This window comes from Pseudomonas sp. Irchel s3h17, assembly GCF_900187505.1.
Taxonomy (GTDB): domain Bacteria; phylum Pseudomonadota; class Gammaproteobacteria; order Pseudomonadales; family Pseudomonadaceae; genus Aquipseudomonas.
The window spans coordinates 1-99197 of sequence record NZ_FYDL01000018.1 but is presented as its reverse complement, the minus strand read 5'-3'; the positions used below and the strand labels follow the sequence as shown (position 1 = coordinate 99197).

The window sequence follows — 99197 nt, the reverse complement described above, 5'->3', positions numbered from 1 at the left end:
ACCCTTGCCTCTGGCTAACACTTCCCCTTGCCGGGTGTGTAGAGGACTTTCACCTCCAAGTCACCAGCGAGGCCACCACAGCCAAGCTGGTTGCGCTTGCGCGCAACGCGCCATGCCTGGCGCACAAGCAAAAGAGCAGCCGAGGCTGCTCAATCTGTATTGGCTGGTCGCCCCGCGCCCGGCGCGGGAGCGACCTTTGCGTCAGCGCTTCTGGGTCAGGGCGCGGCGCTCGAACTCAACGATACGTTGACGGTAATGCTCGATGGTTTGCGCGGTCAGTACGCTGCGCTGATCGTCCTTGAGCTCGCCATTGAGTTCCTGGGACAACTTGCGAGCGGCAGCCACCATCACGTCGAAAGCCTGCTTCGGGTGACGCGGACCCGGCAAACCGAGGAAGAAACTCACGGCCGGGGTACTGAAGTGGTCGATGTCGTCCAGGTCGAAAACGCCTGGCTTGACCGCGTTGGCCATGGAGAACAACACCTCGCCATTACCCGCCATGCTTTCGTGGCGGTGGAAGATGTCCATCTCGCCGAAACGCAAGCCGCTTTCCAGAATGTTCTGCAGCAGGGCCGGCCCCTTGAAGCCACCGGTATCACGGCAGATCACGCTGATGACCAGCACTTCTTCGGCCTGTTGCGTGTCCTTGTCGGCCGCGACGCTCGACGCCTTGGTGTCAGCCGGGAAGTCGTCATCACGGCTGCTGAAGCTCGGGCCGCCGTCCAGGTCCAGGTTGAGGTTCAAGTCACCCTGGCTCGGTTCGCTGTGGTTACGCTTGCCACGCTTGGAGCCCGACTCGCGCGGCTCACGGGCAGGCATGCTCACCGACGGCAGGTCGTGCTCGTCCAGTTGCGGTTCTTTATGGTTGTCCAATACGCGCGGCGGGCCCAGCAGTTCGGCACCGCTGTCCTCGTCCGGCAGGTTGGACAGACTGCGGTCCAGGCGAAACTTGAGCTTGCCCTTGCCGCCGCGCATGCGCCGCCAGCCATCAAAAAGAATACCGGCAATGACAATGATGCCGATGACGATCAGCCACTCGCGCAGACCGATTTCCATGTAATCCCGTGCCTCTATAAAAAATGCTGAAAAATAAGGGGTTTACAACTCGCAAACCGCTTTAAAACGTGGCGCCAACTCTATGTTCTGACAGGCGTTTTGCCCACGTACACGAAAAATTGACATTAAACTAGCATGACCAAAGGTAACTTTACACCGTCTGTCACAATGGCTTCAGCGAATATGTCGATTGGCCAGCAATCCATCGGAAAAAAAACCCTTGTTTTCCACAAACATACCGCCCGCACACCGTGACTCAAGCGTCCACCATCGCCATCGCCTCCTCGACATCAACGGCCACCAGGCGTGAACAACCGGGCTCGTGCATCGTGACCCCCATCAATTGATCCGCCATTTCCATGGCAATCTTGTTGTGGGTGATATAGATGAACTGCACGGTTTGCGACATCTCTTTGACCAGCCTTGCGTAGCGTCCAACGTTAGCGTCATCCAGCGGGGCGTCAACCTCATCGAGCATGCAGAACGGTGCCGGATTGAGTTTGAAGATGGCAAATACCAGGGCCAATGCCGTCAGCGCTTTCTCGCCGCCGGACAACAAATGAATGGTGCTGTTCTTCTTCCCGGGTGGACGCGCCATGATCGTTACCCCTGTATCGAGTAGATCTTCGCCCGTCAGTTCCAAATAAGCGCTGCCGCCACCGAAAACTTTTGGAAAAAGCGCCTGTAAACCGCCATTGATCTGATCAAAGGTATCCTTGAAGCGATTGCGGGTTTCCTTGTCGATCTTGCGAATGACGTTTTCCAGGGTGTCGAGCGCCTCCACCAGGTCGGCGTCCTGGGCATCCAGGTAGCGCTTGCGCTCCGATTGCTGCTGGTACTCGTCAATGGCCGCGAGGTTGATCGCGCCGAGCCGCTGGATTCGCGCGGCAATGCTTTCCAGTTCGGCTTCGGCGGCCTGCTCACTGGCGTCAGCCACCAGAGTGGCGAGTACGCCGTGCAGGTCGTAGCCATCTTCGAGCAATTGATCCTGCAAGGTTTTGCGGCGCACGGTCAGGGCTTGCCATTCCATGCGCTGATGCTCGAGCTGGCCACGGATCAATTGCGCTTGCTGCTCGGCCTGGTTGCGGCGCTTCTCGGCCTCGCGCAATTCGCGGTCGGCATCTTCCAGTGCGACTTGCGCCGTTCTCAGCTCATCGTCGACGCTCATGCGCTTGTCCAGCAACTCTTCCAGCTTGAGCCGCAACTCTTCCAGCGGCGCCTCGCCCTCCTCCAGGTTGAGGCTCAACTGTTCGCGCTTTTCCGTCAGGCGTTCGGACTGCAACTCCAGCCGCTCCAGCGCCTGACGGGTCGAGTCGTGCTGCGCCTTGAGCGACCCCAGGCGCACCGCCAACTGGTGGGCATGGTCTTTGTGCTGGCGGGCTTCCTGGCGCACCCGGTCCAGGCGCTCGCGCAGACTGTCGCGCTGGGCCAGGAGCAATTCACGCTGCTCGGTGTCCAGGGCCATGCTGTCGAGGGCGTCCTGCAACTGCAAGCGCGACTCGCCGACCTGTTCATGCTCCAGCGCGCGCTGCTCAGCCAGCTCCCCCAACTCTTCATCGAGACGGGTGCGACGCAACGTCAGCTGTTCGGCCTTGGCTCTGCCGGCCGACAACTGCGCCTTGAGTTCGCCTTGCTGGCGGGCTTCGTCCTGCAGCAAGCGACGCAGGTGTTCGCGACCGTTTTCTTGCTGGCGTTGCTGGGCACGCAGGTTTTGCAAGGTGCTTTCCAGGGTCTCGACCGTCGCTTCACGCTCTTCGCGCTCAAGGCCCAGCCGCTGGATTTCCTGACCGCGGGCCAGCAGGCCGCTCTCGGCCTCACTGGCGCGACGCACTCGCAGAAAGTGCCGACCCACCCAATAACCATCGCGACTGATCAGGCTTTCACCCGTCGCCAACCGCGCACGCAGTGCCAAGGCCTGCTCAAGGCTGTCCACCGGCTTGACCTGGCCCAGCCAGGGCGACAGATCGATCTGTGCCTCGACCTTGTCCAGCAGGCTGCCGGGGATGCGCACACCGTCGGCGGCCGGACTGAGCAAGCGCAGGTCACCCTGGGCGAACCCGGACAGGTCGAACCCGGCAAAATCATCCACCAACACCGCTTGCAGGTCGGCACCGAGCACGGTTTCCACCGCCAGCTCCCAACCGGCGTCAACCTTCAAGCCTTCGGCCAGGCGCGGGCGCTCGGCCAGTTGCTGTTCGCGCAGCCACTGGGCAGTACCGGTGCCCGGGTCCAGAGCCGCCTGCTGCAAGGCCTCCAGCGAAGCCAGCCGCCCGTTGAGGCGCTGCAAGTCACCCTGGGCCTGCTGTTGGTTGTGCAGGGCCTGTTGAAGCTCCTGGCGCAACTGTTCAAGCCGCTCGACTTGCGCTTCTTCACTGGCCTGCAGGTCTTCGAGGGTCGCTTCGCTGGCGGCAAGCTGCTCGCTGAGTTCGAGCATCGCCGCATCTTCAGGATCCGCCGACAACAGATCACGCTCTTCGACCAGCCGCCGTTGACGATCGGCCAGACGCTCCATGCTGGTTTCCAGCTGCTGGATGCGCGACTGCTGGACTTCGGCCTGACGCCGCGGCTCGGCCGAGCGCAGGTTGAAACTGTCCCACTGCTCCTGCCAGCCGTGCATGGTGGTTTCGGACTCTTCCAGGGCGGCCGCGGCTTCTTCGGCAGCCGCACTGGTGATTTCCTGCTCGGGGGTGAGCATGTCCAGCTCTTCGCCCAGGGTTGCGAGCAACGTCCGGTCGTGCCCCAGGTGCGATTCGGTTTCCTGGCGCGAGCGCTCGGCCTCCTTGAGGTCGTCCTGCAACTGGCGCAAACGCTGCTGCCCGTGCTGGATGCTCTGCTCGACCCGGGCAATGTCGCCACCGACCGAATAGAAGCGCCCCTGCACCAGGTTGAAGCGCTCGGAGAGCTCGTGATGACCGTCGCGCAAGCGTTCGATGCTCGCGTCGGCATTGCGCTGTTCGGCGACCAGGGCTTCGAAACTGACCTCCTGGTTGCCGATGATCGCCTCGCGCTGGCCAACCTGTTCATTCAATGCCTGCCAGCGCAAGGCCGACAGCTGGGCCTTGAGCTGACGCTCCTCGGCCTTGTATTGCTGGTACTTCTCGGCCGCCTGGGCCTGACGGTGCAGTCGTTCGAGCTGACGCTCCAGCTCTTCGCGCAAGTCGGTCAGGCGCGCCAGGTTTTCATGGGTGCGGCGGATGCGGTTTTCAGTCTCGCGCCGACGCTCCTTGTACTTGGAGATCCCCGCCGCTTCCTCGATGAAGTTGCGCAGGTCTTCGGGCTTGGACTCGATCAGCTTGGAGATCATCCCCTGTTCGATGATCGAGTAACTGCGCGGGCCAAGGCCGGTGCCGAGGAAGATGTCGGTGATGTCGCGGCGCCGGCATTTGGTGCCGTTGAGGTAGTAGGTCGTCTGGCTGTCGCGGGTCACTTTGCGGCGAATGGAGATTTCCGCGTAGGCGGCGTACTCACCGAGCAGCGTGCCGTCGGAGTTGTCGAATACCAGTTCGATACTCGCCTGGCTCACCGGCTTGCGGCTGGTGGAGCCGTTGAAGATGACGTCGGTCATCGACTCGCCGCGCAGGTTCTTGGCCGAGCTCTCGCCCATCACCCAGCGTACGGCGTCGATGATGTTCGACTTGCCGCAACCATTGGGCCCGACCACCGCCGCCATGTTACTGGGGAAGTTGACCGTGGTCGGGTCGACGAAGGATTTGAACCCCGCCAGTTTGATGCACTTGAGCCGCACGTTCAGGCAACCGGCAAGGCAGACAGCACCAGGTCGCAACTGCGCTGGGCATAGGCCGAGAGCACGATGCGAATCTGCGGCAGGTCACGGGCCAGCACGGCCGCCAGCAAGCGCTCGAACAGCTCGAGAAACTCACTCATCTCGGCCTTGCGCTGTTCCAGGGCAAGAAAGTACGCGCGGCTCATGGCCGGTTGCAGGTTCTCGACGGTTTCCTGCAGGTACGGGTTGTTGGCGAACGGGTACGCCGCGCGCATCACATTGAAGCTGTCATCGACGAAGGTGCGGATGTCCTGACGCTCAAAGCTGGCATTGAGCCGCTGCTGGATCTGCACGAACGGCAGCATGTCGGCCTGGACTTGCCAGCCGTTCGCCACCGCGTTGCCCAGCAGGATGTACAGCTCGCTCATCAGCGTGCACAGGCTCTGCACCTTGTGCGCGGTGAGTTCGGTGACATGGGCGCCGCGTCGCGGCAGGATCGCGATCAGGTGGCGGCGCTCCAGGATCAGCAAGGCTTCACGGACCGAACCGCGGCTGACGTTCAGCGCCAGCGTGACCTTCTGTTCCTGGATGCGCTCCCCCGGCTTCATTTCGCCACGAATGATGCGTTCGGCGAGGTGGTGAGCGATTTGCTCGGCGAGGCTGTCCGGCGCCTTGAACGTCATGGTTTTCCTTGAAAATCTTCAATCTGCACAAGCGGCGCAGTGTAGCGCACTTGATAGGGGATGGCGCAGGGCCTGACCCGGGGAAATTGGCACGATTCAAGCAAAAAGCGCGGTATCCCGAGAGGGTCAATAATGAAAGAAACGGTTGTTGATCGGCAAATTTCAACTTCCTGACCATGGGGTCAGAAAATCATTGACCGAAAAGTCAGACCTGCTAAATTCAGGTCACGTCGATTAACAACAATAATGAGTCTGCGAGGCATTCCGTGATCCAGTTTTTATTAAACCAGGAACTCCGTAGCGAGCACGCCCTGGACCCGAACCTGACCGTGCTGAACTATTTGCGCGACCATTTGGGCAAGCCCGGCACCAAAGAAGGTTGCGCCAGTGGCGACTGTGGCGCGTGTACGGTGGTGGTCGGTGAATTGCACACCGATGACAGCGGCCGCGAGCAGATTCGCTATCGCAGCCTCAACTCGTGCCTGACCTTTGTGTCGTCCCTGCACGGCAAACAGCTGATCAGCGTCGAAGACCTCAAACACCAGGGCCAACTGCACAGCGTGCAACAGGCCATGGTCGAATGCCATGGCTCCCAGTGCGGCTTCTGCACGCCGGGCTTTGTCATGTCGCTGTTCGCCCTGCAGAAAAACAGCGAGCAACCCGACGCCCACAAGGCCCACGAAGCCCTCGCCGGCAACCTGTGCCGCTGCACCGGCTACCGGCCGATCCTGCAAGCCGCCGAGCAAAGTTGCTGTGGCAAGCAGCCTGACCAGTTCGATGCCCGCGAAGCCGAGACCATTACCCGCCTGAAGGCCATCGCCCCCAGCGAAACCGGTGAACTCAACAGCGGCGACAAACGCTGCCTGGTGCCGCTGACCGTCGCCGACCTGGCTGACCTGTACGATGCTTATCCACAGGCGCGCCTGCTGGCTGGCGGTACCGACCTGGCGCTGGAAGTCACGCAGTTCCACCGCACCTTGCCGGTGATGATTTACGTCGGTAACGTCGCCGAGATGAAGCGCATCGAGCGTTTTGACGATCGCCTGGAAATCGGCGCTGCGACCGCCCTCTCCGATTGCTACGAAGCGTTGAACTCCGAGTACCCGGATTTTGGTGAATTGCTGCAACGCTTTGCCTCCCTGCAGATTCGCAACCAGGGCACCCTGGGCGGCAACATCGGCAACGCCTCGCCCATCGGTGACTCGCCACCGCTGCTGATCGCGCTGGGCGCGCAGATCGTGCTGTGCAAAGGCAACACCCGCCGCACCCTGGCCCTGGAAGACTATTTCATCGACTACCGGGTAACTGCGCGCCAGGAAAGCGAGTTCATCGAAAAGATCATCGTGCCCCGTGCCAGCGCCGAACAACTGTTCCGCGCCTACAAGGTGTCCAAGCGCCTGGACGATGACATCTCCGCCGTCTGCGCAGCGTTCAACCTGCGCATTGACAACGGCGTGATCGCTGACGCCCGCGTCGCCTTCGGCGGCATGGCCGCGACCCCGAAACGGGCAAAGAACTGCGAAGCCGCACTGCTGGGCGCGATCTGGAACAAGGCCACCGTCGAAAGCGCCTGCGCCGCCCTCGCCGAAGACTTCACCCCGCTGTCGGACTTCCGTGCGAGCAAGGAATACCGCCTGCTCAGTGCACAGAACCTGCTGCGCAAATACTTCATCGAACTGCAAACACCGTACATCGAGACTCGGGTGACCGCTTATGTCTAATCATCACGTTGTAGAGAAGACCCAAGCCGAACTGGCTGAACTGTTCGCCAAGGACTTGACCACCGGTGTCGGCCGCAGCGTCAAGCACGACAGCGCCGCCAAACATGTGTCCGGTGAAGCGCAGTACATCGACGACCGCCTGGAGTTTCCGAACCAGCTGCACGTTTATGCACGCCTGTCGGACCGCGCCCACGCGAAAATCATCAGCATCGACACCAAGCCGTGCTATGCCTTCGAAGGCGTGCGCATCGCCATCACTCATGAAGACCTGCCGGGCCTGAAAGACATCGGCGCACTGCTGCCGGGCGACCCTCTGCTGGCCATCGATGATGTGCAGTTCGTCGGTCAGCCAGTACTCGCCGTTGCAGCAAAAGACCTCGAAACCGCACGCAAGGCCGCCATGGCCGCGATCATCGAATACGAAGATCTGGAGCCGGTGCTGGACGTGGTCGAAGCCCTGCGCAAACGCCACTTCGTACTCGACAGCCATACCCATCAGCGCGGCGATTCTGCCGGGGCTTTGGCAACGGCCGAACATCGCATCCAGGGCACGCTGCACATCGGCGGCCAGGAACACTTTTACCTCGAAACCCAGATCTCGTCGGTGATGCCGACTGAAGATGGTGGGATGATTGTCTACTGCTCGACGCAGAACCCGACCGAAGTGCAGAAGCTTGTCGCGGAAGTGCTCGACGTATCGATGAACAAGATCGTGATCGACATACGCCGCATGGGCGGTGGTTTCGGCGGCAAGGAAACCCAAGCCGCGAGCCCGGCGTGCCTGTGCGCGGTGATCGCGCACCTGACTGGCCAGCCGACCAAGATGCGCCTGCCTCGCGTTGAAGACATGCTGATGACCGGCAAGCGCCACCCGTTCTATGTCGAGTACGACGTCGGCTTCGACAGCACCGGCCGCCTGCACGGCATTGCCCTGGACCTGGCGGGCAACTGCGGCTGCTCGCCGGACCTGTCGGCGTCCATCGTTGACCGGGCCATGTTCCACTCGGACAACTCGTATTACCTGGGCGACGCGACCATCAACGGTCACCGCTGCAAGACCAACACCGCCTCGAACACCGCCTACCGTGGTTTTGGCGGCCCGCAAGGCATGGTCGCCATCGAAGAAGTGATGGACGCCATCGCCCGCCATCTGGGCCTCGACCCGCTGGCCGTGCGCAAGGTCAACTACTACGGCAAGACCGAGCGTAACGTCACCCACTACTACCAGACCGTCGAGCACAACATGCTCGAGGAAATGACCGCCGAACTGGAAGAAAGCAGCCAGTACGCCGAACGCCGCGAAGCGATCCGGCGCTACAACGCCAACAGCCCGATCCTGAAAAAAGGCCTGGCGCTGACCCCGGTGAAATTCGGTATTTCCTTCACCGCCATCTTCCTCAACCAGGCCGGCGCGCTGATCCACGTCTACACCGACGGCAGCATCCACTTGAACCACGGCGGCACAGAAATGGGCCAGGGCTTGAACACCAAAGTCGCGCAAATCGTGGCCGAAGTGTTCCAGGTCGAAATGGACCGCGTGCAGATCACCGCGACCAACACCGACAAGGTCCCGAACACTTCGCCAACGGCGGCGTCCAGCGGCGCAGACCTGAACGGTAAAGCGGCGCAGAACGCGGCTGAAATCATCAAGAAACGCCTGGTCGAATTTGCCGCACGCCACTACAAGGTCAGCGAAGAAGACGTGGAATTCCACAACGGTCACGTTCGGGTACGTGATCACATCCTGACGTTTGAAGTGCTGATCCAGCAGGCCTATTTTGCTCAGGTGTCGCTGTCGAGCACCGGCTTCTACAAGACCCCGAAAATCTTCTATGACCGAAGCCAGGCCCGTGGTCGCCCGTTCTATTACTACGCCTTTGGCGCAGCGTGCTGCGAGGTGATCGTCGACACCCTGACTGGCGAGTACAAGATGCTGCGCACCGACATCCTCCACGACGTTGGCGCCTCGCTGAACCCGGCCATTGACATCGGTCAGATCGAGGGTGGATTCATCCAGGGCATGGGCTGGCTGACCATGGAAGAACTGGTGTGGAACAACAAGGGCAAACTGATGACCAACGGCCCGGCCAGCTACAAGATCCCGACCGTGGCGGACATGCCGCTGGACCTGCGGGTGAAGCTGGTGGAAAACCGCAAGAACCCGGAAGACACGGTGTTCCATTCCAAGGCCGTGGGTGAGCCGCCGTTCATGCTGGGCATTGCGTCGTGGTGTGCGATCAAGGACGCCGTGGCGAGCCTCGGTGACTACAAGCATCAACCGAAAATCGATGCGCCGGCGACCCCGGAGCGGGTGTTGTGGGGCTGTGAGCAGATGCGTCAGTTGACGGCGGTGAAGCCAGTCGAGACTGAGCCTGAGTTGGCTCCGCTTTAAGACCGCGTGGCGCCCTTCGCGGGCAAGCCCACTCCCACAGGGTCATGTGCTGACTGATGGACCTGTACAAATCCAATGTGGGAGCGAGCTTGCTCGCGATGGCGGACTAACAGACACACAGATGTCGAGGTGAACATGTACAACTGGATCGACGCCCTCGCCGACCTGCAAGCCCAGGGTGAACCCTGCGTGCTGGTGACTATCATCGAAGAGCTCGGCTCGACGCCGCGCAATGCCGGCTCGAAAATGGTCATCAGCGCCACGCAGTCCTATGACACCATCGGTGGCGGGCACCTGGAATACAAGGCGATGCACATCGCCCGGGAGATGCTGGCCAGCGGCAAGCAGGACACCCACCTGGAGCGCTTCACGCTCGGCGCCAGCCTCGGCCAGTGCTGCGGCGGCGTGACCGTGTTGCTGTTCGAACCCATGGGCCAGGTGCAGGCGCAGATTGCCGTGTTCGGTGCCGGCCACGTTGGCCGGGCGCTGGTGCCCTTGCTGGCCAGCCTGCCCTGCCGCGTGCGCTGGATCGACTCGCGCGAAGCCGAGTTCCCCGAGCAGATCCCCCATGGCGTGCGTAAAATCGTCAGCGAAGAACCGGTGGACGAAGTCGATGACCTGCCCGTCGGCAGCTACTGCATCGTCATGACCCACAATCACCAGCTCGACCTGGAGCTCACCGCCGCGATCCTCAAGCGCAACGACTTCGCCTACTTCGGCCTGATCGGCTCGAAGACCAAGCGGGTCAAGTTCGAACACCGCTTGCGCGAGCGCGGTGTCGACAACAGCGTGCTGCAACGCATGCGCTGCCCGATGGGCATCGGCGAAGTCAAAGGCAAATTGCCTGTGGAAATCGCCATCTCCATCGCCGGGGAAATCATCGCCACCTATAACGCGAATTTCGGCCAGCACACTGCCCGCGCCGAACCTATTGCCAAACTGCTGCCTGCTTCACGTCGCAGCCACGCGTCGAACTGATACGCCACGAACTGAGAATTCCCATGCCTTCGACTTGCAAAGCCTACCGCGCAGCCATCCTGCACAGCATCGCCGACCCCGCCGTGGTGGGCATCGAAGCCTCCTACGAGTACTTCGAAGATGGTTTGCTGGTGACCGAAAACGGCCAGATCAGCGCCATCGGCCACGCCACCGAACTGCTCGCCAGCCTGCCCGCCGACATCCAGATCACCCACTATCAGGATGCACTGATCACCCCGGGGTTCATCGACACCCATATCCACCTGCCGCAAACCGGCATGATCGGCGCCTACGGCGAACAACTGCTGGACTGGCTCAACACCTACACCTTCCCGTGTGAAAGCCAGTTCGCCGACAAGGCCCACGCCGAAGAAGTCGCCGATATCTTCATCAAGGAACTGCTGCGCAACGGCACCACCACCGCACTGGTGTTCGGCAGCGTGCACCCACAGTCGGTGGATTCGTTCTTCGAGGTCGCCCGCAAGCTTGACCTGCGGATGATCGCCGGCAAGGTGATGATGGACCGCAACGCACCGGACTACCTGACCGACACCGCCGAATCCAGCTATGTCGACAGCAAGGCGCTGATCGAGCGCTGGCACGGCAAGGGTCGCCTGCACTATGCGGTCACCCCGCGCTTTGCCCCGACCAGCACCCCGGAGCAGCTGACCCTCGCCGGCCAGTTGCTCAACGAATACCCTGACCTGTACATGCAGACCCACATCAGCGAAAACCTGCAGGAAATCCAATGGGTCAAAGAGCTGTTCCCGGAGCGCAAGGGCTACCTGGACGTCTACGACCACTACAAGCTGCTGGGCAAGCGCTCGGTGTTCGCCCACGGCGTGCACCTGTGTGACGACGAATGCGCGCGCCTGGCCGAGACCGGCTCGGCGATTGCCTTCTGCCCGACCTCGAACTTCTTCCTGGGCAGCGGCCTGTTCAACCTGCCGATGGCCGAGAAGCACAACCTGAACGTCGGCCTGGGCACGGACGTGGGCGCCGGCACCAGCTTCTCGCTGCTGCACACCCTCAACGAAGCCTATAAAGTCATGCAACTGCAAGGCGCTCGCCTGAGCCCGTTCAAGTCGCTGTACCTGGCCACCCTCGGCGGGGCGCGGGCGCTGCGCCTGGAGGACCGCATCGGCACCCTGCAACCGGGCACCGACGCCGACTTCCTGGTCCTGGACTACAACGCCACGCCACTGCTCAGCTACCGCCTGAAACAGGCCAACACCATCGCCGAAACCCTGTTTGTCCTGATGACCCTGGGGGATGACCGCACGGTGCTGCAGACCTATGCGGCGGGCAACCTGGTGCATCAGCGCTAAGGTATTCCGGGCATAAAAAAATCCCCCGCGGCCTTACGGCCCCGGGGGATTTTTGTTGTCTCCGTGGCGAGCGAGCTTACTCGCGCTGGGGTGCGAAGCGCCCCCAACATGACTATTGCAGGCTTCAGATAAAACCCGGTGACCGGTCTTGGGGCTGCTGCGCAGCCCAGCGCGAGCAAGCTCGCTCGCCACAGGGGATGTGTGCCCGCAAGGGACGCACCGCGGTGGCTCAGAGTTTCGCGCTGGAGCGCCCTGGCTTCTTGGTCTGCAGCAAATGCGAGAACACCGCGTGCAAATCATCCGAGGCGCTTTCTTCGTCGAGGTTGAGCTTGCTGTCGATGTGATCCATATGGTGCATCATCAGGTTCACCGCGAGCGTCGCATCGCGGGCCTCGATGGCATCGATCAACTGGGTGTGCTCGTCGTAGGAGCAGTGTGAGCGGTTACCGCTTTCGTACTGGGCGATGATCAGCGACGTCTGCGACACCAGGCTGCGCTGGAAGCTGATCAGCGGGGCGTTCTTCGCCGCTTCCGCGAGCTTGAGGTGGAACTCGCCGGAAAGACGGATGCCGGCGCCACGGTCGCCACGGGAGAAACTGTCGCGCTCGTCGTTGACCATCTGCCGCAACTCGGCGATCTGCTCGGCGGTCGCGTGCTCGACCGCAAGCTCGGTAATCGCCCGCTCCACCAGGCGCCGCGCCATGAATACCTGGCGGGCCTCCTCGACGCTCGGGCTGGCAACCACGGCGCCACGGTTGGGACGCAGCAGTACCACGCCTTCGTGGGCCAGGCGAGACAACGCGCGGCGAATGATGGTGCGGCTGACCCCGAAAATCTCTCCCAGCGCCTCTTCGCTCAATTTTGTACCGGGCGCCAGGCGCTGTTCGAGGATGGCCTCGAAGATATGCGCGTAGACGATATCGTCCTGGGTACCGGTGCGGCCGGCTTTGCCTGCTCGCGGTTGTTTCTTGAGGGGCTGCAACTGTTCGTTCATGGGCACTCGAATCGGGAGAACGGCGGCGAATAGACCGTGACTGTAATACGGCACAGTGGGTCGCTGACAAGTATCGCGTAAAAAACTGTGCATATTGTACACAACTGGAGGTGGCAACACACTGTATGGCCGTTTACGCCCCCGGCTGTATTGCAACGATCCGTCAGGTTTGAGTTTAGGCTTGAACCCATAAAACAGCCTGCCTGCTTCCCCGGATACAAGGAACACCACCGTCATGAACGACGCCACGCACACGCAACTTCGCCCGCTGGCCGATACCTCGCCCTCAGCGATCGTTGCCGGGTTCATCGCGATGATGACCGGCTACACCAGCTCCCTGGTGCTGATGTTTCAAGCCGGACAAGCCGCCGGCCTGACCAGCGGGCAGATTTCCTCGTGGATCTGGGCGCTCTCGATTGGCATGGCCGTGTGCTCGATCGGCCTGTCGCTGCGCTATCGCACCCCCATCACCATTGCCTGGTCGACCCCCGGCGCGGCGTTGTTGATCACCAGCCTGGCGGGGGTCAGCTACGGCGAGGCGATCGGCGCCTACATCACCTGCGCCATCCTGGTGACGATCTGCGGCATGACCGGCAGCTTCGAACGGCTGGTAAAACGGATCCCGGGGTCCCTGGCCGCCGCCTTGCTGGCCGGGATCCTGTTCAAGATCGGCAGCGAAATCTTCGTCGCCGCCCAGCATCGCACCGGCCTGGTGCTGGGGATGTTTATCACCTACCTGGTGGTCAAGCGCCTGTCCCCGCGTTATGCCGTGCTTGCCGCGCTGCTGATCGGCACCGCCTTGTCCGGTTTCATGGGGCTGCTGGATTTCAGCGGCTTTCACCTGGAAGTGGCAACGCCGGTCTGGACCACGCCGCACTTCTCGCTCGCCGCCACCATCAGCATCGGCATCCCCCTGTTCGTGGTGGCCATGACCTCGCAGAACATGCCCGGCATCGCGGTGCTGCGCGCCGACGGCTACACGGTTGCGGCGTCGCCACTGATCACCACCACCGGCATCGCCTCATTGCTGCTGGCACCGTTCGGCTCCCACGGGATCAACCTGGCAGCCATCAGCGCGGCCATCTGCACCGGCCCCCATGCCCATGAGGATCGCGACAAGCGCTACACCGCGGCGGTCTGGTGCGGGATTTTCTACGGCATTGCCGGCGTGTTCGGCGCGACACTGGCGGCCCTGTTCGCCGCCCTGCCCAAGGAGCTGGTGCTGTCGATTGCCGCCCTGGCGCTGTTTGGCTCGATCATCAATGGCCTGAGCATTGCCATGAGTGAAGTGAAGGAGCGCGAAGCGGCACTGATCACCTTCATGGTCACGGCGTCGGGGATGACCCTGTTTTCCATCGGCTCGGCGTTCTGGGGGATTGTGGCGGGGGTGGTGACGCTGATGATTCTGAATTGGCGCAAAGCATGAGACATAAAAAAACGGCGACCTCAGGGTCTAATGCCGATCAGTTAAGCCAAAGACCAGCCGAACATAGAACCCGTGGCGAGGGAGCTTGCTCCCGCTGGGGCGCAAAGCGGCCCTGTTTTGGGGCTGCTACGCAGCCCAGCGGGAGCAAGCTCCCTCGCCACAGGTTTCGTGTTCGGCTTTATTTCTCTTAACTGACCGGCATTAACCTCAGGGTCGCCGTTTTTTTGAACATCAGGCTACCGGATTGATTGGCTTTTCCGGGTACCAAACGTCCAGCAACGGGCTGACTTCAACGCTGGTCAGCTCGGTACGGCCCTTGAGCCAGGCTTCAACGGCAGCACGCTGTTCTGCGCTGACGGAGCCGCGCTTCTGCAGGCAAACCAGACCGAAGTCGTCGCCGCCCACATAACCCAGACCGTTGGCTTCCATGGCTTCTTTCAGGAACGCGTCAAGGAAAGCGTCAATGGCTTCATCAGCCAAATCTTCTTTGAAATCCAGGTTCAGCTCGAAACCCAGCTCTTGAAATTCATCGACGCACAGTTTTTTGCGCAGACGCTGGGAACGGTTAGTCGCCATTGGAACAATCCTCTTAAGTAATAACGGGCGGCACTTTAACATTTTAAGCCGCGCAATGCCCGACTCTCTGGAAGCCGGCCTCTACCGTCGGTAAAAAAATCGTGCATTAGGCACATCCGATACGGCACAAGGCGCTATACCTTGGGCATAATGCCGACACTTTCGTGACCATTGAGGGAATTTATCTTCATGCCCTCATTTTTTTCCCCTCGGCTGTAGGGTTTTATTTCAGATGATCAACTCTTTGCGTCCATTGCTTCTTGCCAGCCTGCTTATGCCGCTGGCCCTCCCTGTTTCTGCCGCACCGGTCAACACCGCGCTGACACCCAATGTGCAAAAGGCGCTCAAAGCCAGCAAGCTGCCGGACAGCGCCCTGTCGCTGGTAATGATTCCGCTCAACGGCCCGGGCACTCCCACAGTCTTCAACGCCGACGTGTCGGTGAACCCGGCCTCGACCATGAAGCTGGTCACCACCTACGCCGCCCTGGAGATGCTCGGCCCGAACCACCAGTGGAAAACCGAGTTCTACACCGACGGCACCCTGAGCGGCGGGATCCTGCATGGCAACCTGTACCTCAAGGGTGGCGGCGATCCGAAGCTGAACATGGAAAAGCTCTGGCTGCTGATGCGCGACCTGCGGGCCAATGGCGTGCAGCAAGTCACGGGCGACCTGGTGCTGGACCGCAGCTTCTTCATCCAGCCGCAATTGCCGCAATTCAATGACGACGGCAATGACGATAACAAGCCGTTCCTGGTCAAGCCGGACGCCCTGCTGGTCAACCTCAAGGCCCTGCGCTTCGTGGCCCGCAATGACTCGGGCCGGGTGCTGGTGTCGGTTGAGCCGCCGATCGCCACCGTTCGCATCGATAACCAGGTCAAGGCCGTCAACTCCAAGCAATGCACCGGTGGCGTACGCTACAACCCGGTGCCCCAGGCCGACGGCAGCGTGGCCGTGACCGTGGCCGGCCAGCTCGGCGAGGGCTGCAGCTCGCAGACCTACCTCTCGCTGCTCGACCATGCCACCTACACCGCCGGTGCCGTACGGGCGATCTGGCAGGAACTGGGCGGCAGCATCCAGGGCAAGGATCGCCTGGCTTCGGTGCCAAAAGACGCCAAGGTCCTGGCCCGCGCCTTCTCGCCGGACCTGGCGGAAATCATCCGCGACATCAACAAATACAGTAACAACACCATGGCCCAGCAGTTGTTCCTGAGCCTGGGTGCGAAGTACCGTACCGATGCCGATGGCGACGACGCCAAGGCCGCCCAGCGCGTCGTGCGCCAGTGGCTGGCGAAAAAGGGCATTACCGCCTCGCACCTGGTGATGGAGAACGGTTCGGGCCTGTCGCGGGCGGAACGGGTGAGTGCCCGGGAGATGGCGAGCATGCTGCAGGCCGCCTGGAGAAGCCCGTACTCGGCCGAGTTCGTCAGTTCGATGCCGATTTCCGGCATGGACGGCACCATGCGCAAGCGTCTCAAGACCACCGCCATGCGCGGTGAGGCCCACGTCAAGACCGGCACCCTGAACACCGTTCGCGCCATTGCCGGTTTCAGCCGCGACAACAACGGCAATACCTGGGCCGTGGTAGCGATCCTCAACGACAAGGCACCGTTTGGCGCCTCGTCGGTACTCGATCAAGTGCTGCTGGACCTGTACCGCCAGCCGAAACTGGCGGCGACCGCTTCGGTGCTGTAAGCCTTACCGACAGCCTGCGCCCCCGTGGCCAGGGACCTTTGTTCCCTGGCCACAGCGGCTTGCTACACCAACTCTGCCTCGACCCGATCCCTTCCCGCCTACTTGGCGGCATACACCCCCGAGTCTGCGCGCAACAGCAAGGCGTCCGCACTTTCGCCGCGGCGCCAGCTGGCGATGCCGAAACTGGCCGTCACCGTGCCCAATCCATCGACCGGCAGATGACGCAGGCTTTGCCACAACTCGACCGCCAACAGCACGCGATACTCTTCGCGCCAATGGCTGAGCTGTTTCGAGGAGGAACGGATTGAAAACGCTGCGCCACCTGCTAGTGGTGCGCAGTCAGTGTCGTCCAGGCCAGCAGAACCAGCAGTGCCACGAGCCAGGCCGAAACGTCTTCACTGATCAAGCCCAGAATTTTGGGGCGTGCGGTGTGCAGCGACATAAGCAAAACCCTGAACGCCAGCGAGCGTAGGCGTCACCCTGGCTTTGCAGACGTTACAGCTATTTACCCTGTGGTTAGCCAGGAAATTCAGCCCCCGGAGCCTCGAAACATCAAGGCTCCATGGGGCCGACACCCCTTAGCGCGCCATGATTTTCCAGGCACGGTGGATCTTGCCGTTACGGGCAAAGTCCGGGTCGATGGTTTGCGCGGTGATTTCCTCGACGGCATAGCGCGCCACGAGGTTCTCTTCGAGCTGGAACTTGCGGAAGTTGTTGGAGAAGTACAACACGCCGCCCGGCGCCAGGCGCGCCATGGCCAGGTCCAGCAGCTGCACGTGGTCACGCTGGACGTCGAAGATGCCTTCCATGCGCTTGGAGTTGGAGAAGGTCGGCGGATCGATGAAGATCATCTCGAACTCGTCCCGGTTGGCTTCCAGCCAGGCCATGACATCACCCTGCTCCAGGCGGTTCTTGTCCGAGAAACCATTGAGCGACAGGTTGCGACGCGCCCAGTCCAGGTAGGTTTTCGACAAGTCGACGCTGGTGGTGCTGCGTGCGCCGCCCTTGGCCGCATGCACACTGGCGGTGGCGGTGTAGCAGAACAGATTGAGGAAGCGCTTGCCGGCCGCCTCTTTCTGGATCCGCATGCGCATTGGGCGGTGGTCCAGGAACAGGCCGGTGTCGAGGTAGTCGGTCAGGTTGACCAGCAACTTCACGCCGCCTTCGTTGACTTCGACGAACTTGCCCTGGGCACTTTGACGCTCGTACTGGCGGGTGCCGCTCTGACGCTCGCGGCGCTTGACCACGACGCGGCTCTTGTCGACGTTCAAGGCCTGCGGAATGGCCGCCAGGGCATCGAACATGCGCGCCGAGGCTTTTTCCGGGTCGATGGATTTCGGCGCCGCGTACTCCTGGACGTGGACCCAGTCGTGATACAGGTCGATGGCCATCGAGTACTCAGGCATGTCGGCATCGTAGACGCGGTAGCAATCGATGCCTTCGCGCTTGACCCACTTGCCCATGGCCTTGAGGTTCTTCTGCAGGCGGTTGGCAAACATCTGCCCGCCTTCGCTCAGGCGCGCCTGCTCAACCACGGGGGCCGGTGCCGGCGCAGGTTTGATCGGGTTGCCGTTCTTGTTGTACTGACGCTCTTGCGGCTCGACCGGCAACTGATCGTAGACCGCTTGCTCACGCTCGGCCTGGCGCTGTTCCGGTGTACGGCGCTCGCCCGTGACGAACTGGTCCGGCAGGACTTTGATCAGCAGCAGCTTGCACGGCAACGCGCCGTTCCAGAACGAATACTGCTTGTGGCTGCGGATGCCCATGCGCTTGCCCAGGTCCGGCGCGCCGGTGAACACGGCCGCTTCCCAGTTCAGGCAGGCCTGACGCAGGCGCTCGCCAAGGTTCTGGTAGAGGTAGAGCAAACTCGCCTCGTCGCCCAGGCGCTCGCCGTATGGCGGGTTGCAGATCACCAGGCCTTTCTGGTTCTGGTCCGGGCGCGGCTCGAACGTCGCGACTTCGCCCTGGTAGATCTTGATCCACTCGCTCAGGCCGGCGCGCTCGACGTTGTTACGGCCCGGTTGAATCAGTCGTGGGTCGGCTTCGTACCCGCGAATCCACAGCGGCGGCTTGGCCAGGCCGGCAGCGGCGCGCTCGGAGGCTTCTTCGTGGAGCTTTTTCCACAACGCCGGCACGTGACCCAGCCAGGCGGTGAAGCCCCACTGCTCACGGCGCAGGTTCGGCGCCATATCGGCGGCGATCATTGCCGCTTCGACCAGGAAGGTCCCGACGCCGCACATCGGGTCAGCCAGCGCGCCACCTTGAGCGGCGATGCGTGGCCAGCCGGAACGGATCAGGATCGCCGCCGCGAGGTTTTCCTTCAGTGGCGCAGCACCTTGCTGCAGGCGGTAGCCGCGCTGGTGCAGGCTGTGGCCGGACAGGTCCAGGGACAGGATCGCTTCGCCACGGTCCAGGCGCAGGTGAATCCGCAGGTCCGGGTTGAGCTTGTCGATGGACGGGCGCTCGCCAGACGGGGTGCGCAGCTTATCGACGATGGCGTCCTTGACTTTCAACGCACCGAAGTGGGTGTTGTCGATGCCCGAACCGTGGCCGCTGAACTCCACCGCCAGGGTGCCGTCAGGCAGCATGTGGTCCTGCCACTCGACATCCAGCACGCCGTGATACAGATCTTCGGCGTCCTTCATTGCGAAGCGCTTGAGGACAATCAGGACCCGGTTCGCCAGGCGCGACCACAGGCACAGGCGATAGGCGGTTTCCATGGTGGCCATGCCACGCACGGCCGAGGTGTGCTCGCGCGCTTCCTCAAGGCCAAGCCCGACGGCTTCCTCGATAAGCAGGCCTTCGAGGCCTTTAGGGCAAGTGAGGAAGAGTTCGTAACGATCCGACATGGGGGTTCCAGGGCCTTTGGCAATAAGTGAACGGGCAACGCATTGACCGCTCGGTTTTCAATCAAGCGCTTTTCTAAAAGAGCGCTCGCGTGGCACGAAGGTGTGCCGTCCCACCCTGGCCGCTCAACCAGTCGATGGACTGGAATGAGCTTAGATGCCCGGGCAGATAAAAAATTTGATGCAACAAAATGTCATAACTCGACCCTTCGTCGAATAGTACCCGAGTACAACGGGTGGACATTTTTTCTAAAGCATTAACCTCATCATCCAGTGAGAGGCTGATCGCAGGGGGCTTTGGTCAAATACGACACAAATCACGTCGTGTTACTTATGGCCTTAGCATCTTTATCGTTACGTTCTTATGACAAAACGATCATTCCCTCGATGTGACTCATTGGTTAGAACTCAACTCAGGTTGACGCCGCAACGACGTCAACACCTTGGCTCGCGACGCCGGCAGCGAGCCCCCAACGGCAGGAGTTTTCCTGCCTGACCTCGATAGAGGTCGACGCGACAAATACAGTCAACAAGTGAGGGAAACACCCTATGAGAAGACTTAAGCGTGATCCGTTGGAAAGAGCATTTTTGCGCGGATATCAATATGGCGTTGGTGGCAAATCCCGTGAGCTTTGCCCATTTACTCTACCGTCGGTACGCCAAGCCTGGATTAACGGCTGGCGAGAAGGACGCGGCGACAACTGGGACGGTATGACCGGCACTGCGGGAATCCATAGACTCAACGAACTTCACGCCGTCGGCTAAACAGGGCACACATTCCGACACGACAACTTGATCAGGTAACGACTTAACCACGCACGTCCTCTCCGGACGGCGGGCTTCGGCCCAGGGGCTCCCTCGAGGAGCCCTTTTTTATGCCTGCAGACCACTCAAAATCTACTGTAAACCCGCGTTTGTGGCGAGGGAGCTTGCTCCCTCGCCACACATGATCCTTTCCCTCGGGTTTTGGGTTAACGCAACGCCGCGATCGCATCCACCGACTCGCGAATCAGCGCCGGGCCTTTGTAGATGAACCCGGAGTAGAGCTGCACCAGGCTGGCACCCGCGGCGATTTTCTCGGCCGCGTGCTTGCCTTCGGTGATCCCGCCCACGGCGATGATCGGCAGGCGTCCGGCCAACTCAGCCGCCAGCACCTTGACCGTGTGCGTGCTCTTGTCGCGTACCGGGGCGCCGGACAAACCGCCCGCCTCGTCACCGAACTCCATGCCTTCGACACCGACGCGACTCAGGGTGGTGTTGGTCGCGATCACCGCGTCCATGCCGGTTTCGATCAGGGCCCGCGCCACTTCAACGGTTTCTTCGTCGGTCATGTCCGGCGCGATCTTGATCGCCAGCGGCACGCGCTTGCCGTGCAGTTGGGCCAGGTCTTCCTGGCGCTGGCGCAAGGCTTCGAGCAACTGCTTGAGCGAATCGCCAAACTGCAGGCTACGCAGGCCCGGGGTGTTGGGCGAACTGACGTTGACCGTCACGTAGCTGGCATGGGCGTAGACCTTGTCCAGGCAGATCAGGTAGTCGTCGACGGCACGCTCGACCGGGGTGTCGAAGTTCTTGCCGATGTTGATCCCCAGCACGCCTTTGTACTTGGCGGCGGCAACGCGCGCCAGCAGGTGATCGACGCCCAGGTTGTTGAAGCCCATGCGGTTGATGATCGCCTCGGCCTGCGGCAAGCGAAAAATGCGTGGCTTGGGGTTGCCCGGCTGCGGACGCGGGGTGATGGTGCCGATTTCCACGAAGCCAAAACCCAGCTGGGCAAAGCCGTCGATGGCCGCGCCATTCTTGTCCAGGCCGGCCGCCAGCCCTACCGGGTTCGGAAAGTCCAGGCCCATGACATTCACCGGCACGTGCGCCGGCGCCTTGCACAGCAAGCCGTTCAGGCCCAGACGCCCGCCCGCGCCGATCAGGTCCAGGGACAGATCGTGGGAGGTTTCCGGGGAGAGTTTGAACAGCAGTTGGCGGGCCAGGGTATACATGGGCGGACTTGACTCGATTGGCGGCGAAATGAGGCGGCGATTATAGCCGGGCATCGGGGTTGCAAGCGAGGCACACGACGAAATCAGGCGTCAATGGCATATGCCTTGCACCGGGATTGGCATCAGCACTCATGCCAACGACGGGATGAGTCCCGCGTTGCTGATGGGAAGGACAATGGCGTCGTCCCCCGGCCTTGCTCTGGCAAGGGCCCGGGACGACGTTTTTTTTGGAAGGTGCACACTCGATGAATGAACCATCAGCCGGCCCGCTGGCCTGGGTCAATGGCAGCGATGCCCCGGAAAAAACCTCGATCAACCTGGGCTTCATGGCCCTGAGCGACTGCGCCTCGGTGGTGGTCGCCGCCACCCAGGGCTTCGCCCAGCCCTACGGCCTGACCCTGAACCTCAAGCGCCAGGCGTCCTGGGCCAGCCTGCGGGACAAACTGGTCAGCGGCGAACTGGATGCCGCCCACAGCCTGTACGGGCTGGTGTATGCCGTGCATCTGGGCATCGGTGGCGTAGCGCCAACCGACATGGCGGTGCTCATGGGCCTGAACCAGAACGGCCAGAGCATCAACCTCTCCCACGGCCTGCACCGCCTGGGCGTGAGCAGTCCTGAGGCGCTGGATCGCCACGTGCACCAAAGTCGCCCAAAACTGACCTTCGCCCAGACCTTTCCCACCGGCACCCACGCCATGTGGCTGTATTACTGGCTGGCCAGCCAGGGCATCCATCCACTGCACGATGTCGACAGCGTCGTGGTACCGCCGCCGCAAATGATCGCGCACCTGCAGGCCGGTCGCATCGACGGCTTTTGCGTGGGCGAACCCTGGAGCGCCGCCGCCGTGAAGCAGAACCTGGGCTTCACCCTGGCGACCACCCAGGCCCTGTGGCCCGATCACCCGGAGAAAGTCCTCGCCTGCACCCGCGCCTTCGTCGAGCAATACCCCAACACAGCCAGGGCGCTGGTGATGGCGATCCTGGAGGCCAGTCGCTTCATCGAGCAAAGCACGGAAAATCGCCGTAGCACCGCGCAACTGCTGAGTGCCCCCGACTACCTGGATATGCCGCTGGACTGCATCGAGCCGCGCTTGCTGGGCGACTATGCCGACGGCCTCGGCAATCGCTGGCAGGACCCTCACGCGCTGCGTTTTCATGGCAATGGCGAGGTCAATGTGCCGTACCTGAGCGACGGCATGTGGTTCATGACCCAATTTCGGCGCTGGGGCCTGTTGCGTGAAGACCCGGACTATCTGGCGGTCGCCCGCCAGGTCCAGCAACTGGCGCTGTACCGGGACGCAGCCAGCGCCTTGGGGATCGGTACCGGAGGCCATTCGATGCGCAGCAGCCAGTTGCTCGATGGCAAAGTCTGGGACGGTTCGGACCCTGCGGCCTATGCCCGCGGTTTCGCGCTGCACGCCATGACCGACACCCCCACCCTGCTCGCCCGCCGCTGACAGGAGGCCACGACCATGTTACGCATCCTGCTGATCAACGACACCGCGAAAAAAGTCGGTCGCCTCAAGACCGCGCTGACCGAAGCCGGATTCGAGGTGATCGACGAATCCGGCCTGACCATCGACCTGCCCGCGCGCGTCGAAACGGTGCGCCCGGACGTGATCCTGATCGATACCGAGTCACCCAGCCGCGATGTGCTGGAGCAAGTGGTGCTGGTCAGCCGTGACCAGCCAAGGCCGATTGTGATGTTCACCGACGAACACGACCCGGGCGTGATGCGCCAGGCCATCAAGTCCGGCGTCAGTGCCTACATTGTCGAAGGCATTCATGCCGCACGCCTGCAACCGATCCTGGATGTGGCCATGGCACGTTTTGAAAGCGACCAGGCCCTGCGCGCCCAACTTCACGCCCGGGACCAGCAACTGGCCGAGCGCAAGCGCATCGAGCTGGCCAAGGGCATGCTGATGAAAATGAAAGCGTGCAACGAAGAGCAGGCCTACACCCTGATGCGCCGCCAGGCCATGAGCCGCCAGCAAAAGCTGATCCAGGTGGCGGAGCAGATCATTGCCATGAGCGAGTTGCTGGGGTAACCGATCATTGTGGCGAGGGAGCTTGCTCCCGCTCGGCTGCGTAGCAGTCGTGAACCGTCAGATAAAACATGGTGGCAGGCAATTTTGGGACGCTTCGCGTCCCAGCGGGAGCAAGCTCCCTCGCCACAAAAGCAGACTGTTGGCACAGATCTCGCTACGTAAACCACACAGGTAACCAACGGCGGTTGCCCCACCCACGACAAAGACGTCGCTCACCTCGTTTGCCCCTGGCGAATCGGGTAGCGGCGTTTTTTCGTTTTGGCCCCACAGCCCGGGGTCGGTGGTGCGGCCGTCGCGGCGCCCCACCGCAAAGCTCACGACTTGCTACGAGACTCTTAACCGCTGAGGTGCGCGATGAACACAAGCTTCTGGAAATCCGGCCATACCCCGACACTGTTCTCAGCCTTTCTGTATTTCGACCTGAGCTTCATGGTCTGGTACCTGCTCGGCCCGCTGGCGGTGCAAATCGCCGCCGACCTGCAATTGACCACGCAACAGCGCGGGCTGATGGTGGCCACGCCGATCCTGGCCGGCGCCTTCCTGCGCTTCGCCATGGGCTTGCTCGCCGATCGCCTGTCACCGAAAACCGCCGGACTGATTGGCCAGGTGATTGTCATCTGCGCCCTGTTCGGCGCCTGGAAACTGGGGATCCACACCTACGAGCAGGCCTTGTTGCTGGGCGTGTTCCTGGGCATGGCCGGTGCTTCGTTCGCCGTCGCCCTGCCCCTGGCCTCGCAATGGTATCCGCCACAACACCAGGGCAAGGCCATGGGCATCGCCGGTGCGGGCAACTCGGGCACCGTACTCGCCGCCCTGATCGCGCCGGTCCTGGCGGCCGCGTTTGGCTGGAGCAACGTGTTCGGCTTCGCCTTGATCCCGCTGATCCTGACCCTGATCGTGTTCGCCTGGCTGGCAAAAAACGCACCTGAGCGGCCCAAGGCCAAATCCATGGGCGATTACTTCAAGGCCCTGGCGGATCGTGACAGTTGGTGGTTCATGTTCTTCTACTGCGTGACCTTTGGCGGATTCATCGGCCTGGCCAGCGCCCTGCCCGGTTACTTCAACGACCAGTACGGCCTGAACCCGGTCACCGCCGGTTACTACACCGCCGCGTGCGTGTTCGGCGGCAGCTTGATGCGCCCCCTGGGTGGTGCCCTGGCGGACCGTTTTGGCGGCATCCGCACCTTGCTGGTGATGTACACCGTCGCCGCCGTGTGCATCGCGGCCGTCGGATTCAACCTGCCCAGTTCCTACGCGGCACTGGCGCTGTTCGTGTGCACCATGCTCGGCCTCGGCGCGGGCAATGGCGCGGTGTTCCAGTTGGTACCGCAGCGCTTCCGGCGCGAGATCGGCGTGATGACCGGCCTGATCGGCATGGCGGGTGGCATCGGCGGCTTCGCCCTGGCGGCCGGCATGGGGGCGATCAAGCAGAGCACGGGCAGCTATCAGTTGGCCTTGTGGTTGTTCGCCAGCCTTGGCGTCCTGGCCTGGTTTGGTCTGCACGGGGTCAAGCGTCGCTGGAGAACCACCTGGGGCTCGGCGGCCATGACCGCGGCACGGGTCTGACCTTCGATGAGCCTGCAACTGAGCTTCGCCGAGGCCAGCGCCATCGGCCCTCGGGCGGAAAACCAGGACGCTCTGCGCCTGGTTACACCTACGGCTGAACTGGCGGCCAGCAAGGGCTGCCTGTTCGCCATCGCCGACGGTGTCAGCCAATGCGCCGACGGCGGGCTCGCGGCCCGGACCACCTTGCAGGCCCTGGCCCTGGACTACTACGCCACGCCCCAGACCTGGGGCGTGGCGCAGGCGCTGGACCGCCTGTTGCTGGCGCAAAATCGCTGGTTGCAGGCCAACGGCGGCGGCCTGCCGTTGTTGACCACCGTCAGCGCGCTGGTGCTGCGGGGAAGGCGCTTCACCTTGGCCCATGTCGGCGATTGCCGGGTATACCGCTGGCACGCCGACCAGTTGCAACGCATCAGCGAGGACCACGTCTGGGAGCAGCCGGGCATGCAGCATGTGCTCAAGCGCGCGCTGGGACTGGATCAACACCTGGTGCTGGATTTCCTCGATGGCGAGTTGCGCGTCGGTGAGTCTTTCGTGCTGCTGAGCGATGGGGTCTGGGCGACATTGGGCGACACGGCCATCGCGGCCATCCTGCGCGAGCAGCCCGACCTCGACCGTGCAGCGCGCACCCTGGTCAACGCTGCTCACCTGGCAGGCAGCCAGGACAATGCCAGCGCGCTGCTGGTGCGGATCGACGCCCTCGGCGAAAGCAGCATCGGCGACGCGCTGATCCAGTTGCAACAATGGCCCTTGCCACCATCGCTCAAGGCCGGCCACTCCTTCGAGGGTTGGCACATCGAGAAGCTGCTGGGCCACAGCCAGCAATCGCTGATCTATCGCGTCCGCGACGGACAGCAACAACCCTGGCTGCTCAAGACCCTGGCTGCATCATCGAACAACGACACCGCGGCGGCCCAGGCATTGCTGTCCGAAGAGTGGTTTCTCAAGCGCGTGGCCGGGCGCAGCTTCCCTGAAATACACCCGGCGACTCAACGCCAGCACCTGTATTACGTGATGCGCGAATACCCGGGCGTGACCCTGGCTGAACTGTTCCTGCAAACCGGCCCCCTGCCTCTGGCCCAATGGCAGGCACTGGCGGAACGGCTACTACGGGCGGTAGGACTGCTGCACCGGCGACAGATCCTGCACCGGGATATCAAACCGGAGAACCTGCTGCTGGGGGACGATGGCGAATTGCGCCTGCTGGATTTCGGTCTCGCCTACTGCCCTGGCCTGTCCGAAGACCAGGCTCACGCGCTGCCCGGAACGCCCAGCTACATTGCGCCCGAAGCGTTCAATGGCCAGGCCCCGACACCGCAACAGGACCTGTATGCCGTCGGCGTTACCCTGTATTACCTGGCTACCGGGCACTACCCCTACGGCGAGATTGAAGCCTTCCAGCGCCCGCGCTTCGGCCTGCCCGTCAGCGCCAGCCGTTATCGGCCGGACTGGCCGGACTGGCTGGGACAAAGCCTGGAATGCGCCTTGTGCGCCGACCCGGCTCAACGCTATGAAACAGCGGAGCAATGGCTCCTGGTACTGGAGCAAGGAGAGCGGCGTAGCCTGAGTGTGCGACCAAGGCCATTGCTCGAGCGCGAACCGGTGAAAGTGTGGCGCACGCTGGCCCTGGCGCTGCTGATGCTCAATCTGGTGTTGCTGTTTTCATGGCTGCGCGCCCCCTGAGCAGACCCCACGCTTCATGGCCGGCACCCTCGCCACCGGCCTGGACCGCTCCACGACCGGGCATCGCGCCTCCAATCGGTGCGTAAAACCGCCAGCGAAGACCCTCCTCCCATCCGCCACCCCAACAAACCCGCGCCGCAGGATAACTTGGCACAACCACTGCATTAGCATTGTCACCCTACATAAAGCCCGGCCTTCAACGACGAAGGCTGCGCTCCCCCGAGAGAACGGGACCAGGACAAAGGCGTCCTCGCTAGATCACTAGCGGGACGCCTTTTTTTGTTTGCGCCCAATAAACCGAGCCAGCCCCACCGGCCCGATGACACGGCCTGAGTTTGCGGAGAAGCTGATGAAAAAACTAAAACTGGTGATGATCGGCAACGGTATGGCCGGGGTTCGCACACTGGAGGAGCTGCTCAAACTCAGCGGCGAACTGTATGACATCACGGTCTTCGGTGCCGAGCCCCATACCAACTACAACCGCATCCTGCTGTCGCCGGTGCTGGCCGGCGAGCAGACCTTCGACGAGATCGTGCTCAACGACCTGAGCTGGTACCGGGACAACCACATCAAGCTACTGCTCAACCGTAAAGTGGTGGAGATCGACCGGGTCAATCGGCGAGTCATCGCCGAAGACGGCAGCGAGGCCGAATACGATCGCCTGCTGATCGCCACCGGCTCCGCGCCATTCATCCTGCCGATTCCGGGCAACCGCTTGCAGGGCGTGATCAGCTATCGCGACATCGCCGACACCCAGGCCATGATCGACACCGCCAGGACTCACACACACGCGGTGGTCATCGGCGGCGGCCTGCTGGGCCTTGAAGCGGCCAACGGCCTGATGCTGCGCGGCATGCACGTGACCGTGGTGCATATTGGCGAGTGGTTGCTGGAGCGGCAACTGGACAAAACCAGCGGTCAGTTACTGCAATCCGCGCTGCAAGCCCGGGGCTTGAATTTTCGCCTGAGCGAACAGACCCAGGCCCTGCACGACGCAGGCAATGGCCGGGTCGGTTCTGTCCAGTTCAAGAACGGCGACCGCATCCCGGCGGACCTGGTGGTGATGGCCGCCGGCATCCGCCCCAACACCGAACTGGCCGAAACAGCCGGCATTGCGTGCAACCGCGGGATCCTGGTCAACGACACCCTGCAAACCTACGACCCACGCATCTATGCCATTGGCGAATGCGCCAGCCATCGCGGCATTGCCTATGGCCTGGTGGCGCCACTGTTCGAACAGGCCAAGGTCTGCGCCAACCACCTCGCACAACTGGGCTTTGCCCGCTATCGCGGATCGGTGACATCCACCAAGCTGAAAGTCACCGGCATCGACCTGTTCTCTGCCGGCGATTTCATGGGCGCGGAAGGCACCGAGACCATCACCCTGTCCGACCCCATCGGCGGGGTCTACAAAAAGCTGGTGATCAAGAATGACGTTCTGGTGGGCGCCTGCCTGTATGGCGACACCGCCGACAGTGGCTGGTACATGCGCCAGATTCGTGAAAACCGGACCATTGCCGACGTCCGTGATCACTTGATGTTCGGCGAGGCCCTGGTACCACAAGTGGCCCCCGCGCCCCGGGTGGAGAACGAACAGGCCATGCCGGCCTTGCAGGAAGCCTGCTGATGAACCGCCAAACGACTGCCTCGACCTGTTGTTACTGCGGTGTAGGCTGCGGCGTGCTGATCGAACATGACGACGAGCAGATCCTCGGTGTCAGCGGCGACCCGACGCACCCGGCCAACTTTGGCAAGCTGTGCAGCAAAGGTTCGACGCTGCACCTGACCGGCGACCTCGCTGCCCGCGCGCTGTACCCGGAGCTGCGGCTGGGCAAAGGCCTGGCGCGCGGCCGCACCGATTGGGACACTGCCCTCGACCACGCCGCCAACGTGTTTGCCAGCACCATTGCCGAACATGGCCCGGACAGTGTCGCGTTCTATGTCTCGGGACAATTGCTGACCGAAGACTACTACGTCTTCAACAAGCTGGCCCGAGCACTGGTGGGCACCCACAACATCGACAGCAACTCCCGGCTGTGCATGTCCTCGGCCGTGGTCGGCTACAAGCGCAGCCTGGGGGCCGATGCCCCGCCGTGCAGCTACGAAGACCTTGAGCTGAGCGATTGCGTGATGATCGTCGGCAGCAACATGGCCTACGCCCACCCCGTGCTGTTTCGCCGCCTGGAAGAAGCCAAATCCCGTCGCCCCGGGATGAAAGTCATCGTCATCGACCCTCGGCGCACCGACACCTGCGATCTGGCCGATTTGCACCTGGCGATACTGCCTGGCAGCGATGTCGCGCTGTTCCATGGGATTTTGCATCTGCTGTTGTGGGAAGGCCGCATCGACCATGCCTTCATCAAGGCACACACCGACGGCCTGACCGAACTGAAAAAGCTGGTGCACGACTACAGCCCGGCCATGGTCGCGCAACTGTGTGGCATCAGCATTGAGCAGCTGCGGCTGTGTGCCGAGTGGGTCGGTACCTCGCCCGCTTTCCTGTCGCTGTGGTGCATGGGCTTGAATCAATCCACCGCCGGCAGTGCGAAAAACAGCGCGCTGATCAACCTGCACCTGGCCACCGGACAAATAGGCCGGCCAGGTGCCGGCCCCTTTTCCCTCACCGGTCAACCAAATGCCATGGGCGGACGCGAAACCGGGAGCCTGGCCAACCTGTTGCCGGGTCATCGCGAAGCGGCCAACGCCGAGCATCGCGCCGAGGTCGCGGCGTACTGGGGCGTAGACAAACTGCCCAACGCCACCGGCCTGACCGCCATCGAGCTGTTCGAGCAGGTCAGGAACGGCACCGTCAAGGCGTTGTGGATCGCCTGCACCAACCCCGCGCAGTCACTGCCGGACCTGCACAACGTGCGCGCAGCCCTGCAGGCTTGTCCGTTCGTAGTCCTGCAAGAAGCCTTTCGCACCACCGAAACCGCCGCCTTTGCCGACCTGCTACTACCGGCGGCCAGCTGGGGCGAGAAGGAAGGTACGGTGACCAACTCGGAACGTCGCATCTCCCACGTTCGCCGAGCCATCGCCGCACCCGGTGAAGCGCGTCCGGACTGGGCGATCACAGTGGACTTCGCACAACGCCTGGAACAGCAGCTGCGCCCAGGGCAACCCTCGCTGTTCGCCTACGAACGCCCTGAACAGGTGTTTGACGAGTTCAAGCAACTGACCCGCGGGCGGGACCTGGACCTGTCCGGGATCAGTTACGCCCTGCTCGACACCCTTGGCCCACAGCAGTGGCCCTTCCCGGAGGGAGCATCAAGCGGCACACCGAGGCTTTACGTCGACGGGCGGTTTCCCACCCAAAACCATCGCGCGCAGTTTGTCGCCGAGCCTTACCAGGCCGCCAAAGAACAACGCGACACCGGTTTTCCACTGACCCTGATCACCGGGCGCCTGCGCGACCAGTGGCACGGCATGAGCCGTACCGGCACGGCGGCGCAACTGTTCGGCCACGTCAACGAAGCCCTGTTGAGCCTGCATCCTGACGAACTGCGCGGGCATCGGCTCGACAGCGGCGATCTGGTCAACCTCAAGAGCCGTCGCGGCAGTGTGATCGTCTCGGTGGTCAGCGATGACAGTGTGCGCCCAGGCCAGGCCTTTTTACCCATGCATTGGGGCGACCGCTTTCTCAAGGGCGGCGTCAATAGCCTCACGCAACCGGCATTCGACCCACTGTCCAAGCAGCCCGAACTCAAGCACAGCGGCGTGCGTATCGAACCCGCGCACTTGCCATGGAGCCTGTTCGCACTGATTGAGGGTGATGTTCAGCAGCATTTCGAGGACCTGCGACCGCTCTGTGAGGATTTTGCCTACGTTAGCCTGAGCCTCACCGGGCGTGAGCGCCCAGCGCTGCTGATACGTGTCGCCCATGCCCAGGCACCGGATCCGCAATGGCTGGACAAGATCGATCAACGGCTGGGCCTGGTCGAGGGCCCGGTCCTGACGTATGACGACCCCGGGCGCGCCATTGGCAAACGGGTGCGCATCGAACAAGGCCGTATTACCGCCATCCGCCTGGCCGGAGAAACCCTGGCCCGGCATTGGCTGCACAACCTCTGGCTGGAGGGGCGTATCGACGAGCACCTGCGACGCTGGCTGCTGGCACCGTTAAGCACTCCACCCGGTGTCGCGAACGCTGAATCGGGCACGCATAAAACCCTGTGCAACTGCAAAAACGTCAGTCAGGGCGCCGTGTGCGCCGGCATTCGTCGCGGCCTGGATCTCCAGGGCCTGAAACAACAACTGGGTTGCGGCACGCAATGCGGCTCGTGTGTCCCGGAAATCAAGCGTCTGTTGGCGGCCACTGTGCAGCCCGTCGCAGTCACCTCGTGAGGAGCAGAACATGAACGCAAAAGTCTGGTTGGTAGGCGCCGGTCCCGGCGACCCTGAATTGCTGACCCTCAAAGCCGTTCGGGCACTGAGCGAAGCCGATGTGGTACTGATCGATGACCTGGTCAACGAAGCGGTACTGATGCACTGCCCCAAGGCACGAATCATTGCCGTCGGCAAACGGGGCGGCTGCCGCTCTACCCCGCAGGCGTTCATTCATCGCCTGATGCTGCGCTACGCCCGACAAGGCCAATGCGTGGTGCGCCTCAAGGGCGGTGACCCGTGCATTTTCGGTCGCGGCGGTGAGGAAGCCCAGTGGCTGCGCGAGCGTGAGGTGGAGGTGGAACTGGTCAATGGCATTACGGCGGGCCTGGCCGGCGCCACGCAATGCGACATTTCGCTGACCCTGCGAGGGGTCGCACGCGGGGTCACGCTGGTGACAGCCCACACACAGGACGACAGTGAGCTCAACTGGCGTGCGCTGGCCCAGGGTGGCACAACGCTGGTGATCTACATGGGCGTGGCAAAGCTCGGCGACATTCGCGAGCAATTGCTGGCAGGCGGCATGAGTGCGGACACCCCGGTGGCGATGATTGAAAACGCGTCAATGCCACACCAGCGAGAGTGCCGTAGCAATCTCACGCAAATGCAGGAAGACGCCTACAGCTTCCAACTGAAAAGCCCGGCTATCCTGGTCATCGGCGCAGTGGCAGCATGTGCAGCGCTTGAGCGCGAACTGCCTTCAGGCTGGCCGTCGAGCGCCGCGCGCTAATCGTCGACATCCAGCAAATCGCAGGCAAAGAAAAGCCCGGCCTAAGCCGGGCTTTTCGAGGCTGCGAAGCTAATTACTTAGCTTGAGCTTCAACCTGTGCTTCTACACGACGGTTAACAGCGCGGCCTTCTGCAGTGCCGTTGTCGGCAACTGGGCGGGACTCGCCGTAACCAACGGAGCTAACACGGCTAGCTTCAACGCCGTCTTGAACCAGAACTTGCTTGACAGCGTCAGCACGACGCTGGGACAGCTTCTGGTTGTAAGCGTCTGGACCTACGGAGTCAGTGTGACCTTCAACCACGGTGGTGGTCTGTGGGTACTGCTTCATGAAGTCAGCCAGGTTGGCGACGTCGGTCAGGCTGCCTGGTTTAACAGTAGCTTTGTCGAAGTCGAACTTCACGTCCAGCTCAACACGTACGGTTTCAGCAACCGGAGCTTCTGGCTCTGGTTCTGGAGCTACAACTGGAGCTACGACTGGAGCGGCGCCAGCGTTGCCGCCGAAGTTCACACCCAGACCAACCAGGGCGGAGTAATCCCACTTGCCGTTGTCCATTGCGTAGTCAGCTTCAACGCCGGCACGAGCGAACAGGTTGTCGGTGAAGTAGTACTTAACACCGGTACCAACGATAGCCAGAGTCGACTGGTCGCGACCGCTGTGGCCGTCAGCTTTTACGCTGGTACGGCTCTGGTGGCCGAAACCGCCCGAAACGTATGGACGCAGCGAATCAACGCCAGCCTGACCGAAGTGGTAGGTACCCAGCAGGGAACCAGTGTCACCTTTGATCTTCTGGTTATCAGTACCGCCAGTCGAACGGGTGTGGTGAGTCTGATCGTAGTTCAGATCAATGGAAACGTCGTCGGTCAGGAAGTAACCGATACGAGCGCCTGGGTTGAAGCCGTCTTCGATGTTCTTGACGCTATCGTTGTACTGCTTCTTGTAGAACAGCTCGCCTTCAACTGCGCCTTGGCCTTGTGCCAGAACGCCGAAAGAAGTAGCGGCAATAAGAGTACCAATGGCCAAGCCCAAGGTGTTTTTCAGTTTCATCCGTTAAATCCCCATCTGGTGATTGTAAAGCAGTCCCGCAAACCGGGGGACAACTCGGCGACAAGTCTATCAGAACTTGCCTACACGTAAGAGATATTTGCGCCGAGCTTATGTCTCGGCAACGCCTGCAAATTTCTCACGCAATTTATCAAGAGCGCGCTTGTACCGCATTTTTGTCGCGCTCAAACCCATGTGCATGATATCTGCGATCTCCTGAAACTCCAGCTCTGCGACAAAACGTAGCACCAGAATTTCCCGGTCGATCGGATTTACATACACCAGCCAGCGATCAAGTCCACCCTTTTCCTCAGGTTTCGGCGCCTTTTCTTCCGACGCTTCCTCGAGGGGGTCCAGACTTAAAGCGTCCATCAAGCGACGCTTTCGCCGTTCCTTTCGATACTGTGTGATGCACTCGTTGTACGTGATGCTATATAGCCATGTCTTGAACTTCGATTTGCCCTCGAAGTTCTTCAAACCATACAGCACCTTGAGCATCACCTCCTGACAGACATCATCTGCATCGCGATCGTTCCCAAGATACCGCGCACAGACGTTAAATAATGTTCTCTGGTAACGCCGCATCAGCTCTTCGTAGGCGCGCGTTACGTGAAACAGCTCGGTGTGCGAGCGCGCGACCAACTCCTCATCAGAGAGCTCGCGGGGGTCGTAGCGCGTGGATAGCGTTTGGGCTTTATTCAAAACAAGTCGGGCCGACAGTCAGGTCAATGTCCACCGCTGCCCAAGGTCTCGGGCATTTTGCGGCGGGATACATTAGCAGGGTTTGCCGGGTTAGCGGCTACTAACATGCTGCTCCAGGAGAATCCGATTGGAGAGAGAGACTAGCTCACCCTCGTCGGTCAGCAATGTAGTTTTAACCGTGCCGATCTCTTCGATCTGGCCTTCGACCTCTCCAACACGCACTTGTTGCCCAACCTGATACAACTCACGCACATAGATTCCCGCAAGAATCTGACCGGCAATTTCCCGGCTACCCAGTCCCATGGCCAAGGCAACAGCCAGACCAACGGTTATCAAAACGATCACAATCACGTGGTTCAGCAGGTCGGTCTTGACCTCCAACTGGCTGATCGCGACCGAAATACTGATGATGATCACCAGGCCTTGGGCGATCCGCCCCAGGCCCGACGCATAATCCAGACCCACTCCTTCAGCGGCGCCGCGCACCAGCCCGTTGGCCAGTTGCGCCAGCAATACCCCCACCAGCAACACCAGCGCGGCACCGAATACTTTCGGTAAATAAAGCGCCAGCATATCGAGCGTAGCTGAAACTCTCTCCAAGCCAAGGGATTCGGCTGCAGAAACCAGAAAAATCAGCAAAACAAACCAATAGACGATCTTGCCGATCAGGGTCGAGATCGGTACCTGAAGCCCTGCGCGGGACAGCAGCTTGGTCAAGCCGGTACCGCCCATCAGGCGATCCAGGCCCAGTTTCGCGAGCAATTTCGAGAGCAGGGTGTCGAGCAGCTTGGCCACGACAAACCCCAGCAGCAGCACGACCAGTGCGCCAAACAGGTTCGGAATGAAGTTCGCCACCTTGGTCCATAACGCAGTCATTGCGGTGACGAGGCTCTGAGTCCAGAGATCAAGTTCCATATTCAATCAGCCTTATCAGCAGTGCGAACGGTAGGTTTACGGCGGGAAACCGGCGAGACATGGGCCGATCCGTTATTCAGGGCGATCATCAGCGCCGGCAGCCAGCGGCCCAGCAAGCTGAACAGATCACCGGCACCGACCTGGCGGTTGGCGGTTTTCAGTACACGGCCAAGGCATGCATCATCGTCGCGAGTGGACGGTGATGCCTTGAGCATGTCACGCAAAGACTGTTCAAACGGATCGTGCATACGCACCTCTCGTGATATCTGTGAAAGACGCGGTCGGAATTGTTCGGGTCACATGTACTTCCTTCACACCCAGCGCAAACGTCGATACAGCCACCATTGACCCAGCGCCACCAACACCATGGTCAGGCAGGCAATCAGAAAGCCATAGGCGCTTTCGGCGAAGGGAATGCCACCGACGTTGATGCCCAGCAACCCCGTCAGAAAACTCATCGGCAAAAAGATCCCGGTGATGATCCCGAAGCGGTACATCGTGCGGCTCATCTTGATGCTCAGGCGCCGGTCTTCGGCCTCCAGGACCAGGCCCACGCGCTCGCGGGTCAATTCCAGCTCCTCGAGGTAGCGCGTCAGGCTGTTGTTCAATTCGTTCCAGTAATCGCCGTCGTCCTCGACGAACCACGGCAGCTTGATCCGTGTCAGCTGGCCGAAAATATCCCGCTGGGGTGCCAGGAATCGCTTCAACCCAGCGGCTCGTCGACGGATCTGCAAGATGGAGTCATGCTCGGGAGCATACCGTTCGTCGGCATCCAGTTTTTCTTCTTCGGCATCGACGACTTCCGAGAGATCGCCCACCAGATCCTGCACCTTGTTGGTGAGGTACTGGGCCAGATAGAGGATCAGTTCGGAAGCGGTCTTCGGCCCCTTGCCCTCCTCCAGCCGTGCCAGCAACTCCTCGGTGGCTCGCAGGGGACGTAAACGCAGGGAGATGACCCGCTGGGCAGAGGCAAAAATCCGTACCGAGACCATGTCTTCCGGTACGGCTCCGGGGTTGAGGTTGACCCCGCGCAAGAACAGCAACAGCTCCGAGTCCGGCAGCGCCAGCAGGCGCGGCCGGGTGTTTTCCTCGAGCAGCAAGTCGCAACTGAACTCGCTCAGGCCACTGGATTGCCGCAACCAGGTGCGGGTTTGCGGGTGACTGCGATCCCAGTGCAGCCAAAGGCTTTCATGGGACTGCAGCTGCAGGTCATCCAGTTCAGTCCGGGCAATCGAACGCGCACCGCCTTTTCCATCGAGTACGAGGGCATGCACCAGCCCCCATTGCGCGTTGTCTTCCTCGAACATCCTCACCCCTGGTGTTTGCCTTGGCGCTTATTCTGGCATTTTCAACGGACTAGGCGAGATGATCACGCCATTGTTGTCCGCATAAACATAGTGCCCGGGGTGGAAGGTCACCCCGGCGAACGTGACCGCCACGTTGAGGTCGCCAACGTCGCGCCTGTCGGTCTTCATCGGGTGGCTGGCCAGCGCCTGCACGCCCAGATCGGTTTGCGCGATGACGTCGACGTCGCGAATGCAGCCGTAGATCACCAGCCCTTCCCAACCGTTCTTCGCCGCTTTCTCGGCCAGCAGGTCGCCCAGCAGCGCACGGCGCAGCGAACCACCGCCATCGACTACCAGCACCTTGCCCTTGCCGTCGAGCTGGACCTGCTCCTTGACCCGCGAGTTGTCCTCGAAGCATTTGATGGTAACGATTTCACCACCGAAGGAATCACGGCCGCCAAAATTGCTGAACATCGGTTCCAGCACCTGCACCAGTTCCGGGTAGGCATCGCACAGGTCGGGAGTGAGGTAATGGTCCATCGAGAAACTCCTGCAAGAGAAAGAACACGATTGTGGGCTGTCGAAAACCCCAAGGTTACCGTACTTGAAACGAGCATCGGCACCGGATGTTTATACATCGATGCCAATACGATCTCCCTCGTACACCACCTTCAGCATGCTCAAGCCGGGGCATGAGGCCTGCAGGGGCAATCCATCGGGCAACTGAAACTCAATGCCATGCCGCTGACAGCGCAAGACATTGCCCGCCAGCGTTGCGGTGTTCAATGGCGCGCCTTTGTGCGGGCAGCTGTCCACCAGCAACAATGGCTGATTATCCACTACCAGCAACAGCAGGCTACGCCCATCGACCTGAAATGTGCGCCGATAGCCCTCATTGAGATTGATCAGGCGCTCAAGTGGCACGAACATAAGCGTGGCTCAGTAACCGTTTGTGACCAGAACAGCTCATTTCGTCATATCTTAGCCGTTCGTGAATAAGAACGAAACGCCCTTGTTAGAGCGTCCGCTTCAGATCGCTGCGGCCAGATCGGGTCCTTGTGCCAGCAAGGGCGCCTGCTGATCCACCAGCCAGCGCCGTACCAGCGGCCAGACCTCGGCCTGCGCAGCCTTGCTGACCAGCATCTCGACATGCCCGAAATTGTCCGAAAAGCCCTGCTCACGCCCCAGGCAGATGAACTGCTTGTGCGGCGAGCCAACCTGCTCGAACAACTTGCGACAGGCCCAGTCCGGATCCTGATGATCGCTGCTGGCACTGACGGCCAGCACCGGCACCTGAACCTCGGACAACCCCGCCCACCAGTCTTTATCGGCGTCACCGAAGCGCCCGAACAGGCCGTACCAGCGCATGCCCTCCAGGGCCAGGCCAATCGGCTCGTCCTCCGGCCCACGCTTGAGACGAGCACCCGACAGTTGGGCGAAACGCTTGAGAATGAAGCGCCCGCTCCACTCCACCGGCGGTATTTTCAATGGCCAGTAGGTACGGCTGACCTGAGTACCGAAAAAGGCCGCGGAGGCAACCTCAGGCTCACCCAGGTACTGACCGCCCAAGGCGGCTGCCAGCGTGATGCCCCCCAGCGAATGACCGATCCAGTGCGGCACCTGCCCGCTCTGCTCGCGGACGAACGCGGCAATCGCCGGCAGGTCGTAACGGGCATAGTCGGCCACCCGGTTCTTGCGGTACTGCTGATTGCGCTGCGACAAACCGTGGCCGCGCATCTCCGGGATCCACACATCAAAACCGGCGCGCGCCAGGTAGGCGCCCAACCCCAGACCCTTGGGCGAAAACCAGAAACGCCGGTTGGAAAAACTGCCGTGCAGCAAGATGACCGGAACGCCGCGCACGGCGGGTTCATCGGCCATGCCCAGGCGGGTAACGGCCAGCTCAACGGTGCCGTCCGGGCTGTTGCCCGGCTTCAGGCGATAGACGTCCTCGCTCAGATCGCCGCGACGCTCGGCGCTGATCAAGGCGACAGGAAACAGGTTGCTGCTGCTTTGCATAATGTTCTTGCACAAAAAAGGGCGGCATCCACTGGAGCCCGCCCTGCTTGAATCTTAAAGCCTCGACCCACCGCAGCGGGTCGAGGCTTCATTCGCGTATCAGACCGCTGCCTGGCCTTCGGCCAGGAAGAACCAGGTTTCCAGAACGGAATCGGGGTTCAACGAAACGCTTTCGATACCCTGCTCCATCAGCCACTTGGCCAGGTCCGGGTGGTCGGACGGGCCCTGACCGCAAATACCGATGTATTTGCCGGCCTTGTTGCAGGCGGCAATCGCATTGGCCAACAGCTTCTTGACCGCCGGATTACGCTCGTCGAACAGGTGCGCAATGATGCCGGAGTCGCGGTCCAGGCCCAGGGTCAGCTGGGTCAGGTCGTTGGAGCCGATGGAGAAACCGTCGAAGAACTCGAGGAACTCTTCAGCCAGGATCGCGTTGGATGGCAGCTCGCACATCATGATGATGCGCAGACCATTCTCGCCGCGGGCCAGGCCATTCTCGGCCAACAGATCGATCACTTGGCTAGCTTCGCCCAACGTACGGACGAAAGGCACCATGATTTCGACGTTGGTCAGGCCCATCTCGTTGCGCACGCGCTTGAGGGCGCGGCATTCGAGCTCGAAGCAGTCACGGAACGATTCGCTGATGTAACGCGAGGCGCCACGGAAGCCCAGCATCGGGTTTTCTTCTTCCGGCTCGTAGAGCTTGCCGCCGATCAGGTTGGCGTATTCGTTGGACTTGAAGTCCGACAGACGCACGATGACCTTTTTCGGGGTGAACGCAGCGGCCAGGGTGCTGATGCCTTCAACCAGTTTGTCGACATAGAAGCCAACCGGATCGTCGTAACCAGCGATGCGCTTGTCGACGCTGTCCTTGATTTCTTGCGGCAGACCGTCGTAGTTCAGCAGCGCCTTAGGGTGCACACCGATCATACGGTTGATGATGAATTCCAGACGGGCCAGGCCCACACCGGCGTTCGGCAGTTGCGCGAAGTCGAATGCGCGATCCGGGTTGCCGACGTTCATCATGATCTTGAACGGCAGCTCCGGCATGGCGTCGACGGAGTTTTTCTTCACATCGAAGCCCAGTTCGCCTTCGAAGATGAAACCGGTGTCGCCTTCGGCGCAGGAAACGGTCACGCCCTGGCCGTCTTTCAACAGCTGGGTGGCGTTGCCGCAGCCGACAACGGCCGGAATACCCAGTTCACGGGCAATGATCGCCGCGTGGCAGGTACGGCCGCCACGGTTGGTCACGATGGCACTGGCACGCTTCATCACCGGTTCCCAGTCCGGGTCGGTCATGTCGGACACCAGCACGTCGCCCGGCTGGACTTTGTCCATCTCGGACACGTCCTTGATGATGCGGACCTTGCCGGCGCCGATGCGCTGGCCGATGGCACGGCCTTCCACCAGCACGGTGCCGGTTTCCTTCAACAGGTAACGTTCCATGACGTTGGCCTGGGTGCGGCTCTTCACGGTTTCCGGACGGGCCTGCACGATGTACAGCTTGCCGTCGTCACCGTCCTTGGCCCACTCGATGTCCATCGGGCACTTGTAGTGCTGCTCGATGATCATCGCCTGCTTGGCCAGCTCGCTGACTTCGGCGTCGCTCAGGCAGAAACGTGCGCGATCAGCCTTGTCGACGTCGATGGTCTTGACCGACTTACCGGCCGTGGCCACTTCGCCGTAGATCATCTTGATGGCTTTGCTGCCCAGGTTGCGACGCAGGATGGCCGGACGACCGGCTTCCAGCGTGCCTTTGTGGACATAGAATTCATCCGGGTTCACCGCGCCTTGTACGACGGTTTCACCCAGGCCGTAGGCGCCGGTGATGAACACCACGTCACGGAAACCCGATTCGGTGTCGAGGGTGAACATCACGCCGGCAGTGCCGGTTTCCGAACGCACCATGCGCTGCACACCAGCAGACAAGGCCACCAGCTTGTGGTCGAAGCCCTGGTGCACGCGGTAGGAAATGGCGCGGTCGTTGAACAAGGAGGCGAACACTTCCTTGGCGGCGCGGATGACGTTCTCGACACCCCGGATGTTCAGGAAGGTTTCCTGCTGACCGGCGAAGGACGCGTCCGGCAAGTCTTCGGCGGTAGCCGAAGAACGCACGGCAACCGCCATGTCCGGGTTACCGGCCGACAGGCTGGCGAACGCAGTGCGGATCTCGGCGTTGAGACGCTCCGGGAACTCGGCTTCCATGATCCATTGACGGATTTGCGCGCCGGTCTTGGCCAGGGCGTTGACGTCATCGACGTCCAGCGCATCGAGCGCGGCGTGGATCTGGTCGTTCAAACCACTTAATTCGAGAAAATCACGATAAGCCTGAGCTGTCGTGGCGAAGCCACCCGGGACCGATACACCGGCACCTGCAAGGTTACTGATCATCTCGCCCAGGGATGCGTTCTTGCCCCCCACATGCTCCACATCATGGACGCCGAGCTTATCGAGGGAAACTACGTACTCTACCAAGGTGATCTCTCCACTAACTGTGTTGGAAAAGCTCAGGGCACTGGCCGCTCTTCATGAGCATTTGCCAGCAATATGGCCTGGACCTGGAAAATAAGTGAGAATGCCAGCCAATCCAGGCCGACAAATCGCGCCTATCATATCCAAGAATCGTCACAAGTGTCCTGTGTTGCAGATGCGTGCCTTTTTGGCGAGTGACTGTTGTTGCCAGACAAGGCGCCGCGACAAGTCATAGCTGGCTATGGCGAGGAGCGGCAACGTAGTATGGCAACAACCGGCGCCGCCTAAAAGGCACGCATCTGTGACACAGGACACTCACTTAAGGCCCAAGGCGCAAATGAAACGATCTGCTTTCTTTATCTCCGATGGCACGGGCATTACGTCCGAAACTCTGGGTCAAAGCCTGTTGGCGCAATTCGAAAACATAACCTTCAGCAAAGTCATTCGTCCGTACATCGACAACGCCGACAAAGCGCTGGCCATGGTACAACAAATCAACGCAGCCGCCGAAATGGACGGCTTTCGCCCGATCATCTTCGACACAATCGTCAATCAGGACATACGTGAGATTCTCGCCACCTCCAATGGTTTCATGATCGACATTTTTTCCACCTTCCTCGCCCCGCTGGAGCAGGAATTGAGCGAGCACTCCTCGTACTCGGTCGGCAAGTCCCATTCCATTGGCCACAACTCCAATTACATGGAGCGTATCGAGGCGGTGAACTTCGCCCTGGACAACGACGACGGTGCCCGTACCCATTACTACGACAAGGCCGACCTGATCCTGGTGGGCGTGTCGCGCTGCGGCAAAACCCCCACCTGCCTGTACATGGCCATGCAATTCGGGATCCGCGCGGCCAACTACCCGCTGACCGAAGACGACATGGAGCGCCTGCAACTGCCCAATGCCCTGCGCGCCCACCAGCACAAGCTGTTCGGCCTGACTATCGACCCGGACCGCCTCACGGCGATCCGCAACGAGCGCAAGCCCAACAGCCGCTATTCGAGCTACGCCCAGTGCGAGTTCGAGGTGCGCGAGGTGGAAAACCTGTTCCGCCGCGAGAACATCCCGCACATCAACTCCACCCATTTCTCCGTGGAAGAAATTTCCGCGAAGATCCTCGTGGAAAGAGGCGTGGAGCGGCGCTTTAAATAGTTGTCCCCCCTATGCACCCTCCTGACCTGCAGCGTGCACGCCGTCAATCAAGGATGAACGCTGCCACCGTGGCGAGGGAGCTTGCTCCCGCTGGGGCGCGAAGCGCCCCCTTCACAAAACGATCACAGTCTTTCAGATCACACTCGGCGAACCATTCTGGGGCTGCTGCGCAACCCAGCGCGAGCAAGCTCGCTCGCCACGGGGTATGTATCTGCTACCCCCGCTCCTTGACGCACCGGTCAGATCACGAACAAGTCCATGAAACGGTTGACCGGTGTCGCTTCGAGTGCAGCCTGATCTTTGCACAGGGCAAGGATCTGCGCCGAACGCTGGGCGGTGAACCGGGTGGCCAGGTTCGCCTTGAACTTGTCCTCCAGCAATGGAATGCCTTCGACCCGGCGCCGACGATGTCCGATCGGGTACTCCACCACCACATTCTCGGTGCTGGAGCCGTCCTTGAAAAACACCTGCACCGCATTAGCGATCGAGCGCTTGTCGGCTTCCAGATATTCGCGTGTGTAGCGTGGTTCCTCGACGATAACCATCTTCTCGCGCAACACATCGATGACCGGGTGCGCCGAATGAAAGGCGTCTTCGTACTGCTCCGCCACCAGGTTGCCGAAAGCCAGAGGGACGGCGGTCATGTACTGGATGCAGTGGTCACGGTCGGCGGCATTGGCCAGTGGGCCAACCTTGGAGATGATGCGGATCGCTGACTCGTGGGTGGTGATGACGATCTTGTCGATTTCATGCAGGCGATTGCGCACCTGCGGATGCAACGTCACCGCCGCCTCGCAGGCAGTTTGCGCGTGGAATTCGGCCGGAAAACTGATCTTGAACAGCACGTTTTCCATGACGTAGGTGCCGTACGACTGCGAGAAACTCAAGGCCCGCCGGTCTTCGGACTTGAGCGCCAGGTCCTTGTTGGTGTGACTGAACAGCACATCGTAGAAACCCCACTGCGGTGCGGTCAGCACGCCCGGGATGCCCATTTCGCCGCGCAGTGCGATGTCCGCCAGGCGCGCGCCTCGACTGGAGGCATCGCCCGCCGCCCAGGACTTGCGCGACCCGGCATTCGGCGCGTGACGATAAGTGCGCAACGCCTGGCCATCGACAAAGGCGTGGGACAACGCCGATAACAGTTGCTCGCGGTTAGCGCCCATGAGTTTGGCCGCCACGGCGGTAGACGCGACTTTGACCAGCAGCACATGATCGAGACCGACCCGATTGAAGGAGTTCTCCAGTGCAATCACCCCTTGTATCTCGTGGGCCATGATCATTGCGTCCAGCACCGCCCGCATGGTCAACGGCGCCTCGCCATTGGCGACGCGTTTTTGCGACAGGTGATCGCTGATCGCCAGAATCGCCCCCAGATTGTCCGAGGGATGGCCCCACTCCGCTGCCAGCCAGGTGTCGTTGTAATCGAGCCAGCGCACGATGCAGCCGATGTCCCAGGCGGCCTTGACCGGATCCAGGCGGTAACTCGTACCGGGAACACGCGCGCCACAGGGCACGACGGTGCCTTCGACGACAGGCCCCAGGTGTTTGGTGCATTCGGGAAAGCGCAGGGCCAACAGGCCGCAGCCCAAGGTGTCCATCAGACAATTGCGAGCCGTGTCCAAAGCCTCTTGGGACTCGATCTTGAAGCTCAGTACGTAGTCGGCAATGTCCTGCAGGACCTTGTCGTAGTCGGGGCGGTTGTTCAGGTCAACGTTGGCGCTCATGTTCGATTCACTCGGCAAGTGGTTCGTAAATGGGGTTAGGTCGGACCTCGATTCAGGGCTAGCACAGACAGATGATCATTATTGTGGCGAACACATTTCCCGTGGCGAGGGAGCTTGCTCCCGTTGGGGCGCAAAGCGCCCCGAACTCCGCGATTTCATGGTGTCAGATACACCAGACTTATCGCTTTACGACTGCTTTGCAGTCGAGCGGGAGCAAGCTCCCTCGCCACGGTATTTCATTCATCCAGGCAACCGCGTTAGAACGAATCGCCCGGCACCCGCACCCAACCTTCCATCAACACCCGCGCACTGCGGCTCATGATGGCCTTGGTCACGGTCCATTCGCCGTCAACCCGACGGGCTTCGGCGCCGACGCGCAAGGTGCCCGACGGGTGTCCGAAACGCACGGCATTGCGATCAACGCCGCCGGCCGCCAGGTTCACCAGCGTGCCGTTGATGGCCGCGGCGGTACCAATGGCCACGGCTGCGGTGCCCATCATCGCGTGGTGCAACTTGCCCATGGACAGCGCACGCACCAGCAGGTCGATGTCCTGTGCCGCGACCGCCTTGCCGCTGGAAGAAACGTAGCCGGCAGCCGGCGCAACGAACGCCACCTTGGGAGTGTGTTGACGCTTGGTCGCTTCGTCGAGGTTCGAGATCAGGCCCATGCGCAATGCGCCGTGGGCACGAATGGTTTCGAACATGGCCAGCGCTTTCGGGTCGCTGTTGATGTCGCCCTGCAACTCGGCGCCGGTGTAACCGATATCCTGCGCATTGACGAAGATGGTCGGGATACCGGCATTGATCATGGTGGCCTTGAAGGTACCGACGCCAGGCACTTCCAGGTCATCCACCAGATTGCCGGTCGGGAACATCGAGCCACCCGCGCCCTCTTCCTCGGCCGCCGGACTGATGAACTCCAGTTGCACTTCAGCGGCGGGGAAGGTCACGCCATCGAGTTCGAAATCACCGGTTTCCTGCACCGCACCGTCGGTGACGGGTACATGCGCGATGATGGTCTTGCCAATGTTGGCCTGCCAGATTCGCACCACCGCCACGCCGTTGTCCGGCACGCGACCGGCATCGACCAGGCCGCTGCTGATGGCGAACGAGCCAACCGCCGCCGAGAGGTTGCCGCAGTTGCCGCTCCAGTCGACAAAAGGCTTGTCGATGGACACCTGGCCAAACAGGTAGTCGACGTCGTGATCGGCCTTGAGACTCTTGGACACGATCACCGTCTTGCTGGTGCTCGAGGTCGCCGCGCCCATGCCGTCGATCTGCTTTTCGTAAGGGTCGGGGCTGCCAATCACGCGCAGCAGCAAGGCATCGCGGGACGCGCCCGGCACCTGCGCCGCTTCAGGTAAATCCTGCAGGCTGAAGAACACGCCTTTACTGGTACCGCCACGCATGTAGGTCGCGGGAATCTTGATCTGAGGTACGTGAGCCATAGTATTCCTTGTGTGCCGGGACAGGGCGTCGGCGCCCTGCCCCGGCAGGTCGCGTTAGACGGCAACAGCCGATTCGAGGAAGTCCTGCGCGAAGCGCTGCAACACGCCGCCGGCTTCGTAGATCGAGACTTCTTCAGCGGTGTCGAGACGGCAGGTCACCGGTACCTGGACCTGCTCACCATTCTTGCGAGTGATGACCAGCGTCAGGGTGGCGCGCGGCGTGCGCTCGCCGATGACATCGTAGGTTTCAGTGCCGTCGATGCCCAGGGTCTTGCGGTCGGTGCCCGGCTTGAACTCCAGCGGCAACACCCCCATGCCCACCAGGTTCGTACGGTGGATACGCTCGAAACCTTCGGCGGCGATCGCTTCCACACCCGCCAGGCGCACGCCTTTCGCTGCCCAGTCACGGGACGAACCCTGGCCATAGTCGGCGCCAGCGATGATGATCAGCGGCTGCTTGCGTTCCATGTAGGTTTCGATGGCTTCCCACATGCGCATGACCTGGCCTTCCGGCTCGACACGGGCCAGCGAACCCTGCTTGACCTTGCCGTTTTCCTGAACCATTTCGTTGAACAGTTTCGGGTTGGCGAAGGTCGCACGCTGCGCGGTCAGGTGGTCACCGCGGTGGGTGGCGTAGGAGTTGAAGTCCTCTTCCGGCAGGCCCATTTTCGCCAGGTACTCGCCGGCGGCGCTGTCGAGCATGATGGCGTTGGAAGGCGACAAGTGATCGGTGGTGATGTTGTCCGGCAGAACCGCCAGCGGGCGCATGCCCTTGAGCGGACGTGCCCCGGCCAGCGCGCCTTCCCAGTACGGCGGACGACGGATGTAGGTGCTCATTTCGCGCCAGTCGTACAGCGGCGCGACTTTCGGGCCGGTGTCTTCGTGGATGGCGAACATCGGGATGTACACCTGGCGGAACTGCTCAGGCTTGACCGAAGCTTTCACCACTGCGTCGATTTCTTCGTCGCTCGGCCAGATGTCTTTCAGGCGGATTTCCTTGCCATCAACCACGCCCAGCACGTCTTTTTCGATGTCGAAACGGATGGTGCCGGCGATGGCGTAGGCGACCACCAGTGGCGGCGAAGCAAGGAACGCTTGCTTGGCGTATGGGTGAATCCGGCCGTCGAAGTTACGGTTGCCGGATAACACGGCGGTGGCGTACAGATCGCGGTCGATGATTTCTTGCTGGATCACCGGGTCCAGTGCGCCGGACATGCCGTTGCAGGTGGTGCAGGCGAAGGCCACGATGCCGAAACCGAGCTGTTCCAGCTCATCGGTGAGGCCCGCTTCGTCGAGGTACAGCGCCACGGTTTTCGAACCCGGCGCCAGGGACGACTTGACCCATGGCTTGCGGGTCAGGCCGAGCTTGTTGGCGTTGCGCGCCAGCAGGCCGGCGGCGATCACGTTGCGCGGGTTACTGGTGTTGGTGCAACTGGTGATGGCGGCAATGATCACCGCGCCGTCCGGCATCTGGCCGGGTACGTCTTCCCACTGGCCAGCGATACCTTTGGCGGCGAGATCCGAGGTCGCCAGGCGAGCGTGCGGGTTGCTCGGGCCGGCCATGTTGCGCACCACCGAAGACAGGTCGAAGGTCAACCCGCGCTCGTACTGCGCGCCTTTCAGGCTGTCAGCCCAGAGACCGGTCTGCTTGGCGTAGTTCTCCACCAGTTGCACCTGCTCGTCTTCACGGCCGGTGAGCTTGAGGTAGTCGATGGTCTGCTGGTCGATGTAGAACATCGCCGCGGTGGCGCCGTATTCCGGGGCCATGTTGGAAATGGTCGCGCGGTCGCCGAGGGTCAGCTTTGACGCGCCTTCGCCGAAGAACTCCAGCCACGCACCGACCACTTTTTGCTTGCGCAGGAACTCGGTCAGCGCCAGCACCATGTCGGTGGCGGTGATGCCCGGTTGCAGCTTACCGGTCAGTTCGACACCGACACTTTCCGGCAGGCGCATCCACGATGCGCGGCCGAGCATCACGCTCTCGGCTTCCAGGCCACCGACACCGATGGCGATCACGCCCAGGGCATCGACGTGCGGGGTGTGGCTGTCGGTGCCGACGCAGGTGTCAGGGAACGCCACGCCGTCACGCACCTGGATCACCGGAGACATTTTCTCCAGGTTGATCTGGTGCATGATGCCGTTGCCCGGCGGGATCACGTCGACGTTCTTGAACGCCTTCTTGGTCCAGTTGATGAAGTGGAAACGGTCTTCGTTGCGACGGTCTTCGATGGCGCGGTTCTTCTCGAACGCCTCTGGATCGAAGCCACCGCGCTCGACGGCCAGGGAGTGGTCGACGATCAACTGGGTCGGCACCACAGGGTTCACCTGGGCCGGATCGCCACCTTGCAGGGCAATGGCATCGCGCAGGCCGGCGAGGTCCACCAGCGCGGTCTGGCCGAGAATGTCGTGGCACACCACGCGGGCCGGGAACCACGGGAAATCGAGGTCTCGTTTGCGCTCGATGAATTGCTTCAGGGAGTCGGTGAGCGTGGCCGGGTCGCAACGGCGTACCAGGTTTTCCGCCAGCACGCGGGAGGTGTACGGCAGGGTGTCGTAGGCGCCGGGCTGGATAGCCTCGACCGCCGCGCGGACGTCGTAGTAATCCAGGTGGCTGCCGGGCAGCGTTTTACGGAATTCTGTGTTCATCGGTCAGGACTCGGGGCACGGTAGTTTCAAAGAGTGGGGCCTGGCGCCAGATTTGAAGTTCACACCATCCTCTGTAGGAGCGAGCTTGCTCGCTCCTACAGGGATCTGCGTTGAACTCAGATCCCCGCGTCAAGCCTCCACCATTCAGCGACGTTCGATTGGCACGAACTTGCGCTGTTCAACGCCGGTGTACTCGGCGCTCGGACGGATGATGCGGTTGTTGGCACGCTGTTCGAACACATGCGCCGCCCAGCCGGTCAGGCGCGAGCAGACGAAGATCGGCGTGAACAACTTGGTCGGGATACCCATGAAGTGGTACGCCGAGGCATGGTAGAAGTCGGCGTTCGGGAACAGTTTCTTCTGCTCCCACATGGTCTTGTCGATGGCTTCGGAGACCGGGAACAACACCGTGTCGCCCACTTCCTCCGCCAGCTTTTTCGACCAGCCCTTGATCACTTCATTGCGTGGGTCGTTGTCTTTGTAGATCGCGTGACCGAAGCCCATGATCTTGTCCTTGCGCTCCAGCATGCCGAGAGTGCCCTTGATGGCCTCCTCCGGCGACGAGAAACGCTCGATCATTTCCATCGCCGCCTCGTTCGCACCGCCGTGCAGCGGACCACGCAACGAACCGATGGCCGCCGTGATGCAGGAGAACAGGTCGGACAAGGTCGAGGCGCAGACGCGGGCGGTAAAGGTCGACGCGTTGAACTCGTGCTCCGCGTAGAGGATCAGCGACACGTTCATCACCTTGACGTGCAACTCGCTCGGCTTCTTGTCATGCAGCAAGTGCAGGAAATGGCCGCCGATGGACGCTTCGTCGGTCACGCAGTCGATGCGCTTGGCGTCGTGGCTGAAGCGATACCAGTAGCACATGATCGCCGGGAACGCCGCCAGCAGGCGGTCGGTCTTGTCGTGCTGCTCGCTGAAGTTCTGCTCAGGCTCCAGGTTACCCAGGAACGAGCAACCGGTGCGCATCACGTCCATCGGGTGGGCGTCGGCCGGAATCCGCTCGAGCACTTCTTTCAGTGCTTGCGGCAGGTCGCGCAGCTTGCTCAGCTTGCTGACGTAGGCCGCCAGTTGGGCTTCGGTCGGCAGATCGCCGTACAGCAGCAGGTAGGCCACTTCTTCGAAGCGTGCCTCAGCCGCCAGTTCGCGCACGTCATAGCCACGATAGGTCAGGCCTGCACCTTCCTGGCCCACGGTGGACAAGGCGGTTTGCCCGGCAACCTGGCCACGCAGCCCGGCGCCACTCAATACTTTTGCTTCGGCCATTGCTCTCTCCAATCTTGAATTTGTTAGGGAATCGGCAAATACATTGGTCGGGATTACCCCGCCCCTGCAGGAGCGAGCTTGCTCGCGATGGTGGACGGCACACCTCGGTGTATCAGGGGCCCCGCGTTATCGTTGACGTCCATCGCGAGCGTGCTCGCTCCTACAGGGCTTGATTCAGCTCTTTTTCTGGGCAAACAACGCATCGAGCTTCTGCTCGAAGGTGTGGTAGTCGATGCGATCGTAAAGCTCCATGCGCGTCTGCATGGTGTCGATGACGTTCTGTTGCGTACCGTCGCGGCGGATCGCGGTGTAGACGTTTTCCGCGGCCTTGTTCATGGCGCGGAAAGCCGACAGCGGGTACAGCACCAGGGACACGTCGGCGGCCTTGAGCTGCTCGGTGGTGTACAGCGGCGTGGCACCGAATTCGGTGATGTTGGCCAGGATCGGCGCTTTCACGCGGCTGGCGAACAGCTTGTACATCTCGAGTTCGGTGATCGCTTCCGGGAACACCATGTCGGCACCGGCTTCGATGCAGGCGGCGGCACGATCCAGCGCCGACTCCAGGCCTTCCACCGCCAGGGCGTCGGTGCGGGCCATGATCACGAAGCTGTCGTCGGTACGCGCGTCGACTGCGGCCTTGATACGGTCGACCATTTCCTGCTGGGTCACGATTTCCTTGTTCGGGCGGTGACCGCAGCGCTTGGCGCCCACCTGGTCTTCGATGTGAATCGCCGCGGCGCCGAACTTGATCATCGACTTCACGGTACGGGCCACGTTGAAGGCCGAGGAACCGAAACCGGTGTCCACGTCGACCAGCAGCGGCAGGTCGCAGACGTCGGTGATACGGCGCACGTCGGTCAGTACGTCATCCAGGCTGGTAATGCCCAGGTCCGGTACGCCGAGGGAGCCGGCAGCGACACCGCCACCGGACAGGTAAATGGCCTTGAAACCGGCGCGCTTGGCCAGCAGCGCGTGGTTGGCATTGATCGCGCCGACCACTTGCAACGGTTGCTCGCTGGCAACCGCATCACGGAAACGCTGGCCTGGTGTGCTCTTGTTGGAACTCATGACTCACCTCGTGGAGTGACTGTCTGATGGGCGCCGTCCTGATAGTGACGGGCGATGTTGCGTTTTGAAGCGCCGATGTGTCGACGCATCAACAACTCGGCCAGTTCGCCGTCACGGTCGGCGATGGCATCGAGAATCCGGTGGTGCTCGGCAAACGCCTGGCGTGGCCGATTGGGGGTGGCGGAAAACTGGATGCGGTACATGCGCACCAGTTGATACAGCTCGCCGCACAGCATCTGCGTCAGCGTGCGGTTGCCACTGCCCTGAATGATTCGATAGTGGAAGTCGAAATCGCCTTCCTGCTGGTAGTAGCCGACGCCTGCCTGAAACGCGGCATCGCGCTCGTGGGTTTCCAGCACCTGGCGCAGCTCGTCGATTTCTTCGCGGCTCATGCGCTCGGCCGCCAGGCGACAGGCCATGCCTTCGAGGGATTCGCGGATTTCGTAGAGTTCCAGAAGCTCGGCGTGGCTCAGCGATACCACTCGGGCGCCGACATGGGGAACGCGAACCAGCAAGCGCTGGCCTTCCAGGCGGTGGATCGCTTCACGCAGCGGCCCGCGGCTGATGCCATAGGTACGCGCCAGCTCAGGCTCGGAGATTTTGCTGCCCGGTGCGATCTCGCCTTTGACAATGGCCGCCTGGATACGACGGAAGACGTTCTCGGAAAGGGTTTCCGAATCGTCCGGGGCAATCACCGGGGGATCGAGTTGATCCAGCATATTGTCGACACCTTGCAAGTCAGTGCGACAAAAACTAACCAATATCCCGCTACCAGTCAAAGTAATTCGAGCGATTGTCGACAATCGTCTAATAAAGGCCGTTGGTAAAACTAAAGTAAAGGACACCGCCGGCGCTGGCACCAGAAAAACACCGTGCTAGAATGCCGCCCGCATTTGCCTGTCATCTTCTTATGACAGACACCCGAGGGCGCTTGCGCAGTAATGCCAGTCACCTTGAACTGAAGAATGGACAGCAACGCGCCAGGATTTATGAGACTCAAGCACCTCCCTATTTTGTTCTGTCTGTTCTGCCTGCCTGGCCTCGGCTTCGCCGGAGAAAAGACTGTGTACGGCCTGAACGAGTACGCACAGCTATCAGGCATCGACCTGGAAGTCGCGGCCAAACTCGACACCGGGGCCAAGACCGCCTCCCTCAGTGCCCGTGACATCAAGCGCTTCAAACGCAACGGCGAGTCCTGGGTACGTTTCTACCTGGCCATCGACGCCGCCCACTCGCACCCGATCGAACGCCCGCTGGCGCGGGTCAGCAAGATCAAGCGCCGCGCTGGCGACTACGATCCCGAGGAGGGAAAAAAGTACACGGCGCGCCCGGTGATCGAGCTGGATATCTGCATGGGATCGGCTTTGCGCAGCATAGAAGTGAACTTGACCGACCGAAGTGCATTCCAATACCCGCTCCTGATCGGCTCCGAAGCCCTGAAACGCTTTGATGCACTGGTCGACCCTAGCCTTAAATACGCTGCTGGCAAACCCGCCTGCGCCACCGCCGCTCACACCGCAGAGTAATACCCATGCGCGCTCTTACCCTTCATCTGAAAATGCTGATCGCCCTCCTGGTGGTGCTGGGCATTTCAGTTACGGCCTATCAGATTTTCGTGCTGGGCATCCCGGTGACCGAAGACGCCACCGACGACCTGTGGAACATCGACGCCAAGGTCGAGTTCGTCGCCAGCGCCAAGGACCCGGTCAAGATCCAGATGTTCGTGCCGCCCTTGAGCCGCGACTACGTCAGCCTCAATGAAAGCTTCATCTCCAACAACTATGGCGTGGCGGTCAACCGTGTCGACGGCAACCGCAAGGTCACCTGGTCGGCTCGCCGCGCCAAGGGCAACCAGACCCTTTACTACCGGCTGGTGCTGACCAAGCGCTACACCGCTGAAAAGCCCAAGATCAAAGGCCCGACCTTCCGCGACAGCATCGCCATCGAAGGCCCGGAAAAAATTGCCGCCGAAGCCCTGCTCGCGCCGATTCGCCAACACTCGGCCGACGTCGAGACCTTCATCAGCGAAGCGATCAAGCGGGTCAACAACAGCAACGACGACAACGCCAAGATGCTCCTGGCCGGCGACCCGTCAGCAGCACACAAGGCGAAGATCGTCGAGTTGCTGCTGTCCATCGCCCACGTCCCGGTGGAAAAGGTCCACACCATTCGCCTGGTGGCCGACCAGCCGCAAACACCGGAACTGTGGCTGCGCAGCTTCAACGGCACCGACTGGCTGTACTTCAACCCGGAAACCGGCGAGCAGGGCCTGCCGACCGACCGCCTGCTGTGGTGGACCGGCGATGACAACCTGATCACCGTCGATGGCGGCAAGAAAGCCACCGTCACCTTCAGCCTGAACAACAGCGAAATGAACGCCATTCGCCTGGCCAAGCTGACCGACGAAAACACCGACGCCAACTTCCTCGAATACTCGCTGTACGGCCTGCCCCTGGAAACCCAGCAGACCTTCATGATCATGGTGATGATCCCGATCGGCGTGCTGGTGATCCTGGTGCTGCGCAACCTGATCGGCCTGCAGACCCTCGGCACCTTTACCCCAGTGCTGATTGCCCTGGCCTTCCGCGAAACCCAGCTGGGCTTCGGCATCGTGCTGTTCACGGTGATTACCGCCCTTGGCCTGTCACTGCGTTCCTACCTTGAACACCTGAAGCTGCAAATGCTGCCGCGCTTGTCAGTGGTGCTGACCTTCGTGGTAGTGCTGATTGCCGCCATCAGCCTGTTCAGCCATAAGCTGGGCCTGGAGCGCGGACTGTCGGTGGCCTTGTTCCCGATGGTGATCCTGACCATGACCATCGAACGCCTGTCGATCACCTGGGAAGAGCGCGGTGGTGGCCATGCCATGAAAGTCGCGATCGGCACCCTGTTCGCCGCCTCCCTGGCGCACCTGATCATGAGCGTGCCGGAACTGGTGTATTTCGTGTTCACGTTCCCGGCGATCCTGCTGATCCTGGTGGGTTTCATGCTGGCCATGGGTCGTTATCGCGGCTATCGCCTGACCGAGCTCGTGCGCTTCAAAGCCTTCCTCAAGGCTGATTCGTAATGTTCGGTTTCTGGAAGACCTGGAAGGCCCTGGAGGCGCGGGGCATCATGGGCATCAACCGGCGTAACGCCGACTACGTGCTCAAGTACAACAAGCGCAGCCTGTACCCGATCGTCGATGATAAGATCATCACCAAGGAACGGGCGATCAAAGCCGGCATTCACGTGCCCGAACTGTACGGCGTGATCTCCACCGAGAAGGAAATCGAAAAGCTCGACGAGATCATCGGCAAGCGCAGCGATTTCGTGATCAAGCCGGCACAAGGGGCCGGCGGTGACGGCATCCTGGTGATCGCCGATCGCTTCGAGGGGCGCTATCGCACCGTGTCGGGGAAGATCATCAGCCATGAGGAAATCGAACATCAGATTTCCAGCATCCTGACCGGCCTGTATTCCCTGGGCGGTCACCGCGACCGCGCGCTGATCGAGTACCGGGTGATTCCCGACCAGATCTTCAAAAGCATCAGCTATGAAGGCGTACCGGACATTCGCATCATCGTGCTGATGGGCTACCCGGTCATGGCCATGCTGCGTTTGCCGACCCGCCAGTCCGGGGGCAAGGCCAACCTGCACCAGGGCGCCATCGGCGTCGGTGTCGACCTGGCCACCGGCCTGACGCTGCGCGGCACCTGGTTGAACAACATCATCGCCAAGCACCCGGACACCACCAACGCGGTCGACGGTGTGCAACTGCCCTACTGGGACGGTTTCATGAAGCTGGCCGCCGGCTGCCATGAGCTGTGCGGCCTGGGCTACATCGGTGTCGACATGGTGCTGGACCAGGAAAAAGGCCCGCTGATCCTTGAGCTCAACGCACGGCCGGGGTTGAACATTCAGATTGCCAACGACTGCGGACTGACACTGCGCACCCATGCGGTCGAGGCGCGCCTGGAAGAACTCAAGGCCAAGGGCATCAGCGAAACCGTGGAAGAGCGCGTGCGCTTTGTCCAGGAGATGTTCGGGCATATTCCGCCAGTCGAAGGCTGACGCCTTGTGATGAGGGGGCTTGCCCCCTCGCCACAGGAGCCTCTCAGACGCCTATCATGTGTCTCTTCCCGACATCCCCCTCTAGAGGCATTTCCTACAGAGGTCTACAATCGCCACCCCGCCTCGATGGCTGATCTACCCCGCCCATGTCGACCTGCTCCGTATACCCGCTGCCCTATCACGCCAACCCCGCCCACTATTTTGCGGCGATCCGCCATGCCCCGGGCAGTGTGCTGCTCGACAGCGGCCGGCCAAGTGCCGAGCGCGGCCGTTATGACCTGCTCAGTGCCTGGCCGCTGGCAACGCTGGCAGTGGCACCGGACGAAAGCGGCAGTGCGTTCCTGCAACGCCTGCGCGACACCCTGGCCCGACTGGGTGAAGCCAGCCTGCCGGCCCCCTTCGAACTGCCATTCGCTGGCGGGCTGATCGGCTACCTGAGCTACGATTTCGGTCGTCACCTGGAAGCCCTGCCCTCCCGCGCCCTGGATGACCTTCAGTTACCCGATGCACGCTTCGGCCTGTATGACTGGGCCCTGATCAGCGACCACCTGCACGGCACCAGCCAACTGGTGTTTCATCCCAACCTGAACGAAATCGAGCGCCAGCGCCTGATCGGCCTGTTCAGCCAGAACCCTCTAGCGACCGATGCAGCGTTCAGCCTGGACGGCGCCATGCAGCCCGACCTGAGCGCCGACGACTATCGGCAAGCGTTCGAGCGCATCCAGCACTACATCCAGGCCGGTGACTGCTATCAGGTCAACTTTGCCCAACGTTTCCGCGCGTCCTGCCAAGGCGATGCCTGGGCGGCGTATTGCGCCCTGCGGGCAGCCTGTCCGACGCCGTTCTCAGGCTTTCAAAGCCTGCCCGACGGTGGGGCCGTGCTGAGCCTGTCGCCCGAGCGCTTCGTCAAAGTCAGCGCCGGCCATGTGGAAACCCGCCCCATCAAAGGCACCCGCCCACGCGGGCAGGACGCCGCACAAGACGCGGCCAACGCCGCCGAACTGCTGGCCAGCCCCAAGGATCGCGCGGAAAACCTGATGATTGTCGACCTGCTGCGCAACGACCTCGGTCGTACCTGCCGCGTCGGCTCGGTGCGCGTCCCGGAACTGTTCAGCCTGGAAAGCTACCCCAATGTCCATCACCTGGTGAGCAGCGTCACCGGCGAACTGGCCGACCGCAAAGACGCCCTCGACCTGATCGCCGGCAGCTTCCCCGGTGGCTCGATCACCGGCGCACCGAAAATCCGTGCGATGCAGATCATCGACGAGCTGGAGCCGACCCGTCGCGGCCTGTACTGCGGCTCGTTGCTGTATCTGGACGTTCGCGGGGAAATGGACAGCTCGATCGCCATCCGCAGCCTGTTGGTCAAGGACGGTCAGGTGTGCTGCTGGGGCGGAGGCGGTATCGTCGCCGACTCGGATTGGCAGGCCGAATACCAGGAATCCATCACCAAGGTGAAGGTGTTGCTCGATACCTTGCAAAGCCTCTGATGCAGGGCTGTTGTAGCGAGGGAGCTTGCTCCCGCTGGGGTGCGGAGCGCCCCCAAAACCTGACACCGCGAATCTTCAGATAGCACGCGTGTACCGGTTTACGACTGCTGCGCCCGAGCGCGGATCGGCCGACGGGAGCAAGCTCCCTCGCCACAATGTTCACTTACAGGCTCAACTCACGGTTCGAGGCCTTGAGAAACTCCTGCTTGAGCTCGGCAAAGCTGTGCACCGCCGGGAACTGCGGGAATTCGCGAATCACATTGTCGGGGGCATGGAACAGGATGCCGGCGTCCGCTTCACCCAGCATGGTCGTGTCGTTGTACGAGTCGCCGGCCGCGATCACCCGGTAGTAAAGGCTCTTGAACGCCAGCACCGACTGACGCTTGGGGTCTTTCTGACGCAACTGGTAGCCGGTCACTCGACCGGTTTCATCGGTCACCAGGCGGTGGCACAACAAGGTCGGGAAACCCAGCTGACGCATCAGTGGCTGGGAAAATTCGTAGAAGGTGTCGGACAGAATCACCACCTGGAAGCGCTCACGCAGCCAGTTGACGAACTCGATGGCGCCGTCCAGCGGCTTGAGGGTGCCGATCACTTCCTGGATGTCGGACAGCTTCAGGCCATGCTCATCGAGAATGCGTAGCCGCTGCTTCATCAGGACATCGTAATCGGGAATATCCCGGGTGGTTGCCCTGAGGGATTCAATCCCGGTTTTTTCGGCAAACGCGATCCAGATTTCCGGGACCAATACACCTTCCAGGTCGAGACAGGCAATTTCCACAACACACTCCCATTTGTACTGATTATTGAGTTGAGCGAGCAAAAGGACTGCCGAACTCTAGCGAGTCGAACCGATAGGCGCAACGCAGACGAGCGCACCCGTTGCCCCGGGTTTTTGCTACCATCGCCACTATAGAGAGCGCTTAGCGCCACCGACCTGTAGGAAACCGCCTTGATGAGCCCATCGTTCGACGTCGCTGAACTCGCCGCGACCTATGCCACCCGATCGCCCCAGGACATTCTCAAACTGGCCTTTGCCGAGTTCGGGGACGACCTGTGGATCTCCTTCAGCGGCGCCGAAGACGTGGTGCTGGTGGACATGGCCTGGAAGCTCAACAAGAACGTCAAGGTCTTCAGCCTGGACACCGGGCGCCTGCACCCGGAAACCTATCGCTTCATCGACCAGGTGCGCGAGCACTACAACATCCAGATCGAACTGGTCTCGCCGGACCACTCCAGGCTGGAACCTTTCGTCAAGGAAAAAGGCCTGTTCAGTTTCTACAAGGACGGTCATAGCGAATGCTGTGGTATCCGCAAGATCGAACCGCTGCGCCGCAAGCTGTCCACCGTTCGCGCCTGGGCCACGGGCCAGCGTCGCGACCAGAGCCCGGGCACCCGCAGCCAGGTGGCGGTACTGGAAATCGACAGCGCGTTCTCGACACCGGAACGCACCCTGTACAAGTTCAACCCGCTGGCGCAAATGAGCAGCGAAGAAGTCTGGGGTTACATCCGCATGCTGGAACTGCCGTACAACAGCCTGCATGAGCGCGGCTTCATCAGCATTGGCTGCGAGCCCTGCACCCGTCCAGTGCTGCCCAACCAGCACGAACGCGAAGGGCGCTGGTGGTGGGAAGAAGCCACTCAGAAAGAGTGCGGCCTGCACGTCGGCAACATCATCAAGAAAGCCTGACCCTCCTCTCCTCCTGCAGAAGCAGGCTCGCCCCCCCTGAGGGTATGAGCCTGCTCGCGAATGCCTCACCTCGATTTCGAGCCCGGCTCACACCGCACTGAAGCGCTGTGCCAGCTGCTGCCCGGTAAATTGCTCGATGATGAAATCCACAAAGACCCGGGTCTTGCCCGGCAGCAGCTTGTGTTCGGCGTAATAGATCGAGATGTTGCCGTCATCGACGTACCACTCCGGCAACACCCGCAGCAAGGTCCCCGCCTCCAGATACCCCACTGCGAACGGCATGCTCACCAGGGCAATACCCAAGCCCTGGGTCGCCGTGGCGCAGGCCGCTTCCGAGTCACTCATGGTCATCCGCGCCTTGAGCACCAGCGGGCTGTGCTGCTGGCCTTGACGGGTCAGTTGCCAGGAGCGCACGCGACCGGTTTGCGGCGAGCGAATCAGGATACCGTCGTGGTGCTTGAGATCGTCTGGTTCGATCACCTCGGGATGGCGCGCCAGGTACTCCCTGGAGGCCACCAGCACGCGATGGGCCGGGGTCAGCTTGCGCGCCACCACCCCTTGGGGCAGCTCAAAGCCACCGCCTATCGCGGCGTCGAACCCCTGCCCGATCAAATCGACCTGGCGATTATCGAAATGCCAATCCGGGTTGATCGCCGGGAAGCGCCGCAAGAACTCACCCAGCAACGGCACGATGTACAGGCGCCCGAAAACCGTGCCCATGCTGACTTTAAGGGTCCCGACCGGCTGACCTTCGGCACTGGCCAGATTGGCCACCGCATTCTGGATCGTCTGCAGACTGGCGCAGACCTCACCGAGAAACAACTGACCGGCCTCCGTCAGCGTCAGGCTGCGGGTGCTGCGCTGAAACAGCCGGACACCCAGGCGCGCTTCCAGCTTGGCGACGCTCTTGCCGACCGCCGCCGGGGTCAGGCTCAAGCGCCGCGCAGCTTCGGCAAAGCTGCCGACCTCGGCGCTGCGCACGAAGCATTCAATGCTGCTAAAGGTCTCCATGGCCACCACTATAAACTTTTAGTTTACACAGACTATCGCAATTACCGCCTACACAGCAGGTAATCGACCTTCGATACTGGGCGCCATCAACCGAGGCAGCTCGCCCCGGGACATTGGAGATCGACATGACCACTCAACACCTCAGCGGTAAAGTTGCTCTGATCCAGGGCGGCTCCCGCGGCATCGGTGCCGCCATCGTCAAGCGCCTGGCTGCTGAAGGCGCCACCGTCGCCTTTACCTACGTCAGCTCCAGCGCCAAGGCCCGGGAGTTGCAGGACAGCATCACCGCCAGCGGTGGCAAAGCATTGGCCATCAAGGCGGACAGCGCCGATGCCGATGCCATCCGCCATGCCGTCAACACCACGGCCGAAACCTTCGGGCGACTGGACATCCTGGTCAACAACGCCGGTGTGCTGGCGGTTGCCCCACTGCCAGAATTCAAGCTCGAAGACTTCGACCAGACCCTGGCCATTAACGTGCGCAGCGTGTTCATCGCCACTCAGGAAGCCGCCAGGCACATGACCGAAGGGGGGCGCATCATCAATATCGGCAGCACCAACGCCGACCGCATGCCCTTCGCCGGCGGCGGTCCCTACGCCATGAGCAAAGCCGCACTGGTGGGCCTGACCAAAGGCCTGGCCCGCGACCTCGGACCACGGGGGATCACCATCAACAATGTACAGCCCGGCCCGGTCGACACCGACATGAACCCGGCCCATGGTGAGTTTGCCGATAGCCTGATCCCGCTGATGGCCGTCGGGCGCTACGGCACCGCCGCCGAGATCGCCAGTTTTGTCGCCTACCTCGTTGGCCCCGAAGCCGGATACATCACCGGAGCCAGCCTGACCATCGACGGTGGGTTTGGCGCCTGATCCACGATCCCCCTTAAAGCAAAACGCCGGGTCACCTCCATCAGGTCACCCGGCGTTTTGCTGTCGAGCCTTAGCCCGTCATGCCAGTTCAAGCACCGGCAGGCCATACGCCTGCGGCGCAAAGGCCTTCAACGAACGCAGGATGCGATCGGCATGGGCGTACTTTTCGTCCGCCATCGCCGCGTCCGGTACCGCGACCGCCGTCATCCCCGCGGCTTTCGCGGCGGTGACACCAAAGGGTGAGTCCTCGAAGACCAGGCAGTCTGCAGGCGCCACGCCCAGGCGTCGGGCTGCCGTCAGGAAAATATCCGGCGCCGGCTTGGCCGCGCCCACCTCGGGATCGTCAGCGGTCACGATGGTATCGAACAGTGCAAACCAGTCACGGTGCTGCGTGGTTTTCTGCGCGAAGGACTGGCTCGAAGAACTGGTGCCCACGGCGATTGGAATGTTGTTGGCCTTCAGGTGCTCCACCAACTCCCGCGCCCCCGGCATCGCCGGCGCACGTGGAAAGCGCTCGCGCATCAAGGGTTCGCGGATCACCAGAAACTCTTCGGCGCTGATCGGTAGCTCCAGCGCCTGCACCACATAGCGCGCCAGGTCCGCCGCGCCACGGCCGATGATGTTTTGCTTGATGCTCCAGTCGAACGTGCGACCGTAGCGTTGCGCAATGATCTGCGTGACCTCGGTGTAAATGCCCTCGGTGTCGAGCAACAGACCATCCATATCGAATATCACGGCCTTGATCGGGCCCACATCCAGCGGTGCATTCATCGCTTCTGATCCGTTATCAACACAACATTCCGGGAACGGCTCAGGTACGGCCATCGTCCTGATCACCCCTGTCACCATCGATTAAAGGGTTCAGCAGCATAGCGAGCCTGATTTACATCCAGCAACTGTTTACGCCCCCACCCTTCAGATCGTTGTCCAGATCAAGTCCCGGGCGCAGACGACACGGCGCTCACTCCCGTGCGTGTGGAATGCCTTGTAGAACGTCATAAAAAAAACCCGGCATTCGCCGTAATGCTGTTCAGTTAAACGAACGCCGACCTGTGTAGAAGCGAGCGCGCTCGCGATGGACGTCAACGATTACGCGTATTTTCTGAATAAACGCGTGGTTCTTGAGTTCATCGCGAGCACGCTCGCTCCTACACGTGCGGTCTCATTTCCTTAACTGAACAGCATTACGGCATTCGCCGGGTTCTTGTACATCGAGCCGCCAGGATCAGTGACCCTACTTGGCCATTTTGCTACCCACTGCGCTACCCGCCGCACCGCCGATGCCTGCACCGATGGTGGAGCCGGACTTGCCGCCCAGCTTGTTGCCGATCACCGAACCACCGGCAGCACCGATACCACCGCCAATGGCGGCTTCGGTACGGCTGCCTTTGCTTGCGCCAGCCGCACCACCGGCCGCGCCTGCGACACCTGCGCCGATCGCAGCACCGGTGCTACCGCCCAGCTTGTGACCCACTGCGTTACCCAGCGCGCCACCAAGACCGCCACCCAGTGCTGCGGTGCCGTCACTGGCCATCGCACCTTGAGCGACCAAAAGCCCCAAAACCAGAGCAGGCAGAGTTAAACGCATGACATAAACCTCAAACAGTGTACTGAACAGTAAAAAACGGGATGCCTGGAAAGGGGGTTGTTCACTCCGGAACCCGGCCCTCCTTCCTGAGCGCGCAAGTTTGACAGCATTTACGCCAAGAGTTTTATCGCAGGCAAAAAAAAGCCCGCTGGGGAACGGGCTGAGAAGATTGCTTTTAACGGATGACCTGAGCCTACTGATGCGCTTGTGAAAGAAACGTGAAAGAAAATCTCTCGTCCGACAAACCAGATACACAGTTACACAGTGTGACAACGCTTGCCGTAACGAACTCCACCCACAGAAAACCGCTCTTTGGCCGGGCCTGCCTACACTTTAGCGACTGGCTTGCGCACAGGGGCCGCCACCTTGGGCATAAACGGCTTTGCCGTGGCCCTGGTCACTGTCGACAGACGTGCATGGCCCGGTTCGGCCGGTACTCCAGCAAAACTCGAAACGTAATCCGTCTGCCCGCAGCGCACGCAATTATTCACTGGATACTCCGCTCCATCATCTTCGATGTAAGGATCGCTCATCTCCCTGCTCCTCCAGACAGGTCAATACCGGCAAGCAACTGATTGCCTAAAAAGCACCGACCTTCAAGAAGACTGAGACTAGCCGGTCATTAATGGACTATTGTTTCAAAACCTTAACACCCGACAAACGGTCACGCCGCCTACTTGAGCCTGACCGCCGTCCCCGTCACAAAGACCATCAACATACTGCCCTTGCCGGAGGGAATGCTGATTTCGTAGTGCACCCCGACCACGGCATCGGCCTGCACACTCCGCGCGCGCTCCTTGAGTTCTTCCGTTGCCTGGGCCCGCGCATCCTTCAACGCGCGTTCCAGCGTCTGCGAACGCCCACCGAAAAAGTCGCGCATCCCGGCGAAAATATCCCGTACGACGTTGATGCCCTGCACGGACTCCGCGCTGACGATGTCCAGGTACGCCGCAATCTGCCGGCCTTCGATGGAGTGGGTCGTGGTGATAATCATGAACTGTCCTTGATGGGCTGGAAATCGGCCGCGAACTGGCCGAAGTCATTGAGACGTACATACTGAAGACTTGAGGCACGAATTGCGCCACCGATTGCGATATCGAACGTGCAGGGGTCTGTATGACGGTGTTTTTACTGCTGTACCTGTGCACGGACGCATCGCGCACAGATTGCCAGGTGATCCCCCTTGAGCATTGGGCCCAGCCCGACGGCTATGCTCGGTGTGTCGCGGCGGCCAAGCAGCTGACAAAAGACCTCACCGCCAAGAATCGCCAGAGCAATTACTTCGTCTGTGAGACTCAAGCGAACCCTTGACCGACAGCAAACGCCCTTCACCTTGTCACCGGGCAAGGCCTGCGAACTACAGGCAATTGCGTACCGCCTTGCGCAGCGCATCGGTCTTGGCCCATGGCGGTCCTTGATAGAGCGACACCCGGCTACCGTCCTTGTACTTGACGATGTCGAGGATTTCATCGGCGGTGATGATACTGGGGGCGTTGATCCTGAATCCGTTGGAGATCGAGACCTGGGTGGTCTTCGGGATCTCTCGCTGCCAGAGCGGCAGCACGCAAGCGGCGTACTCCTTGGGAGGCTTGGCCGATACCTTGCTGACATTCGGTTCGCCCGGCACCAGGGACGTCGGCAATGAACATCCGGCCAACACCGCGCCTGCAAGCGCCACTGCCCATATCCGCATGATGGTTCCTTGTCGTCAAAAGGAGAAATGTAGCTTCACATCGGGTAGACATCCAGCCCCTGCGAAAGCTTGAGGCCGTACCCGCCAGGCGTGTGTGAATACCGCCCGGGCGCCATTGATCGACCGTGCCTTCTACCTTGGCATTTCGTCGCCTGACCGTTGCTTGGGCAAGGTCCACAGAGCACACTCCGCCTCGCTGATGGAACCAGCCCCCCAAACAGACAGCCCGCCATTGCGCGCAATGCTGTTCAGTTAAGGTGATGAGGTCGCAATTGTAGGAGCGAGCTAGCTCGCGATGGACGTTAACGATTACGCGTACTTTCTGAGTAATCACGTAGTTCTTGAGTTCATCGCGAGCGCGCTCGCTCCTACAAAGGTCGGCGTTCGCTTAATTGAACAGCATTGCGCCATTGCGCGGGCTTTTTGTTGCCTGCCCTTCCCGCCCCTCGGAGCCCCCGAGACGATTTGGCGAACCCCGCCGAACTCGACTTTACTTGAACTGATGCACCCAGGTGTCTCTTCGCGGTACTCACTCCGGGAGCCCGGCCATGAACATACCCCTCGTCGCACTGCTCGTCGGATTTTCGACGGTGGCGGGATGCACTTCCTACGCTCAGATCTATCGGGACCAACCGCTGTTCGCCAACGTCGAAAACGGCATGAGCAAGGATCAGGTCCAGCAGATCGGCGGTAAGCCCCTGTCCATCAGCGAACGCACCGTCGAGCCTGGCAGTTGCTTTGACTACCTGCTGACCCAGGCGGAACACAAACACACCTACAGCGTCAGTTTTGACAGTTACGGCAAGGTCGATCACACGGGATTCATGACCTGCGCCGAATGGAGTCATGCACAGCAAAAAGCACGGGAGCCCTCCAGCGGCGGTGGGGGTGGCGGGTACTAGGGGATAGAGCGCCACTCCCCTTCCGAAACCGTTATCCATGTCATTCAATAGCATGGGAAATCTTCCTGCCCGGAGCCAAGTCACGGACAAACAGTAAATACAACTCATTGTTATTTAATGAGTTTTAGAAACATTCGCTCATATTTTCCCGATACTTGCCGATGTCCTTTGACAGGACCCAGGGAGCATCAGGAATGAGAAACAACCAGCCCGTCACCCAACGCGAAGTTGCGCTTGCCCCGCAACAGAAGCTCATCTCCACGACCGACGCCCGCGGTGTCATTACCTACTGTAACGACGCCTTCGTCGACATCAGTGGTTTTGACAGAGCCGATTTGATTGGCGCGCCGCAAAACATCGTCCGCCACCCCGACGTGCCCCCGGCCGTGTTTGCCCATATGTGGAGCGCACTCAAGCAAGGGCGTCCGTGGATGGGGATCGTCAAGAACCGCTCCCGAAACGGCGATCACTACTGGGTCAACGCTTACGTCACGCCAATATTCGAAGGCCGCCGGGTGGTGGGCTTTGAATCGGTCAGGGTCAAGCCCACAGCCGATCAGATCCGCCGGGGCGAATCCCTCTATAAACGCATCACCCAGGGCAAACCGGCCATCCCCCGCCAGGACACCTGGCAACCGGCCCTGCTGGACTGCCTGCCGTACCTGGCCATGGGGCTGGCGGGCACCATGAGCGGGTTGTTCCTCAGCGCGCCCGTGGCGATTGCCGTGACCGCCGGCGTCGCCGTACCGCTCGGCTTGCTCACCTCGCGCTGGCAGAAACAAGGCACCCTGCGCCTGCTGCAAATGGCCGAGCCTTCCACCTCCGATGCACTGATCGCGCAGATGTACAGCGATGAACGCGGACCCCAAGGCCGCCTGGAGGCCGCCTTCGTCAGCCAGGCGGCGCGCCTGAAAACATGCCTGACGCGCTTGCAGGACACCGCCGAACAACTGAGCGGGCTGGCCGGACAATCCGACGTGCTGGCTGCCGACAGCTCAAGAGGCCTCGATCGCCAGCGCGTCGAAACCGAGCAAGTGTCCGCTGCCGTCAACCAGATGGCCGCGACCACCCAGGAAGTCGCCAGCCATGTCCAGCGCACAGCGGACGCCACCCAGGAAGCCAACCTGCTGACCGCACGCGGACGCGACGTGGCCCGGGACACCCGCGCGGCCATCGAGCGCCTTTCCACCGTCGTCGGGGAAACCGGGCAAACCGTCGCGCAACTGGCCAGGGACAGCAATGAAATCGGCACCGTCGTCGACGTCATCAAAGGCATCGCCGACCAGACCAACCTGCTGGCCCTCAACGCCGCCATCGAAGCGGCACGCGCCGGCGATATGGGCCGGGGCTTCGCGGTGGTGGCCGACGAGGTTCGCCAACTGGCGCAGCGCACCTCCCAGTCCACGACCCAGATCCATGACCTGATCAGCAAACTCCAGACCTCATCCCATAACGCCGTACAGACCATGGAAAGCGGCCATCGCCAGGCCGAAGAAGGCGTAGCCTGGGTGCTAGAGGCCGACAAGGCCCTGGTGGGCATCAGCGAGGCGGTGGCCAACATCACCGACATGACCACCCAGATCGCCGCCGCCACCGAAGAGCAGACCGCCGTCGCCGAGGAGATCAGCCGCAACATCACCACCATCGCCCACCTGGCCGACCAAACCTCGGAACAGGCCCGCCACTCCGCGGACCTGAGCAAGGAACTGACCCAGACGGCATTCACCCAGTACTCCCTGGTCGAGCGATTCAATCGATAGAGCGTAACGGGCCCGGCTCGCCCGCCACCGAACAACACAAATCCCCTGGCGTGCGCCGAACGCGCCAGGGGGTTGTCGTGAGCAATGGCATTCACCAGCAACGGCCTGGCAAGCACGCGGCCTACCAGAGCAGCGACCGGATACCAAAAGGTTTCACGAGTCATCTTCCCGTCCCCGGTATTCAGCCTACGCCGGCCGGTCATCCGCATGACGATTTACACGTGAGTTTTTTCCGATTCAGGAACAGTTGTCATACGCATTTTTCTTCGCTCACCTTGTGCTTGAACTGTTTTGTTACCTATGTGGGTGAGTCAACACGCTGGGCCTCTTGAGCCGTTCGGCAGCCTGTGGTCGGTATCCATTCGGTTTTCAAACTCCGGAACACTCGCTCCATCGGCGCATTGTCCCAGCAGTTTCCCCGGCGACTCATGCTCTGGCGAATGCGATAGCGCCAGAGCCGCTGACGAAATAAACGACTCGCATATTGGGCACATGCTCCAGCTGATGCTTTCGACTCGTAACCTGGGCTTTATGGGTGATGAGCGCCGCAAGAATATTCATGACAGCTCGCCGTTCTATGCCACCTATCGCTGCGCTGATAGCGGGTTCATTACGCTGGGTTCGATCGAACCGCAGTTCTATTCGCTGCTGCTGGAAAAACTTGGCCCTCAGGAGGACTCGCGCTTTGTCTGGCAGTGGGACCGTCTGTTCTGGAAGGCGCAGCACCAGCACTTCACCGAGATGTTCGCTGGCCGCTCACGTGCGCTTTACATGTCCTGCTGGGTAGTGATTCGTTATCAGGCTGACTTTAAAGCACGCTATGACGCGCTTGGGGAACGAGGCAAGAGCGCAAAAGTCGCGCTCATTGCCTGCATGCGGATACTGCTGATCAGACTGAATGCCATGCTACGGGACGGTACTGAATGGTGCTGACGAGTGGCATGGTTAAGACAGTTGCTCCCACATTTTTTTGTTCGACTCGAAAAGATCTGCAGCCCCCCACGCCACCCACTCCTTTTCCCCTCCAACCGAGTGGGCTGGTCAGGCGCTGCTGTCCGTAGCATCGGGACGGCACTGAGAACTGACCAGTCAGGTCCGCAACTATCCGCATGCGGGTTCAGCGCTTACACACTTTTCACCCCACTCGGAGTACACATGAGAAAAACAACAATGCGCGGATTTTTTCGGCCGCAACTGCTGGCCACGGCTGTTGCTTTGGGCATCAATCCACCGGCTTACGCAGACAACTTCAGCGGGGAGATTCAGGGCAGCTTCGACAGTTAGTTGTCGCTTGGGTCCAGTTGGTCAGTTCGCGCACCGCGACCCGGACTTTATCTCCAACTTCAATTCACAAGGGGTCAGGGGCAACTCGTCCGCGCGTACCCGCGATGACAACCGCTTGAACTTCAAGAAGGGCGAGACCTTCTCGAGGTTTTTTAAAGGCGTGCATGACCTGGAACTGAAATATGGCGACAGCGGCGCTTTCTTGCGCGGCAAGCATTGGTACGACTTCGAGCTGAAAGACGAGAGCCGTCCGTTCTATGACATCGACGATCACGGTCGCCAGCGTGCAGCCAAGTCATCGGGGGCGATGTTCCTCGACAGCTTCGTCTACCACAACTACAACATCGACGATCTGCAGGGCAACGTGCGCCTGGACAAGCAGGTGGTGAGCTGGGGCGAAAGTACCTTCATCGGTAACTCGATCAGCAGCATCAATCCGATCGACGTGGCGGCCTTGCGCCGCCCCGAGTACAAAGACAAGTTGACGCCGGGCCAGATGGCGATGTTTCAGCGCTATCCAGACACCTACAAGATCCCGGTGTACAAGACTCAGCGTACGGCTTCCTCGCCCCAGGACATCTATGCCGCGGTAAAATCCAGCGCGCTGAATACCGTCGCCGTGAAAGATGGTTATGGTTTGCAGAACTTCGAGAAGTCGCACTACACCGCGTTCCCGATTCCGAAGTCCGGTCTCGAGGTCGTATTGAACCACCTAACCCGCTACCGCGGCACGAGTTTCATGCAAAACCTGGTGCAGGTGACATCGCAGGTAAATGGCAGCTACACCCTCGTCAATGTCCAGCAGAGCGTCGGTTTTCCCTGGCAGATGAAGGATACCGATTCGCAGCAAAGCGCCAACGTCCTCTTTTATGCCAAGAAGGAGGTCACTTCGCTGGCGCGCATGGCGGGCAACGTGTTGCTGGTCCATGAAGCGATCGACCAACTCAAAGACCCGCGCATGGCCTGGTCCTACCGCCGCTCAACGTCGTGTGCGGCGCAGCCCGGATAACGGGATGTCGATGCTGGACGTCGACAACTACTGGCAGATGATCGTCAGGGGAAGCATTTGGGTGTTGGCGGTTGGGGGGGATGTCAGTACGCGGGCAGGACGGCGCTAACGCTTGTTGTCTGCGGCGTTCGCACGCTTGTAAACCAGGTAGAGGCGATGGTCGGGCAACAGCAAGATCAGGCGATCTATCGCGCTTGACCTCGCTTTAAATCCAGTATGGTTTGCCGTAATAGCTCAGGCGATTCGACCCGGTTTGTTAGCTAATCCGCAGACCACAACCTTTCTGATTCAGGTGCACAACAGCAGGCGGACCTCGTTTGCCAGCGCGCCCATTTGTCGGTCCGGCATATTCAAATAAAACCGGCGCACCGAATGAGCCAGCATCGCTTGTGTCGCTTGCTGATACTCCGCAGTCTTGGCTTGCCTCTCGTGCTTTGCTGTTTGGCCATGGGAACAGCCAGCCATTCCTGCGCCATGATCCGATCACCGTTGGCTGACGTCTCAGCTCCCGCTTGAGCTGGCATTACGGCGGTAGATCGGCAACCGGCGCTTAATTGCCCAGCGCTCCAGGCCGCGCTCAATCCTCAAACTTGTAGTGCGCGCACATCACCGCAAACCGTGTGTTGAGCATCCGTTTTTTACCCTTATTGATTCTTGGCGACACTTGCCTTCATATCGTCATTGATGCTGCGACATGGCCTCCCACCCGGCGCACCAAACGAGCGGGTATGGGCATCGGACAACCTCTCGTACCCCTGGCTGGGTTACGCAACCAGAATGCCCGTCTGGTGCACAGCGTCATGTAAGACCTGTACCGCCCGCCATCGATCAGACTTTCGGGGTATGGAGGACTTGCACCTCCCACTCACCAGCGTGACCATCACAGCCAGGCTGGTTGCATTTGTGCGCAACACGCCATGCCTGCGCACTATATAAAATGGGCAGCCAAGGCTGCCCATGCAAAAAAAACGGACAGCCTTGGCTGTCCGCAAATATGCGCGAATTGAGAGAAGATTATTGCAGACCCGTTAGAACACCGACTGAATTTTCAGGCCGGCCACCAGCGCGTCATCGACTTCGTCCACGCCGCCAGGATGAGTGATGTATTGCAGGTTAGGACGCACGGTCAGCCAGTTGGTAACGTGGAAACCGTAGTTGAGCTCGTAGTTGTACTCGGTGGTCCGCAGTGGCGAGAACAGTGGGTTCTCGTAATCAGTGACATTGTTGGCCGCGTTGACCAGCTCGGCGTTTTTCTTCACGTCATCGTTGACGTGGGTGCGGGCGAAACCGATGCCCATGTCATCTTTAGGACGCGCATCGAACGGGCCCTTGTACACAAACATCAGCGACTGGTAGTTGTCGACGAAGTTGGTGTCCTTGTCGTGGAACGTGGCGTTGGCCGCAATGTTCAGACCGCGGGTCTTGTCACCGTTGTGGCTGGTGAGTTGTTGCTGCGCAACGAACCAGTAGCCGTGCTTGCTGCTGTGGCTGCGGTAGGCGTTGCCGCTGGTGGCCGCATCATTGCCGTTGTCGTCCTTGAGAACGTCATTGGCCTCGGCGGTGCTTTTGTAGTAACCGACACGGTATTCGCCCGGCAGGTTGTTAGGGTTAGGCAACCAGACCAGTTCGACCGGCAACACGGTACCTGCAGTGCCACTGCCGCTGAGCTTGAAGCCGTTACCGTGCTCCAGTTGCGACGGGTTCTGGTTGTACGCGCCGATCTGCGCATAGAACTCAGGCGAGATGTTGTACTTCACGCGGACCGCTGCCTGCATGACCGGCCAGTTGTACCAGATGTTGGTGGCCCAGTTACCCACCTGGGAGCCGCAGAACGCCAGGTTCTGGAACTCACACGGGAAGGTGTTGAAGTCTTCGCCTTCACCGAAGTAACCGGCCTTGACGTCCAGTGTGTTGTCGAAGAACTGATGCTGGATCCACAACTGGGTCAGGCGGACCATATGGCCACGGCCGTAGACTTCCTGAGAGGAACTCAAGGTGCCGGCACGCGGGTCGCCGATACGGTCATTGGAGATGTTCTCGCCGTTACGGTTGGTGAGCTGGATCTTGGCCTGGGTGTTATCCCAGCCGAGCAATTTTTCCAGGTCCAGCGCCGCGCCCAGGCCAAACTGGTCGGCGTAACGCGCAGTCTTGTCGTCGTTGTAGCCGCCGTGGAGGTTACCGCCGACTTCACCGACGTAGTCCATTTTGATGTCGATGCCCTGCTCGATCAGCTTGGTCCGCTCGCCACCCCAGTCGCCCGTCATCCACTTGGAGTCGGCACTGAACGCATCATCGGCCATCGCATTACCGGCCAGAACCAGTATCGCCGCAGCTGACATTTGGCAGATCAACCGAGCATTGACGTGTTTCATTTTCATCCCTACTTCCTCGTTTTATTGTTATAGGCTTATTTCAATGCGTGATGGGGGGGGGATGGTGAAACGAGAGCCAGAACAGGCCCTCGCTGTTTGCAGTCAAACTCAGCGCTTGAGTTTGCGCTTGTTGCGGTATTGGTCGATGACCACCGCGACCACGATGATCAAGCCTTTGATGATGTCCTGGATGTAGGCATCGACCCCGACGAAAGTGAACCCGCTGGCCATCACCCCAAGGATCAGTGCGCCGATGACCGTGCCGGTGATGCGCCCCACCCCGCCCGCCAGGCTGGTACCGCCGATGACCGCTGCGGCAATCGCATCCAGTTCATAGGACATGCCCATCCCGGCCTGCCCGGTGGCGGCACGGGCCGAAGCCACCACGCCCGCCAATCCCGCCAGCAACCCGGCGATGCTGTAGACGATTACCAGATGGCGTTTGACGTTAATACCGGACGTACGCGCCGCCTGCATGTTGCCGCCGATGGCGTAGGTGTATTTACCGTACTTGGTGTAGCGCAGCGCGATGTGGAAGATCACCGCCACCACCAGAAAAATGATCACCGGCATCGCGCCGTGACCGATGGCCGTGTAGGAATCCGATAGCATGCTCACCGGCTGGCCTTCGGTGTAGTAACGCGCCAGGCCACGGGCCGAGACCATCATGCCCAAGGTGGCAATGAACGGTGGAATCCCGGTGATGGCAATGATGCTGCCGTTGATTGCTCCCGCCAGCAGCCCGACGCCGAGCCCGACAATCACTGGAATCCACACCGGCAAGTCGGTCAGCGACGGAAATACCGCCCGAGCGAAATCCGAGGTCTGCGCCAGGCTGGCGGCGATCATCGCCGATAAGGCCAGCACCGAGCCCGATGACAGGTCGATGCCGGTGGTGATGATCACCTGGGTTACGCCAATCGCCAGCAGGCCGATGATCGACACTTGCAGGATCATCAGCACCAAGCGCTGGGCGTTCATCAGGAAGCTCTGGTCGCGCACGATCCAGCCGAACACTTCGAACACCAGGCCGATACCAATAAGCACCAGGAAGATGCTCAGCTCGGTCGGAAAGCGCCGGCGACTCTTGATCGCTGCCGTTGCCGGTTTGTTTTCCAGTATCGCGTTCATAACCACTCACCTCTCTATCGCGTCATCGACGGCAGCCGTAGCCACCGCCGGCATCCATTAATGAACCGCGGACATGCCCGAGGCCAGTTGCATCACTCGTTCCTGAGTGGCTTCGCTGCGGTCGAGGGTGCCCATCAGGTCGCCCTCGTGCATGACCATCACCCGGTCGCTCATGCCGAGCACTTCCGGCAGCTCTGAAGAAATCATGATCACCGCCATGCCTTCGCTGGCGAGGTAGGAGATGAGCCGGTAAATCTCGGCCTTGGCGCCGACATCGATACCGCGGGTCGGCTCGTCGAGAATCAGGATTCGTGGGTTGGTCATCAGCCAGCGCGCCAACAAGGCTTTCTGCTGATTACCACCGGACAAGGTATCGATGCACTGCTCCAGTGAAGGGGTTTTCACCCGCAGTTTTTTGCACATGTCTTCGCACAAAACCCGCAAGGCTTTTTGCTGGATGAATCCGTGGCCGGCGTAGTGCGGCAGCACCGCCATTTCCATGTTCTCCAGTACCGAGAGGCACGGGAACAGGCCGCTGAGCTTGCGATCCTCGGTCAACAGTGCGAAGCCCTTCTCGATGGCCATGTGTGGGTCGCTGATGCGCACCACCTCGCCATCGAGACGAATCTCACCACTGTCGCTTGGGGTAATGCCGAAAATCGCTTCGGCAACGTTGGTCCGTCCGGAGCCCATCAACCCGGCAATGCCAAGGATTTCCCCGGCATGCAGGTCGAAAGAGACGCCTTTGAAAATGCCATCCAGTTTGAGGTCGCGCACCGACAGCAACAGATCACCAATCGGCTTTTCGCGTATCGGAAACAACTGGCTCAATTCGCGACCGACCATCATCGAAATCAGGCTATCGCTGTCCATGCTGTCGGCCCGCTGCAGGCCTATGTAGGCGCCGTCGCGGAACACCGCCACTTCATCGGCAATAGCGAATACTTCGTTCATTTTGTGGGTGATGTAGATGATGCCTTTGCCTTGGCTTTTGAGGTCGGCAATGATCGAAAAGAGGTGGGCGACTTCCTTGTCGGTGATGGCCGAAGTCGGTTCGTCCATAATCAGGACGTCGGAGTCGTAGGACACCGCTTTGGCGATCTCGACCATCTGCCGTTCGGCGATGCTCAGGTTGCCCACCTGCTCTTCCGGATCGAGGTTGATTCGCAGGCGCTCCAGCAATTCCGCCGTGCAGCGGTGCATTTCCCGGTGATCGATCATGTGGAAACCGTTGAGTTGCTCACGGCCGATCCAGATGTTCTCGGCAATGCTCATGTGCGGCATCAGGTTGAGTTCCTGGTGGATCATCGCGATGCCGGCCTGGAGCGCCGCCAGTGGCGTTTCGAAGACTACCGGTTTGCCTCTCAGGCGCAGTTCACCGGCGTCCGGCTGATAGATACCGGCGATGATTTTCATCAGGGTGGATTTGCCGGCGCCATTTTCGCCCATCAGGGCCAGCACGGAACCGGGGCGCACCCGCAGCTGTACATCGGACAACGCCACTACACCGGGAAAACCCTTGCTGACGTTGATGATCTCCAGCAGGTACGGCTCATCGACGGGCGTTACAGTTGGCTGGATACCCACCAACGGGGTGCTCGAAGCAGTCGCTGAAGCGAACATGATCAGATACTCCATCAGCAAGGTCGCGGTCGCAACCTTGCGTATTTATTGTTGTTATTGAACGGACGGGCTATTTGAACGTGTCGACGTTTTGCGGGGTGATCAAGCGGTATGGCACCCACACGGCCTGTTCAACCGGCTCGTTTTTGGCCATTTTCACGGCGGTGTCGATCGAACCGTCCGCCTGACCCTTGGCGTCCTGGAACACCGACACCGTCATGTTGCCTTTCTTGATCGCGTTCAAGCCGTCCGGCGTACCGTCGACACCCGCGATCAGTACGCTGCCCTTGTTGACGCCGGCCTGTTGCAAGGCCATCGCGGCACCAATGGCCATTTCGTCGTTGTTGGCGACGACCGCGTCAAACTTGCGGCCCTGGGTCAGCCAGTCGTTGACCAAGGTCATGCCTTTATCCCGCTGCCAGATACCTGTCTGCTCTTGCTCGATCTTGATATTCGGGTATTTGGCCAGCACGTCTTTGACGCCCTTGGTACGGTTGGTGGTGGAGTTGTTTGCGAGGTCGCCCAGCAGAATCACGATGTCGCCCTTGCCGCCCATTTTGTCGGCCAGGTACTGCATCTGCATTTCACCGGCCTCCAGATCATTGGAAGCGACAGTGACTACGCCTTTGGGCAGTTTCAGGTCATCGGGGCGGCGGTTGACGTAGACCAGCGGGATGCCGGCCTTGACGGCGGCCTCGGTGATTTTACGGGTAGCAGCGGTATCCACCGGATTGACCACGATGGCATCGACCTTCTGGCTGATGAAGTTTTCGACCTGGCTCAACTGCTTGACCACGTCGCTGCGGGCGTCTTCGAATTGCAGCTGCACGCCATCGGGATAGGACTTGGCTTTCTTGTCCATGGATTCGCGCAGGTAGGTCAGCCAGGTGTCATCGAATTGGGACATGCTGACACCGATCTTCATATCGGCGAGCGCCGCTCCACTGGCGAACATCAGGGACAAGGCAAGTGAGGCGAAGCGGATCTTGGTCTTCATGAAAAGTCTTTCTCCACATTATTGTTGGTTTTATGGATGAGGCGTGACGATTTCAGTGACGGGGCAAGCGGACAATCGGAGCGCCTGGAATGCAGCAGACCAGGGCGCCGTTGCGTTCAACGCAAAGCAAACGGGGAATGAATTGAAACGAGGCGCGAGGCAGGCCGCGAAAGAGGTGTTGCGCGAAGCGTAAAACAGGCAAAGCAGCGTTAAAGGTTTTCATCGACAGTACCTGGCTTTTGTTTCTTGTTTTTAGTTCGTCCTGCACCCGTCCAAGGTTGGCTTGAGCGAGATTGGACGTTGATACTCGGCAACCTGGAAATGACTTTATTGGAAAATAATTTCTATATCAACTCATTTTAGAATTTTATTCTGATTTTATTCCATGACTTGTGAACGGGCTCAATTCCACCATTTGATGCCGCTCGCAGCTCAGTCGCGCAGCGTCTAGCACGCGGGTGGTCGCCAGTGCATCACGGGCATCCACAGGCAGTGGGCCACCGCTCTGCAACGCGGCTTGCAGCTGTAAATAGAACTGATTCCAGCAACCGCGCTCGGAGGGAATCCGTTCGCGTACTTCGCCCTGTTCGAACCAGCCCCAGCGCCGATGCTCTTCAACACCCCAGCGTTCACCTTCGGACTTTGGCGAGAGCCCGGCGAGTGCCGATGCTTCTTGCCCGTCCAGGCCATCGACGCTGTAACAGCCTTGGGTGCCGGTCACCCGAAAGCGCGGGCCGGGGGTGTTTTGCAGGCAACTGCCGCCCAGGTGTGAGGTCACGCCACTGGCATGGGTCAGGGACATAAAGAAGCCGTTGTCGAAGACCTGACCTTTTTCCAGGTAATCCAGTTCTGCATAGACCCGTGTCACCGGGCCGAACAACAGCAAAGCCTGATCCACCAGATGGCTGCCGAGATCGCGCAGGAAGCCACCGCCACTGCCGTTGTTCACCGCCTGTGGTGAATAACGTTCGATCCGCGATTCGAAACGGGTGACCTGGCCCAGTGCACCGGACTCGATGAGTTTGCGCACGGTCAGAAAGTCCGAGTCCCAGCGACGATTCTGGTAGACGCTGAGCTGCACCCCCTGGCGCTCGGCCATGGTGATCAGGGTTTGTGCCTGCTGCGCATCAGCGGCAAACGGTTTGTCGCTGACCACCGCCACACCGTGCTCGATGCCATCAAGGACCAGCGCCGGACGGCCCTTGAGCGGCGTGGATACCACCAGTACATCGATCCCGGCCTCCACCAGTTGGCCGATGCTGTCGAACGCTGGCACCCTTGGGTGCTCGGCCACCAGCAACTGTCGGCGCTCAGGCGAACGGGTGACCACCCCCACAAACTTCGCCGCCGGCAAACTGCTGATCAGCGGAGCATGGAAAAACCGGCCGCCATGGCCGTAACCGACAAGTCCGATACGCATGGAATATTCTCCTTATAGAACGCGGACCCTGTGGGAGCGAGCTTGCTCGCGATGGCGGTCTGACAGTCACATCTATTTTGAATAGTACCGCCGTCATCGCGAGCAAGCTCGCTCCCACAAGGGCCCGTGGTTAGCCGTAGAAATGTGGGCGATCAGGGAGAGCAACTTTGACAATCGCCCCGCTGTTCTGCGCCTCGATGCAGGCATCCGCCGCCACTGCCGCCGCAAACCCGTCCCACGCCGACGGCCCACCGACCTGCCCGGCCCGCACGCCATCGATGAACGCCTGCAACTCGACGTCGTACGCCGCGATGAAACGATCCTTCCAGTCCATCAGAATCGCGTTGGACAATTTCGCCCCGCTACGCAACTGAACCTGCGACGGTTCCGGCAGTTTGGCGATGCCGGTCTCCCCCACGACTTCGCACTGGATGTCGTAGCCGTATTGGCAGTTAACGAACACTTCCACGTCAATGCGCTTGCCCTTGGCGGTTTCCAGCAGCACGACCTGCGGGTCTTTCAAATGCGCGAGCGCCTTGCTGCTCTTGCGCGGGAACACCACCTGCACCGACACGTAATCGTCGTCGAGCAACCAGCGCAACACATCCAGCTCATGGATCAGCGTGTCGGTGATTGCCATGTCGGTCTTGTAGTTTTCACCCACGGTCGGATTGCGGTGCGCGCAGTGCAACATCAAGGGCTCACCAATCTGACCGCTGTCGATCACTGCTTTGAGTGCCCGATAGCCTTCGTCATACGGACGCATGAAGCCGACCTGCACCAGGCGTTTGCCGTGGGCCACTTCAGCCTCGACGATTTTGCGGCAGCCTTCAGCGGTGACCGCCAGCGGCTTTTCGCAGAACACCGGTTTACCCGCCGCAATTGCCGCCAATACAAACTCTTCGTGGCTCGGGCCCCAGGAGGTGACGAGGATCGCTTCGACTTCCGGCGCGTTGATCAGCGCGTGGCCGTCGGGATAGACCTCGGCGGTCAGCCTCAAATCGGAAACCACGTTCGCTGCTTGTTGCAGGTTGATGTCGGTCACCGCAACCACCTGGCTGTTGAGCAAGGTCTGGCTGCAACGACGAATGTGGTCCTGGCCGATGGCCCCGGTGCCAATAACTCCGATCTTCAAAGACATGTAAAGACTCCTGGATTTGTAGTTGTTCGTTTCAGGGCAATCAGTATTGACGGGCCTTGACCAGTCGTTCATTCAGGGTCTTGGCCACTGCATCGGTACGGGCGCTGGTGGAGACTTGCGCCACGCCGACCCGCCACCACGACAGGTAGCCGTGAATCATGGTTTTGGGCAGGACCTTGATGTCGATCAGTGTCGACACCGTCTGCAATCGCGCATCGGCCAATGCGGCTTGCAGTTCTTCAACCGTGTTCACCTTGTAGGTCTTGCAGCCATAAGCCGCCGCGCTCATGGCGAAATCCACCGGCACAAAACCGCCGTCGAGCTTGCCGGTTTCCGGGTTGCGGAACCGGAACTCGGTACCGAAGCTGTCCATGCCGTTGCCCATCTGCAGGTTGTTGATACAACCGAAGGTCATGTTGTCGAGCAACACCACGTTGATCTTGCGTCGCTCTTGAATCGAGGTCGCCAGTTCGGAATGCAGCATCATGTAAGAGCCGTCGCCGACCAGCGCGTAGACCTCGCGTTCAGGCTCGGCGAGCTTCACACCCAGCGCGGCATTCACCTCGTAACCCATGCAGGAATAACCGTACTCGACGTGATACGTGTTCACCCCCTTGCTGCGCCAGCTGCGCTGCAAGTCACCGGGCAAACTACCGGCCGCGGCGACGATCACCGCGTCATCGGTCAGGGTTTCATTGAGTACACCAAGCACTCGGCTCTGGGTCAGGCAGGAACCGGTCAGCTCGATGAATTCACGCAGCACCGCCGGGTCCATGTGGTCGTTGATTTCCGGGATGAAGTCTTTGCTCTGGTATTCGACCTGATAGATACGGTCGACTTCCTCGTCCAGTTGCGACTTGGCCTGACGCGGTTGATCGCCCCACGCAGAACGGTAGTCGCCCAGGGCTTCAGCCAAGGCTTGCAAGCCGACTTTGGCGTCCGCCAACAATTGCACGCCGTCGAGCTTCAGGGCATCGCAAGGACTGATGTTCAGGTTGAGAAATTGCACGTCCGGATGCTGGAACAGGGATTTCGACGCGGTGGTGAAATCGCTGTAGCGGGTGCCGACACCGATGATCAGATCCGCTTCCCTGGCCAACAGATTCGCCGCCAGACAGCCGGTTTCACCAATGCCGCCAACGTTCAGCGGATGACTGGACACCACCGCACTCTTGCCGGCCTGGGTCTCGGCGAAGGGAATATCGAAGCGCTCGGCAAACGCCTGCAATGCGGCGTTGGCGCCGGAGTACCTGACGCCACCACCGCAAATGATCAGCGGTTTGCGCTTGCCTTTGAACAGCGCCAAGGCATCGCCGAGCATTGCTTCGGTGGCCGGACGACGCTCAATGCGGTGCACGCGTTTTTGCAAGAAGTAATCGGGGTAGTCGTAGGCCTCGGCCTGCACATCTTGTGGCAAGGCCAGGGTCACCGCGCCTGTTTCAGCGGGGTCGGTGAGCACACGCATGGCGTGGATCGCCGCGGTCATCAACTGTTCGGGACGGTTAATGCGGTCCCAGTATTTGCTCACGGCCTTGAACGCGTCGTTGGTGCTGATGCTCAGATCGTGGAACTGCTCGATCTGTTGCAGTACCGGGTCCGGCTGACGGCAGGCGTAAACATCGCCTGGCAACAGCAGCAAGGGAATGCGGTTGGCAGTCGCCGTCGCGGCGGCAGTCAGCATGTTCGCCGCGCCCGGGCCTACCGATGAAGAGCAGGCGTAGATCTTGCGCCGCAGGTGTTGCTTGGCAAAACCGATGGCTGCGTGCGCCATACCTTGCTCGTTGCGGCCCTGATGGACGATCAGGTCGCCGCTGTCCTGCTCCAGGGCCTGGCCCAGGCCCAGGACATTGCCGTGGCCGAAAATGGTAAAGATCCCGGCGACGAATTTGCTTTGAACCCCATCGACCTCGATGTACTGGTTATCGAGGAATTTCACCAGGGCCTGGGCCATGGTCAGTCGTGTTGTGGTCATAACCGATCCTTCAATAGGCGAAGAAAGCCTTGTGGGAGCGAGCCTGCTCGCGATTGCGGCCTGTCAGGTGACATCCATGTTGACTATCACTCCCTCTTCGCGAGCAGGCTCGCTCCCACAGTTGATTTCCATCAGTTCGATAACGGTGTCAGGCCAAAGATTTGTTCAGGTGATCCATGCTCGCACCGATCGCGTGCTGGATATCCACCAGGTCATGGACGCTGTCGGCAAATGGTTCGAACGACAGGTAGCCGCTGTAACCGCTGCTGAGCAAGGTGTCGATTTGCGCCGCGTTGCCAAGGATGTCGCCCTCGCCCACCAGCACCCGGTGACCGTCGCGGATGGTCGCCAACGGCGCCTCGGCATCCTCGACACCGGAGATGTGCACCAGCCCGGTGAGCTCGGGGAAAAACTCATGCTCACTGGCCAGATGATGGTGAAAGGTGTCGTGAACCAGACGGAACACATCCAGCCCGCCGATGGCCTTGATCGCGTCCACTGCCGTGCGCTTGCGGCGCAACGAGCATTCTTCGAAACCCAGTGGTTCGATGAAGCCGAGAATGCCGTACTCACGCAGGATCGGCGCCAGTTCAGTCAACGCCGTGCGCAAACCTGAAGCACGTGCGGCTTCGTTACGCGGGTCGGCACGGTCGTTGAGCGGACACATGACCAACCCTTGAGCGCCGCAATCACGGGCATAAGCGGCCAGCTCCAAGGCGTGCGCACGGCGCTCGTCATTCCACACATCAAACGGATACAGCGCGTTGATCGACAGCACGGCAATGCCTTTGGCGGCACACAACTCGCGGACGTGCCCGGGGGTAGTGCCATCTTCGATTTCGACGCCTTTAAGGTCGTTGCGAATTTCGATAGCGTCGGCCTTGAGGGTCACCGCCAACTCGATGAATGCCGGCAGGGACAAGCGTGGGGCGACCATACGGTTCAGGGCGAAACGCAGGGGTTTGCTCATTATTGTTGTTTCTCCGCACAGGTGAATTAGTTGGCCGTCGGCATGCTGAATTCAGGGCCCTTGGCGATGCTGTCGGGCCAGCGCTGCATCACGCTTTTGTAACGGCTGTAGAAGCGAATGCCTTCTTCGCCGTAAGCGTGGTGATCGCCGAATAGCGAGCGTTTCCAGCCGCCGAAAGAGTGCCAGGCCATCGGCACCGGAATCGGCACATTGATGCCAACCATGCCAACCTTGATCGTGCGGGCGAAGGCTCGGGCGATGCCGCCATCGCGGGTGAAACAGGACACGCCGTTACCGAACTCGTGAGCGTTGATCAACGCGACGGCGCTGGCGAAATCCGGCACCCGCACGATGCCCAGCACCGGGCCGAAAATTTCCTGCTGGTAGATGCTCATCTCGGTCGTTACGTTGTCGAACAGCGTCGCGCCGACGAAGAAGCCGTTTTCGGCGCCCGGCACCTTGAAGTGACGGCCGTCGACGATCAGCTGTGCGCCCTGAGCCACGCCTTCGTCGATGAAACCTTCGACCTTGGCCTTGTGCTCGGCGGTCACCAGCGGCCCCATGTCGCTGTCGCCCTTCAGGCCGTTGCCGACTTTTAGTTGATCAATACGCGGCAGCAGTTTGGCGATCAGTTGGTCGCCGACATCGCCCACCGCCACGGCAATCGAAATCGCCATGCAGCGCTCGCCGGCCGAACCGTAGGCCGCGCCGATCAAGGCATCCGCCGCTTGATCCAAATCTGCGTCGGGCATGACGATCATGTGATTCTTCGCCCCGCCCAGTGCCTGCACGCGCTTGCCACGCGAGGTGGCTTGCTTGTGGATGTACTCGGCAATCGGCGTCGAGCCGACAAAGGAAATCGCCTCGATATCCGGGTGTTGCAGCAACGCGTCGACCGCGGTCTTATCGCCCTGGACCACATTGAACACACCGTCCGGCAAACCGGCTTCGCTCAACAGACGGGCCATCAGCAAGCTGGCGGACGGATCACGCTCGGACGGCTTGAGGATGAAGCAGTTACCGGTGATCAGCGCCAGCGGGATCATCCACAGCGGCACCATCACCGGGAAGTTGAACGGCGTGACGCCGGCACACACGCCCAGCGGCTGACGCAGGTTCCAGTTATCGATGCCGCCGCCGATGTTATCGCTGAACTCGGTTTTCAGCAGGTTCGGCGCCCCACAGGCGTACTCGACGATTTCAATGCCCCGGGTGACTTCGCCCTTGGCGTCCGAAAACACCTTGCCGTGTTCAAGACTGATGATTTCTGCCAGCTCATCGTGGTGTTGGTCGAGCAATTCCTTGAACTTGAACATCACCCGCGAACGGCGCAGGGACGATTGTTCGGACCAGGCCGGAAAGGCTTTCAGGGCCGAGGCGACGGCTTCGTCTACGGTCTTCTGGCTGGCCAGCCCGACGCGCGCCTGGACGCTGCCGGTGGCCGGATTGAAAACGTTGCTGAACCGTTCGCTGTTGCTGTCTTGCACTTGACCGTGGATGTAATGGCCGATGATCGGGGCGTTGCTCATTGATCGTGTTCTCCGTGCAGAGGTTTGAATTCAGGCTTTTTCGTTCAAAGATCCAGCAGCCAGCTGTGCTGCGGATCGTTATGGAACTGCCAGACACGCTTCGGGCCGGCCATCACGTTCAGGTAATACGACTCGTAACCGTACGGCACGCTGACCGGGTGATAACCCTTGGGCACGACCACCAGGTCGCTGTTTTCCACGGCCATGGCCTGATCGATGCTGCGATCGTCGGTGTAGACCCGCTGGAATACGAAGCCCTGGGGCGGGTTGATCTGGTGGTAATAGGTTTCTTCGAGAAAGCTCTGGTGCGGCAAATCGTCGGTGTCGTGCTTGTGCGGCGGGTAGCTCGAGGAGTGACCCGACGGCGTACGCACTTCCACCACCAGCAGCGAATGGGCCGGTGCCGTGTCCGGCAGAATGTCGCAGACATACCGGGTGTTGGCGCCTTTACCGCGCACGCTGCGTTTCATGGTGTCGGGCTTGATCAGCCGTGGGCCGAGGCCGTTGCTCGCTGAACCGGGAGCGGCGCACACAGCAATTTGCACGTCGCTGAGCGCGACCACTTGCGCCTGACTGCCCGGTGGCAAGTACGCGGCGAACGGGGATTTGTCTTCGAACACCGACTGACGATCGCCGATGTTGTCCCAGTCGAACGCGCCCTGCCCCGGCGCTTCGCCGTTGATGCTGACCCGGCCGCTGAGCAGCACCAGGCACAGTTCTTTATCGCCGGCCGACACCGGCAGGGTTTCGCCCAGGCTCAAGCGGTAAGCGGCGAAGCCGACGTATTCCAGCTCACCTTTGCCCAGCTCGACCATGGTTCGGCCACGGGCGTTGCTTTTGACCAGCAGGCTCATCATGCAATCCTCTCGTCGAGCAGCGTGCGCAGGGTGTCGTAGCCTTTTTTGGCGTAGACATAACTCGGCGCCACCGCGGGGTCCTGTTCGGCTTCGACCACCAGCCAGCCGTGGTAATCGGCGGCCAGCAGTACGTCGAGCAAGGCGCCGAAGTCGATGTCACCGTCGCCGGGCACGGTGAACGTGCCGTTGATGATGCAGTCCGGGAAGCTCCACAGGTTGTTGCGCGCCAGTTGCACCACCGGTTTGCGCACGTCCTTGAAATGCACGTGGCAAATGCGTTCGATGTGTTTGCGCAGCACCTGCAAGGGTTCGCCGCCGCCCATGTAGCAATGACCCGAATCGAACAGCAGACCGACTTCACTGCCGGTCAGCGCCATCAATTTGTCGATGTCGGCCGGGGATTCGACGTAGGCACCCATGTGGTGGTGATAGGCCAGGCGCACACCTTGGGACAGGGTGAAACGTGCCAGTTCGGTGAGCTTGTCGGCGTATTCCTGCCAGGCGCGTTCGGTGTGGAAACGCGGGCGCTCGACCAGCGGAATGCGCTGGCCTTGAATGGAGTCGACGACTTCACCGTACACCAGCACCTTGGCGCCGTTCTTCGCCAACAGCTCGACATGGCTGCCGATGGCGTCGATTTCTTCGGCCACTGAGCGGCGGGCCAGACGACTGGAATACCAGCCGGACACCAGCGCCAGGTCGTAGGGCCGCAGCACGTCACCGACGCCTTTGGCATCCTTGGGGAACTTGCCGTTGAGTTCGAAACCTTCGTAGCCGATGTCCTTGCCTTCGCTCAACGCGGTGCTCAGCGGCGTCTCGCCACCAAGGGATGGCAGGTCATCGTTGCTCCAGGAGATCGGGTTGATGCCAATTCGAATAGCGGGCATGGCTGCACCTTTTATTGTTTTTCACAAATCAGTAAGACCGACGCTGAACCCCTTGTGGGAGCGAGCCTGCTCGCGAAAGCGGTGTGTCAGGCAACATCAATTTGACTGTGCTGCCGCCTTCGCGAGCAGGCTCGCTCCCACAGGGGTATTGCGCCAGCAGGTCCTATGCGTCACGCACGGGCTGTGCGCCAGGCATCGATCAGTTCGACAAACGTGCCCTGCACCTGGCAGATCAGCGCTTCATCGTCGATTTCACCAGCCATCCACGCGCGGCTCGGCTCCTGGAAAATCGTCCGGCCCACGGCGAAACCACGGCAAGTCTGGCTCTGGCTGGCCTGTTGAAACCCTTCGGCCAATGCTGCTGCTGGCGCGTTCAGCCCCAGCAACACTACGCCTCGGCAGTACGGATCACGCTCCTGAATCAGCTCGTCGAGTTGCTTCCACTCCTCGGCGCTCTGCGCTTCGATTTTCCACCACGCCGGGTAAATGCCCAGGTTGTAGAGGCGTTTGAGGGCGCGATACAACACGTCCGGATGGGTCGACGGGTGATCATTGGGCGGGATGATTTCCAGCAGCAGCTCATGACCGCTGACCTGGGATGCCTGATACAAACCCTTGATCTGTGCCTCCTGTTCCAGGCGCAGCATCGGTTCGTCGTCGGGATGGAATTGCACCAGGCACTTGATGATTTGTTCCTGCGGCCAGGCGATCAGGTTACTGCCGATGGAGCGACCATGCTCGAAGGCCAATGGACGCGAGCCTTGCACTTCTACCGGCCGCGCCACCCACCAGCCACGGCCGGTGGCGGCGTTCAGCGAGTCCTGGCCGAAGCGTTGATCAGCCAGCAGCCCGACATCGGCCTCGATGCCTTGCTTGTGCAAATCAGCTTCGACCCGCTCCACGGCTTTGATAAAGAGTTGCTTGAGTTCGCCGATAGCGTTCAGGTCGCGACCGCCCTTGTGCGCCAGCTCCACCAATTGCCCGCGATGGTCGAAAGCAAAAATGAACAGTTGCTTCCACTGTTTGCGCGGCACGCTGACCTGATGCAGGCGCTGCAACACCGCATCCTGATCCGGCCGGGTAATCGGCACCGGGCTGTTAAACAGATAGTCGAGTTCGGCGCGGGTCGGCATGGCCGGGGCGCAAGCATGGCGGGAGACCACCAGACCACCACAGGCATTGGCCAACTGGCAGCAGCGCTCATCGCTGACATCCTCCAGCCAACCGGCAAGGAAGCCCGACATGAAGGCATCGCCGGCGCCCAGTACATTGAGCACTTCCACTTGCACACCCGGATAAATGGCGCCGTCTTCTAGACGCTCCGGGATCACCCCGTGAATCACCGTGCAACCTTGCGGACCGAGCTTGACCACCAAGGTCGCAGCGCTCAGCCGCCGGACATTACGTAATGCCGTGAGCAAGTCCTCGGAGCCGCCAGCAATCAGAAACTCTTCTTCAGTGCCGACGATCAGGTCAAAACACGCGAGGATTTTCTGTACGTGCTGACTGACGTTCTGGTCGGCGACGAAACGGGTTTCGCCGTCAGCCTTACCTGCCAAGCCCCAAAGTACCGGGCGATAGTCGATGTCCAGCACCCGTTTGACGTTGTGCTTTTCGGCGTAATCCAGCGCCTGGATGCTCGCCTTGTAGACGCCGTCGGTGGAGAAATGGGTGCCGGTAATCAGCAGGGCTTTGCTGGAAGCGATGAAGGCTTCGCTGATGTCTTCAGCCCGCAGCGCCATGTCTGCGCAGTTTTCGCGGTAGAAGACCAACGGAAAGGTTTCGCGATCCTTGAGACCCAGCAGGACCATGGCGGTCAGGCGCTCCGGATCGACTTTGATGCCGCTGACGTCACAACCTTCGCGGACCAGGGATTCCACCAGGAAGCGGCCCATATGGTCGTCTCCCACCCGGCTCAGCATCGCCGATTTCAGACCCAACCGAGCCGTGCCGAAAGCGATGTTGGCGGACGATCCACCGAGGTATTTGGCGAAACTTGAAACATCTTCCAACCGCGCCCCGACTTGCTGCGCATAGAGGTCGACGCCAAGGCGCCCCAGGCAAATCAGATCCAACTGACGTCCACTGGCAAAACGAGTCTGGCCCATGCTGGCTCCTGTTATTTTTATCAGCCTGTGTTCAGGACGATGACCGCGCCGAACACTCTTGGTGGATGCAGACTAAAACGACCGGGACCGAACAATCAATAATTATTCCAAATATTTTTTACGTGGAATATTTTTTCCAATAAACTTTGATACGAGCGCTCCAGAGGCAGTGCATCGATTCAGCACGCTTCACACGACTGCAAGCTCATGATTTTGTTCGGGCCTACCCTGTAGACTGCGCACAGCCAACCTATTGTCAGGGGGCGAGGTGAAAATTCGTCCCTAGTAAGAACAAGCCTGAAGGATTCCCTATGTCACGCACCGATCAGCCGGCTACGACCGAGAGCACGCCCAAGAGCGATCTCGCCAGCCCCCCGATCAACGCCGAGCGTCTGCTGCAGCTGATCACCAATGAATACGACAGCCTGCCGCGCCAGCTCAAGCGCATCGCCAGTTACATGAGCCAGCAAAGCGACCGGATCATGGTCGACCGCATCAGCGACATCGCCCGCGAGTGCGAAGTGCACCCGTCGGCCATCGTGCGGTTTTCCCAGCGTTTCGGTTTCAGCGGCTTCAGCGAAATGCAGGCGTTGTTCCGCGAGGCGTATACCCACAAAACCACGCCGGTGCAGAACTACCAGCAGCGCATTCGCAGCATGATCGCCAACAAATCGCAGAAAGCCAGCGGCGGCGACCTTGCGCGCGAGTGCATCAACGCGACCCTGTCGGGCATCGAACAACTGGGACTGGAACTCGATGACCAGGCCTTCGACAAGGCAGTGGACATGGTAGTGAATGCCGATAACATCTACGTCGTCGGCGTGCGCCGTTCGTTCGCGGTAGCCGATTACCTGGTCTACAACCTGCAACACACCAACAAGCGCATCCACCTGGTCTCGGGGCTCGGCGGCAGCTACCGCGAGCAAATGCGCAGCGTGCGCGCCAATGACCTGGTGATCGCCATCAGCTTCACGCCATACGGCAAGGAAACCCAGCACTGCCTGCGCATCGCCCAGCATCAACAGGCGAAAACCCTGATCATCACCGACAGCAATCTCTCGCCCCTGGCCAAGCGCGCCAACACGCTGCTGCTGGTCAACGAAGGCAGTTCGTTTGCGTTCCGTTCATTGAGCGCGACCCTGTGCCTGTGCCAGGCGCTGTTTATCGCCGTGGCCTATCGACTGGAGTTGAAGGTCGACGATATTCACGAGCAGGTCGGGTTCGAAGACTGACCGAGACCTGGCGTTACGGCTGCGCGCGCAGCGCCCTCTCTGTCCTATCACTGGCAGCCGCTCTGTGGCTCGATGTAAATATTTATTCCATAAATTGATAATAAGGAATAATTATTCTATAAGTTGGATCTCTGAAAACAAGAATTTAGAGGATCCTGTCATGCGCGAACTCGGAATCGGACTTATCGGCACAGGTTTCATGGGCCGTGCCCATGCCCTGGCCTTTCGCAACGTCAGTGCGGCCTTCGAACTGCCCTTCACGCTTCGCCTCGCCGCCCTGGCCGACGCCGATCACGTTCGTGCGCAAGCATGCGCCACTGCCTGGGGCTTTGAGCAGGCCTATGGCGACTGGCAGCAATTAATCGACGATCCCAAGGTAAACCTGATCGCCATCACCACACCCAACCACCTGCACTACCCGATGGCCATGTCCGCTATTGCCGCCGGCAAGCCGGTGTACTGCGAAAAACCGCTGGCGGTGAGCCTTGAACAGGCCAATGCCATGCACCTGGCGGCCAAGGATGCCGGCGTGGTCACCCGTGTCGGCTACAACTACCAGCACAACCCGATCATCGGCCTGGCGCGGGAGTTGATTCAGAGCGGCAAACTCGGCGAGATCATCAGCTTTCAAGGTGAATTCAGCGAAGATTTCATGGCCGATCCATCGTCCCCCTGGTCATGGCGCTGCGAGGCCGAGCATGCAGGTGGCGCACTGGCGGATCTGGGCAGCCACTTGTTGGGCATGGCGCGCTATCTGCTCGGCAATGTCGAAGCAGTCTGTGCCGATTCCCAGACCGTGCACCGCCAGCGCCCAGTCACAGCCGGAAGCCAGGAACATCGCACAATTGCCGTCGACGATCAGACCCATGCATTGCTGCGCTTCGACAGCGGCGCGCGTGGCACCTTCAGCAGCAGTTGGCTCAAGCACGGCTACAAGAATCACCTGAGTTTCGAGATCAGCGGCACCCAGGGAACCCTGTCATTCGATCAGGAGCGCTTGAATGAGTTACGCCTGTGCCGTGTCGGCCAGGACGGCTTCCAGCGTTTACTGGCCGGGCCAAACCTGCCCGGATATGCAGCGTTCAGTCCAGCACCGGGGCATCAACTGGGCTACAACGAGTTGAAGACGCTGGAAGTGCATGAATTGATCATGGCCTTGGCCGGGCACGGACAAGCCGGCACCGATTTCGAGCATGCCCTGGAAGTGGAGCGGCTGGCGACGGCGATTCGATTGGCGGCGCGGGAACAGCGCTGGGTCAATATCAGCGAGGTTTGATAGCCGATAAGACTGCGCCGGCGCACCGACCCGGCTGAAGGACTTGGGCTTGACCGAGGCCGACCAGGATCGAGCGACTGTCATTGACTTGTCCAACCCCTACTTGAACCCAAGACCGATAGAGGCAAAGGCCATCCGGCAGCTGTTGCAAGATGCGTACGAAGGTGTTCGTCCGGCTTAAAACGGATGAGTCAACTCACTTTTCACGCTGGGATCAAAGAGCTACGACGCAAAATTCCGACCCGATGTTTCAGTCAGAACTCCACCCAGAGCCAGTCGTTTTGTAGGGGTAAAAGCGGCAAAAAATAAAAAGGGGGCACGAGATAAAGTCTCGTACCCCCTTGAATTATATGGTCGGGACGGAGTGATTCGAACACTCGCCCCCTAGTACCCTACGCTTGAAATTTACATGAAATACTTTAAAAAACAATGCCTTACGTTGTCTCCCACTACAATCGACGCTCTACGTGGTTCAGTTCAGTTTTACGTTTCTGAACTGAAGCAACAGCACGCACCGAAAAGACTACTTGATACCTGAATCGATGCACAATCTCACACACCGTAATGATGGATAGACTTACAGCAGAAACTATCGACAGGCTTCCTAGGAAAGAAACCCCTCGAAATCCAGATGGGGGAACAGGTGGGGGAACAAAATACAGCGAATACAAAAAAGCCCCGTAAAACGGGGCCTTTAGGTTTAAATTTGGCGGTGAAGGAGAGATTCGAACTCTCGATACAGTTTCCTGTATACACACTTTCCAGGCGTGCTCCTTAAGCCACTCGGACACTTCACCGTATCTCTTCAAACAAGTTCTGTCTGTCGAGGCGCGCTAATGTAGTCGAAAGCTTTTCCGATGGCAAACATTTTTTTCAGAATTTTCATGCGGTTAAGCGATTTGTCGATTCGGGCAGGTTGGCGGGTATGGCAAAGCTGCCATTCTTCGGCCAAGGGAACGCTTCTATATAGAAGGCAACGCGAGGTGGGCGTGGCCCGCGATGCTGGGCGGGGGCGGATTGGCTGACTGGCCGGTCAGTCATGGCGCTTTACCTGGCCCGCGGCCATGGGTAACGTCTGCCCCACTTCAATACAAGGAATAGCGTCATGAGTGAGTTGATTTCCTACCACCTCGAAGACGGTATCGCGACCCTGACCTTGAGCAATGGCAAGGTCAATGCCATCTCGCCGGACGTGATTGCCGCTTTTAATGCTGCACTGGACCAGGCGGTGACGGATCGCGCGGTGGTGATCATCACCGGTCAGCCGGGCATTCTGTCGGGCGGTTATGACTTGAAGGTGATGACAGCCGGTCCCAAGGACGCGGTGAACCTGGTGACCGCCGGCTCCACCCTGGCCCGTCGCCTGCTGTCCCACCCCTTCCCGGTCATCGTCGCGTGCCCTGGGCATGCGGTGGCCAAGGGTGCGTTCCTTCTGCTGTCGGCCGACTACCGTATTGGTGTCGATGGCCCGTTCAGCATTGGCCTGAACGAAGTACAGATCGGCATGACCATGCACCACGCCGGTATCGAACTGGCCCGTGACCGCCTGCGCAAGTCGGCGTTCCACCGTTCGGTGATCAACGGCGAGATGTTCGATCCGCAAGGCGCGGTGGATGCCGGTTTCCTCGACAAGGTGGTCGCCGCCGAAGAGCTGCAAGGCGCCGCGCTGGCTGCCGCGCGTCAGCTGAAGAAGATCAATATGACCGCCCACAAGAACACCAAGCTCAAAGTGCGCAAGGCCCTGCTCGAGACGCTGGACAACGCCATCATCCAGGATCAGCAACACCTGGGTTAAGCGCTGAAGGTGCAATGCTGAAAAGCCCGACCGTCGCGTCGGGCTTTTTCTTGCTCAAGGGGGCACAAAAGCCGGCAAGCGCTCTAGCCCGCCTCTGATAACAGATGTCGGAAACATGCGCTTAAACATCGCCCATCTCCTACTTATAGAGCGGCAATTGCCGAAAACAGTGCACATCCGTACACTGCGCCACCTTTTGCTCCGGTGGGCCTGTAGATGCTGTACCTGATTCGTATGTTGTTGATGGGCCTGCACTTTATGATCGCGGGTGGGCTGGGCGTGATCCTGGGCCTGTGCCGACCGTTCAATCCGGACAACAGCCGCCTGTGCGCCCGCCTCTACGCCTGGCCTGCCATGTGCATCCTGCGTCTGCGGGTCAAGACCGACGTCGACTCGCTGACCCACAAAAAGCAAAGCTGCGTGGTGATCGCCAACCACCAGTCCAACTACGATCTGTTCGTGCTGGGCAACGTCGTACCGCACCGCACCGTGTGCATCGGCAAGAAGAGCCTTAAATGGGTGCCCCTGTTCGGGCAACTGTTCTGGCTGGCCGGCAACGTGCTGATCGACCGTGGCAACGCCCACAAGGCGCGAAAGGCGATGCTCACCACCACCGACACCTTGCAACACAAGGACACCTCGATCTGGGTGTTCCCGGAAGGCACGCGCAACCTGGGCAAGGAACTGCTGCCATTCAAGAAGGGCGCGTTCCAGATGGCCATCGCGGCCGGCGTGCCCATCGTGCAGGTGTGTGTCAGCAACTACATCAACCACATGCGCCTTAATCGCTGGAACAGTGGCCGGATCCTGATCCGTTCGCTGCCGCCGATTCCCACGGCCGGGCTGACCCTCGACGACATGCCCGCGCTGATGGAGCAGTGCCGCGAGCAAATGCGCGAGTGCATCGACTTGCTGGACCGGCAACTGCAAGCGGCCTGAACCGGCTCACACCTGCAACAACCCGGGAACCTCTTCGATTTCACTGACTCTCAAGCCTCAGGGCGAGCTAAGCTGCATCTGCTTGTCACTGCCATTGCTCAAGAAGAAGTGAAACGGAACCATGGGTAGAGTCGTTGCGGCCGCGGTCTACAGCGCCGGTAAGAGAGTCACCAATATCACCCTCGATGAAGGCGCCGCCTGGGCCGCCAAACCTGGCCACTTTGTCTGGATCGGCCTCGAAGAGCCGAACGCCCAGGAGCTGGCCAACCTGCAGCGCCAGTTCAACCTGCATGAACTGGCCATCGAGGACGCCCTGGAAAAACACAGCCGACCGAAGCTGGAAACCTTCGGCGATGCGCTGTTCATCGTCACCTACTCTCCGGTGCGCGAGAACGGCAAGCTGGAGTTTATCGAGACCCACATTTTTGCCGGCAAGGGCTACATCATTACCTGCCGCAATGGTCAGTCGGCCTCCTACGCCCACGTGCGCCAGCGCTGCGAGGCGCGCCCGTTGCTGCTGGAGCACGGCGAGGATTTCGTGCTCTACGCCCTGCTCGACTTTGTGATCGAGAACTACCAGCCCGTGGGCGAAGCGATTCACGGCGAGATCGATGACCTGGAGCGCAATGTACTGTGCAGCGCCATGAGCGAAGTCGACATCCTGAACCTGCATGGCCTGCGCCGCGACGTGTTGCGCTTGCGTCGTTACGCGGCACCGATGGTGGAGATCAGCGAAGAACTGCAGAAGCTGAGTTTCCCGTTCATCGACAAGAACATGCGGCCGTACTTTCGTGACGTGCAGATCCACGTCACACGGCAGATGGAAGACCTCACCACCCTGCGCGACATCGCCAGCCAGACCATCGAGATCGGTGTGCTGCTGGAGGCCGCGCGGCAAAGCGTGGTGCAACGCAAGTTCGCCGCCTGGGCCGCGATCCTCGCATTCCCGACCGCCGTGGCCGGGATCTATGGGATGAACTTCGAGAACATGCCGGAGCTGAAATTGCACTACGGCTACTTCGGGGTGCTGGCGTTCATCACCGTCGGCTGTGTCGGGTTATGGGCCAGCTTCAAGCGCTCGGGGTGGTTGTAACGCGAGCAGCCAGCCAACGGCCTTGATCGAGTCATGAGATGCCACTTGCCAGGTAAAAGCCCAGCGGCGAATGAAGATCCCCTGTGGCGAGCGAGCTTGCTCGCGCTGGACGGCATAGCCGTCCCAACAAGGCCATCGAGGTATGTCAGGTAATCCGCATTCAGCTTTGTGGCGGCGGCTGCGCCACCGAGCGGGAGCAAGCTCCCTCGCCACGGGGCTAAGTACTGCCTGAAAGTAGTGAGCCTGAGTCATGAGGTGCCACTTGCCGGGTGAAAGCCCAGCGGCGGGTAAAGATCCCCTGTGGCGAGCGAGCTTGCTCGCGCTGGACGGCGCAGCCGGCCCAACAAGGCCATCGAGGTATGTCAGGTAATCCGCATTCAGCTTTGTGGCGGCGGCTGCGCCACCGAGCGGGAGCAAGCTCCCTCGCCACGGGGCTAAGTGTTGCCTGAAAGTAGTGAGCCTGAGTCATGAGCTGCCATCTGCCAACTGAAAGCCCAGCGGCGGTTGAAGATCCCCTGTGGCGAGCGAGCTTGCTCGCGCTGGACGGCATAGCCGTCCCAACAAGGCCATCGAGGTGTGGCAGGTAATCCGCATTCAGCTTTGTGGCGGCGGCTGCGCCACCGAGCGGGAGCAAGCTCCCTCGCCACGGGGCTAAGTGTTGCCTGAAAGTAGTGTGCCTGAGTCATGAGCTGCCATCTGCCAACTGAAAGCCCAGCGGCGGTTGAAGATCCCCTGTGGCGAGCGAGCTTGCTCGCGCTGGACGGCGCAGCCGTCCCAACAAGGCCATCGAGGTGTGGCAGGTAATCCGCATTCAGCTTTGTGGCGGCGGCTGCGCCACCGAGCGGGAGCAAGCTCCCTCGCCACGGGGCTAAGTGTTGCCTGAAAGTAGTGTGCCTGAGTCATGAGGTGCCACTTGCCGGGTGAAAGCCCAGCGGCGGGTAAAGATCCCCTGTGGCGAGCGAGCTTGCTCGCGCTGGACGGCGCAGCCGTCCCAACAAGGCCATTGAGGTATGTCAGGTAATCCGCATTCAGCTTTGTGGCGGCGGCTGCGCCACCACTACGCCGTCACCGAGAACAAGCAACCATTGAGTGACACCCCGGGCACCCGGGCCACGGATGAGAGGTTCACCAGCCGGGCCGGCTTCGGTTACCTGTTCGACAACGGTGTGACGCCGTACGCAAGCTACTCCGAGTCGTTCCTGCCGCAGTCCGGTACTGACGTCAACGCCAGTCCGTTCGAGCCAACCCTCTGGGCTTCAGCCCTGCGATTTATACCTCGCGGGTGTAGGTGGCTGGCGGACAGCGCCGCGCACCCGGGCAACGCGACCGGCCTGACCTACAGCCAACCGCCGACGTCCGAATCTCAGGTTGCCTGCAGGGGAATGGACGATGCCCGATGCAAATCAATCGCAACCGCTCAGGCCAGTCAGCGAAAGCTCTGCACCGCTGCCCCCAGCACCACGACACCGGCCGCAATCGCCAGCCAGAAACCGCTGCGGGCGCCAAAGGCATCCACCAGCCAGCCGGAACCCGCCGCGCCGATGGCCACGCCAATGCTCAGGCCGGTGACCAGCCAGGTCAGGCCTTCGGTGAGTTTGGCCGGCGGTACGAGGCGCTCCACCAAGGCCATGGCCACGATCAGCGTCGGAGCAAAAAACAGTCCGGAGACAAACATCGCCAGCGCCAGCCCGAAGATATTGCTCGCCAGCAGCAACGGCAGCGTGGTCACCGCGGTCGCCACCCCGCCATACAGAAACAGGCGCGGCAGCGGTACGTCGAATTTCAACGCCCCGAACGCCAGGCCGGCCAGGCACGAACCGATGGCGTACACCGAAAGCACAATACTCGCCGCCGCCGGCTGCCCCTGCTGCTGAGCGAAGGCCACGCTGACCACGTCGATCACCCCCACGATGGTGCCCAGGGCGATCATCAGCAGGATCAGCAAGCGCACTTCCAGCGAAGCAATGGCCGAGCCTGGCAGCTCCCGATCATGGGGGTGAATGGCCGGCTCGGTGCTGCGTTGCAACACAAACGCCGTCACGCCGATGGCCAACGCCAGCAACGCCGCCAACGGCCCGGCCTCGGGAAAGACCACCACGCACAAGCCCACCGACAGCGGCGGGCCGACGATAAAGCACACCTCGTCGAGCACCGACTCCAGCGCATAGGCGGTTTGCAGTTCGGGTTGACCGCGATAGATCTCGGTCCAGCGTGCCCGCACCATCGCCGACATGCTCGGCATGCACCCGGCCAGCGCGGCAAATACAAACAGCGTCCACTGGGGGGCCTGCAAACGGGTACACAGCAACAGTAACAACAGCGCACCGCCGCCGACCAATGCCGCGACGGGCAGCACCCGGCCCTGACCAAAGCGGTCGACCATCCGTGACACCTGTGGCGCGCAAAACGCCGTGGCCAGGGCGAAGGTCGCCGCCACCGAGCCGGCCAGCGTGTAGCCGCCCTGCAACTGCGCGAGCATGGTGATCAGGCCGATGCCGGTCATGGAGATCGGCATGCGCGCGAGCATCCCGGCCAGCACAAAGGCCCGGCTGCCCGGGGCCTTGAATAACACCGAATAAGGGTTTGCCATTGGGGGGGCTTGCCTCTCCTTGGGGGATGCAACTTGCCATAAAGCGTCCGTGCATTAAAATCACATACGACACGTATGTCTTGAATCATGCAAACATACGCAGCGTATGTCAAACCGCAGGATCGTTTCGAGGGACACCATGGGCCAGCAACCACGCGCCAAAATGATTGAGCAGACCCGAGCCAAACTGATCACCAGCGCCCGCCACGCCTTCGGTACCCAAGGCTATGGCAATACCTCAATGGACGATTTCACCGCCCAGGTCGGCCTGACGCGCGGTGCGCTGTATCACCATTTCGGCGACAAAAAGGGCTTGCTGGCGGCGGTGGTCGCGCAGATCGACAGTGAAATGGACGCCCGCCTCGATGCCATCTCTGCCAGTGCCGGCGATCCCTGGAGCGGGTTCTGCCAGCGTTGCACGGCCTATCTGTACATGGCCCAGGAACACGAAATCCAGCGCATCCTGTTGCTGGACGCCCCCGCCGTGCTGGGTGACCTGACGCTGAACCTGCAACACGACTGCGTGGCTACCCTGAGGCGCTTGCTCGAACACTTGATGGAACATCACTTCATCACCCCCGCCCCACCCGAGGCCCTGGCACGCCTGATCAATGGCAGCCTGGTACAGGCGGCGCTGTGGATCGCGCGCGACGAAGCCCCGGCAGAACGATTGCACGAAGCGCTACAGGGGCTGGAGGTGTTGTTGCGGGGGTTGCGCAACCATGCGCCCGTGGGCAAGTAGGGCTCACCCCTGGATCGCTCCGGCAAACTGGGCACCGTTTTTTTGGCGGCATCACTTCAAGCATGTGATGAGCAACGCCGAGCCTTGACGGCTCCCAGGCCATGCACGGCCCTCAGGGCTGGCTGAAAAAATCGCTCCTGCGCCCTACAGACCTTGAACAACCATCGCGGATCGACCGCGCGGGACCCGCGTAAATGCCCTGTTGCCAGCACTCACCTACCCTCATAAGATCGGCCCTCAACGGGTACAGCGGAGCTGTGCAACAAAAACCCGAATTCAAGGAATCCGAATGACCCAACGCATCCATCGCAGCATCGACACACCACCGCGCACCGGCCTGACCCGGGACCAACTCTGGGAAGCCGAAGACAAAGGCCTGATCAAATGCTGGGAAATCGGCCGCGAACGCGCCGCAAGGTTTCCCCTGCTGGCCCAGCGCTGCCTGACCGGTGAACTCCCGGTATTGGGCTGGAAAGGTGGCGTCAGCCGCAGCCTGAAGAAACGCGAAAAGTACGGTTCCCTCAAATACCTCGCCCAATGGCAGGGCCTGCGCGGTGAGTCCCTGGACATCGACCTGACCCAGGAACACCCATTGACCTGCGCCAGAACCCGGATGGTCGTGACGTTTACCCCCGACCGTTCGAAGTACATCAATGAGCAGACGGAAATCGAAGCCCAGGAGTAAGACCCATGGTGGATTTGCATGAGGAGTTTCAGAACAGCGCTTTCTTTCACGAAGCGCGGATAGATCGCCGCTCAGCGGATGCGTTGGTCGGTATTACCGCGGGACTTGCTGCCGATGAAAAAATCGACCAACAGGAAGCCGAGTTTCTCAAGAACTGGATCGAAACCCATCTGGTCCACTTGAGCGATCCGGTCGTCAACCTCCTCTACAAACGCCTCGCCAGCATGCTCAGCGATGGGGTGCTGGATGCTGAAGAGTCAGCCGAACTCCTGGAGATGCTGCATCAGTTCGCCGGCCTTCCCATCGGTTCGACTGTAACCTTCACCAGCCCCACCACTCTTCCCTTGAACAATCCGCCTCCCATTCTCAGCTGGGTTGACCGGGTATTTCTCTTTACCGGGGTGATGGCCTACGGCCCGCGCAAAGACTGTGAGTCCCTGATTCTCGAACGCGGCGGATTGATTGGTGGCTCTGTCAGCAAGAAGGTCCACTATCTGATCGTCGGTAGCATCGGCAATGATCAATGGTTGCATAGCAGCTACGGCACCAAGATCAAAAGGGCCGTGGAGCTGCGGGAAAGTGGCACGTCGATTGCGATCATCAGCGAAGAGCACTGGCAGAAAATGTTATTCGCCTGACTCCCCCACGCACTCTCTTGAAAACCGCTCCCGATACGCCTTCGGTGTCACCCCCATGGCCCGCAGGAAACTGCGGCGCAGGGTTTCTTCGCTGCCGAAGCCACATTGCGTTGCGATCCGCTTGATCGGCACAACCGTGTCGCACAGCAGGCGGCGGGCGGTTTCGACGCGGATCTGCTCGATGGCCCGCGCCGGGGTCTGCCCGGTGTCGGCGCGGTAGTGGCGGATGAAACTGCGTTCGCTCATGCCGGCTTGCAGCGCCAGCGCCGATAGGCCGAGGTCCAGGGTGAGGTGCTCGGCGATCCAGGCGTGCAGTTCGTCAAAACGATTGCCTTGCCGTTGCAGGTCCAGGGTGACGCTGAACTGCGATTGACCGCCCGGCCGCTTGAGGAACACTACCAGTTGCCGCGCCACGTCCAGCGCCATGGCCCGCCCCAGGTCCGCTTCCACCAGCGCCAGCGACAGGTCGATGCCGGCCGTGACCCCGGCCGAGGTCCAGACCGGGCCGTCGTTGATGAAAATCGGATTGGGCTCGACCCGCAGGCGCGGATACTGCTGCGCCAGTTGCTCGCAACGCGTCCAGTGCGTGACCACCCGACGGCCGTCGAGCCAACCGCTGGCAGCCAGCAAAAACGCCCCCGTGCACACCGACGCCACGCGCCGCGACACCGCTGCCTGCTGGCGCACCCAATGCACCAGGCCGCTGTCTTGCGACGCCGCGTATATCCCCCAGCCACCGGCGATGATCAGGGTGTCAGAGGGTTGCTCCGGCAAGGGTTCGGCAAGCATGGCCAACCCCGCTGAAGACAGCACCGCCCCGCCCCCGGCGGCAATCACCGTCGGCGCATAGGGGGGTGGCAACCCTCGCTGGACGGCAATGTCATTGGCGCTGGCAAACACCTGCAACGGCCCGGTGACATCCAGCAATTGGACATTGGCGAAGGCCAGCACATGAATGGTTTTCGGCGAGGTCGGCATGATTGGCGTGATTCGAGGGCTTATTGGCGTATACGCCAAATCCTACGAGCTTACAGTCAAACCGTCCACCCATGCCGGGTGAGTGCGTGCAGACCCAGGAGAGAGCGTCATGACGTTGCAGATTGGTTTTCTGTTGTTCCCCCAGGTGCAGCAACTGGACCTGACCGGTCCCTACGATGTACTGGCATCGCTGCCGGACGTGAAGGTGCATCTGATCTGGAAAGACCTGATCCCCGTGACGGCCAGTACTGGCCTGGTCCTCAAGCCGACCACCACCTTCGATGACTGCCCGGACCTGGATGTGATTTGCATCCCCGGCGGCAGCGGCGTCGGCCCGTTGATGGAGGACCCGCAGACCCTGGCGTTCATCCAGGCCAAGGCCGCCAAGGCGCGCTATGTCACCTCGGTATGTACCGGGGCCCTGGTACTCGGCGCCGCCGGGTTGCTCAAGGGCAAGCGAGCGACCACTCACTGGGCGTATCACGACTTGTTGAGCCTGCTGGGGGCGATTGCAGTGAAGGACCGGGTGGTTCGCGACGGCAATCTGCTGACCGGTGGCGGGATCACGGCCGGCATCGACTTTGCCCTGACGCTGGCGGCCGAGTTGTATGGCGACGACGTCGCGCAGTTGCTGCAATTGCAACTCGAATACGCACCAGCCCCCCCATACAACTCGGGCGACCCGCTCACGGCGCCCAAGCGCGTACTGGAACACGCTCAACAGCGCGTGGCCGATGCGTTGTATCAACGCCGGCAGATCACCGAGCGCGCCGCGACCAGGCTCGACAAAGCCCTGGCCTAAGCGTGACGGGCGTGTCGGTCATTGGCCACGAATGAGCTGACTGTGCCATCGCCATAGGCCCGCTCCACCCTGGAGATCACCACCTGATAGCCCGCGTACCACTTGCGGTATTGGCGCTTGGCCTCCAGGTGGCGCGGATCGAGGCTTCGTCCCGTGGCCCGGGTTTGTAGATGAGCGGCGTGATGGTGACCAGTGCGGAACCCTTTGCCACCACCGAACATGTCCCCCACGCATTGCGCGTCGCGATGGGTTCGATCGGCATGGCACCACTCGAGCAGGCACTGGAGATACTGCGGGGAGTGGTCGAGGTGTGAAGCGGCTTTATCGCGCCCATAAAAAAACCCGCCGAAGCGGGTTTTCAAGACCATGACGACATCCTGTCGATGCGTTCCTTGCATATGGCCGATCATCCATGACCCTGAGTACATCCTGTGCTCAGTTGATGGAGCAAGAATACCCTTGGGATCCAAAGCGCAATAGACGACATAGTTATCATTGCATGTAAGACATTCGCTATAGAAACATTGCGAGAAACCTTGCCGCCAGCTGCCCTCCAGCGCCGCTGGCCGCTGGAAACACACCGGATCGATTGCAGAGGATGGGCTCACGCCGAAAGCGGATACCGGGGTCGCGAAAACGCGACCCCATTGATAACGGACGATGGGGCATGCGGGGCATCAGTGGGTGGCAAGGTACGTCTCGATGTTGTTCATTTGCTCATCCCAGCCACGGCTGTCCATGCGGAACGCCTTGAGGCGACGCTCTGCCGGGATGTTGTCGAAACCTGACTCAATGACCCGCAGCAACGTGCCGCCGTCCATGTCTTCGAGTTCGAACAACACCAGGGTGGTGGGTTCCGAGGAATAATCCACTGCGGGCTCCACGGCATAAGGATGCCAGCGAAACGCAAGCACCCGCTCCGGCTCGACCCTCATCACCTCCACGTCCCAGACCAGATGCTCATAGCCCGGGTAAGTGATTTGCCCCTGGGTACGCTCGCCCGCCACGAAACGCTTGCCGCCCAGTGCGACGCCAAACCACTGGCCAAAGGACTCGGCATTGGCCAGGGCCTGCCAGACTTTCGAGCGTGGAACCCTGAGCAGGATCTTTCTTTCGATACGATCTGATGTGTGCATAGGGCACCTCCTTTGATGAACACTAGGCGCGGACGCCCGAACGGGCAATCTTGCCGATGCATCCAACACTTACGACTCGCCCCGGCGATCATCGTTCAGCGTGGGGCAACGCCCGGTTATCGGTGCTAACGTGGGCTTTCGACCGTTCGTCAGCCGCGTAAAGGAAGACACCATGAGCACACTCCACGGCAGTTGCCTGTGCAAGGCCATCGCCTATGAACTCGACCGCCTCGACATGCCCGTCAGTCACTGCCATTGCCACACCTGCCGCAAGGCGCATGGGGCTGCGTTCGCCTCGACGGCCGGGGTCATGCGTGAACATTTTCGCTGGACCAGGGGGCAGGAGCTGCTGACATCGTTCGAGTCATCCCCCGGCAAGCTGCGGCATTTTTGCTCGCGCTGCGGCTCACAGCTGATGGCCGAACGCCCGGCCCAACCCCATGTGATTGTGCGGGTGGCCACCCTGGATGATGACCCGGGCGTGACGCCACAGGCGCACATCTGGACCGCTCACGATGTGCCGTGGCTGGCGTATCAAGGGATCCCTGAGTGCGCGCAGTGGCAGCCGACCTGAAGCTTGCGCAGACCTGGCGAGTGTTCTTCAATCACCCCCCCACTCAATGTCCCGACCTCAAGCGAGCCCTCCCATGCGCTTACCGTGTTTACTGGCCCTTGCCCCCCTGCTGCTGGCCTCCGGCGCCCAGGCTGACAACTGCGCCAACGCCGTCGACCAGCGCACGATGAACGCGTGCGCCGCCAAGGACTACCAGAGCGCCGACAAGCAGCTCAACAGCCTCTACAAGCAGATCAATGAGCGCCTGAAGGACAACCCCGAGGGCAAAAAGCTGCTGGTGGGTGCGCAACGCGCCTGGGTGGCATTTCGTGATGCCGAGTGTGGGTTCTCTGCCTCCGGGGTGGCCGGTGGCAGTGTCTACCCGCTGATCCACAGCCGCTGCCTGGCCGAGCAGACCAAGGCAAGGGTGGCGGCGTTCAAGACCTACCTCGAGTGCCAGGAAGGCGACCTCGGCTGCCCGGTGCCCGGGGCTTGATACCGGGGGCCGGTGAAGGCCGCGCGCGACCTTCCTGCAAACGCACCACCTGCCTGCAGACGGATTGATCGTTCCCATGCTCTGAACTGCCCCTCCAAAGACTGGATACAACCTTTGGGGTGTTTTATGGGTGCCAACTTTTTCGCGCACAAAAACAAAACCCCTACCTGCAGATGCAGATAGGGGTTTCGGAATTTAATCTTGACGATGACCTACTCTCACATGGGGAAACCCCACACTACCATCGGCGATGCATCGTTTCACTGCTGAGTTCGGGATGGGATCAGGTGGTTCCAATGCTCTATGGTCGTCAAGAAATTC

79 protein-coding genes, 1 tRNA gene, 1 rRNA gene and 7 pseudogenes are annotated in these 99197 nt (G+C 60.8%); 38 read left to right on the top strand and 50 right to left on the bottom strand.

Features of this window, described 5'->3' with window-relative positions; translation table 11 throughout:
• Positions 1–201 precede the first annotated feature (201 nt).
• The 3 genes from zipA to CKW25_RS22595 all read right to left on the bottom strand — a co-directional run bounded on the left by zipA (position 202) and on the right by CKW25_RS22595 (position 5463).
• Positions 202–1056 (bottom strand): cell division protein ZipA, encoded by an 855-nt coding sequence (gene zipA, locus CKW25_RS22605; protein WP_095082711.1) that lies wholly within the window; start codon positions 1054–1056, stop codon positions 202–204.
• Between the two features lie 256 nt (positions 1057–1312).
• On the bottom strand, positions 1313–4801 hold the full coding sequence (gene smc, locus CKW25_RS22600; RefSeq protein WP_095082709.1) for a chromosome segregation protein SMC: 3489 nt from the start codon (positions 4799–4801) through the stop codon (positions 1313–1315).
• 2 nt (positions 4802–4803) lie between these two features.
• Entirely contained in the window at positions 4804–5463 is a 660-nt protein-coding gene (locus tag CKW25_RS22595; RefSeq protein WP_095082707.1) for a GntR family transcriptional regulator, read from the bottom strand.
• A gap of 266 nt (positions 5464–5729) precedes the next feature.
• On the opposite strand from CKW25_RS22595, the gene xdhA reads away from it, so the two are divergent.
• From xdhA to guaD, 4 genes are all read left to right on the top strand, one after another.
• The gene (gene xdhA, locus CKW25_RS22590; protein WP_095082705.1) at positions 5730–7184 is read left to right on the top strand and encodes a xanthine dehydrogenase small subunit; all 1455 of its coding nucleotides are present in this window, start codon (positions 5730–5732) and stop codon (positions 7182–7184) included.
• A complete protein-coding gene (gene xdhB / locus CKW25_RS22585) occupies positions 7177–9576 on the top strand; it encodes a xanthine dehydrogenase molybdopterin binding subunit (protein WP_095082703.1) in 2400 nt (799 codons plus the stop codon). The genes xdhA and xdhB overlap by 8 nt, the downstream gene beginning before the upstream one ends.
• Positions 9577–9711: 135 nt before the next feature.
• Positions 9712–10554 (top strand): xanthine dehydrogenase accessory protein XdhC, encoded by an 843-nt coding sequence (xdhC, locus tag CKW25_RS22580; protein WP_095082701.1) that lies wholly within the window; start codon positions 9712–9714, stop codon positions 10552–10554.
• A gap of 23 nt (positions 10555–10577) precedes the next feature.
• Complete coding sequence (gene guaD / locus CKW25_RS22575) at positions 10578–11882, top strand: guanine deaminase (RefSeq protein ID WP_095082699.1); 1305 nt, start codon at positions 10578–10580, stop codon at positions 11880–11882.
• Between the two features lie 229 nt (positions 11883–12111).
• On the opposite strand, the gene CKW25_RS22570 is transcribed toward guaD, so the two are convergent.
• Entirely contained in the window at positions 12112–12876 is a 765-nt protein-coding gene (locus CKW25_RS22570; protein WP_095082697.1) for a GntR family transcriptional regulator, read from the bottom strand.
• Between the two features lie 235 nt (positions 12877–13111).
• Here CKW25_RS22570 and CKW25_RS22565 point away from each other — a divergent pair, with 235 nt between their 5' ends.
• A complete protein-coding gene (locus tag CKW25_RS22565) occupies positions 13112–14302 on the top strand; it encodes a benzoate/H(+) symporter BenE family transporter (RefSeq protein ID WP_095082695.1) in 1191 nt (396 codons plus the stop codon).
• Positions 14303–14533: 231 nt separating this feature from the next.
• On the opposite strand, the gene CKW25_RS22560 is transcribed toward CKW25_RS22565, so the two are convergent.
• Complete coding sequence (locus CKW25_RS22560; RefSeq protein WP_095082694.1) at positions 14534–14878, bottom strand: YggL family protein; 345 nt, start codon at positions 14876–14878, stop codon at positions 14534–14536.
• A 232-nt stretch (positions 14879–15110) separates the two neighbouring features.
• Here CKW25_RS22560 and dacB point away from each other — a divergent pair, with 232 nt between their 5' ends.
• The gene (gene dacB / locus CKW25_RS22555; RefSeq protein ID WP_095082692.1) at positions 15111–16571 is read left to right on the top strand and encodes a D-alanyl-D-alanine carboxypeptidase/D-alanyl-D-alanine-endopeptidase; all 1461 of its coding nucleotides are present in this window, start codon (positions 15111–15113) and stop codon (positions 16569–16571) included.
• A gap of 98 nt (positions 16572–16669) precedes the next feature.
• Here the strand turns inward: dacB and CKW25_RS26705 are convergent, their stop codons facing one another.
• Both CKW25_RS26705 and rlmKL read right to left on the bottom strand, forming a co-directional pair.
• Positions 16670–16828: a hypothetical protein gene (locus CKW25_RS26705; RefSeq protein WP_172736605.1), complete on the bottom strand. Its 159-nt coding sequence runs from the start codon at positions 16826–16828 to the stop codon at positions 16670–16672.
• Positions 16829–17149: 321 nt separating this feature from the next.
• Positions 17150–19420 (bottom strand): bifunctional 23S rRNA (guanine(2069)-N(7))-methyltransferase RlmK/23S rRNA (guanine(2445)-N(2))-methyltransferase RlmL, encoded by a 2271-nt coding sequence (gene rlmKL / locus CKW25_RS22550; RefSeq protein WP_095082690.1) that lies wholly within the window; start codon positions 19418–19420, stop codon positions 17150–17152.
• A 546-nt stretch (positions 19421–19966) separates the two neighbouring features.
• Here rlmKL and rmf point away from each other — a divergent pair.
• Positions 19967–20182, top strand: a complete 216-nt coding sequence (rmf, locus tag CKW25_RS22545; protein WP_003223300.1) for a ribosome modulation factor — start codon at positions 19967–19969, stop codon at positions 20180–20182.
• Positions 20183–20388: 206 nt separating this feature from the next.
• On the opposite strand, the gene CKW25_RS22540 is transcribed toward rmf, so the two are convergent.
• Positions 20389–21408, bottom strand: a complete 1020-nt coding sequence (locus CKW25_RS22540; protein ID WP_095082688.1) for a quinone-dependent dihydroorotate dehydrogenase — start codon at positions 21406–21408, stop codon at positions 20389–20391.
• Positions 21409–21653: 245 nt separating this feature from the next.
• Between CKW25_RS22540 and CKW25_RS22535 the strand changes: the two genes are divergently transcribed.
• From CKW25_RS22535 to cobA, 7 genes and pseudogenes are all read left to right on the top strand, one after another.
• Entirely contained in the window at positions 21654–22865 is a 1212-nt protein-coding gene (locus tag CKW25_RS22535; protein ID WP_095082686.1) for a CmpA/NrtA family ABC transporter substrate-binding protein, read from the top strand.
• A gap of 15 nt (positions 22866–22880) precedes the next feature.
• Positions 22881–23456, top strand: a complete 576-nt coding sequence (locus CKW25_RS22530) for an ANTAR domain-containing response regulator (protein ID WP_095082684.1) — start codon at positions 22881–22883, stop codon at positions 23454–23456.
• Positions 23457–23810: 354 nt separating this feature from the next.
• Positions 23811–25022, top strand: coding sequence for a NarK/NasA family nitrate transporter (locus tag CKW25_RS22520; protein WP_095082681.1), 1212 nt, complete (start codon positions 23811–23813; stop codon positions 25020–25022).
• Between the two features lie 6 nt (positions 25023–25028).
• Positions 25029–26702: a bifunctional protein-serine/threonine kinase/phosphatase gene (locus CKW25_RS22515; RefSeq protein ID WP_095082679.1), complete on the top strand. Its 1674-nt coding sequence runs from the start codon at positions 25029–25031 to the stop codon at positions 26700–26702.
• Positions 26703–27051: 349 nt separating this feature from the next.
• Positions 27052–28255, top strand: a pseudogene (locus CKW25_RS22510) (NAD(P)/FAD-dependent oxidoreductase); the annotation flags it as partial.
• A gap of 73 nt (positions 28256–28328) precedes the next feature.
• Positions 28329–31046: a nitrate reductase gene (locus CKW25_RS22505; RefSeq protein WP_095082677.1), complete on the top strand. Its 2718-nt coding sequence runs from the start codon at positions 28329–28331 to the stop codon at positions 31044–31046.
• 10 nt (positions 31047–31056) lie between these two features.
• Positions 31057–31815, top strand: coding sequence for a uroporphyrinogen-III C-methyltransferase (gene cobA, locus CKW25_RS22500; protein WP_095082676.1), 759 nt, complete (start codon positions 31057–31059; stop codon positions 31813–31815).
• A 73-nt stretch (positions 31816–31888) separates the two neighbouring features.
• On the opposite strand, the gene CKW25_RS22495 is transcribed toward cobA, so the two are convergent.
• From CKW25_RS22495 to ppsA, 9 genes are all read right to left on the bottom strand, one after another.
• Positions 31889–32860, bottom strand: a complete 972-nt coding sequence (locus tag CKW25_RS22495; RefSeq protein ID WP_095082674.1) for an OmpA family protein — start codon at positions 32858–32860, stop codon at positions 31889–31891.
• 108 nt (positions 32861–32968) lie between these two features.
• Positions 32969–33559 carry an RNA polymerase sigma factor SigX gene (gene sigX, locus CKW25_RS22490; protein WP_095082673.1) on the bottom strand — a complete coding sequence of 197 codons (591 nt, stop codon included), beginning with the start codon at positions 33557–33559 and terminating at the stop codon, positions 32969–32971.
• Between the two features lie 90 nt (positions 33560–33649).
• Entirely contained in the window at positions 33650–34474 is an 825-nt protein-coding gene (locus CKW25_RS22485; RefSeq protein ID WP_008048604.1) for a mechanosensitive ion channel domain-containing protein, read from the bottom strand.
• Positions 34475–34476: 2 nt separating this feature from the next.
• Complete coding sequence (locus CKW25_RS22480; RefSeq protein ID WP_095082672.1) at positions 34477–34722, bottom strand: CrfX protein; 246 nt, start codon at positions 34720–34722, stop codon at positions 34477–34479.
• 63 nt (positions 34723–34785) lie between these two features.
• Entirely contained in the window at positions 34786–35781 is a 996-nt protein-coding gene (locus CKW25_RS22475; protein ID WP_095082670.1) for a zinc transporter ZntB, read from the bottom strand.
• A gap of 27 nt (positions 35782–35808) precedes the next feature.
• Positions 35809–36300: a ribonuclease E activity regulator RraA gene (gene rraA / locus CKW25_RS22470; RefSeq protein WP_095082669.1), complete on the bottom strand. Its 492-nt coding sequence runs from the start codon at positions 36298–36300 to the stop codon at positions 35809–35811.
• A gap of 90 nt (positions 36301–36390) precedes the next feature.
• On the bottom strand, positions 36391–36690 hold the full coding sequence (locus tag CKW25_RS22465) for a Rieske (2Fe-2S) protein (protein WP_095082667.1): 300 nt from the start codon (positions 36688–36690) through the stop codon (positions 36391–36393).
• A 99-nt stretch (positions 36691–36789) separates the two neighbouring features.
• Positions 36790–37779, bottom strand: a complete 990-nt coding sequence (locus CKW25_RS22460) for an alpha/beta fold hydrolase (RefSeq protein ID WP_095082666.1) — start codon at positions 37777–37779, stop codon at positions 36790–36792.
• A 99-nt stretch (positions 37780–37878) separates the two neighbouring features.
• On the bottom strand, positions 37879–40254 hold the full coding sequence (ppsA, locus tag CKW25_RS22455) for a phosphoenolpyruvate synthase (RefSeq protein WP_095082665.1): 2376 nt from the start codon (positions 40252–40254) through the stop codon (positions 37879–37881).
• 334 nt (positions 40255–40588) lie between these two features.
• On the opposite strand from ppsA, the gene CKW25_RS22450 reads away from it, so the two are divergent.
• Positions 40589–41407: a pyruvate, water dikinase regulatory protein gene (locus CKW25_RS22450; protein WP_095082664.1), complete on the top strand. Its 819-nt coding sequence runs from the start codon at positions 40589–40591 to the stop codon at positions 41405–41407.
• A gap of 239 nt (positions 41408–41646) precedes the next feature.
• On the opposite strand, the gene prpD is transcribed toward CKW25_RS22450, so the two are convergent.
• The 6 genes from prpD to CKW25_RS22420 form a co-directional block, all read right to left on the bottom strand.
• Positions 41647–43131, bottom strand: a complete 1485-nt coding sequence (prpD, locus tag CKW25_RS22445; RefSeq protein WP_095082662.1) for a 2-methylcitrate dehydratase — start codon at positions 43129–43131, stop codon at positions 41647–41649.
• 257 nt (positions 43132–43388) lie between these two features.
• Entirely contained in the window at positions 43389–44579 is a 1191-nt protein-coding gene (gene prpF / locus CKW25_RS22440; protein WP_095082661.1) for a 2-methylaconitate cis-trans isomerase PrpF, read from the bottom strand.
• 54 nt (positions 44580–44633) lie between these two features.
• Positions 44634–47225, bottom strand: coding sequence for a Fe/S-dependent 2-methylisocitrate dehydratase AcnD (acnD, locus tag CKW25_RS22435; RefSeq protein WP_095082660.1), 2592 nt, complete (start codon positions 47223–47225; stop codon positions 44634–44636).
• Positions 47226–47369: 144 nt separating this feature from the next.
• Positions 47370–48497 (bottom strand): 2-methylcitrate synthase, encoded by a 1128-nt coding sequence (gene prpC / locus CKW25_RS22430; protein ID WP_095082658.1) that lies wholly within the window; start codon positions 48495–48497, stop codon positions 47370–47372.
• A gap of 174 nt (positions 48498–48671) precedes the next feature.
• Entirely contained in the window at positions 48672–49565 is an 894-nt protein-coding gene (gene prpB / locus CKW25_RS22425) for a methylisocitrate lyase (protein ID WP_095082656.1), read from the bottom strand.
• Complete coding sequence (locus tag CKW25_RS22420) at positions 49562–50281, bottom strand: GntR family transcriptional regulator (RefSeq protein ID WP_172736608.1); 720 nt, start codon at positions 50279–50281, stop codon at positions 49562–49564. Before CKW25_RS22420 ends, prpB begins: the two co-directional genes overlap by 4 nt.
• A gap of 273 nt (positions 50282–50554) precedes the next feature.
• Between CKW25_RS22420 and CKW25_RS22415 the strand changes: the two genes are divergently transcribed.
• The 4 genes from CKW25_RS22415 (at position 50555) to pabB (ending at position 55105) form a co-directional block, all read left to right on the top strand.
• A complete protein-coding gene (locus CKW25_RS22415; RefSeq protein ID WP_095082715.1) occupies positions 50555–51091 on the top strand; it encodes an ATP-dependent zinc protease in 537 nt (178 codons plus the stop codon).
• 5 nt (positions 51092–51096) lie between these two features.
• Positions 51097–52629: an inactive transglutaminase family protein gene (locus tag CKW25_RS22410; protein WP_095082652.1), complete on the top strand. Its 1533-nt coding sequence runs from the start codon at positions 51097–51099 to the stop codon at positions 52627–52629.
• Positions 52629–53615: an alpha-L-glutamate ligase-like protein gene (locus CKW25_RS22405; RefSeq protein WP_095082650.1), complete on the top strand. Its 987-nt coding sequence runs from the start codon at positions 52629–52631 to the stop codon at positions 53613–53615. The genes CKW25_RS22410 and CKW25_RS22405 overlap by 1 nt, the downstream gene beginning before the upstream one ends.
• A 146-nt stretch (positions 53616–53761) precedes the next feature.
• On the top strand, positions 53762–55105 hold the full coding sequence (pabB, locus tag CKW25_RS22400) for an aminodeoxychorismate synthase component I (RefSeq protein WP_095082648.1): 1344 nt from the start codon (positions 53762–53764) through the stop codon (positions 55103–55105).
• A gap of 163 nt (positions 55106–55268) precedes the next feature.
• Here the strand turns inward: pabB and thrH are convergent, their stop codons facing one another.
• On the bottom strand, positions 55269–55886 hold the full coding sequence (gene thrH, locus CKW25_RS22395) for a bifunctional phosphoserine phosphatase/homoserine phosphotransferase ThrH (protein WP_095082646.1): 618 nt from the start codon (positions 55884–55886) through the stop codon (positions 55269–55271).
• A 174-nt stretch (positions 55887–56060) separates the two neighbouring features.
• On the opposite strand from thrH, the gene CKW25_RS22390 reads away from it, so the two are divergent.
• Entirely contained in the window at positions 56061–56795 is a 735-nt protein-coding gene (locus CKW25_RS22390; RefSeq protein ID WP_095082644.1) for a phosphoadenylyl-sulfate reductase, read from the top strand.
• 87 nt (positions 56796–56882) lie between these two features.
• Here the strand turns inward: CKW25_RS22390 and CKW25_RS22385 are convergent, their stop codons facing one another.
• Positions 56883–57806, bottom strand: a complete 924-nt coding sequence (locus tag CKW25_RS22385) for a LysR family transcriptional regulator (RefSeq protein ID WP_095082642.1) — start codon at positions 57804–57806, stop codon at positions 56883–56885.
• A gap of 125 nt (positions 57807–57931) precedes the next feature.
• Here CKW25_RS22385 and CKW25_RS22380 point away from each other — a divergent pair, with 125 nt between their 5' ends.
• Positions 57932–58678 (top strand): 3-oxoacyl-ACP reductase family protein, encoded by a 747-nt coding sequence (locus CKW25_RS22380; protein ID WP_095082640.1) that lies wholly within the window; start codon positions 57932–57934, stop codon positions 58676–58678.
• Positions 58679–58756: 78 nt separating this feature from the next.
• On the opposite strand, the gene CKW25_RS22375 is transcribed toward CKW25_RS22380, so the two are convergent.
• The 5 genes from CKW25_RS22375 to CKW25_RS22350 all read right to left on the bottom strand — a co-directional run bounded on the left by CKW25_RS22375 (position 58757) and on the right by CKW25_RS22350 (position 61959).
• A complete protein-coding gene (locus tag CKW25_RS22375) occupies positions 58757–59449 on the bottom strand; it encodes an HAD-IA family hydrolase (protein ID WP_095082638.1) in 693 nt (230 codons plus the stop codon).
• 463 nt (positions 59450–59912) lie between these two features.
• On the bottom strand, positions 59913–60266 hold the full coding sequence (locus CKW25_RS22370; protein ID WP_095082636.1) for a glycine zipper 2TM domain-containing protein: 354 nt from the start codon (positions 60264–60266) through the stop codon (positions 59913–59915).
• Between the two features lie 326 nt (positions 60267–60592).
• The gene (locus tag CKW25_RS22365; protein ID WP_095082634.1) at positions 60593–60799 is read right to left on the bottom strand and encodes a hypothetical protein; all 207 of its coding nucleotides are present in this window, start codon (positions 60797–60799) and stop codon (positions 60593–60595) included.
• Positions 60800–60939: 140 nt separating this feature from the next.
• Positions 60940–61260, bottom strand: a complete 321-nt coding sequence (locus CKW25_RS22360; protein ID WP_095082632.1) for a YbjQ family protein — start codon at positions 61258–61260, stop codon at positions 60940–60942.
• A 363-nt stretch (positions 61261–61623) separates the two neighbouring features.
• Positions 61624–61959: a hypothetical protein gene (locus CKW25_RS22350; RefSeq protein WP_095082628.1), complete on the bottom strand. Its 336-nt coding sequence runs from the start codon at positions 61957–61959 to the stop codon at positions 61624–61626.
• Positions 61960–62507: 548 nt separating this feature from the next.
• Here CKW25_RS22350 and osmE point away from each other — a divergent pair.
• Positions 62508–62861: an osmotically-inducible lipoprotein OsmE gene (gene osmE / locus CKW25_RS22345; RefSeq protein WP_095082626.1), complete on the top strand. Its 354-nt coding sequence runs from the start codon at positions 62508–62510 to the stop codon at positions 62859–62861.
• A 254-nt stretch (positions 62862–63115) separates the two neighbouring features.
• On the top strand, positions 63116–64621 hold the full coding sequence (locus tag CKW25_RS22340) for a methyl-accepting chemotaxis protein (protein WP_371855200.1): 1506 nt from the start codon (positions 63116–63118) through the stop codon (positions 64619–64621).
• 316 nt (positions 64622–64937) lie between these two features.
• Here the strand turns inward: CKW25_RS22340 and CKW25_RS22335 are convergent.
• Positions 64938–65111, bottom strand: a pseudogene (locus tag CKW25_RS22335) (integrase core domain-containing protein); the annotation flags it as partial.
• Between the two features lie 269 nt (positions 65112–65380).
• On the opposite strand from CKW25_RS22335, the pseudogene CKW25_RS22330 reads away from it, so the two are divergent.
• From CKW25_RS22330 to CKW25_RS22320, 3 pseudogenes are all read left to right on the top strand, one after another.
• A pseudogene (locus tag CKW25_RS22330) lies at positions 65381–65554 on the top strand (IS110 family transposase); the annotation flags it as partial.
• Between the two features lie 351 nt (positions 65555–65905).
• Positions 65906–66914 (top strand): annotated as a pseudogene (locus tag CKW25_RS27425) (DUF1302 family protein).
• Positions 66904–67023 (top strand): annotated as a pseudogene (locus CKW25_RS22320) (sugar ABC transporter permease); the annotation flags it as partial. The pseudogenes CKW25_RS27425 and CKW25_RS22320, both read left to right, overlap by 11 nt.
• A 474-nt stretch (positions 67024–67497) precedes the next feature.
• Here CKW25_RS22320 and CKW25_RS27165 read toward each other — a convergent pair.
• The 13 genes and pseudogenes from CKW25_RS27165 to iolC all read right to left on the bottom strand — a co-directional run.
• A pseudogene (locus CKW25_RS27165) lies at positions 67498–67752 on the bottom strand (IS21 family transposase); the annotation flags it as partial.
• A 190-nt stretch (positions 67753–67942) separates the two neighbouring features.
• Entirely contained in the window at positions 67943–69292 is a 1350-nt protein-coding gene (locus CKW25_RS22315) for a carbohydrate porin (protein WP_095082622.1), read from the bottom strand.
• Between the two features lie 102 nt (positions 69293–69394).
• Positions 69395–70417 carry an ABC transporter permease gene (locus CKW25_RS22310; RefSeq protein ID WP_095082620.1) on the bottom strand — a complete coding sequence of 341 codons (1023 nt, stop codon included), beginning with the start codon at positions 70415–70417 and terminating at the stop codon, positions 69395–69397.
• Between the two features lie 57 nt (positions 70418–70474).
• Entirely contained in the window at positions 70475–72040 is a 1566-nt protein-coding gene (locus CKW25_RS22305) for a sugar ABC transporter ATP-binding protein (RefSeq protein WP_095082618.1), read from the bottom strand.
• Between the two features lie 70 nt (positions 72041–72110).
• The gene (locus CKW25_RS22300) at positions 72111–73037 is read right to left on the bottom strand and encodes a sugar ABC transporter substrate-binding protein (protein WP_095082616.1); all 927 of its coding nucleotides are present in this window, start codon (positions 73035–73037) and stop codon (positions 72111–72113) included.
• A 367-nt stretch (positions 73038–73404) separates the two neighbouring features.
• Positions 73405–74457, bottom strand: coding sequence for a Gfo/Idh/MocA family protein (locus tag CKW25_RS22295; protein ID WP_095082614.1), 1053 nt, complete (start codon positions 74455–74457; stop codon positions 73405–73407).
• A 130-nt stretch (positions 74458–74587) separates the two neighbouring features.
• Positions 74588–75598 carry a Gfo/Idh/MocA family protein gene (locus CKW25_RS22290; RefSeq protein WP_095082612.1) on the bottom strand — a complete coding sequence of 337 codons (1011 nt, stop codon included), beginning with the start codon at positions 75596–75598 and terminating at the stop codon, positions 74588–74590.
• 40 nt (positions 75599–75638) lie between these two features.
• Positions 75639–77570, bottom strand: a complete 1932-nt coding sequence (iolD, locus tag CKW25_RS22285) for a 3D-(3,5/4)-trihydroxycyclohexane-1,2-dione acylhydrolase (decyclizing) (RefSeq protein WP_095082610.1) — start codon at positions 77568–77570, stop codon at positions 75639–75641.
• Between the two features lie 148 nt (positions 77571–77718).
• Positions 77719–78540, bottom strand: coding sequence for a TIM barrel protein (locus CKW25_RS22280; RefSeq protein WP_095082608.1), 822 nt, complete (start codon positions 78538–78540; stop codon positions 77719–77721).
• Positions 78541–78566: 26 nt separating this feature from the next.
• On the bottom strand, positions 78567–80069 hold the full coding sequence (locus tag CKW25_RS22275) for a CoA-acylating methylmalonate-semialdehyde dehydrogenase (protein ID WP_095082606.1): 1503 nt from the start codon (positions 80067–80069) through the stop codon (positions 78567–78569).
• Positions 80070–80113: 44 nt separating this feature from the next.
• Positions 80114–80923 carry a 5-deoxy-glucuronate isomerase gene (gene iolB / locus CKW25_RS22270; protein WP_095082604.1) on the bottom strand — a complete coding sequence of 270 codons (810 nt, stop codon included), beginning with the start codon at positions 80921–80923 and terminating at the stop codon, positions 80114–80116.
• Positions 80923–81813, bottom strand: coding sequence for a myo-inosose-2 dehydratase (gene iolE, locus CKW25_RS22265; protein WP_095082602.1), 891 nt, complete (start codon positions 81811–81813; stop codon positions 80923–80925). The genes iolB and iolE overlap by 1 nt, the downstream gene beginning before the upstream one ends.
• Before the next feature lie 170 nt (positions 81814–81983).
• The gene (gene iolC, locus CKW25_RS22260; protein WP_095082600.1) at positions 81984–83921 is read right to left on the bottom strand and encodes a 5-dehydro-2-deoxygluconokinase; all 1938 of its coding nucleotides are present in this window, start codon (positions 83919–83921) and stop codon (positions 81984–81986) included.
• Between the two features lie 311 nt (positions 83922–84232).
• On the opposite strand from iolC, the gene CKW25_RS22255 reads away from it, so the two are divergent.
• From CKW25_RS22255 to CKW25_RS27160, 3 genes and pseudogenes are all read left to right on the top strand, one after another.
• Positions 84233–85153 (top strand): MurR/RpiR family transcriptional regulator, encoded by a 921-nt coding sequence (locus CKW25_RS22255; RefSeq protein WP_095082598.1) that lies wholly within the window; start codon positions 84233–84235, stop codon positions 85151–85153.
• A gap of 160 nt (positions 85154–85313) precedes the next feature.
• Positions 85314–86429: a Gfo/Idh/MocA family protein gene (locus tag CKW25_RS22250; protein ID WP_095082596.1), complete on the top strand. Its 1116-nt coding sequence runs from the start codon at positions 85314–85316 to the stop codon at positions 86427–86429.
• Positions 86430–86448: 19 nt separating this feature from the next.
• Positions 86449–86610: pseudogene (locus CKW25_RS27160) on the top strand (maleylacetate reductase); the annotation flags it as partial.
• A gap of 526 nt (positions 86611–87136) precedes the next feature.
• On the opposite strand, the gene CKW25_RS22240 reads toward CKW25_RS27160, so the two are convergent.
• Positions 87137–87226 (bottom strand) — tRNA-Ser (locus tag CKW25_RS22240).
• A gap of 308 nt (positions 87227–87534) precedes the next feature.
• Between CKW25_RS22240 and CKW25_RS22235 the strand changes: the two genes are divergently transcribed.
• From CKW25_RS22235 to CKW25_RS22225, 3 genes are all read left to right on the top strand, one after another.
• Entirely contained in the window at positions 87535–88224 is a 690-nt protein-coding gene (locus tag CKW25_RS22235; protein ID WP_095082594.1) for a crotonase/enoyl-CoA hydratase family protein, read from the top strand.
• A gap of 216 nt (positions 88225–88440) precedes the next feature.
• Positions 88441–89163: a 1-acylglycerol-3-phosphate O-acyltransferase gene (locus tag CKW25_RS22230; protein WP_095082592.1), complete on the top strand. Its 723-nt coding sequence runs from the start codon at positions 88441–88443 to the stop codon at positions 89161–89163.
• A gap of 121 nt (positions 89164–89284) precedes the next feature.
• Positions 89285–90256, top strand: coding sequence for a magnesium and cobalt transport protein CorA (locus CKW25_RS22225; protein ID WP_095082590.1), 972 nt, complete (start codon positions 89285–89287; stop codon positions 90254–90256).
• Between the two features lie 1426 nt (positions 90257–91682).
• Here CKW25_RS22225 and CKW25_RS22220 read toward each other — a convergent pair.
• A complete protein-coding gene (locus CKW25_RS22220; RefSeq protein WP_095082588.1) occupies positions 91683–92846 on the bottom strand; it encodes an MFS transporter in 1164 nt (387 codons plus the stop codon).
• Positions 92847–92985: 139 nt separating this feature from the next.
• On the opposite strand from CKW25_RS22220, the gene CKW25_RS22215 reads away from it, so the two are divergent.
• From CKW25_RS22215 to CKW25_RS22205, 3 genes are all read left to right on the top strand, one after another.
• Positions 92986–93588, top strand: coding sequence for a TetR/AcrR family transcriptional regulator (locus tag CKW25_RS22215; RefSeq protein WP_095082586.1), 603 nt, complete (start codon positions 92986–92988; stop codon positions 93586–93588).
• Between the two features lie 289 nt (positions 93589–93877).
• On the top strand, positions 93878–94273 hold the full coding sequence (locus tag CKW25_RS22210) for a hypothetical protein (RefSeq protein WP_095082584.1): 396 nt from the start codon (positions 93878–93880) through the stop codon (positions 94271–94273).
• Positions 94274–94278: 5 nt separating this feature from the next.
• A complete protein-coding gene (locus tag CKW25_RS22205) occupies positions 94279–94911 on the top strand; it encodes a BRCT domain-containing protein (RefSeq protein ID WP_095082582.1) in 633 nt (210 codons plus the stop codon).
• On the opposite strand, the gene CKW25_RS22200 is transcribed toward CKW25_RS22205, so the two are convergent.
• Positions 94900–95889: a GlxA family transcriptional regulator gene (locus CKW25_RS22200; RefSeq protein WP_095082580.1), complete on the bottom strand. Its 990-nt coding sequence runs from the start codon at positions 95887–95889 to the stop codon at positions 94900–94902. The two genes, CKW25_RS22205 and CKW25_RS22200, sit on opposite strands and share 12 nt — an antisense overlap.
• A 109-nt stretch (positions 95890–95998) precedes the next feature.
• Here CKW25_RS22200 and inhA point away from each other — a divergent pair, with 109 nt between their 5' ends.
• Positions 95999–96691 (top strand): isonitrile hydratase, encoded by a 693-nt coding sequence (gene inhA, locus CKW25_RS22195; RefSeq protein WP_095082578.1) that lies wholly within the window; start codon positions 95999–96001, stop codon positions 96689–96691.
• Here the strand turns inward: inhA and CKW25_RS27155 are convergent.
• Together CKW25_RS27155 and CKW25_RS22180 are read right to left on the bottom strand one after the other, a co-directional pair.
• Entirely contained in the window at positions 96688–97059 is a 372-nt protein-coding gene (locus CKW25_RS27155; protein WP_256578008.1) for a hypothetical protein, read from the bottom strand. The genes inhA and CKW25_RS27155 overlap by 4 nt on opposite strands.
• A gap of 309 nt (positions 97060–97368) precedes the next feature.
• Positions 97369–97827, bottom strand: a complete 459-nt coding sequence (locus tag CKW25_RS22180) for an SRPBCC family protein (RefSeq protein ID WP_095082576.1) — start codon at positions 97825–97827, stop codon at positions 97369–97371.
• 172 nt (positions 97828–97999) lie between these two features.
• Here CKW25_RS22180 and CKW25_RS22175 point away from each other — a divergent pair, with 172 nt between their 5' ends.
• The gene (locus CKW25_RS22175) at positions 98000–98401 is read left to right on the top strand and encodes a GFA family protein (protein WP_143497431.1); all 402 of its coding nucleotides are present in this window, start codon (positions 98000–98002) and stop codon (positions 98399–98401) included.
• 73 nt (positions 98402–98474) lie between these two features.
• Positions 98475–98876, top strand: coding sequence for a lysozyme inhibitor LprI family protein (locus tag CKW25_RS22170; protein WP_095082574.1), 402 nt, complete (start codon positions 98475–98477; stop codon positions 98874–98876).
• A 199-nt stretch (positions 98877–99075) separates the two neighbouring features.
• On the opposite strand, the gene rrf is transcribed toward CKW25_RS22170, so the two are convergent.
• Positions 99076–99191, bottom strand: a 5S ribosomal RNA gene (gene rrf / locus CKW25_RS22165).
• Positions 99192–99197: the final 6 nt, after the last annotated feature.

Excerpts from the sequence above, each read along its gene's own strand:
- CKW25_RS22235 (WP_095082594.1), top strand. The coding sequence starts at position 87,535 with ATGAGTGAGTTGATTTCCTACCACCTCGAAGACGGTATCGCGACCCTG.
- CKW25_RS22520 (WP_095082681.1), top strand. The coding sequence starts at position 23,811 with ATGAACACAAGCTTCTGGAAATCCGGCCATACCCCGACACTGTTCTCA.
- CKW25_RS22210 (WP_095082584.1), top strand. The coding sequence starts at position 93,878 with ATGACCCAACGCATCCATCGCAGCATCGACACACCACCGCGCACCGGC.
- CKW25_RS22255 (WP_095082598.1), top strand. The coding sequence starts at position 84,233 with ATGTCACGCACCGATCAGCCGGCTACGACCGAGAGCACGCCCAAGAGC.
- CKW25_RS22390 (WP_095082644.1), top strand. The coding sequence starts at position 56,061 with ATGAGCCCATCGTTCGACGTCGCTGAACTCGCCGCGACCTATGCCACC.
- acnD (WP_095082660.1), bottom strand. The coding sequence starts at position 47,225 with ATGAACACAGAATTCCGTAAAACGCTGCCCGGCAGCCACCTGGATTAC.
- CKW25_RS22385 (WP_095082642.1), bottom strand. The coding sequence starts at position 57,806 with ATGGAGACCTTTAGCAGCATTGAATGCTTCGTGCGCAGCGCCGAGGTC.
- prpB (WP_095082656.1), bottom strand. The coding sequence starts at position 49,565 with ATGAGTTCCAACAAGAGCACACCAGGCCAGCGTTTCCGTGATGCGGTT.
- CKW25_RS22450 (WP_095082664.1), top strand. The coding sequence starts at position 40,589 with ATGAAACGATCTGCTTTCTTTATCTCCGATGGCACGGGCATTACGTCC.
- CKW25_RS22505 (WP_095082677.1), top strand. The coding sequence starts at position 28,329 with ATGAACCGCCAAACGACTGCCTCGACCTGTTGTTACTGCGGTGTAGGC.
- CKW25_RS22480 (WP_095082672.1), bottom strand. The coding sequence starts at position 34,722 with ATGCACGATCCGTTTGAACAGTCTTTGCGTGACATGCTCAAGGCATCA.
- CKW25_RS22380 (WP_095082640.1), top strand. The coding sequence starts at position 57,932 with ATGACCACTCAACACCTCAGCGGTAAAGTTGCTCTGATCCAGGGCGGC.
- CKW25_RS22275 (WP_095082606.1), bottom strand. The coding sequence starts at position 80,069 with ATGAGCAACGCCCCGATCATCGGCCATTACATCCACGGTCAAGTGCAA.
- CKW25_RS22205 (WP_095082582.1), top strand. The coding sequence starts at position 94,279 with ATGGTGGATTTGCATGAGGAGTTTCAGAACAGCGCTTTCTTTCACGAA.
- CKW25_RS22515 (WP_095082679.1), top strand. The coding sequence starts at position 25,029 with ATGAGCCTGCAACTGAGCTTCGCCGAGGCCAGCGCCATCGGCCCTCGG.
- prpC (WP_095082658.1), bottom strand. The coding sequence starts at position 48,497 with ATGGCCGAAGCAAAAGTATTGAGTGGCGCCGGGCTGCGTGGCCAGGTT.
- CKW25_RS22360 (WP_095082632.1), bottom strand. The coding sequence starts at position 61,260 with ATGATTATCACCACGACCCACTCCATCGAAGGCCGGCAGATTGCGGCG.
- CKW25_RS22350 (WP_095082628.1), bottom strand. The coding sequence starts at position 61,959 with ATGCGGATATGGGCAGTGGCGCTTGCAGGCGCGGTGTTGGCCGGATGT.
- CKW25_RS22595 (WP_095082707.1), bottom strand. The coding sequence starts at position 5,463 with ATGACGTTCAAGGCGCCGGACAGCCTCGCCGAGCAAATCGCTCACCAC.
- CKW25_RS22295 (WP_095082614.1), bottom strand. The coding sequence starts at position 74,457 with ATGCGTATCGGACTTGTCGGTTACGGCCATGGCGGCCGGTTTTTCCAT.
- CKW25_RS22375 (WP_095082638.1), bottom strand. The coding sequence starts at position 59,449 with ATGAATGCACCGCTGGATGTGGGCCCGATCAAGGCCGTGATATTCGAT.
- osmE (WP_095082626.1), top strand. The coding sequence starts at position 62,508 with ATGAACATACCCCTCGTCGCACTGCTCGTCGGATTTTCGACGGTGGCG.
- CKW25_RS22250 (WP_095082596.1), top strand. The coding sequence starts at position 85,314 with ATGCGCGAACTCGGAATCGGACTTATCGGCACAGGTTTCATGGGCCGT.
- iolE (WP_095082602.1), bottom strand. The coding sequence starts at position 81,813 with ATGCCCGCTATTCGAATTGGCATCAACCCGATCTCCTGGAGCAACGAT.
- CKW25_RS22475 (WP_095082670.1), bottom strand. The coding sequence starts at position 35,781 with ATGTTCGAGGAAGACAACGCGCAATGGGGGCTGGTGCATGCCCTCGTA.
- CKW25_RS22535 (WP_095082686.1), top strand. The coding sequence starts at position 21,654 with ATGAATGAACCATCAGCCGGCCCGCTGGCCTGGGTCAATGGCAGCGAT.
- CKW25_RS22410 (WP_095082652.1), top strand. The coding sequence starts at position 51,097 with ATGCGCGCTCTTACCCTTCATCTGAAAATGCTGATCGCCCTCCTGGTG.
- CKW25_RS22280 (WP_095082608.1), bottom strand. The coding sequence starts at position 78,540 with ATGAGCAAACCCCTGCGTTTCGCCCTGAACCGTATGGTCGCCCCACGC.
- CKW25_RS22415 (WP_095082715.1), top strand. The coding sequence starts at position 50,555 with ATGAGACTCAAGCACCTCCCTATTTTGTTCTGTCTGTTCTGCCTGCCT.
- CKW25_RS22305 (WP_095082618.1), bottom strand. The coding sequence starts at position 72,040 with ATGTTCGCTTCAGCGACTGCTTCGAGCACCCCGTTGGTGGGTATCCAG.
- zipA (WP_095082711.1), bottom strand. The coding sequence starts at position 1,056 with ATGGAAATCGGTCTGCGCGAGTGGCTGATCGTCATCGGCATCATTGTC.
- CKW25_RS22540 (WP_095082688.1), bottom strand. The coding sequence starts at position 21,408 with ATGTATACCCTGGCCCGCCAACTGCTGTTCAAACTCTCCCCGGAAACC.
- CKW25_RS22180 (WP_095082576.1), bottom strand. The coding sequence starts at position 97,827 with ATGCACACATCAGATCGTATCGAAAGAAAGATCCTGCTCAGGGTTCCA.
- dacB (WP_095082692.1), top strand. The coding sequence starts at position 15,111 with ATGATCAACTCTTTGCGTCCATTGCTTCTTGCCAGCCTGCTTATGCCG.
- guaD (WP_095082699.1), top strand. The coding sequence starts at position 10,578 with ATGCCTTCGACTTGCAAAGCCTACCGCGCAGCCATCCTGCACAGCATC.
- xdhB (WP_095082703.1), top strand. The coding sequence starts at position 7,177 with ATGTCTAATCATCACGTTGTAGAGAAGACCCAAGCCGAACTGGCTGAA.
- CKW25_RS22365 (WP_095082634.1), bottom strand. The coding sequence starts at position 60,799 with ATGAGCGATCCTTACATCGAAGATGATGGAGCGGAGTATCCAGTGAAT.
- prpD (WP_095082662.1), bottom strand. The coding sequence starts at position 43,131 with ATGAGCGCCAACGTTGACCTGAACAACCGCCCCGACTACGACAAGGTC.
- CKW25_RS22530 (WP_095082684.1), top strand. The coding sequence starts at position 22,881 with ATGTTACGCATCCTGCTGATCAACGACACCGCGAAAAAAGTCGGTCGC.
- CKW25_RS22565 (WP_095082695.1), top strand. The coding sequence starts at position 13,112 with ATGAACGACGCCACGCACACGCAACTTCGCCCGCTGGCCGATACCTCG.
- CKW25_RS22215 (WP_095082586.1), top strand. The coding sequence starts at position 92,986 with ATGGGCCAGCAACCACGCGCCAAAATGATTGAGCAGACCCGAGCCAAA.
- iolB (WP_095082604.1), bottom strand. The coding sequence starts at position 80,923 with ATGAGCCTGCTGGTCAAAAGCAACGCCCGTGGCCGAACCATGGTCGAG.
- CKW25_RS22300 (WP_095082616.1), bottom strand. The coding sequence starts at position 73,037 with ATGAAGACCAAGATCCGCTTCGCCTCACTTGCCTTGTCCCTGATGTTC.
- CKW25_RS22465 (WP_095082667.1), bottom strand. The coding sequence starts at position 36,690 with ATGTTCGTGCCACTTGAGCGCCTGATCAATCTCAATGAGGGCTATCGG.
- prpF (WP_095082661.1), bottom strand. The coding sequence starts at position 44,579 with ATGGCTCACGTACCTCAGATCAAGATTCCCGCGACCTACATGCGTGGC.
- CKW25_RS22570 (WP_095082697.1), bottom strand. The coding sequence starts at position 12,876 with ATGAACGAACAGTTGCAGCCCCTCAAGAAACAACCGCGAGCAGGCAAA.
- CKW25_RS22460 (WP_095082666.1), bottom strand. The coding sequence starts at position 37,779 with ATGCAAAGCAGCAGCAACCTGTTTCCTGTCGCCTTGATCAGCGCCGAG.
- inhA (WP_095082578.1), top strand. The coding sequence starts at position 95,999 with ATGACGTTGCAGATTGGTTTTCTGTTGTTCCCCCAGGTGCAGCAACTG.
- iolC (WP_095082600.1), bottom strand. The coding sequence starts at position 83,921 with ATGGGCCAGACTCGTTTTGCCAGTGGACGTCAGTTGGATCTGATTTGC.
- xdhC (WP_095082701.1), top strand. The coding sequence starts at position 9,712 with ATGTACAACTGGATCGACGCCCTCGCCGACCTGCAAGCCCAGGGTGAA.
- CKW25_RS22170 (WP_095082574.1), top strand. The coding sequence starts at position 98,475 with ATGCGCTTACCGTGTTTACTGGCCCTTGCCCCCCTGCTGCTGGCCTCC.
- cobA (WP_095082676.1), top strand. The coding sequence starts at position 31,057 with ATGAACGCAAAAGTCTGGTTGGTAGGCGCCGGTCCCGGCGACCCTGAA.
- CKW25_RS27155 (WP_256578008.1), bottom strand. The coding sequence starts at position 97,059 with ATGGTCTTGAAAACCCGCTTCGGCGGGTTTTTTTATGGGCGCGATAAA.
- CKW25_RS22290 (WP_095082612.1), bottom strand. The coding sequence starts at position 75,598 with ATGTCTTTGAAGATCGGAGTTATTGGCACCGGGGCCATCGGCCAGGAC.
- iolD (WP_095082610.1), bottom strand. The coding sequence starts at position 77,570 with ATGACCACAACACGACTGACCATGGCCCAGGCCCTGGTGAAATTCCTC.
- CKW25_RS22560 (WP_095082694.1), bottom strand. The coding sequence starts at position 14,878 with ATGGCGACTAACCGTTCCCAGCGTCTGCGCAAAAAACTGTGCGTCGAT.
- rraA (WP_095082669.1), bottom strand. The coding sequence starts at position 36,300 with ATGGACCATTACCTCACTCCCGACCTGTGCGATGCCTACCCGGAACTG.
- CKW25_RS22230 (WP_095082592.1), top strand. The coding sequence starts at position 88,441 with ATGCTGTACCTGATTCGTATGTTGTTGATGGGCCTGCACTTTATGATC.
- CKW25_RS22495 (WP_095082674.1), bottom strand. The coding sequence starts at position 32,860 with ATGAAACTGAAAAACACCTTGGGCTTGGCCATTGGTACTCTTATTGCC.
- CKW25_RS22485 (WP_008048604.1), bottom strand. The coding sequence starts at position 34,474 with ATGGAACTTGATCTCTGGACTCAGAGCCTCGTCACCGCAATGACTGCG.
- CKW25_RS22225 (WP_095082590.1), top strand. The coding sequence starts at position 89,285 with ATGGGTAGAGTCGTTGCGGCCGCGGTCTACAGCGCCGGTAAGAGAGTC.
- rmf (WP_003223300.1), top strand. The coding sequence starts at position 19,967 with ATGAGAAGACTTAAGCGTGATCCGTTGGAAAGAGCATTTTTGCGCGGA.
- CKW25_RS22175 (WP_143497431.1), top strand. The coding sequence starts at position 98,000 with ATGAGCACACTCCACGGCAGTTGCCTGTGCAAGGCCATCGCCTATGAA.
- CKW25_RS22310 (WP_095082620.1), bottom strand. The coding sequence starts at position 70,417 with ATGAACGCGATACTGGAAAACAAACCGGCAACGGCAGCGATCAAGAGT.
- CKW25_RS22200 (WP_095082580.1), bottom strand. The coding sequence starts at position 95,889 with ATGCCGACCTCGCCGAAAACCATTCATGTGCTGGCCTTCGCCAATGTC.
- pabB (WP_095082648.1), top strand. The coding sequence starts at position 53,762 with ATGTCGACCTGCTCCGTATACCCGCTGCCCTATCACGCCAACCCCGCC.
- rlmKL (WP_095082690.1), bottom strand. The coding sequence starts at position 19,420 with ATGTCGGATCGTTACGAACTCTTCCTCACTTGCCCTAAAGGCCTCGAA.
- CKW25_RS22405 (WP_095082650.1), top strand. The coding sequence starts at position 52,629 with ATGTTCGGTTTCTGGAAGACCTGGAAGGCCCTGGAGGCGCGGGGCATC.
- CKW25_RS22315 (WP_095082622.1), bottom strand. The coding sequence starts at position 69,292 with ATGAAAATGAAACACGTCAATGCTCGGTTGATCTGCCAAATGTCAGCT.
- CKW25_RS22220 (WP_095082588.1), bottom strand. The coding sequence starts at position 92,846 with ATGGCAAACCCTTATTCGGTGTTATTCAAGGCCCCGGGCAGCCGGGCC.
- CKW25_RS22370 (WP_095082636.1), bottom strand. The coding sequence starts at position 60,266 with ATGCGTTTAACTCTGCCTGCTCTGGTTTTGGGGCTTTTGGTCGCTCAA.